The sequence below is a fragment of the Mesorhizobium sp. WSM4307 genome, assembly GCF_007003945.1.
Classification (GTDB): domain Bacteria; phylum Pseudomonadota; class Alphaproteobacteria; order Rhizobiales; family Rhizobiaceae; genus Mesorhizobium.
Genome location: NZ_VFTB01000007.1, coordinates 229837 through 345179, shown reverse-complemented (window position 1 = coordinate 345179; position 115343 = coordinate 229837). Strand labels below are relative to the sequence as shown.

The following is a 115343-nucleotide window of genomic DNA, read 5'->3' as shown; positions in this document are numbered from 1 at the left end:
AGCACGGCAATGTGACGCTCGCAGCCCGCGACATCGGTATGGCGCAATCCTCGCTGACCAAGAAACTACGGCAGATCGAGATCGAGTTCGGGGCATCCCTGTTCGAACGCCTGCCGCGCGGCATGCGGCTGACGACCTACGGACAGGCCCTCCATCGACACGCGATCGAGATCGAACGATCGTACAGCCAAGCGAAAGAGGAGATCGTTGCAATCAGGACCGGGCATGTTGACCTGCTCCGGATCGGCGCCGGTCCGAGCATCAGTCTCTTGTACATGTCGCGTATTCTCGATCAACTTAGGTCAGAGTTTCCAAAAACCCAGCTTATTCTTTCGGCTCCCGCGAACTTATCCTACAATGCAAGACTGCTCGCAGGCGATCTGGATGTCGTCGTTGGCCGGATCGAAGCCGAACACCTCTCAGATAAAATCACCACGATCAGGTTGGCAACGTTCGAGCACTGCCTGGTCATCGGGGATAGGAAGAGCATCGCTCGCGATCCGCCGACCGCTGTCGACCTTTTGGATTTCGCCTGGATAGGGTACAGCGAGAGCATCGAGCCCGACCCCGCTCTCACCAACTTCTTCCACGCTGATGGTTTGGCACCTCCACCGCTCGCGGTGTCGACGAGTTCTTTCAATACGGCCTTGGAACTGGTCGCCGCGGGAAGATACGCTATGATCGTGCCCAACCAATTCCAGCCAATCGTCGAAGCCTCGGGTGCCGCCGCTTATCCGATCAGGACGCCTCTTCACGCCTATGAAGTCGGGGTTTCTGTACGAAGCTCCACGCTCCGTTATCCAATTGTAAAGCGGCTGACGGAAATTCTCGAAATCGAACTGGCGTCTGGTGGAACGGATCTTAATCGATGTCAGCCCGATGATTTCCGGAAAGGCGGTCGGTAAAGCGGCCGCGATGGTCGACCGTTCGCTTAATGCCGGCGCGACGTTGCTTTGCGGCGATAAGCCAGCCGGCAATCTCTATCCGCCGACGGTGCTGGAGAATGTTCCTGCAAGCTGTGATGTTTGGAACGAGGTAGTATTTGCCCCGATCGTCATTTATGCAGCCCTTCGATGAGCTGGCTGATCCGCCCGCTGCGCACCACTGCAGCCGAGGGTCACCCTTTGCGGTCCGAACCGGCCACCGGTCATCCTTCACTGGCCATCAGGATTTGCTCAGAGGAGGCAGCAAGCGAGCGGCAAGAGTCGCCTCACCGCGTCAGGAATTGTCGGAACCGTTCCGATCGGCTTGCGCCAAAAACTTCCTCGGGCGGTCCTTCCTCTTCGACGATCCCTTTGTGAAGAAAGACGACCTTGCTCGATACGTCCCGCGCAAAGCCCATCTCGTGCGTAACCACGAGCATGGTCCGTCCTTCTTCCGCCAGCGCGCGCATAACTTTGAGGACCTCACCGACGAGTTCGGGATCCAGCGCGGACGTCGGTTCATCGAACAGCATGACGCGGGGGCGCTGGCCGAGCGCACGGGCGATAGCGGCACGCTGCTGCTGACCGCCCGAAAGGTGTATTGGATATTGATTGACCTTGTCGGCGATGCCAACCTTAGCCAGAAGCGCCTTCGCCTCTTCGACGCATTCGGCGCGGGGGCGACCCTGGACATGGATCGGTGCTTCGATGACGTTCTCCAGGATCGTCTTGTGCGACCACAGATTGAAGCTTTGGAACACCATGCCAATGTGGGCGCGCAGGCGGTCAACTTGTGTGCGGTCGGCGGGCCGCGGGCCGGTCTTGGTTTGCTTCATCCGGATCGCCTCGCCGCCGATGGAGACTTCGCCCCCGGTCGGAGTTTCCAGCAAGTTGATGCATCGCAACATCGTCGACTTGCCTGAGCCCGAGGATCCGACGATGGAGACCACATCTCCATCATAGGCGTCGAGGGAGACGCCTTTGAGCACGTCGAAAGCTCCGTAGGCCTTGCGCAATTCGCGGATGCGAACGGCTGGGATCGCATCAAGTGAAGGGGTCTGCTGCGGCTGCATGCTCATACTGCATCTTCCCTCTGGATGACGACCGGCGCCGGAATAGATCTGAGATGCGGCGTCAGCCAGTGTTCCAGGAGTTGGATGGCGCGCGTGATGAGGTAATTGATGATCAGGTAGATGCTTCCCGCGACGACGAAGACCTCGACCGCGCGGTAGGTCTCGGAAATCAGTTTGGCCGCAAGACCAGTGATTTCCATCATCGTGATCACCGAGGCCAGCGCCGTCGCCTTGACCATCAGGATGATTTCGTTGCCGTAAGCAGGCAGGGCCTGTCGGATGGCGAGGGGCAGGACGATGCGTCGGAATACCGTGAAGCGGCTCATGCCGCAGGCACGGCCTGCCTCGATTTGCCCCTCCGGCACGGACTGCAGACCGCCCCGGATTATCTCGCTGCCATAGGCGGCCGTGTTCAGCGCAAGCGCGATGATAGCGCACCAGTAAGGCTGGCGAAGTATCGGCCACAGCATGCTGTAGCGAAGCGTTGGGAACTGGCTGAGGCCGTAGTAGATCAGAAAGATTTGCACAAGCAGCGGCGTCGAGCGGAACACGAAGATGTAGGCTCTCGCGGCCCACTCGAGCAGCCGTAGGCCCGAAAGCCGCAGCAGCGCCAGGATCAGGGCGATGACCATTCCGAGCGCCACCGAGATGGACATCAGTTGCAGGGTCAGCGGAACGCCGGGCAGCAGCCGCAGAAAGGCACCGAGAAGAAAGGAAAAATCCATTATCCTCTCCTCAGACCACGGGTGAAGTGCTTTTCGGCATATTGCAGCGCCCATCCCGAGGCGGAAGAGATGAGGAGATAGAGGATCGCCGCCGCCAGGAAGAAGGTGAAGGGCTGCTTGGTCGAGCCTGCGCCGACCTGCGCCTGACGCAGGATTTCTACGAGCCCCGTCACCGAGATCAGCGACGATTCCTTCAGGACGAGCTGCCAGATGTTGGCGAGCCCGGGCACGGCGAAACGCAGTGTCAGAGGCGCGATGATGCGACGGAAGGCCAGCGCGGTCGACATGCCCGTTGCGTAGGCCGCCTCGATTTCCCCGCGCGCGACCACCTGGTATGCGCCGCGGAAGACTTCCGTGTGATAAGCGCCGGACACGATGGCGATCGCAAGGGCACCGGCGAGGAAGGCCGGCAGGCTTAGAAAGCCTTGGGCCCCGAAGACCCGGCCGATGGGTGTCAGGATCGCGCTGGAGCCGAAATAGAAAAGATATATGACCAGGAGGTCGGGAATTCCGCGCAGGACCGTTGTGTATCCATCGGCGAGCGCGCGGAGGACTGTGCCCCCGGATATCTTCGCCCATGCGCCGAACCCGCCGATTATCGCCCCGGCGATGAACCCCGTCACCGCCACCGCGATTGTCATGGCGGATGCCGCAGACATGGCGGAACCCCAGCCGCCAGGCGCAAAGCTGAAGACGGTCGTCAGCCCAAAGTCATTCATGGCCAGCCACCTGCGTGACTTTGCGGTCAGGAACGTACGTCATCGCGGCGTCCCGGTGGGTGCCGAAAAGCGGGCCGGGCTGAACGCGGCTATCGGAATGGCGCTTTCGCCATCGGCGACGAGATCTCCGATGACGGAGCCGACGATAGGGCCGAGCTGGAAGCCGTGCCCGGAAAAGCCGAAAGCGTGCCAGAGATTGCGCGCGACCTGGCTGGGCCCGATGACAGGGATGACGTCCGGCATCAGCGCTTCCAGTCCTGCCCAGCTTCGCACGATGGTCGCGCGGCGCAGGATCGGGAAGAATTCGCAGACCGTCTGGGCGCTCACCACCATGCGGTCCGCGACCGTGTCGGCCGTTTCGGCATCCAGATCGGGATCGCCGAGAATACCGCCTCCAATGACGACGGTACCGGCCTCAGTCTGCTTGAAGGAGAGTACGCGGTCGATGCCGATTACCACGGGATCGATGAAATGAGGCATGCGGGACGTGACCATCAGCGTCGAGGCGAAATGCGTGCTTGGAAAATGCTCACCGACCATCGCCGCCACCTGCCAGGCCCAGGCTCCGCCGCAATTGACCACGACGTCGGCTTTGATGACGCCGCTATCCGTCATCACCTTCCAGCCCTCGGCATCTTGTTCAAGCCCGGTCACGCGCGTCCGCTCCAAGATGCGAACGCCGAGCTGTTCAGCACGCAAGCGAAAGGACTGCGTTGTGCGGAACGGATTCGCATGACCGTCCCGACGCGAGATGATGCCGCCGCGGCAAATATCGGCTGCCTGGGGAACGAGGCGCCTGAGTTCTTTGGCGTCGATCACTTCCTCGAACTTGTGGCCGAGTGAATGCATTTCGGCTACCCGCCTCTGGCACCAATCCATCTCCGCTTCGCTTTCGGCGATGCCGATCTGCCCGACGCCACCGACGAATTCGCAGTTCTTCGCCAGTTCCGGGCCCAACAAGTCGTCTAGTCGCTCCCATTGTTCCATCGCCGCCACGGACAACGGCACTTCGGCTTTATCGCGCATCAGTTGCCGCACGCCGCCCGCGTTGACGCCCGAGGCGTGGCGGCCGATGGTGTTCTTCTCAAGCACGATGGTGCACAAGCCCCGGAGCGCGAGATGGATTGCCGCGCAGCAACCGTGGATGCCACCTCCGATCACGATTGCGTCCGTCGCTGTCATTTTGCCTTTCCAATCGGTCTCGTCATGTTGCTCCCGCCTTGCATCGCTCAGATCCGCTGGGTTGGATCACCCTCAACGGGCAGTGACGGCCTGCAATCCCGCTCGGCGTTGTCCAACTGTGCGAGCTGGGCGATAGGCAGCGGCTTTACCGGCACGCGGAGCCGGTAGTAGCCGATCGCTCCCACGTCGGTTTCCAGGCTCTCCGCCAGGATCCGAGCTACTGTGCAGCCGCACATTCGGCCCTGGCATTGGCCCATGCCGCATCTGGAGAAGGACTTGAGCTGGTTGATGTCGGTGAAGCCCTCGGAGACGAGCGCGCGCAACTCGCCGGCCGACACCTCCTCGCAACGGCAGGCGATCGTGTTGTCGGACAGTGGGCGTATAGCTTCGGCTGGGCGATAGGCACTGTCGAGAAACCTACGGAACCGAACCTCCCGCAGGAGTCCTCGATACTCGGAAAGCGCGCGTTCATCGCGTTCTGTCTGGGAAATGCGGCCCAGCCGGCACGCCGCATCGAGCGCCGCCAAGCGTCCGCGGTGCACCGCCACTTTGGCGCCGGCGATACCAGCGCCATCGCCGGCGATGGCTACCAGCTCCGAGCTCGTCGCGCCCCACTCGTCCGTCTGCGGACGCCATGCCACCTGCGCCGCATCCCACACATGCTTGCAGCGCAGGCTTGCGGTGATCTGGTTGTTGGGGATCACGCCTTCGTGCAGAAGCAGGAGGGACGCCGCTAGTCTGTGTCGCCTTCCGCCGCTGTCGAAGCTGATAGCCTCCAGGCGAGAAACACCTTCGGCCGCCACATTCCGCCCCCTGAAAAAGGGGACGCGCTTCTTCCTGAGCGCCACGATCCAGGACAGCCCCTTGAGCAAATCACCAGCAAAACCGGCCAGGAAAGGCAGCGCGGCCAGTCCCGTTTCGAACAGGCCTTTTTCGGACGTGTCGATAACGCCATGCAGGGGTACTCCGGCCTTCAAAAGCTGGAGCGCCACGAGGTAGGTGAGGGGCCCTGAGCCGGCGATGACGGTCGGACGGTCGGGCACAATGCCGGACGCCTTCATGAGCGTCTGGGCCGCTCCCGCTCCCATGACGCCTGGAAGTGTCCAACCCGGTATCGGAAACGGGCGCTCCATCGCGCCGGTCGCCAGGATGACTCTCCTCGCCTTCGTCAGATAAGCCGTGCCGTTCTGCGAGACGCCGAGCTTGCCGCCAGCCGACACCTGCCAGACGGCGCTCGAAGGTTCGTATGCGGCCCCGCTCCTGCGAAAGCGCTCCACCAGCACGAGTCCCTTCGCGTAGTCGACGCCGAGAATGTCGCACAACGCGTCCTGCCTGCGACTGTTGCCCTCGATGTTGCGGTAAACCTGCCCGCCGGGCGTCGGCTGCTCGTCGAATAGCACCGTTTTCACGCCCAGTTCGGCAGCAAGCGCGGCAGCCGCCAGGCCCGCGGGACCGCCGCCCACGATCGCAAGTTCGTAGTTCGCGCCAGGGGCATCGGTCATACGATATCGAACCTTCCCGAGCCCAGTTGCGAGCGCACCTGCATTCCGTCGGCAGTTGGCACCAGGCAGGCCTGCCTGTCCGCCTGCCCGTCGATCTCCACCAGGCAGTCGAAGCAGTTGCCAATCATGCAATAGGGCATGCGGTCGGCCCCGCTGACCGGCGTCGTGCGGAAACGATCGACGCCTGCTGCAAGCAATGCCGCAGCAACGCTATCGCCCGGCCGGCACTGCACTGGTCGTCCGTCCAAGAAAATCGTGGCGGACAAATCATCTGTCCTAAGTCGTCGAAACATGCTGGCCTTTCCAAGTTGGCTACGTCAGTTCGCCGTCAGAAGAACCGCGCGGGTCGAAAATCCTGAAGCGCCCTTTCGGGCTCGTCGCCTGACAGTTCAGAGGCAACCACCTTTCCCAGCCAGGGCGCCAGCGTCGCCCCACTGTGGGTGACGGCTGCATAGTAGCCGTTGACTTCCGGGATCGGGCCGACGGCGGACACGCCGTCGCCGGGGATGGCGCGGTGCGACAGGCGCATTGCCTCCGGCCAGATGCCCGTGAGTTCCGGATAGAGCCTCGCCGCGCGCTCGATCATCGCGGCGGCCACAGGAGAAGTCTCTTGCGGGCTGCTTTCCAGCGTGAACCCCTGTTCGTCACGCTCGCTATGCAGCATGATCCGACCGGCACCGTCAGGGCGGAAGTTGACCTCGCTTGTCCGGATCACCCGCCGTACACCTGATGCGGTCGGAGCCGTGACCACGATAAGGCCGAGCGTAGGGGTCAGCGGGAAGGTCAGGCGCATGTCTTGCCCGAGATCGTTGGCCCAGCGGCCCGTGGAGTTAACAACCACATCGGCACCGATCGTCTCGCCTGACGCCGTCCTGACGCCGGTAACCTTGTCCGCTTTCAGTTCGACGCCAGTGACGGTTTCACGGCGTAGCTTCGCCCCGAGGGACCGCGCCTTGCCAAGGAAGAACTCAATGTAAACGCTGGGGTCGACCCAACCTTCATCGGGGAAATAGGCGATCTTCGCATCGCCCGACGCCCCAGGAATCAGGGCTGGTTCCAAGCGGTGCAGTTTCTCCGCGGAAATCCATTCGGCAGGATAGCCCCACCCGATGAGCCGCTCGACACGCTCATAGAGTTCCGGCGCTTCGTTCGCGTTCGAGCGCCATTCGACCGCGCCGCCGCCGTGATACCAAGGGCAGTCGCCGAACTCATTCTCCAACTCCCGATGTGCGCGCATACCTAGCGCATTGATCAGGTGGTACCCGTAAGGCGTCTTTTCGTTCGAGTTGGTCCAGGCAAAGCTGGAACCACTCGTGCCGGCACCTGGATAGTCGCGCTCGACAACCGTGACCGAGTGTCCCCTCTCCGCGAGGCGATAGGCGATCGACGTGCCGATGATTCCGGCACCCACAACGACAAACTGGGTCATGCTATTAATTTTTCCGATGGAAAGGATGGGCGGATCGCTAGCGCTCCCGCCCGGCTGAATTCAATCCTTGGGCGTGATGTCGACCGCGAACCACTTTTCCGTCAGGGTGCGATTGAACCCGTCTTTGTTGACCTCGTTGATGGCCGCGTCGAACTTTGCTTTGAGCGCGGTGTCGTCTTTGCGCATCGCAACATTGGCGGTGCCACTGCCCAGAACCCCTTCGATGAACGTGGGCCCGGCAAGCGTGGCGCCAGCCAGGTCTGGCTGCTTCATGGCGGCCTTCAGCATGGTGATGTTGCCCATGACCAGGTCGACGCGACCGGCGGCGAGATCGAGGTTGTGCTCGTCTGTCGTCTTGTATTCGCGGATCTCGACAAGGTCCTTCAACTTGGCCGTGGCGAATGTCGCCGCCGTCGAGGAGCCTTGGACGCCGAGGACCTTTCCCTTGAGCGCCGCGGCCATAGCCTCGATCGCTTTCTTGGCGCCGGCCGGGTCCTTCTTCAGGCTATAATCGACCCGGGGGCCGAGCTCCGAGACCAGCGGATTATCCTTCATCATCATGAAGGCGTTGGGCGCCTTGGCGTAAGGCACCGAGAAGGAAGCAACCTTCTGCCGCTCGGGCGTGACGGACATCGACGCGATGATGGCGTCGAACTTTCCGGCATTGAGCGCCGGCAGCATACCGTCCCAGTCCTGGGCGACGATCTCGCACTCGGCTTTCATGCGGCGGCACAGTTCCTGGGCGAGGTCGATCTCGTAGCCCACGAGCTTGCCGTCGGAGGAGGTATAGTTCCAAGGAGCATAGGCGCCCTCGGTCGCAATGCGTATCTGCGACCATTGTCCGGCTTCATCCGCGCGCCCGGCGCCGGTGAGGAAGATAAAGACGCTGGCCGCTAGGGCCATCCACCTTAACAATCCCATTTTCATTGTTACCCTCTTTATGATTGGCTGCGCGCGCGAAGGACCCACCTCGATCCAGAGATCGGGGGAAGTGACGCAATCGCGATAGTCTCTGCGCAGTGGTTTGCGGTGCCGCGATAGCTAATCCCGGCGCCAACTTGGCTGGAAGCTCCTTCCAGCAGGTGGAGAATAAAGCGAAATCCAGGGCAATTGACAAATATGAAAAGCTTCGTCCTCTATAGCTTTTCCCTATAGCGGTTCGGCCCAAGAAGATGAACTACCGGCAGTTGCAGGCGTTTCGCGCGGTGATGGATGCGGGAACCGTGATCGGAGCCGCGAATCTGCTGCATATCTCGCAGCCTTCCGTCAGCGCCCACATAGCTAACCTCGAACATACGCTGAAGATCCAGCTATTCGTGCGGCAAGGCGGCCGGCTGGTTCCGACCGCGGAGGCTTACCTGCTGCATGAGGAGGCCGGTCACGTCGTCAAAGGCATGGCGCGACTGCGACGGCTGGCGGCCGACATCCAGCAGTTGGAGGCGGGTCGGCTGATCATCGGCGCTTACCCGGCACTGTCCAGCTACGTGCTACCCCGTTTTATCGGGGCGTTCGCCCGGCGCCACCCGAAGCTGCGGCTATCGCTGGAGCCGGAAGCTTCAGTGCGGATCGCCGAACTCGCTGCGAGCAAGCAACTCGACATTGGCCTGATGACGATGCCGGTAATCGACCCGGCGACAACCTGCGACCTCATTTTCGAGACGGCTTCGGTCTGCGTGCTGCCGGTGAAACACCCTTTGAGCGAGAAGGAGACGATTGAAGCCTCCGACATACGCGACGAAACCTTCATCGCGCTTGGGCGCGAGGACGGATCGCGTCAGGCTATCGACCGCAGCCTTGACGATGCGGGGGTTCGCGTCGAGGCTCGTTTCGAGGCTCACTACAGCGACGCTGCCTGCGCTCTCGTGGCCGAGGGGCTCGGCGTTTCAATCGTCGACAGGTTCTCGGCGGAACGCTGGCGCGGAACGCTGGTCATCAAGCCGTTCCTTCCCTACGTCCCTTGCCATGTCTACCTAACGCGCAGCCGCACCCATATGTCTTCCCTCCTCCAGGAGCAGTTCGAGCGCGAGTTCCGCGTCTATCTGGAGGAACAGTTCGCTTAGAACGTCGGCGCTACTGTGCAAACCGGATGGCATTAGAGCTTAAATGCCAAAACTGTCGCGCTACCTGAAGCATCCGTCGACCGGCCGGCGCGTCTCGCTCGCCTCGAAGCTTGTGCGACTTGGCGTTCATCTCCTCTACGTACCGGATGCGGCGGAGATGTATCCGGAGGGTTTCGCCACGACCGTTTCGGTCAGCGGACTGAGAAGGCCTCTGCGGCGCGTTTCGCCCTAGCCATTTCGATGGCGTGGCGACCGTCGTCACGAAGCTGTTTCTGCAGACTGGCGTCGCCGGTCTGGGCCGTCCGCCAATCTCCATTCAAAGCCGACGTCGCGCAATCCCAGGTCAGGCTGGTGTCTCCCAATGGCTGAAATGGAGTACTCGTTTCATAATCGGTCATCTCGACCAAATTATCCAGGCAAAGTCCCTTGCGTTACCGACACAATCACGTGGGACGGATGGCCGGCATCGTGAAAGATAGTCTGCAAGGCCGCAACCGGCGCGCCGGCCTCGCCGCCTCGATTGTCATTGCGCTCGAATTTGGGGAAATCGGCTGAGCATATGTCCAGTCGCAGACGATTGCCTGCTTTGAAGCGGTTGGCCGTCGCCCACATGTCGATGTCGAATCGGTAGATGCGCTCCGGCTTCAGAAGCTCCGGCTCCCCGTCCATATGCCTGTAGCGCGCGCGCAGGACGCCGCTCTGCAAGGTTATAGCGCGACCATCCGGGAAGACGTCACTCAGCCGGCCGAAGAAATCCGTATCAGGCGCACTGGAGCTGGCATAAAGGACGAGGTGCAACGGCCCAACCACATCAAGGTCGGCATTCAGCACCGGCGTTGTGTAGGTCAACACATCATCCCGCTCGTGCAATTCCCGGATATCGGTGCTGCCTGCCCGCACCACGTAAGAAAGGATGCTGCCGCCCAGCGTTGGCGTTGGATTTTCCGGATCGTAGACATAGCTGTCCGGCGTTTCATCTGCCGCCGGTGGCAAGGTTGACAGCGCACCGGAGGAACCGAGATAGAGCGTCGCGGCCGTTGCTTCGGGCGGCGGCCAGGTTGCTGCAGCACGCCATTCATTTGCGCTCATAAGGTAGTAAGTAATCGGCGGGATTTCAGCGATCCGCCCTTCCGCCGCGATGTTGTAATAATGCAGTAGAAGCTGAATGCCGTCCTCGGCGCGATATGTCCGCTTCAGAGATGGATGAGCCTCGATCTCTTCCATATATCCAGGCCCGTTGTGTGCTGAAGGCGTGACAAGCAGACGATTGCCCTCCCGGACGGCCGCGTCGCCATGCCGGCTTAGCTGCTTGAACGTTTCCAGCGTATCGCCGAGGCACCAGTCGTACCACCCTGTAATGAAGAGCGAGGGCGCGCGGATGGAGCCGCAGAGCAGTTCGGTGCTGGCGCGCGGAAACATCAGGGCATCCGGGTCGATCGCATGACCAAATACCGAGTTCAACCTGGTGGTGCTCGTGAAGGTGATGACGTCGGTGTCAATGGCTTGTTTGATCAGCCCCGCCCGCCCCGCTGGTGAAAGCGAATTGTACTGCCGCCACAGCCACGCTTTGCGCGCACTTGAAGGCATAAATCCAAGGTTGGGATAATGAGCGAGAAGCGAGGCCGGCAAGGGTTGATCGAGAGCTTCACTGAAATAGCCCGTGGTGAGAGTCTCGTCGAGCATCAGTCGCTCCATCTCACAATGCGGGATCGACGTCTTGCTTCTGCCCTTGCCGACCGATTTCGAATAGGAATTGATCAACATATGGAAGCGGACACCGTGGCTGCGCGCAACACCCAAGCCGGCCACCTCTGGTGCGATTGCGCTCATACCTGGATGGCTCGCCATGGCAAGTTGCGTACCTCCACAATAGGACCCGCCGAACGAGCCCAGAAAGCCGCCATACCAGTCTTGTCTCGTCACCCAGGCGACAAAATCCTGGCCATCTTCCCACTCGTAAACATAGAAATCCCAACTCGACGGCTCGCTATCACCCGTGCCTCGGACGTCCTGCGAGATGACAATATGTCCGCGTCTGGCAAGCTCGTAGAGATCTTCCTCGCGCTGGAGGCGGCCATAAGGTGTGCGTCGCGCGAGCGCGCGGGCCGGCAGCTCCGGCGGCAGGAACAGCTCGGTCGCCAGCCGGATACCGTCACGCATATCCACCATCACCGTGCGCCGCTCGATCGTGGAAACCGGATATAGTGGGGGGATCGTGGACTGTCCCTCAAGTACGGCCAGAAAGGCGGGAGCAGCCTGCGAGAGCGGGGTCGATTTTTCTGCGTCCATTAGTCGTCCTCGTTACTCAGTCGCAAAGTCGGTCCGAGGACATCAACCACCCCATATCTCACCGAAAACACGAAGGAAGTTCTCGCCAAGAATGCCGCGGATCTCGTTTTCGCCGAAGCCCCGCGCCCTGAGCGAGATCTCGACATTGCCGGCATCGGCATGGCCGGCGATCCGCGACGGGAACGTCCAGGGTGGCATCGGGATGTAGCGCTCGTCATAGCCGTAATAGACATAGTCGTCCGCGTTCTCTTCGGCGAAGTCAAAGCCCAGGCCAACATGTTGGGGTCCGACCAAGTCGGCGATGTAGGCGGCGTGATCAATGAGCATATCGAGCGTCGCCGGCCCGTTTCGGGTCAAGAAAAACGGCGCGGCGCAGACACCGATGACGCCACCCGAGGCAGCCACCGCGCGGATGAGGTCGTCGCCGACATTGCGTGGTGTTTCCAGCAAAGCCCGTGCATTGGCATGTGAGATGACCAGCGGCCGCGTTGCGATCTCGGTCGCCTCCAGGGCGGTGCGGGCTCCGGCATGGGCGAGATCCACCACCATGGACAGCGCTTCCATACGACCGATGACCTTCTTGCCGAAAGTGCTCAGACCCGCATCGCTCGCCTCGAAGCAGCCGTCGCCGATGCGATTGCGCGCGTTATAAGTCAGCTGCATCACGCGAATGCCGCATGCTTGGAAAACATTGATGAAATCGAGCTCATCCTCAATCGCGTCCGCGCCTTGAAAATGCAGCACAATCGCCACCTCGCCAGCCGCTTTGGCAGCCCAGACGTCAGCGACGGAGCGTGCGATCCTGATCTTGTGGGTGGCGGAGCGCTCAATCTCCAGCCATTTCGCCACGACCTCCATGGTCGTGCGGAAATCCTCGATCGCCCCTGCCGTGGCAAGGATAACGTCGAGGCCCCCGGCGATGACATCGGGCAGGCGCTTATCGACATCGCGGGGCTTGATCATCGGGGCGGCCGCGTCGAGCAGTATCGGAGAAGAATATAATGCCATGCTTGGACTCTTTCGCTGCAACGCTTACCTCATCGTGTGACGGGGCTATTGGAGGGGGCGTCTGTGTTGTTCCTATCTGTGACCAGCCAACATCGTGCGGCACGCCCGGCGTCCAGGATCGTGTCCGTTGGTGCCTGATCCAGACAGATATCTATCCTTGAGGTACAGCGCGGATGAAAGGCGCAGCCGCTTGGCTTGCGGGCGAGATCCGGCGGACGGCCCTCTATTGTCGCCAAGCCACCTTGGACGCGCATGTCTACGCGCGGCACTGCTTTCAGAAGCGCTGCCGTGTATGGGTGCGCCGGGCGCTCGAAGACCTCGGCAGTGGGACCTTGCTCGATAATTCGGCCGGCATACATGACCAGCACGCGCGAGCAGAACTGCGAGACAAGGGCGATGTTATGCGAGATGAAGATGATCGCGGTGCCGGTCTCGCGGTTCATCGTCGCCAGCAGTTGCACAATCTGAGCCTGGACGGTGACATCGAGCGCGGTCGTCGGTTCGTCGGCAATGACCAATTGCGGCCGATTTGCCGTGCCCATGGCGATGCCGACGCGCTGGCGCATGCCGCCGGAATATTGGTGTGGATAGTCGCGAGCCCGCCTTTCGGCTTCGGGAATACGTACCGCCCGCAACATGTCGACGGAGCGGCGGCTTGCTTCGCGTCTGCTGACAAAGCTGTGCGCCTCGATCGCCTCGCCGATTTGTCGGCCCACCTGCATCACCGGATTGAGCGATGCAGACGGATCCTGAAAGATAAATCCGATTTCATTGCCGCGAACCTTCCGCATCTCGCTTTCGTGCAGAGACAGCAAGTCGCGGCCGGCGAAGGCAATCTGCCCGCCCACAATCCTGCTCGGATAGCGGAGCAGACGGATCAGGGAAAGGGCAAGCATCGTCTTGCCGCAGCCGGATTCGCCCACAATACCGATGACCTCGCCGCGTCTCACATTGAACGAGACCCCGTCGACGGCTTCCACGATGCCGCGCGCCGTCGGGATGTTGACGCACAGGTCGATCACGTCGAGCAGGGTGTCGGCATCGCTGCGGTCCAACATCGCCATTACCTCTCAGATCTGCCCTACTGTTGCGGGCTGCAGCGAGGCCCGAGGCTGCTGCAAAGCGGCGGTGCCGGCGAAATGGCAGGCAACCTGATGCGAATCCCCAGGTGCAGGAATGGGAATCTCGGTTGCGCAGCGAGAGGGGTTGTCGAGCTGCTTTCGCAGCCAGCAGCGCGGATGGAAGCGGCATCCGGACGGAATGTTTAGCGGCGACGGCGGATCGCCGACGACGAGGAGCGGCTCCGATGCCGGCCGGCCGTGCGTAGTGAGCGTGGGTACTGCTGAAAGCAGAGCCATGGTGTAGGGATGGCGCGGCCTTGCGAAAAGAGCCTCGACTTCCGCCAATTCTACAACCGACCCGAGATACATGACCGCGACGCGGCTTGCGATCTGACGGACAATAGCGAGATCATGCGAGATGAAGACATAAGTCAGGCCGAACTGCTGCTGCAGGCTGACCAAGAGGTTGACGATCTGTGCCTGGATAGTAACGTCCAGCGCGCTCAGTGGCTCGTCGCATATGATCAGCTTTGGTGATGCCGCCAGCGCTCGCGCGATACCAATGCGCTGACGCTGGCCGCCACTGAAGGCACGAGGCAGGCGCGGCGCGGCATCGGCCCCCAGCCCCACGAGGTCGAGCAGTTCGGCGACGCGCTTCTTGCGCGCCACGACATCAACGCCCGCAATCAGCAGTGGCTCGCCGACGATCGCCTCGATGCGCTGCCGCGGGTTGAGGCTGGCATGCGGATCCTGGAAGATCATCTGCATGCTGCGACGCGCTAAGCGCAACGCCTTTGGCTGGAGATGGTTGAGCAGCACGCCACCGAATTCGATCGTGCCTGAGGTCGGACGCTGCAGCATGGCGATGGTGCGCCCAAGCGTAGTCTTGCCACAGCCGCTCTCGCCAACGATGGCCAGTGTCTCACCGGCTTCGACCTCGATGCTGATGCCATCGACGGCCCGAACCACTCTCGGTTGCCGAAGGAATCCGCCGCTTGCGGCGAAGGAGACGTGCAAGTCACGGATACTCAGCAGCGAGCCCATGTCACACTCCTCTCTGTCCGCGCAGCGCCGGGTCGAACAGGTCGCGAAGCGCGTCCCCGGCGACGTTGAAGGCGAGCAGCGTTAAGCCAATCGCCAATGCCGGCATCATCAACAGATGCGGAAAAGCCTGGATTGATTGCGCTCCGGCGGAGATCATCGTACCCCAGCTCGGCGTTGGCGGATCAATACCCACACCCAGGAAGCTTAGACCAGCCTCCAGGAGAATGGCGTTTGGCACGACGAAGGTCGCCGACACCAGGATAACCGGAAGGCAGTTCGGCAGGATATGCGTGCGGATGATCAGCCAGTGGCTGGCGCCCGACAAGCGCGAGGCAAGCACATACTCGCTGTCCTTCAGCGCCATGACCTGCGAGCGCACCAGCCGCGCGGTTGTCAGCCACGAGGTCAGGCTAAGCGTCAGGAGAATCCCAAGGAGGCCGCCGGACAGGCGATAGACTTCGGCCAAAGGCGACAGCAACCCTGTAGGCTGGCCGCTCAATTGGCCCTTGATGAGCGCCGCGATCAATATGGCGAAGAGCGTGTCGGGGAAAGCGTACATGCTGTCGACCAAACGCATGATCAGCGTGTCGGCCCGGCCCCCTACATAGGCCGAGACTGTACCGATCATGACACCGATGGCGAGCGCGATCCCGGTGGAAAGCAGCGCTACGATTAACGAGACGCGGGCACCGACAGCGAGCCGGGCGACCATGTCGCGGCCGAGCTCGTCAGTGCCCAGCCAGTGAGCGGAAGAGGGCAATGCGTTACGGTGCAGGATGTCCTGCTTGTAGGCGTCATAGGGCAGCAATGCCGCCCCGAGCGCCAGGATCGCAACCAGCGCCAAAAACGCCAGTCCCAAGCTTAGCGCGGGGTTCTGCCTAGCATGCGTCACCAGGCTCCGCAGCAGGGCTGCGTCGCGTGATGGCTCAGGCTCGGCGTCTCGGGCCAGCACTGTCATGCACCGTGTTCCATGCGGACGCGCGGGTCGAGCAGGAAGTAGCTCATGTCGACGACGATGTTGATGACGACGACGAAGACCGCGTAGACCAGGGTCGTCCCGATGATGACCGGATAGTCGCGCGCAGCGATGGCCAGCACGAAATAGCGACCGAAGCCTGGAATGCCAGCAATCGATTCAACGAAGAAGGAACCGACAAGCACATAGGATGCATAAGCTCCAACAACCGTCACAACCGGGATCAGCGCGTTGCGGCCCATATGGCGGATGATGATGGTGATTGGTCGTAGCCCTTTTGCCCGTGCCGACTGAACGAAGTCGAGATGCATCACCTCGAGCATGCTCGTTCGGAAATAGCGGATGATGGCCGCCATAGGCGCCAGAGCCAGCGAGAGGATAGGAATGATCGCGGAGGGCGTAAACACTCCCTTGAAACCGAAGGTCGGCAGCCAGCCGAGCAGCACACTGAAGCAGACAATTAGGACGGAGGTGACGACATAGGTCGGCATCGAAGTTCCAAGCGTACTCAGTACCCGGACTGCGGTATCGACCCACCGATGCCTGGTGAGTGCGGCCAATGCGCCGAGGGGTAGGCCCAGAAAGATTGCGAGGAGCAGCGCCGATGCGCCGATCTTTAGCGAGACCGGCAGGAAGCGCTTGATGATATCGGTGACCGACTGCGACTGATCGCGGTAGGACGGGCCGAAATCGCCTTGCAGCGCATCCCAGAGATAATCGGCATACTGCACATAAAGCGGCTGATCGAGCCGGTACTTGGCATCAAGCGCCGCCTTGACCGAAGGCTCGATGGGCCTGTTGGAGCCGACATCCCACGGTGATCCCGGTGTCACATGAGCGATGAAGAACACCATCGTGTAGACGAGGATGAGGGTTGGGATACCGGCCAGTATGCGCTTTAGAAAATAGGTTAGCATCCTGTTCGTCCCTGTCCAGACTACTCGAAGCTGGCTTCTTCAATGTGATAGAAGTCAAGCACGCCTTCGTGTTTCAGTCCTTTGACATTCGGTTTGATCAGCCAAAGATTGGTGGGATTGAAAAGCGGACTCATTGGCGCTTCGTCTTCAAGGATCTTGTTGGCGGCGCGAAAGATTTCGGTGCGCTTGGCCGGATCGGTCTCGAGGTTGCCCTTCGTAACCAGAGCGGCGAAGTCAGGGGTCTTGAAGTGGTTCTGGCGGTAGTCGGCCAGTATCAGATCACCGAACCAGTTCGCCGGGTCAGCATAGTCCGACCACCAGCCGTTCAACATCGCGTCGTAGGGTTCGGCCTTGCGCGACGCGACCCACGAGCGGAAGGCGTTTTCCTCAAGCTGGTTGATGTTGGCGGTGATGCCGAGGTTCTCCGACCACATCTGCTGCAGCAGCTGTGCAACGAGCGGCCGGCCGGCGGTCGGCGTTGTCGTTATGGTGAAGGCCGGAAAGCCCTTGCCACCAGGAAAGCCGGCTTCGGCCAGCAGCTTCTTGGCGTCCTCAACGTTGCCCTTTAGCGCGTCGTCCGGATTGCTGCCGGCGATCGAGTCCGGAAGCACAGTGGCGGTGGGATGGTCGGTTCCGTCGCTGACGACGGCCACGATCGCCTTGCGGTCGATCGCCAGGCTCAGCGCTTGCCGCACACGCTTGTCGTTCCACGGCGCATGCGAAAGATCGTATTGGACCCAAGTCGTACCCGCAATTGCATATGGGACCAACTCTTTTGACAGCGTCGGATCCGCCTTCACCCGGGGAAGGTCCTGGGTTGGGATACATGAAGCAAAGTCGATCTCGCCGGCCTCGTAAGCGCGCATCTGTGCAGTGCACAGATCGCCCGAGGCGATGGTCATCTCGATCTTGCCGATCGCGGGTTTGGTGCCGCCGTAATAGGGATTTGTCTCCATGCTTATCGACTGGTCGTTGATCCTTGGTCCGTTGGACAGCATGTTCTCCGGTGCGATCCATTTGTCGCCGACCTTTTCGATAAGCGCCTTTGGCACCGGCGTCAGATAGGGCAGCGCGAGCTTGGCCCGAAAATAGGGCGCCACCGTCGCGGTCACCACCTGGAACGTGTATTCACCGGTCGCCTTGATGCCGACCGCGTCAGCGTCGGTGATCTTGCCTTTGTTGTAGGCGTCAGCGTTCTCCACGTCGCCGAGGAAGGTCGCCACTTCGCTGGCCATCTTGGGGTCCAGGATGCGCTTCCAGGAATAGACCCAGTCGGCGGCGGTGATCGGAACGCCGTTCGACCATTTGTAGTTTGGGTTGAGAGTGATCGTCCACGTCCTGCCGTCAGCGCCGAGATCAATGCTCTTGGCTTGGCGCAGGACCAAGTTGCCCTTTTCATCGAGGCGGGCCAACGGCTCAAAGAGTTGGGCATTCACGAAGATTGAGAAGTCGGAAGCCAGGTTGGGATCCATGAACCGCGGCTCGCCCGTCATCATGCGAAAAGTCTTGGGCTCCTCGGCGTTCGCGATGCTGGCTAGCAGGCCAACGCCCATGATCAGGGCGCTTGCCGATGCAGCGAGTGCGCGTGGAAGTATCATCTCAAATCTCCATCTTGCGTGGAATTTACGGTCGGTCGTTCCCCGTGCCGACTACAGTCAACGTAGTAGATGGATAATTCTTTTTCTAATACCGATTACGTCCGGATTGATGCCCGTGTGGCCTCAATCTGGATAGCATCTTATCGGTCGGGTCGGCGCTGCACGCTCCGTTTGCTTGGCTCGGCATCCATGTTGGACGTCACCTCGCGTACCACCGCGATGAAATTCTGCAATGTCTTCGACTTAAGATCGGGATGCCAGGCGACAACACTTGCGACCGAGGGCATATCCTCCCGGAACGGCCTAACCGCAACGTCGTGGCGCGTCTTCAGCCATCGGGCGTTGACATAGATCGAGACGCCGACGCCTGCGGCGACCAGATTGACGATGCCGTCAGAATGCGCGGCCTCTTGGACCACGCGCGGTCGAAACCCAGCCGACATGCAAATTGAGTCGACGAGGTCGAGAAAGGTGGCCCATGAGTTGACTGCTCCCAGCACGAATGGCTCGGGAGCCAGGCTGGCGAGGTTTATTTCCGAATTTGCAGCGAGCTTGTGACCGCGCGGAAGTAGGCAAATCAGCTGTTCGCGTCGCACGATTTGAAATTCGAGATTGCTGACCAGATGCGCGCCGAACAGGAAGCCAACATCGAGCCGGCGCTTGCGCAGCGCTTCGGCCATATCCGGCGAACTCATGGAGCGCAGTTCAACCTCAACATCTGGATATCGGGAACGGAAATCGCGAACAATCTTCGGAAGCGCATCGTTGATGGCAAAGTCATTAAAACCGACCGAGATCGTACCGAGGTCACCTTCGTTGACGCGGTGTGCGACGCGAATTGCCGCAGCGACATGCTCGAGCACATCGCGGGCTTCCGGCAGGAAGGCTATGCCCGCTGCAGTCATGGTCACCATTCTAGTGGTGCGATCGAAAAGACGCACCCCAAGCAGACCTTCAAGATCACGGATGGTCCGGCTAAGTGCTGGCTGGGCTATATTCAGGCGATCGGCTGCGCGGCGGAAGTTTTTATCCTCTGCCACAGCTATAAAGGCCCTAAGATGGCGTAGCTCGACTGACATTATGATCTCTTCGCTACGAAAACAGCTAAACGCGCCCGTGCGCAGCAAAGCGGATATGTCACCGCTTGTCATGCATCTTGTTCAAAATTCCTGACTACTCGAGGAATCGAGGAATCAGGTTGTTTTCGTCGTTCGACCGCAGCCTTGGCGACATTGCTCCGCAAAGCCCAGCTGCGCAGCGTCAACGAACAGCGGTTGACGGCGCAGTGCGCACGACTATCCAGAAATCCTGAACCATATGGCCCATATCGCAGGATCGGAACTCGACCAGCGCCGACCTGGCACTCCTGGAGATCGTTCAACATAACAATCGTTTGACCTCCCAGGAGTTCGCAACCCTTGCAAACCTTTCACCGTTGAGGCGGGTTCATATCGACATTCACCTCAGGGGCCGTGAAACGACTTCGATGGGCCGGGTGCGGGCTGCGTGTGTCGTGCGCTCGATCGAAAGCACCGTCTGCGGCGGAAGCTCTCCATCATGCAGCCTCTGGAGATGCTCGACGACATTCTTATCCGCGGCCGTGAACCGGTGGTTCAGGCGAAGAAAGTCCATCCAGGTCGGCGTGCGGAATGTCTCCGTCCAAACCGAAGGCGTTTGCAGGTTGCGCTGGAGCGTCCAGTTTCGTGCACCGGCGCGGCTTTGAACGTGCCGCCTGGCGCGCATGCAGCCCAGAAACGCCTCGGTATTTGCTTCGGATATGGAATACTCGATTTTGACATTGATCGGGCCACTCCTGGGCTTCAGATCGAGTGCCAGGTCTGGCGGATCGAAATCCGAACTTTCCTGGTCCGTTTCTTCCCATGGACGCACTGGGAACAGTATTCCCGCTGCCGCGACCAACAATAGGGCCCCTCCCGCTCCCTCCAGAGCCCAGGTCAGGGAGTAGTTCTGGGCGACGGTTCCCCAGACCCAGCTGCCGGCAGCCATGCCGCCGGCGCTCAAGGCGTAGTAGATCGATAGTGTGCGGCCGACGACCCATCTTGGACTGGCCAGCTGCACCGAGACGTCGATGCCCGTCCAGGTGATGAGCCATCCGGCCCCCCCGAGTGCCAGCGCCAAAGCCGCCACCGCGACCGACGATGTCAGGGCAAGGGAAAGGCAGCATGATGCACATGCAACAGAGGCGGCCGCCACCAGCTTGTTTTGAGACATGATCCGCCTGAGGAAGCTGTTGCTCATGCCGGCGACGAAAGCCCCGCCGCCGAAACCGGCCAACAGAATGCCGTAGACGATTGGACCGCTTTGCAACTGATCGCGGACAACGAGAGGCAGCAGCGCGAGGATAGAGATGCTGGCCAAGCCGAACAGGGTCGCCCGGGCGACCGCAGACCTAATCTCGAAGGACATTGCAGTGAAGCGCAGCCCGTCGTGAATAGCCGTGGTCATTTTCTCGCGCGGGAGAGGCGAAGCGCGGACGTGCCATTTGGTACGCCATATGGCGGCAAGCGGCGTCAGATCGCACAGCGCGGCCAGGGCGAAAGCGGTGAGCGGTCCGAAGAAAGCCAGGATCACGCCCCCCAAAGCCGGACCAACGCTACGCACGACGTTGTATCCCACAGACGTCAGCGTCACGGCGGCCGGAATGTCCCGCTTGTGCAATATATCGCCGATTGAAGCGTGCCAGGCTGGATCGTTCAAGGCAAAGCCGCAGCCTGCGAGGAAACCAAGTCCGAGGATGAGCCAGGGACTGATAAATCCCAGGTAGACAGAAATCACCAGTGTCGTTGACGCCAACGCCAACAGGCAGTGTCCTGCAAACATCACCCATCTGCGGCTGAAATTGTCGGCGATGGCTCCGGCAAGGATCGACAAGAAGAACACTGGCAACGTCGACGCGGCCTGCACCAGTGCAACCATCAGATCGGACGCCGAAATCGTCGCCATCAGCCAACTGATGGCCACCGTTTGCACGAGCCATCCCAGACTGGATATTTGTGAGGCCGTCCAGATCGAACGAAACACCCCGTTCCGAAGTGGAGCGAGGGTTGTTGAAGTGGATGTATGGGGGTCAACGTGCTGCATGTCTCTCTGCTTTCAGGCCTCCCAGCCTCGTTGCTGCGACGCAGCAGGATATCCAGCGTTTCCCGGAAACCGGCATCATGAGCCAAATCGAGCGTTATGGCTTAACATCTCGCGTGAGATATCTTATTGAACCCGGCGAGTGGCTGGTCGGCTCAAGCGCGTTCGACGGACTTGAGAAGCGGCAACGGCTTGCGACGATCATCCTCAAGCCACATTTCGCCCTGCCCCGATTTCAGGCAGCCGTGATTGCCACGGCATGGCTTCTTCCAGATCGCGCGCGACACGCACGAGCGTCGCTTCATCGCCAAAGCGTCCAACGATCTGTACCCCAATCGGCAACCCACTTGCTGACTGTGCCAGAGGAAGGGAGACAGAGGGATGGCCCGTGACGTTAAAGACACCGACGAACTGGTAGTATGCCGCATCGGCATCCATGTACTCTTCTGCAGAGATGCTTGGATGGGTGGCGCAATAGACGCCACCATGCGGTGGCGCGGGTGTTGGCATCGTAGGAGTTACCAGAATATCGAAGTTCTGGATGGCTTCGCCGACGTGCAGTCTCATCTGTCGCACGGCATCAAAGATATCTAGTGCGTTAGATATCGTTATTGTGCGGCCGTATTCATGGAGCTTCAAATTGACGGGTTCCAAGGTCTCTGGCCCTATGGAACGACCCATGGATGCCGCCGCCGCTTCCAGCCGACTTGCCCCCATGCCAGCCATTCCAAGCAAGATCTTGCTATACATCGCCGGACTGTAGGGAGGTCGTACCTCAGCCACTATGTGTCCCATGTCTTCAAGCACTTTGACGGTTGCATCAACGGCTCGCTGTACCTCTGGCTCGACTTCGACGGCACCCCATTTTGATCTTGCGACGCCGACCCGCAATCTGCTGTTGGAACGCTTCAACTCTTCCGAATAGGGCCGTTCCGGCTGAACTACAATAAATGGATCACCGGGATGAGGACCGGAAAATATGTCCAGTGCGGCAGCCATATCCCGGACGGTTTTGCAGACGACGAATTGTCGTGCGAACCCGAATCCGGAATCCTGATTGTGAGGGCCACCCGAAACGCGACCCCGTGAGGGATTGAGCCCGACCAGACCGCACCATGCGGCGGGGGTTCGCGTTGATCCGCCACCGTCGCTAGCCGAGGCAATAGGAACGATGCCGGCAGCAACAGCAGCTGCCGCCCCGGCCGAAGAGCCCCCTGCCGACCGTTTGAGATTCCAGGGATTGCCGGTCACGCCATTGAGAACGGATTCGCTCATCCCGGAAATCCCGAACTCTGGCGTCGTGGTCCGACCCAGAATTCGCAAACCTCCTTCCCGAGCTCGCCGCACATAATAGCTGTCGAACTCCCAGCGATTATCCTTGAATAGACGGCTTCCTTTTTCTTCCAGCCTCCCAGCCTCGGCAAAACCCAAGTCTTTTCTTAAGAAAGGCACCCCGTGAAACAACCCTCCGCGCACGCCACTTTCAGCAACTGCGTCAGCATCATCATAGAATTCAATGACGGCATTGATCCGCGGGTTGACCACATCATGTGCCTCGCGAGCCAACCGCGCCAGTTCCAGCGCAGTAACTTCGCCGGAATCCACCAGCGCAGCCAAGCCTTTGGCGTCGTAGTTGACATATTCGCTCAACTTCATCGTCTTGTTTACTTTCTGCGATAGCGAATTTGACGGCTTTTGAGGGGATCGTGGCGTCTCTGCTGACGACCCGCTGGTCAGTTCGTTTAGTCGTCATGATGTTGTAGCTGCCAGCCAACATGCGGTCTGGTGATGCGCGCCTACGTCGACGACCGGCGGCTCTTCGTGTCTGCAGCGGTCCATTGCAAGAGGGCAGCGGGGATGAAACCGACATCCACTTGGGATGCGCGCAGCACTCGGCACCTCACCGCTGAGACCAGGAAGGGGGTCGGCGGCAATCATCGGCCGGACCTTCGGAGTGGCATCCCTGAGAGCCATGGTATAGGGGTGCCTGGGATTGAAAGTGATGTCGTCGGCGCTGCCGATTTCCACGATGCGTCCAAGGTACATCACGGCTATTCGGTCGGCGATCGACCAAGCAACCGGCAGATCATGCGTGATGAACAGAAGCGCCATGTTCCGCTGCGTACGCAGGTCCATCAGGACCTGGAGGATTTGCGCCCTTATCGAAACGTCAAGCATTGACACCGGCTCGTCGGCAACGATCAGTTCCGGTTCTACGGCAAGGGCTCCAGCTATCACCACGCGTTGACGTTGACCGCCGGACAATTCGTGCGGGAAACGAGCAAAGAAGTCCTGTGGGGGATTGAGTCCGGCTGCTGCAAGAGATTTGGCAACGCGCCGCGTGATCGCCTCGTGGCCACTGGCCAAGCGCAGAGAGCGCACGCCCTCTGCGACGATATCGAAGATGGTGTGACGAGGATTGAGGGCCTGATAAGCGTCTTGGAAAATCATTTGGACGCGGTGTCGGTAGGGGCGCAAGGCGGCCCCTCCAACCAGCGTCATGTCCTCACCATCAAACACCAGTTTACCGCCCGTCGGTTGGACCAGTTTGGTGATTACGCGGCCGACGGTTGATTTACCGCTGCCTGACTCACCGACGATGGCAAGTATTTCGCCGCGGGCGATGGTCAGGTCCACCCCGTCGAGAGCGCGAATTTGCGCGCTCGTGCGCCCGAACAGGCTACCGAACATTCCGCCTCGGCCGGGAAAATGCACTTGCAGATTCTGCAGCGCCATTATGTTCGTGACGTCAGCCATTGGATGCTAACCTGCTGTCGCTAGGAGCCGAATAGAGGTGACAGGCGACACGCCCTTCCGCGTGCGTGTCAATATCGGGCACATGGACCGCGCAGATGCTCATGGCGGACGGACAGCGTGAACGAAAAGCGCATCCCGACACACGGTTCTGCAAAGTCGGCGGATCCCCCGGAATGGGCCGAGTAATTCGCTTTCCCGTACTAGGGTCGGGAATTGAATCGATTAAAAGCTTGGTATATGGGTGCTTCGGGCTCTGGAAGATGTCAGCAACAGTGCCATCCTCTATGATGCGGCCGGCATACATGATCATCACACGGTCGCAAGATTCCGCCACGACCGACAGATCGTGAGTTATCAGGATCAGAGCGAGGTTTAGCTCTTTCCTCAGCTTTGTGAGCAACTTCAGAATTTGGGCCTGGGTGATGACATCGAGTGCCGTCGTCGGCTCATCCCCAATGACAACAGAGGGATTGCAAGCAAGTGCCATGGCAATCATCACGCGTTGACGCATGCCGCCAGACAATTCGTGCGGATAAGCTGCTCCGCGTTCTGCCGAGATACCGACAAGTTCAAGGAGCACCCTGGCGCGTGCTCTAGCCTCATCACGCGCCATTCCGAGTTTGAGCATACAGGGTTCGGCAATCTGCTTTGAAACCCGCTGCACGGGGTTGAGAGCGTTCATTGCGCCTTGAAACACCACCGAAAGATCGTTCCAGCGATGAGGCCGCATCGCATCATCATCACCGATGGGAAGGCGCATACCGCGGTAGCGAACTTCTCCTGCAGTGACTGCTGCATTAGGTGACAACAAACCTGCAACTGCCATGGCCGTTGTGGTCTTGCCGCTTCCGGATTCACCGACGAGGCCAACGGCCTCGCCGGCACGCAGGTCGAAGCTCACATCGCGAATGGCAGGCAACGAGATGCCCTTCAACGCGTAATCCACGGCAAGATCCGCCACCTCCAGCAAAGGCAGACTTGGCATTTTAGGTGCGTTGTTCATGGGATGGCCCTCCTGCGTGGATTGAAGGTGTCATCGAGGGCGTTGCCAATCAAAACGAAGCTCAGGGAGACGATGACTACACACAGACCGGGAGCGCCGAGATACCACCAAGCACCGGAACTCGCGGCGCCTGCGCGCTGAGCAAGAGCCAGCAGCGTGCCCCATGAGGGCTGCAGTGGGTCACCAAGTCCTAGGAACGACAGGGCTGTTTCGGTATAGATCGCGTTTGCAACAACCAAGGCGCCGTTGGCTGCAATCTGCGGCACCAGGTTGGGCAGAAGATGGCGCAGCATGATGTTGAGATTGCTCGTTCCAACCACCTTGGCGCGTTCAACGAATTGTCGCTCACGAAGCGTCAGCGTCTGGCTTCGAACAATACGTGCGACGAAGGCCCAACTGGTCAAGCCGATGACCAGGATGATGACGAACAGAGAGGGGCGAAAGCCCAGTATGTTCCCACTGCGTCCGATAGCCTCGAGAACCACCGGCGTGATCACCAAGGCAAGGACGAAGGATGGTATGACGAAAAAGAAATCCGTCATGCGCATCAACCAGCCATCGACCCAACGGCCGTAATAACCTGCTGCCATGCCAATAGCGGTTCCGACGACGAGGCTGATAAGGGTCGAGACCAGCGCGATCACGAGCGATGTGCGTGCACCGTGCACTATGAGGTTCAGCACATCGCGCCCAGCTTCGTCAGTTCCAAGCAGGTTCGCTTGGGAGGGTGGTACCAGAAAGTCACCTGTGGCGTTCATCGCAGTTTGCAATGGACCGACCAATATGTTGGGCATGGCTGCCATGCCAACAAAAACAATCAAGGCGAGAAGACCTAGCCGGGCACCGCTGTGAGCCAAGAACTGGCGAAGAAACGATTTGATCGCGCGGACTCTGATTTGTCGGCGGTTCTCAGAAAGAGGTATGGTGTCAGTCATCATGATCTCTGTCATTACCGTACCCGCGGGTCGAGAAGGCCGTAGATCAGGTCGGCAATGAGGTTCGCAAACACAATCGAGGCGCCGAGTACAAGGAATATGCCTTGCAGCACGGGGTAGTCGCGCGCGTTGAGCGCCTCAACGGTCAAGCTGCCTATTCCCGGCCAGGCGAAAACCGACTCGACCGTGATTGCGCCGGCAACAACATAGCCGAGATTGAGCGTGATCAGGGTCACGACGGGGAGCAGAGCATTGCGGAACGCGTGCCGCATTAGCATCTGGCCATTGGTTAGTCCCTTGGCTCGCGCCGTCACCATATAGTCTTCAGTGACAACGTCACTCATTGCTGCCCTGGCAACAACCACGTATTGGCCAATGAGTCCCAATGCTACGGCGACAACTGGAAGGGTCAGATGGCGTAACCGATCGGTCAGTCCCGCCAGAAAGCTGCCATCGCCAGCGCCGGGTGAGTATGAACCATAGCCCGGCAACCAGCCAAGCATGGTACTGAAGCCTACCACCAGCAACATCCCGAGCCAAAAAGGCGGCGTCGAATAAAGCGCCAGGGAGGTGCCTGTTGTGAGATTGTCAACGACTCCACCGCGCCGCCAGCCGGCATAGATTCCAAGGAAGACCCCAAAGATGATCGCGATGATCTGAGCCAGTCCCACCAAGGCAAGCGTTGCCGGCAGGCGCTCCATGATCAACTCGCCGACGCGCCTTCCCCTGAACTTAAAGCTATAGCCTAAGTCACCCCGGAGCGTGGTCGAAAGATAGCTGACAAGCTGGTCAGGCACGAGCGGCTTGTCGAGGCCCCAGCTTTGTCGCTGGGCCTGCATCTGTTCCGCCGTTACCGAGCTGCGAGCCCCCGCCAACAACATCGCGGCGGGGTCTCCAGGAATAACTCGAAACAGCAGGAAGTTGAGGACCGCGACCATCAAAAGCGTGATCACCGCCCTGAACATGACCTGGGCGACGTGATGGCCACTATGGCCGCGTATACCCCCGCTCATCACATCGCCTTCAAGCGATCAAACGGAAAGTAGCTCCACATTGCCAACATGTCTTCCGTTCCCCAGCCCTGGAAGCAGTCTTTTCTTCGCGCTTCGAGCATCATTGGATAAGCCAGCATGATAAAGGGGGCCTCTTGATAGATGAGGCGCACAGCTTTATCGACCAACGCTTGACTTTTCTTAATGTCTGCAGTGCCTTCAACCTCCGAAATCAGCTGGTCAAACTCGCTGCTTTGCCAATAAGCTCTGTTTTGGTCGGATCTCCCTAGAGCAAGTAAGTCAGGGGCGCTAAGAGATAACCACCCTCCGCATATTAAAAGATCCCACTTCCCCCCACCCTGATCCGGCGAGGCGGTTCGGGCGTCTAGCCCGCCCGGATCCAGTTGAGTAACTGATACCGGGATTCCAATCTGCCCCAGCCAGCCAGCCACCAATTGAACGGCAGCCATTGGTGTCTCGATGGTGCCTGAGCTGGTCCCGGTAATCAACTCAAGTTGGAAAGCGTTTCCGTCCTTATCCTCTCGAACGCCATCACCATCGGCATCCTTGTAACCTGCGGCATCAAGCCTGCGGGCTGCCTCTTCCAGGTCGAAATGGCGCTTTATGTCTTCCAGTTCGGAGTAGTAACTGGTTGCAGACGGCATAACCAGACCCACACCGGGATCGGCGTTTCCTCTGAAGGCTCTTTCGGCAATCATTTTCTGATCTATGGCGTAACCTATGGCATCGCGAAAACCCTTGTCCTGCAAGGCCTTCGTGCTGCCCGCTCCCTTGCCGGAGGCGGTATTGAACGCGAGATAATTGCGGGCTTCCGTCCGTTGCTTTCCGACAACGATCGCTTCGTCCTTTGACAAATCACTCCATTGCGCCGCGGTGAGATTCATACCGTAGTCGAGGTTCCCGCTTTTTAGCCCTTGGGCGATCGAGTCCGCGCTCGGGAAGAACGAGAAAATAAGGCCGGCAATCTTCGGCTGACCTGTGCGGAAATGAGCGTTTGGCGTTAGACGGGCAAACTGTCCTTGTTGGAACTCGGAGACAATCATAGGTCCGGTACCGACCAATGGCGGGTCGTTGCGAAAGGTACTGCGTGCGTCTGCGTAGCTGACAGAACTCCAGATGTGCTCGGGGACGATCATGATGGTATTGTCAACCGGCCATCTAGTCGGCTTCTTGGTAGTTATCTTCAGCGTCGTTTCGTCCACGACCTCGATTGACTCGACTTGTGCCAGGCCAGAGGTATTGTTCCAGCCGACATTCAGCTCATTTGGCGTTCCAATTGACTTCTTGAGGTATTCATATGTAAATGCCACGTCTTTTGCTGTGGCGGGTTTGCCATCCGACCACTTCATCCCCGGCCAAATCGTGAAAGTCCACGTGAGTTCTTTGTCATCGATAGACCATTCCTTGGCAAAACCGAGCCGGTCAGGATGCCGCTGTGCATCAAAGCCTACGAGAAAGTCGTACGTGAACGTAGTTGGCCAGAACGAAGACCATGTAGCGAAGGGATTCATCGTATCAGGTGCGGCAAGGCCCGCCACACGAACAATTTGGTCACTACACGACACAGAGGCCGCGAAAGCATGTGACGAAGCGATGAAAGGAGCGGCTGTTCCGGCAAGCAGCGCCTTCAAGACAGAGCGACGGTCTAAGTTAAAATCTTCCATTTTTTGTTCTCCCTCTTTTTTATTCGAACCTTGCTGGTTTCGAAACATGTTGATTTGCACGCATAAACGAACGGAATTTACTGTACTGTCTCGGCGAACGCAGCCTCCAGTCGAGATCACGAACACATGGTCTATGACAGTACCATCACCAAATCTGCTCAGGACCGAGTAACCTATCCCCGGCACGGGTCGCATGGAGCGCTCGACTTCGAACGTCCAGTGCGCAAGCCAGTTGTTCGGCGCAGTCGAGTGCTTTGATAAGCTCCGTATTAGTGAAATACGTGAGATGCCGCTCCGCTAAGGAGGGTTCCCCGGCATCGAGTAGGATGTCAGCTGTCTTCAAGACATCAACACTCACTTTGAACAGCCTCCGCTCATAGGCCGTTAAGAAAGCCGTGACTTCAGGCAAAAACACTTCGCTGTTCCTGAAGACGAGATTCAAAAGACGCTTGAAGACATATGTCGCCGATCGCGTCGATTCGACCTGCTGCGAGACGAGTGAGACCTTGTCGCGGCGGCGGCCATCCAGGAAACGCTCAGCCTCGCCGTCGGTGAGATATCGATGCATTCTGAACTCTGGTGGGATTTCCCGGACACCCATGAACACTGGAACAAAAGGGGCTACCACGGGTCCGATTTGGGTGTGCCAAAGCATCCGCAACTCGGAATGAGCAGCATCTGCCAATGGCACGACTTGACCGTAGCCTGCCGTGTCTCCTGTCAATCGTTCGGTTCTAAGTGCCCAGATGATGTCCTCAACGGTGATTTTTTGCGGCCGCTTGGACAAAGCGATCAGCTCACCTTCGATCCAGCTGACTCCGTCCCATTTGCCCTTTCCGTCACCATAAATCTTGTTGACGTTGAACTTGTCTCCGGAGTTGGGATCATACCAGCCTTGCGAGATGGCAAAGTCGATTAGGTTGGCCGAGTGCAGGAAGTCGCCTGAAGTTTGATTTTCGATCGGGATTTCTTCAATGTAGCCTGGCCGGGACGCCCTGATGGAGTTATCGCCCAGCCGCTCCGCCGCCCATAGTCCTTGCCCACCGGCGAACTGGATAATGACCCACGCCTCATTCGCGTCCGCGATAATGTTGGAATTGCCTCCGTAGGTGGTGTGACCATACCGGGCTATAAGATCGCCCATGAGCTTTACGCCTTCTATAGCGCTTTTCGCACGCTCAAGGACGATGCGGGAAAGATCACTGTAGTTAGGTCCCGTCTGGTCCCGAGGCGTCATCGATACAAGTTCGGGCCTTGAGTCGGACCAGATGTCGCGGACCGCGACCCCATGCTCGTTGAGCCCGCCGTTCGTCAGTGGGGCCGGCGTGCCCTTGAAGAAGCTGTAGTTGACCCGGATGTGTCTCGCGGTCTCGCGCGCCTGCGGTATCTCAGCTATTACACCGGGCATATCCGCCTGAGCAGTGGCTCCCACCCTGATGGTGGTCCCTTCTGGGTGCTGCTTTCGCTCAACCACGTCGAGCCAATGGCTCGAAGGTTCATCACCATAGCCAGCCAGATACGCGATGCCGTCGGCAGTGTGATTCTTGCCAATATAGATGCCATAGCTCATTAAAAGATCCGTTTTCGAGATGCTGCTGTCTGCCGCGAGAAACCTCGCGCACCCCACCGCGCCCATTTCAGATTGGTTTTGGTGTAGGTTATCGTTCCCATTATTTTGACCGGAGGTTAGGAGGGCGGGGCTTGGTCAACAATGGCGCGTTTTTCATTGACTTTGCGCTGGATTGCGCGATTGTGCGCAAAGTAGCGCAAGGATTCCGAACGTTGAGCGATATCTTTTCAGAAAAACTGCGCGGTCTTTGCGCACACTATCGATCGGTTTCGGAAGTGTGCCGCATGCTCGGCCTCAACAGGCAACAGTTCGACAGATACCTCACCGGACAGGTTCGGCCGTCGCAACACAATCTTCAGCGGATCGCCACGGGGTTTGGGGTCGATATCGATGAACTCGTCGATCCAGCTAGAGCAATTGGACCACCGACACGACTAAAGGAAGCATCAGGTCGCGACCGAATGACCTCATTGATCGACCGCGCTTTTCCAGGGGATTTGAAGCGGCTACGAACCATGCTTGGCTATTATCATTCGCATTTCCTCATTCCCTCCGACCCAGATGAGGTCGCCCGTTCGATGGTCTATCTCTACGAACAGGAGGGAAGGGTTTGCAGCAAGACAATCGAGCGAACCGGGCCGCATGAAGCAGTGCAGGAAATTCTCAAGTACGAAGGAATGGCCACATTTCTTGGAAACTGCATATTTTTGCTCGAGTTCGAAACGCTATCAGCGGACACCATCGTGGAATCCATTCTTTACCCGTCGTACCGAAAAAGTCTGGATATCCTCACGGGCCTGACCTTCGGTATGACTTCCCAGGTGTACCGGCAGCCATTCGCGGCTCCCATCGCCTGGAAGTATCTTGGTCGAACCGTTGATGTGAAGGAACAGATGGCGGCTTGCGGATCGTACAAGAGGAACGATGTTAGGATCGACCCACGCATACGAAAATACCTTAACGCTGCGGGTTTATCCGGCACTTTGAGCCTAGGGCCTATGTAGTGTATTAATTTGCCAAATGGAGACACACCAAAGACCGGCGACCCCTATTGGAGCCTACATTTGTCTCGAAGGCTTCTTCCGAAAGCTTAAGCGCCTCTGACGTTGAGGAAGACACCATGGTCCGTATCGATCAGGTTTGTGGCACAGGACGATCACGACACCAACGAAGCGGGACACATCTCATGACAGAGCGACTTATCCGGACGCTGACATTGCATCGTGTCATCAAGCCGCCATCGCCTACATCGGCGGATCGTCGCTGACGATAAAATCCTCGACATGGAAGGGCAGACGCGTCAGGCCCTGAAGAAGCTCGATGCATCTCAAAGAAGTAGATTCAAAGCGCGCGAACCTGCTGTCCGTCACAATCTTTATCACGACATGAAGTGAAGCCCAAAATGGATGCGGTGTTGAAGGACTGGTTCGCCCCGAGGGATTGCCGAACCCATCGCCACCGCGCACTGCTGATCACCGTGGAAACGGCTTGCAGAACGGTAGAGCAAGGTCCGAGTCCCGACGCTGAATGGGACACTACGGTTCCTGCGAGGCATCCACACTTCGTAGAAGAACCTCCACATTTAGTTTTCGCTGCGGCAGAACTTATCGAAAGCAGAGCCGTAGAGCCTGTAGCTTGTCTCGTCATCGGCCGGTTGGAACCCCTGCCGAAGATAGAAGCGAGCTCCCCCCAGATTGGAGTGATCAACAGTCAGTCGAAGAAAGTGGTAGCCGTCTCGGCGGCCGGAAAAGGCAACATGGCGAAGTAGCTTTTCGCCAATCCGGGCGCTGCGGAACTCCTCATGGACGAACAGGTCCTGAATGTACAAGCCCGGCTTGCCCATCCAACTTGAAAACATCGGAAAGTAGAGGCAAATTCCCGCGATCGTGCCGTGAACCTCAGCCAACATCACGGTAAACTCGCGCCGAGTTCCAAAGCCGGCGGTTTCAATATCGTCCCTGGTGCTTATCAATCGTCCGGGAATGCCGATTGACTCAGCGAGCAAACGTAGCGCCCGCATAATCTCCTCGCTGTCCACGCGTTCGGCTATGCGAAACGACACTCCAGTAGACATCCATCACCTTTCTGCACCGACGGCTATTGCGGACGCGATCTTAGCGGTCACGAAACGACTTCAAGCAGCGCGTCGGCCCCCATACCCCATCCAATGCACATGCTAACCACGGCATACCGCGCGCCACGCCTGCGCCCTTCCAGCAGCGCATGGCCAACAAGGCCGAGGCCGTTTCAACCTTTGCCGCAACCAGTCATCGTCGGTTTCACCTGGGACGGCGGCTGTGCCGAAATAATGAGCGCCTATCTCAGCCACGCTCGCTGCCCTCAACAACAAAGGCTTTTTTCTGGCGGAGGCGACGACGGTTCAGAATCGTTCCGAGCCCAGATGGGCGACCTGCGCACCAATTTCGTAGTAGATTTCCCTGGAGCGACGAAACCAAGGTTCCTGAAGCTCGGTGAGCGGCAGCAGCATATCGGCTTCGGCCTTTTCGCCGAGGATGAGGTACGCCAATTCGCGGCCGAATACCGTGCCGGGCGAGATGCCGCGGCCGTTGTAGCCGGAGAAGCCGACGACATTCCTGCCGAACTTGTGGAACCGCGGCAACGCATCCGCAGTCATGCCGATCTGCCCATACCACTCATGCTCGAACTCGACTGCGCCCAGCTGCGGATAGAGCTTCGCCAGTGCCCGCCGGGCCCAGGCTTTGTGGATCGCCGTGCCGGTGTTGCGCAACGCACCGACACTGCCGAAGACCAGCCGTCCCGACCTGTCCAGTCTGAAGGAAGACAGGATTGTCCTGGTGTCCCAAGCGCCCTCGCGCCCGGGCAAGATGGTTTGCAACAGATCGACGCCGAGCGGCTGCGTTGCCAGATTGAAGTATGGCAGATGCACCTGTTCGGACCGGACGCTCTGCCACGGTCCCGTGCTGTACGCATCGGTGGCAACCACGACCCACTCGGCGTCGACCGTGCCGCCCGTTGTGCTGACCACCCAGCGATCGCCCTTCTTATCGGCCGCAACAACCGGGCTGGACGTATAAATAGTCACCCCGGCAGCCAGGCAAGCCTGCGCGAGACCACGAGCATAGGCAAGCGGCTGCAGCGTGCCGGCGCGCTCGTCGAGCAAGGCGCCGCAATAGGCCGGCGTACCCAGCCTTGCTTTCGTTTGCTCGGCATCGAGGACACGCACCGGCGCGCCGCGCCTTTGCCATTGCGCCGCGCGCTCTTTGATCTCCTTCAGCCCTGCCGGGCCGACGGCGCAGTGAAGGGTGCCGTTTCTTTCCAGTTCGCAGTCGATGCGATGCCTGTCGATGATATCCATCACCAGTGCCGGGCCGTCGCCAAGCAACCGCAGCAAGCGCTCGCCATGGACAGGGCCGAGCGCGGCGATCATGTCGTCGGGCATCAGCCACAAGCCGGCGTTGATCAGCCCGACATTGCGGCCCGCGCCGCCAAAGCCGATCTCACGGCTCTCCAGCAAGACCACCCTCCGGCCAGCCTCGGCCAGATGAAGGGCGCAGGACATGCCTGTATAACCGCCGCCGACGACAACCACATCGGCCGATACTACTGCGTCCAATGACGCTGTAGCCGGCGGTTCGGGCGCGGTCGCTTGCCATAGACCGTGTGAGCGGGGATCATTCAGCATCGGTCGCTGTCGCTCCCAAGACGTGAACAGGCCGCGGCGATGCGCAAGATCGCTTCTGTCAACTCTGTTTCGGATGTCGCATAGGAAATACGAAAGAACGGCGACAGGCCGAAAGCCGCGCCCGGGACAACCGCGACGTGGGCTTCCTCAAGCAGATAATCGCAGAAGTCGGTGTCGGTTTCGATCGGCTTGCCAGCGGGCGTTGTCTTGCCGACCAGACCAGCGCAATCCGCGAAGGTGTAGAAGGCCCCTTCCGGCACGCGGCAGTCGACACCATCGATGGCGTTCAACCCGGCAACGACGAGATCGCGACGGCGCCGGAAGCTCTCCGTCCGTTCCTGAAGGAAGTGCTGAGGACCGGACAGCGCCTCGACCGCTGCGGCCTGGCTGACCGATGACGGGCAAGACGTCGACTGGCTCTGCACCACCGCCATTGCCCTGATCAATTCGCGTGAGCCGCCGGCGTAGCCGATCCGCCAGCCAGTCATGGCGTAGGCCTTCGAAACGCCGTTGACGGTGAGCGTCCGCCCCTTCAGGCGTGGCTCCAACGCAACCGGCGTGACGAAACGGAAATCATCATACACAATGTGCTCGTACATGTCGTCGACCAGCAAGCGGACATGCGGATGCCTCAGGAGGACTTCGATCAGCGGCTGATAATCGGTCGCGCTATAGGCAGCACCGGACGGGTTTGAGGGGGAGTTGAGGATCAGCCATTTCGTCCTCAGCGTGATCGCTGCCTCGAGCTGGTTCGCCGTCAGCCTGAAACCGGCTTGCGCGTTGCACGGGACACAGACCGGCTTGCCTTCGGCAATGGTGACGATATCCGAATAGGACGTCCATGCCGGCGTTGGAATGATAACCTCGTCGCCAGCATTCAGCGTCGCCATCATGGCATTGAACAGGACCTGTTTGGCGCCGGTCGCGACGGTGATCTCGTCGGCGGCATAGTCGAGGCCGTTCTCCCGGCGGAACTTTTCGCGGATCGCCTGCTTGAGTTCCGGCGTGCCGTCCAGCGCGGTGTATTTGGTGTCGCCGCGTTGAATGGCTTTCCAGGCTGCCTGTTTCACGGTGTCGGGCGTGTCGAAATCCGGCTCGCCCGCCCCCAGGATGATGACTGGCGCCCCGTCGCGCTTCATCGCTTGCGCGCGGGCGCCGATCTTCAGGATCTGCGAAACCCCGATCGCCGATATGCGCGACGCCGGCACGAAGCCGGCCTCTTCGATACTTGTGTTGACGGTCATGGCCCGATCCTCAGTCGATGTCGAAGGACACGCCCTGCGCCAGCGGCAGCGCTTTGGAGTAGTTCACCGTGTTGGTGGCGCGGCGCATATAGGCCTTCCATGCATCGGAGCCGCTCTCGCGGCCGCCGCCGGTTTCCTTTTCGCCGCCGAACGCGCCGCCGATCTCGGCTCCCGATGTGCCGATATTGACGTTGGCGATGCCGCAGTCCGATCCGTCGACACCCAGGAAGCGCTCGGATTCCTGCAGGTCTCGGGTGAAGATGGACGACGACAGGCCGGCGCCCACGGCATTGTGCTCGTCAAGCACGGCGTCGAAATCCGAATATTTCATCACATAGAGGATCGGCGCGAAGGTCTCTTCCGTCACCGGAGAAACCTGCTTCGGCATTTCGACCAAAGCCGGGTGTACGTAATAAGCATCCGGATGGCCGTTCTCGACCCGCGCTCCGCCGGTCAGCTTGCCGCCGTGAGCGGTGGCTTCCTTCAGTGTCTTCTGCATGGCATCGAACGCCGCCTTGTCGATCAGCGGCCCGACCAGCGAGGATGTCTCCAGCGGGTTGCCGACCGAGACGCTTTCGTAGGCCTTCTTGAGGCGCGGCAGCAGCGCATCATAGACGCTGTTATGCACGAACAGGCGCCGCAGCGTCGTGCAGCGCTGGCCAGCCGTGCCCATCGCGCCGAAGGCGATGGCGCGCAGCGCCATGTCGAGATCGGCGGTCGGGCAAACGATGCCGGCATTGTTGCCGCCGAGCTCCAGCACGGCGCGGGCGAAACGCTTGGCCAGGCGCGGGCCGACATCCCGGCCCATGCGCGTCGAGCCGGTTGCCGAAACCAGCGGCACCTTCGGATGGTCGACCAGGATCTCGCCGACGGCGCGATCACCGATCAGCACCGGCGCCAGGCCCTGCGGCGCATCAGCGCCGAAGCGCTTGACCGCACGGGCAAAAATCGCTTCGCAGGCGAGCGCCGTCAGCGGCGTCTTTTCCGACGGCTTCCACACCACGGCGTCGCCGCAGACCAGAGCAAGCGCAGCATTCCAGGACCACACCGCGACCGGGAAATTGAAGGCCGAAATGACGCCGACGACGCCGAGCGGATGCCAGGTTTCCATCATCCGATGGCCGGGACGTTCGGTGGCGATGGTCAGGCCGTACAATTGCCGGGAGAGGCCGACGGCGAAATCGCAGATGTCGATCATCTCCTGCACTTCGCCCAGCCCTTCGGAGGGAATCTTGCCGACCTCGATCGACACCAGCCGGCCAAGCTCGGCCTTGTGCGCGCGCAGTTCCTCGCCGAGCAGCCGCACCAGTTCCCCGCGCCGGGGTCCCGGCACCATCCGCCAGGCCTGGAAGGCCTTGTGGGCGGCGTCGATCGCCTTGGCTGCCTCAGCCGGCGAGATCGTCTTCAGCACCGCGATCTGCTCGCCCGTCACCGGGCTGCGCACGATGAGATCGCCGCCGACAAGCGCCTCCTTGGCGACACCCAGTTTCGCCAGAAGTTCGGTCGTTTCCTTGGCTACATCGATGGATTTGACTGCAATGTTCATCCGGCAAACTCCTGTTTTGTCTTATCCGAAACGCACCGAACCAAGGCGCCCTGGCGACGTCAGTTGCTTCAGGCCAGCGGCAAGGTCCTTGTGCTTTTTCTGAGTATAGAGATCGTAGTAGGCTTGGTTCTTGCGGCCGACGCCGTGCTCGGCGCTGAAGCTGCCGCCGAAACGATCGACCGCGATCGAATAGACCCAATCGCGCAATCGCCGTTCGAAGGCGATATCGACTGGACCAGCCCGCGCCTCGTCGACGACCAGATTGAAATGCACGCCGCCGTCGCCGATATGGCCGAAGTCGAAGATTGCGACATCGGGAAAATGGCTTGGCAGTTCGAGCTTCATCCAGTCGCAGAATGCTAGTACGTCGGCCCTGCGGAACGACAGATCGAAAGCGACTAGTCGGCCGGCATGTTTGACGCCTTCCGACAGGGCGTGACGTAGCGCCCACATCTCATGGGCTGGACCGACAAAGGCGTTGGCGAGCGGCGCGCCCTCCGCTTCCCAGACTTCGGCCAGCACCGTTTCCAGGACGGCATCGAGCGGCTGCTCGTCATCACGCGGAAGCCAACTGCGGGAAACTTCAGCCAGAATGACATAGTTGGGAACGTCGCCATTCTGGAATGGATTGCGCAGCGACGGAACATGGGCAAGCGTTGCGGTAATCGCATTCCCCGATATGCCTTCGAAAGCCGATAGATACGATCCGAGACGCTCTTCCATCGCCCGCAGCAGGAGCATGACGGCAGTGCCGGTTCGCGGCACCAGATAGGCTGTCGAAACCTGCCTCGGCAGACGTTCCAGATTGAGCACGCATTCGGTGACAATGCCGAACGCGCCGGATGTCCCGATGAAAAGCTGCTTCCAGTCGACGCCTGTATTGTTCTTGCGCAGCCCCGACAGCAGGTCGACCACGGTACCAGCCTCGTCTGCCAGGACGACCTTCACGCCCAGCGTATTGCGGCGCACGTCGCCATATTTCAGAAACCGCGAGCCGCCGGTGTTGGTTGCCAGCATGCCGCCCACCCGCGGATCGGCGCCGAGGTCGATCGGGAAGAAGAGACCGCCGGGCTCGAGCCGTCCGTTGATGTCCGACAGTCTGGTTCCAGCGTCGACGTGGATTGAGCGGTTGTCGATATCGAGATCGAAAATCGGTGTCATCCGGTCGAGACTGAGCACGACCTGCGCTCCACTGGTATCCGGCGTCGAGCCGGAGACCAGGCCGGTGTTGCCGGACTGCGGGATGAGCGCGATATGCTCGCGAACGCAGTATGCGACGCAAGCGGATACCTCCGCCGTGCCGCGAGGGCGCAGCACCAATGCGGCGCTACCCCGGTCATAGCGCGCGCCATTCTCATAGGCGGCCAGGCTGGCGGAATCTTGGACAACCCCGTCCGCGCCGAGGATTTCGACCAAAGCTGTCTTGTGCCGCTCGCCGATCATGCCGACTGTCTACTCCGCTGCCTGAACGCAGCGCAGAGCGCGTCGGCAGTCGTCGATCGACGCCTGCTCGATCGCCGCATAGTGCGCGAATTCATCGAGGACGCCGGCGCCGAGAGCGGCTTCGAAGTGCTTCTGGTTGGGACTGGCGACGAAATCCTGGCCCGCTTCATCGCCCAGATTGGACTGGAAGATACCGGCCGCGCTGACGGGCAGGAAATCCTCGTAGACGATCGGGTCGAAACGAACGAAGCCATCCGCCACCAGGCGATCGACACCTTCCACATGGACGCTGCCGACCTGACGCCCTCGCTCGGTCAGCGAATAGGTGAAATAGCCAAGGCCAGCAGTGCGGATGCTGTCCCAAGTGTCGGGAAACGACTGGAATGTCCGCGACAACGCCTCGACGTAATCAGCAGCATTTGACCCGTCGGCCGCCGGCCTGAGGATTTTGCGCGTGGCATCCAGCAGGCTGTCGTAGAGCGCCCTGCCCTTGGGAGTCAGCGCCACGCCGCGCTGCTCGATCTCGCCGAAACGCGCCGTGTGCGAGCCAGCCGTCCAACCACCGCTGCCTGACTTGAACGAAACCGGTTCGTCCAGCGCCTTGAACGATGTCTGCCTGAGCAGGATCGGGCACTGGCGAGTGGGAGGACCCTCGATGATCGCCTTGGGCTCGATGCCACGCGACGGCATGCCCGTCTGCACCGCGTCGATGTCGAGCGTGCGCGGCGTCAGGTGGTTGATATGCGGGCCTTTGAAGGAAACCACGTCGGCGACCAGCCGATGCTGCTGGTGCAGCCTGTGGTACATCTCCATGCTGACGCAGGCCTGATCGTGCCAGCGGAATGTCTCGATGATTTCGGCGACAAACCGATCCGCATCGGCTTTACCCAGCCCGCCCTGCGTCTCGGCCTTTTCGGTGAGTTGGATGGCGCTGTCCGTGAAAATCCGTCGAGCGGCAAGAATGGCCTCCGCTTCCGTCCGCAGAACCTCGTCGCCGATCAGGTCGATTCTGAGCAACGAGGTGAAGACGCGAAAAGGATTGCGGCTGAGCGCTTCGGCACCAACCGGACGAAACGCAGTCGCATGGACCGGCACGCCGGCCGTGCTGAGGTCGTAGTAGCCGACCGGATGCATGCCCATCACCGCGAACACGCGCCGCATCATCGAGAGTTCGGCCGGCGTTCCCAGGCGGATCGCCCCGTGCCGCTCTTGCGAGATGCGGTCAAGCGAATCCGTCGCCTCGAGCTGTTGGCGCAGCACTGGCTTGGCATCCAGCACTTCTGCATTCACCTCGGCGACCAGTTCCATCAGCGTGCCGTAGGCGGGAACCTCGGTCCGGTACATGGCTGACATCGCCGCAGAAAAAGCAGAACGAATGTCATCGGATGCAACGAAAGCAGCATTTGGCAACGGTGCGGTCTCGCTTTTGAGAAAACATGAGATCATTCCGGAAAAGAGTGATATCGGATTTCATCCGGCATGACTTGCGACGTTTTCGACTAGGTTGATGCGAGATACGCATGATATTGAGCAGAAAGTTGATGCCAGACCTGGTTGCAATCCAGGCGTTCGAATGCGCGGCAAGACACGCGAGCTTCACGCGCGCCGGCCGGGAGCTCAACCTGACCCAGAGCGCCGTCAGCCGTCAGGTCAAGGATCTGGAAGTATATCTCGGCGCGCCGCTCTTCGAACGCATCCGGCAGCGCGTGGTGCTTTCCGAGGATGGGCGGCGCTTCCTGCCGGAAGCCCGGAAGCTGCTACAGCAAGCCGAAGAGACGATGCTGCGCGCAATGTCATCCGCCTACGCTAGATCGAGCCTGAGTATCGCCACCTTGCCGACATTCGGCAGCCGCTGGCTCAGTCCGCGCTTGCCTGATTTCCTGCGCCAGCACCCGGGCGTGATCCTCAATGTCGGCGCGCGCTCGGCGCCGTTCGATTTCGACGAAGAGAATTTCGAACTCGCCATCCACTACGGACAGCCGGTTTGGGCGCGCGCCACGTGCACCTATCTCTGCAGCGAATCGATCCTGCCGGTGGTAGGCGGTGCGCTGTTGACAACTTGCAAGGAGATCGCCGCCGCAGATCTGCTAACCAAGCCGTTGCTCCATCTCGCAACGCGTCCCAAACTTTGGGCTCTGTGGTTCGAGCAGGTGGGCGTGTCGGCCGAAATGGCCTACCGGGGACACCGCTTCGATCAATTTTCGATGATCATCGAGGCGGCGGTTGCGGGCATGGGGTTTGCACTTCTTCCGCGCTACCTCATTGAGCAAGAGCTAAGATCAGGCGAGCTTCGTATTGTCCTCGATTTGGCGATGCAGACCGAGAACAGCTACTATGTCGTCATGCCGGAAGCGAAGAGTACAAATCCGCTAGGGCAAAATTTCACGGCGTGGCTGGTACGCCAGGTGGCAAATTCGAGCTAAACCGCTGCTGCCGACAGGCAAAAACATCGGCCACCGCCCTCGATCTGCCGGCGGTCATATAGAACAGTCCCTATTACGGCTTTGCCACGCGCGCCGACTTTGGCTTTGCCTCCTGCATAGAGAGCGCGGAACAGTCGCTCGGCACATTGTGCGACGAGTTCAATGACCTCTACCTGCGCGGAACCTGACACCGCGCCAAGGATGTTACGTTCTCACCCGTGGCCGCTGCAACTCCGCCACGGTCATGACAAACCGGAGTTCCTGCTTGCCACTGTTCACGTAGGCGTGTTTGTCTTCTGTGCGAGCCAGCACGGACGAACCGGCTGGAACAAGATGTAAGCTATCGCCCAATTTCAGCGTCAGTTCGCCAGCCTCCACATTCAGCAGTTCGAGTGTTCCCGGCGAATGCCCAGGGGATTCGAATGTCTCGCCGGGAAACAGTGTCCAGCGCCAAAGTTCGATTTCGTCGGGTCCTTGCGTTCCGACCAGGAGCGTAGCGCTGCCTCCCTTGGGACCGCGCCAAAGGGTGGAAGCGTCCTGCGGTGGAACGATACGTACCGGCACGCTGACCGCCACGCCGACGAAATCGGCCACCGATACACCCAACGCGGTCGCTGCACGGCAGAGCGTCGCGATGCTGGGATTGGCGGTCCCTTTTTCAATCTCGACAAGCATGCCTTTGCTCACACCGGATTTTTGGGACAGCTGATCGAGTGTCAGACCGCTTTGCCGCCTGAACGTCTTGAGGTTTTGAGACACCGTGGCGCTGACGCGCTCAACATCAGCGACCGCCTCGGTCGATATATTGACTTTCTTTTTCATAGTCGTTATCATAGACTAACTTGGTCAATGGGAGCTAGAGCCCGTGTTGGATTTTCCGGTGATCGACAAGGAAATTGCGGGCATCGCCCCCGACTTCCGCGCGATCAGCATTTTCGTTGATGCCAATGGTACAAAGAAGCAGCGGATCGATCCCAACATCTTGCTGACTGCGTGCGACTACGTCTCCTCCGGCGGTCCGGAGTGGGGAGACGCGCATCTGGCCAGCTGGGGTGACGTATACAGCCGGTTCGGAGCAAAACCAAACCGCACGCCGTGCTCCGCGCAGGCATTGAAGAAGCGCGTGGAGAAGGATGGTCGCATTCCATCGATCAACCCTGTCGTCGACCTTTACAACGCAGTGAGCCTGCGTTTCGCAGTACCGGTAGGGGGTGAAAACTTCGATGCGTATGTTGGAGGTCCGCGGCTGACGGTTGCCGACGGAACGGAGCCTTTCGACACTTTTGCGAATGGCGATGCGATCGTCGAAAGCCCATCCAAGGGGGAAGTCATCTGGCGCGACGACGTGGGCGCTACATGTCGGCGCTGGAATTGGCGGCAGGGCACGCGCACCCGCTTGGAAACCGTGGGCGGCCGGATGTGGTTCATTTTGGAAAGCTTGGCAACGATGCCGGAGCAAGCGCTTGAGGAGGCGGGCAAGATGCTCGTGAGCGGTCTAATCGAGCTGGCGCCAGGGTGTGAGGTCTATAAACAGAAAATCAGCGTCAGCTAACCGGCCGGCGACCAATCCCGAAAGAAAGCAAGTGGACGTGACTTGCGATGTCTCGATGTCGCACAAGCGGCGGTTTGTGCGAACGGCTCCTTCCACTGACCAGCCGCGAAATGATTCCGCCGCCTGCGCAGGAGCGGGCGCCCTAGGATAGGCTTCCGGTCTACGAGCCCCTCCTCCTGGTAACAGTGTTTTACATCGGCCTGACCTTTGTCATCACGCAGGTCTTCCAGAAGCTGGAAAACGCGGTGCCGGTTCGACGTTAGCCGCACTTGAGCAATCAACCCAAAAAGCAGAGGCCAACAATGTCGAGACCAGACAAACACGAACTGTCCACGCTCTCCTTCAATACGCTGTCGGTGCATGGCGGCAACGAGATCGACAAGACGTCCGGAGCGATCCGCACGCCGATCGTCATGGCCAATTCCTATCTCCTTCCTGAAGACCCTTCCACGATGGACTGGTCCGATACCGAGACACCGTCCTACACGCGCAATTCGGGCCACAATCAGATCTGCCTACAGCGCAAGCTTGCCGCGCTGGAAGGCGGTCAGGATGCCGCCGTCTTCGCGACCGGCGTTGCCGCCCTACATGCCGTATTCTTCACTTTCCTGAAAAGCGGAGATCATGTGATCGTCGGCGACGTCACCTACGAGGCGGTTTGGCGGCTCTTTTCCGAACTCCTGCCGCAGCGCTACAAGATTGAAGCCACCTTCGTCGACATGGGCGACATGGATGCCGTCAGAGCCGCCGTGCGGCCGAACACCAAACTGATCCACACCGAAACGATTGCAAACCCGACTACAAAGGTTGCCGATATCGCAACGCTGGTGTCGGTCGCCAAACAAGCTGGCACGCTGTTGTCGGTCGACTCGACCTTCACGCCTCCCCCCTTCTTCCGGCCGCTAACCTTGGGGGCAGACCTCGTTATCCATTCGCTGACCAAGTACATCAACGGCCATGGCGACGCGATGGGCGGCGTGGTGATCGGCTCCAAGGAGCTCGTCCATCACATGAAGGCAGACGCGCTTGTCGACCTTGGCGGGACGATATCGCCATTCAACGCCTGGCTGATCATGCGCGGCTCGGTCACGCTACCCCTGCGCCTGAAGCAGCAGTACGCATCGGCCGAGGCCGTCGCCCACTATCTGTCGACAGACAAGCGCGTCGCCTACGTCACCTATCCCGGGCTCGAGAACCATGACCAGCACGCGCTGGCGAAAAGCCAGTTCGCCGGCAAGGGCTACGGCGCGGTCATGGCTTTCGCGGTCGAAGGCGATCCCGACACGCAGAACCGGTTCGTTGCCAATCTGAAGGTAATCACTTCCGCCGTTTCGCTTGGTCACGACGAAACCCTGATCGTGCATGTCGGCGGTAGCGGCCGTGGCGGATCCGATCGTTACCCGGCGAGCTTCCAGAAGTATGGGCATCTGCGTCTTTCGATCGGCCTCGAGGACACCGAGGATCTGATCGCCGACATCAGACACGCGCTTGATGAGACGTTCGGCGCATCCTGAGAGTCATCGAGGCTCTGGATCGTCTCATGTGAATTGCCCCTCGCGGGCAATTCACATCGCTTCTCTTCAACGCGCCCCGCGCGGCGGATCAGCAGTCCGCCAGGAGGATACCATGCACTGGATAATTCTGTTCGGCGCCGGCCTGCTTGAGATCGTCTGGGCGTATTTTATGAAGAGGTCGGACGGAGATCCCAAAACGTTCGCCTGCTGATCGACGTCGCCACTTGCTCAAAGATCGAGCTTGAGCACACCTCTCGCGCGAGACACGCACGGGATAAACCGACTGTCCCGGGCCTGCCTGGACAGGACAGCATCGCGGTGGATCGGCTGGCCTTCCAGCATTCCGCATTCACAGGTTCCGCAAACGCCGTTCTCGCACGAAGCCATGAGCAGCACGCCCGCCCCTCGCAGTGCTGCGAGCGCGGTCGTATCGGCTGCGACGGGGACCGATGTCCCATCGCGCAGTGTGATCGTGAAAGGTTCGGGTGGTGCAGCATCATACTCGAGCGGCTGAAAAGCCTCGAAATGCACCGTGCCTGCCGGCCAGTGGGCGCTTGCCCGGTCGACGGCAGCCATGAAACCAGGTGGCCCGCAATAGTAGAGCTGTTTGTCCGACGAAAGCGTTGACAGCAGGTTTTGAAGATCCAGCCGGGTTTCGGGCTCATCGTCGAAATGCAGCCGCACATTGGCTGGATCGAGGACGCTCTCGACAACCGATGAGAGCGGCGTGAGTGCGCTGCTGCGCGTGAAGTAGTGGAGTTCGTAGCGTCTGCCCCGCCGCTCCAGCGCCCACGCCATTGCCAGGATCGGAGTGATCCCGATACCTCCCGCCAGAAGCAGAACCGGCCCGCGGCTTTCGCCGAGGGGGAAATGATTGCGCGGAGCCGAGACCGGCAGTGTGAATCCCGGGCAAACAGTCTTGTGGATCCAGCTTGATCCGCCGCGGCCTGTCTGCTCGAACTTCACCGCAATCGTGTAGCGGCTCAAATCGCTCGGATCGCCGCAGAGCGAATACTGGCGCACCTTCCCGTCGGAAAGGTGGACATCCACATGGGAGCCAGGTTCGAACGGCGGCAGCAACGGTTTGCGCGGGTGCTTCAAATCGATGACGAGGACGTCGCCGGGTTCCTTGCGGATGGCGGTTACGGTCAGCTTCATGATGATGCGGGGCGCAGCCATGCAGGTTCATTCATCCATGGGAAGGATCTGATCGCCCGGACGGATCACGCCACCGATCTCGATTGCACAATTCAGACCCGAACGGTTCAACAGACCCTCGTAGAGGCCGGAAATGCCAAGCAGCTCTTCGATGTACTTGCAGGGAAAGTTCATCCGCGCAGCCCGCAGCACGGTCTCGCCAACGCGGAAACGCTTCCCTACGAGGTGGCCAAGCGGCACGCCCCTGGTGGTCAAGTTGCGCCGATGGTCTTCCGCCTCGAGCCTGGCTTTGAAGCCCGGGATCTTCGGCTCACCGCGAGCGATCGCTTCCAGGACTTCGACCTCGATCAGCGTCACCTCGCGAACATCCGGCTTCGGGGAGTAAGTCCCCGTTCCCAGAAAATATCGATCTCCCACGATACCTCGACCGGGGACAAGCTGTGCCTGGGTCAGTTCCTCCATCTCGTAGGAGGCTGCCGGCGCGACGTGAATGTGGAGCAGAGTTCCATTCCACGTCATGCTTCGCCCTCCAAGACCGCTATCGCGGCGCCCAGCTTCCAGCCGGATCCGAGGATCTGATCGAGATGTCCGTTTTCCATGTCCACTCCCACGCTCCAGGGGGCAGCGTTGCAGCCCGATCCGGCATTAACCCTCTGGCCTGACACTGGCCCGACAGACAGAGCCAGTTTTGCCAAGTCTTGCTAATCCAGTCGACGATACCGTGTTGAGCCCGGCGGCGGCGCCGGTTCAGGTGCTGTCGCTGTCCTTGCGGAGCTTGTTGCTGAACTGACGGGGCAAGCCCTTACTCAGACGTTGGACAACGCCGGCCAGGAGCCGAACGCCGTTCTCGATCTGCCGCATGGTCAAGGCGGAATAGCCCATCACCAATCCGATGCGGTCGGAACGGCGTCCGTCGGTTTCGTGAGCATAGAGCGGCGATATCGGATGGACGCCCACGCCGGCCCGCCGCGCCTCGTCGATCAAGACGTCTTCCAATGGACAAGAGAGATCCTTGAACCAGACGACGACATGCAGCCCGGCGTCGGCGCCCTCGATGACGATTCGATCTGCGAAGGCGCGCCGAAGGGCGGCGAGCAAGGCTCCTCGTCGCTCGCCGTTGAGACGGCGGACGCGCCGCACATGGCTTTCATATCCGCCGCTCTCGATAAGCGAGGCCAAGGCCTCCTGCTCCGCAACCGGCGAATGCCTGTCCAGAAGCTGCTTGGTCGTCGCAAAGACGCCTTGCAATTCCAGCGGAACCACGAGGTAGCCGATGCGCAGCATCGGCGACAGCGTCTTGGAGATAGTGCCGAGATAGATGACGGAACTGCGGTCTTCCAGTTTGTGCAGCGGAGGAACCGGACGAATGTCATAGCGGTACTCGCCATCATAGTCGTCTTCGATCACATAGGCGTCGTTTCCTCGGGACCATTCGAGAAGCTGATACCGCCGCGAGATCGGCAGGACGCCGCCGAGCGGGAACTGATGCGACGGCGTCACATAGGCCAGCCGCGCCGTGATCCCCTCAAGCAGCTCCGTCTTCATGCCGTCGCTATCGACGGAGACGGACACAGGCGTCGCCCCTGTACTGGCAAACACCTGGCGCGCCATTCTATAGCATGGGTCCTCGATGACGAAGCTGTCTGAAGGATCCAGCAGCAAGCGCGCGCACATGTCCAGGCCCTGCTGCGAGCCGCTTACGACAAGAATCTGCTCGATCTCGCAGCTTAGTGTTCGAGCGCGCCACAAATATCCCTGCAGAGCCTGGCGCAAGCGAGGCGACCCGCGTGGATCGTCATAGGCCAGCCTTCCTGGCCGTTGTGACATTGCCGCGTTCATTGCGCGCTTCCAAGTCAGCTCCGGGAAATCAGATGGCGCAAGGTCGCCATAACGGAAATCGACCTTCAACCGGTTGGGCAGATAATCGGGCCATGGCGGGCTGCCACGCAGTCGCTCGCCATAGCTGGAAAGATGTACCGGGCCAGTCCGTTTTGGGAACGCGCTGCTGGCCTGGCGACCGACCAGGGAAGCAGCAACGCGAGGCCGTGCGCCTTGATTGACCTCGATGAAGCCTTCCGCGACCAACTGCTCGTAGGCGACGGTGACCGTCGTTCGCGAAACGCCGAGGTCATTGGCGAGGCCGCGAGATGACGGCAACTGACTGCCGGTTTCATAGACACCGCTCAAGATCTGCTCGCGAAGCGCTTCGTAGATCTGGCGCGCGCCCAGACGCTGCGAGTGACCTGCCGACACGGCACGAGAAGACTGGACCATTTGTTTCATCGCCAACTGGACGTTACATCCAAGCCAGTTTGGCGGCAATGTTCTTAAAACCAAAGGATTTCAAAACATCGATGCCCCGCACCACAGATCAATCCGAAACCGGTGCGCCGACACCGTCCCCTGACGACGCCAGTTTCGCATTCGCCACCCGGGCCATCCATTATGGCTATGATCCGGCCGGCTTTTCCAATGCCGTCCAGCCGCCTGTGTTTCTGACCTCCACCTACGGGTTCGAAAGTGTGGCCGCAAATGAGGCTGCGGCAGCGCTTGGCGGAAGACTCTATGCACGCGAATACAATCCGACGACCGAGATTCTCGAAAAGCGGCTCGCCAATCTCGAAGGAGCCGAAGCAGGGCTGGTCGTTGCCTCAGGCATGGCGGCCTTCGGCACGCTGATCCTGTCGCTGCTGTCGCAAGGCGACGAACTCATCGTGCACCAGACGCTTTACGCCAACACGCTCGCCATGGTCGAACAGGCGGTGCCGCGGTTTGGCATCAAGGTCGTCGCGGTGGATCTGTCCGTACCCAGCAATCTCGATGACGCCATCACTGACAGGACCAGGCTTGTCTTCTTCGAGACGCCGGTCAACCCGCTAAGCCGCATCCTTGACATCGCGGCCATTGCCGAACACGCCCATGCGCGCGGCGTGAAGGTCGCGGTCGACAGCACCTTTGCCTCGCCCGCGCTACAGCGTCCTCTGGAACACGGGGCCGACATCGTGATCCACTCGCTGACCAAATATATCAATGGCCACGGAGATGCTTTGGGCGGGGCGATCCTCGGCGATGCGAAAACGCTTCACACCCTGCACGAAACGGGCTTGCGCTATATTACTGGCGCAGCGCTTTCGCCGCTGTCAGCGTTCCTGATCTTGCGCGGGCTGAAAACGCTCACCCTTCGTATGGACCGTCACAGCGCCTCCGCCCTTGCGGTTGCGCAGGCACTCGAAGCGCATCCGGCCGTGGCCTGGGTGAGTTATCCGTTTCTCGACTCCCATCCCGATCGCGAGATCGCGGGCAGACAGATGTCGAAAGGCTCAGGCATGCTGGCCTTCGGCGTCCACACTGGCTTCGATGGCGCTCGCCAGATGATGAACCGGCTCAAGCTGATCACTCGTGCAGTCAGCCTCGGCGACGCCGACAGCCTCATCTATCATCCTGCGAGCCTGACCCGCGCGCGCAAGGCAATCCGCAAGGATGCGCATCTGGCTGATGGTGTCGGCGAAGACCTGATGCGCCTGTCCGTGGGGCTCGAAGACGCCGCCGACCTGATTGCGGATCTGCGGCAGGGGCTGGACGCGGTCTGATGTCCGGCGCCGCAACCTATCAGACGATGGGAGCTTGGACATGGCCTTCTTGAGCGGCCTTTGCGCCTTCCCAATCACGCCTACCGACAGTGACGGCCGGGTCGATACCCTGGCGCTGCGCCAGCTGATCGCGAGGCTTTGCACAGCAAAGGTGGATTCCATCGGACTTCTTGGCAGCACCGGCACTTACATGTACCTGTCGCGACAGCAACGACGCCGGGCCCTTTCCGAGGCGCTGGACGAGACCGGCGGAGGTATCCCGGTCATCGTAGGGGTCGGCGCATTGCGCACCGACGAGGCGATAAAACACGCAAGAGACGCAAAGGCCCTCGGCGCGGCCGCAGGCTTGCTCGCAGCCGTTTCTTATGCCCCGCTCACCGATGACGAGGTGTTCGAGCATTTCTCCTCGGTAGCGCGCAGAAGCGGACTGCCGATCGTCATCTACGACAATCCTGGAACCACGCATTTTCGCTTTACGCCCACGCTCGTCACACGCCTGGCGCAGGTGCCTGGCATCGTCGCCATCAAGAACCCAACCGACCGGGGCGATGCGATCCAAGGCCATCTGGCGGATCAGAGGCAAATCGTGCCGAAAGAATTCTCGATCGGTTACAGCGGCGACTGGAACGCCACCCCGGCCATGATTGCCGGCGCCGACACCTGGTATAGCGTACTGGGCGGTATCATGCCCGAACCTTGCATGAAGATCGTCAGGGCTGCTCAGCAAGGCGACCATGCTAAAGCGCGCGGCATCGACGCCACGCTGGTCCCGCTATGGCAACTCTTCAAGGCGTATTCGAGCCTTCGCGTCGTCTATGCACTCGCTGAATTCCTCGACATTTGCCGCGCCGAGCCGCCGCTTCCAATCATGCCGCTTCCCACTGCGGCGAAGCACCAGGTAGCCGACGCACTGGCACGTCTGCGATCAGATGCCGGTTCGTGAGCAGCCAACTTCCAAATCATTGAACGGAACAAACTCATGTATGTCCCGCCGCATAACGAAGAGCCCAGCCGTGAGGTTCTTTTTGATCTGATCCAGAACAACGTCCTTGGCGTGTTGATCACCCATGGCTCAGGTGGACTCGACGCCAATCACATCCCCTTCGAACTCGACAGCTCGGCAGGAGCACTCGGCACGCTTCGATGTCACGTCGCGCGCAGCAACCCGGTCTGGCAGGACGTGTCGAGCGGCGATGAGGTCCTCGTCGTGTTCCGGGCCGCCGACGCCTACATTTCTCCGCAGTGGTATCCGAGCAAGCACGAGTTCCACAAGCAGGTGCCGACCTGGAACTACCTCGTCGCACATGCACACGGACGCATCACCGTTCACGACGATGAGCGCTTTGTGCGTCGCAACGTGGCCAAACTGACCCATCGGCATGAGTCAACCCAGCCCGTCCCATGGAAGATGGGGGATGCGCCAAGAGACTTTATTGACACCTTGGTCAAGGAGATCGTCGGGCTGGAGATCGAGATTACGCGTCTGGTCGGCAAAGCCAAGTTGAGCCAGACGAAGGAGCCGCGCGATATTCGCAATGCTGGCGAAGTGCTTGTCGCGCAGGGCGACCTGGGCGTAGGTCAGGCGATGCTGGCAGCCGCCGCTCGGAAGATGGAACAGGGTTGAAGTTCCCAACCCCAGTTCCAAGGCTGTCACCCGCCAGGTGCGAGATGCCAGGCGGCCAAGCAAACGGAGCGGCGGCGATGCCTGCAACACGATGCCGTTCATACCAGAAGAATAGGAGGAAGTGCCCTACCCTGCCCGCCGCGAAAACCGCGTCATGACGTTCATCATGGCCAGCGCGCCCCAAGTAATGGAAAAAGACAGGATGGTCAGGGCCGCAGGCTCATAGGCTTTGCTCACGCCGACTTTCTGAATGTAGGTGCCGAAAGCCGGGCGCGTCAAAAGGCTAGCAATCACGAATTCCGCCATCACGACAGCAAAGGTCAGGAACGCGCCTGACATGACGGAGGCTAAGATGTTCGGGAAGATCACCAGCCTGATTGTCGCGAAAGGCCGCGCCCCGAGGATGTGAGCGGCTTCCGTCAGCGTCTGAACGTCAATCGTCTGCAAGCCGGAATCAATGGAGCGGTACAGGTACGGCAGAGATAATGTGATGCAGCCGCAAACAAGCAGGATGCTCGCACCAGTGCTACTATTGACCAGCGGCAGCACCGACGATGACGAAAATAGCCGCAAATAGCCAAAGACAAGTACGATGGGCGGCACGATCATAGGCAGCATCACGACGATTTCCACCGCTGGCCGCAGCCATTTGAGTCGTAACCGGACATAATAGGCCATCGGAACAACGAGGATCGTGCCAAAGACAATCGTTAAAACTGCGATTAACAGCGAATAGCCGAAGCTGGCCGCAAATTCCGGGTCTAGGAAAACAGACTCGTAAGCCTCAAGCGAATAGACGCCGCGCCGGATGCTTAATGAAAATTCCACCGTGCTGAAAAGCGGTATCAGAAAGAACAACGCGGCAATAGCAAATATGGCCCAAGGGGAATAGCGCAGGAAAAGTTTCACTTCATCCACCGTTCGGCACGCACGCGAAGCATCAGATAAAGAGAAATGGCCACCGTCATGACCAGTACCATGATCACGGCCAGAACCGCACCAAGCTGCTCGTTGTGCAGCACGTCGCCGCGAATTTGCGCGTAGAGCAAGATCGGGATGAGGTTCACGGCCGTTCCTGTCAGCGCGTAGGCCGTTGCGACGCCCCCGAATGCATTGGCGAACAACAATGCCAGCGCCCCGAGAATGGTTGGCCAGAGGATGGGCAGGCCGATCAAGCGCCAATATTGGGTGGTGGTCGCACCCAATATCTCGGCCGCTTCCCGCGTCTGTGAGGAAAGCCGGTCAACTGCGGGCATGATGATCATGAATGCTATTGGGACTTGAAAGAACAGGTAGGTAAGCGTCAAGCCGGAAAAGCTGGCAAGCTCAAAACCTGCCGCGTAAATGTCGATCCCGAAGGCTTTGCGCAAAACCACAGTCACGAGCCCAAGCCGCCCCAAAGTGGCGATGAAGGCGAAGGCGAGGGGAATGCCCGAGAAATGCGAAGCCACGCCGCAAAAGCTCATAACGGTGGCCTTCACCTTCTGGCTGGTTATCCCGCGGCCAACAGTCAGGACCAATATGAGCCCGAGCACCGTTCCAAGAACGGCCGTGGCGGCGGAGATTTTGGCCGAAGCCATGAAGGCGTCGGCAACCTCCGGCGTCGCGATCTCCGCGAAGTTCGCCAGCGTGAAACCTCCCTGTTTATCGACAAAAGCCGTGGCCAGCAGCGCTGCGGTGGGCATCACCATCATGACGATGGCAAAGATGAAAAACGGGGACGTAGCCAGCAGTGCGGGCCAGTCAAGCGATTTGAGGAATGAGGTACGTGCCAGCCCGGCGCGAATGCCACGCACGCCAAGCTTGCCGTCTGTGGATTGTGGTTTCAACTTACTTGCTGCCTGCGCCTACGGTTGAAGTCCATTCCTTGGCAATCACTTCGCCCGCTTCCACGAGATGGGACAGCTCGGGGAATACTAGGTTGTCACCTGTCGCCGGGAGCTTGGTCAGCATGTCGTCGGCGATTTTGCCGGACTTGCGCATGGCGTCAAAGCGGATGGGATGGCAAAGGCCCTTGAGGTAGCCGAGTTGCCCCTCGTCAGAATAAAGGTACTCCATCCATAGCTTGGCGGCATGCGGATGCGGCGCATATTTGCTGATGGCTTGGGCATAGACGCCAGCCACGGTAACGCTTTTTGGGACAATGGTGTCCAGCGGCGGATTGCCCTTGAAATTTTCGGCATAGGTGATGCCGTTGGAATCCCAGCGCGTGGTAATGGGCGTTTCGCCCTTGGCGATGGATGCGGCAGAGCCGAAACCGGAAACGAGATTGCCGGAGTCCTTTAATTGGCGGTAGAACTCCAGCCCAGCGCGGGCTGCTGCCGCGCCCGGCTGCGCGCCGGTTGCTAGGCCCGCCGCATAGACGCTTAGGATGGAATTGTTGGCGGTTCGCGGGTCAGCAGGCAGTGAAACGCTCTTGCGATAGGCGGGGTCGAGAAGGTCAGCCCAATCAGCTGGAGACTTTGAGATAACGTCCTTATTCACGACGAAAGAAAGCACGCCGTAATAGTCGCCGTACCAGTGCCCTTCCGGGTCTTTGTCGGTGGCCGGGATTTCTTCCCACGTCTGCACCTTGTAAGGTTGCAGCAAACCCTCTTTCTGCGCGATGGGGCCGAAAACAAGGCCCACATCAATGACATCCGGCGCTTGCGAGCCGTTGTTGCCTATATTTGCCTTGATCGTTGCCAGTTCTTCACCGGAGCCTCCTGTTGGGCTGAGTTCGTTTACGGTGAGGCCGTATTTGTCTTTAAAGCTTTGAATCAGCGCGCTATAGCCGCACCAATCATGCCCGAGGGCAATAACCGTCAATTGCCCCTCGGCCTTTGCGGCCGCGACAAGATCATCCATGTTGTCGGCATGCGCACCGAATGGCACGGCAAGGCAAGCGACACCTGCAGTCAGATAGGCACTCATTGGTTTCCTAATCATTCCGTTTTCCTCTCGCGGGAACCAGCAATAAAGCAGCCTTGCCGGTAACGGCTGCTCTTTACAGGAATGTGACATTATCTGGTATTAATTGGGAATTCCAGAAAAACCCATGCCGGGAAAGTGTGTTTTTGGTTGGAACAACAAAGGGAAGATGAAGGAATGGCCGGCACTTTCAGTGCACGCGCACGAAAACTGCATGAAAGAGCCGTTGACAGGTATCTGAAAGGCAATTATTCCCAAAAAAGGCCACATATCGGGCTCTGAAGGCGCCGCCATCCGCGTCATGGAAAATGAGGAGTTTTGTGACGAAACTACCGGCAGCAAGCCGCCTGCAAGCCATTGCTGATTTGCTTCGCGCCGGCGAAGGCATCGGAATTGCCGCAATGGCAGAGCGCTTTTCAGTGACGATGGAGACCATCCGCCGCGATCTGGTCATTCTCGAAAAAGACGGCTTGTTGACGCGGGTTCATGGGGGCGCAATTCCGGTTTCCCGCGCTGCGCCGCTGTCGTCGCGGCTGGCCAGCCTGAGTGCAGAAAAGGCCGTGATTGGAAAGCTGGCAGCGCAAACTGTGGCGCGGGACGGTTGGATATTCATTACCCACGGCAGCACAGCGCTGGCCGTCGCCAAGGCGTTGAACGATGGCCCTGCTGTATCGGTCATGACGAACATGCCCGCCATCGCGGAAGTGCTGCAAAGCGGCATCAAGCACCGGGTCACGGTCACCGGGGGCGAATACGACTATGCCAATGGCGCGCTGATGGGCGAACAGGTGCTAGAAGCCATTTCCGAGTGCATTTTCGATACGGCCGTCATCGCAGCCTACGGCGTTGACCCGGTCCATGGTTTGGTTGAGTCAAGCAAGTACCTGCAACGCTTCAAGCGGCTGCTGTTTGAGCGCAGCCGCCGCCGCATCTTCGTTGCTGACCATAGCAAATTCGGCGCGTCAGGAGCGTATGTCTCGGTGTCGCTGTCGGACATTGGCACCATCGTTACCGACGAGCCACCGCCCGCCGCCTTTGCAGACGGGTTCAAGGATGCAGGTGTGCGCGTGGTTTATCCACAAAACAACGAAACAAACAACACAGAAGAAACCACGAATGGCCAATGACGCGCACTATGTCGTGGTGCTGGGAATTGACGGCCTGCGCCCCGATCTGGTCACTGAAAGCACAATGCCCCATCTTGTGGCGCTGGCCAAGGATGGAACTTGGAACCGCCGTCATACCACGGTGTTCCCCAGCGAAACGCGGGGGGCGCTCACGGCTTTGGCCACCGGCGCAACTGCGCAGGTGAACGGCATTGCCGGGAACCAGTTCTATGTCCGGGGAAACAGCCCCGATCAAGTGTTCACGGAAACCACGCACGATTGGTGGGCGGCGGATGAACGGCTGGCGGGCGACCTGGTGAAAGCGCCCTCGATCTCGGAAGTTCTACACCAAGCGGGACGGCCATTTGCGGTCGTCACGTCGAGTGGCCCCGGCGCGCTGCCCGCGCTGAACTGGAAGGGCCAGCAGCGCGGACAAACCGGGTTCAATGTCCGCCATCCGCAGATCGGCTACCCGCATTCGTTTGCCGCCCGCGCTCATCATTCCCTGAAGATCCCGGCCGGGGGCATCTCCGCCGATGGCCCAATGACAGCATTCCGGGTATTCGAGCGCGAAATATGGCCCTACGACAAGCCCGCCACCACCATTCTTTGGTGCACCGAAGTCGATAGCGTTAGCCACCTGCACGGCCTCCGATCGAGCCAGCTACTCGAAAAGATGCGGGCCTGCGATGATGTGATTGGAGAGCTGCGGGCATGGCGGGACGCCCAGCCGGAGCGCGACAACATCACGTTGTTTATCGTTTCCGATCATGGTCATGTGACGATTGGCGGCACAGTCAACGTCGCCGACGCTCTTTGTCAGGCCGGGTTCAAGGCGGCGGCGTCGTTCAACGACGATACAACGCAGGTGCTTGTTCGACCGGGCCGCGCCGTGGGCCTGTGGCTCAAACAGGACGACCCGGCCTTACTGCATGACATACGGGACTTCATGATGGCACAGATATGGTTCGGCGGCGCATTCAGCCCCGCTCGCGAACCAGGCAGTATCAGTGGCACGGTGGAAGGCAGTCTCGCGCTGGAACTGCTAGGTGCGGGCGGCGAGCGGGCCCCTGACCTGTTCATACACCTCGGGAAAATGCCTGCCGGCGATCAGGCTGGGTATCTGGATCCGGTCTTTTACGACCCCGGCGACTACGATCTGCGGGTGGGCGGCGGCACTCATGGGGGGCTGCATCGTGGCGAGTTCACTGCCGTTCTCGCGGGCTACGGTGCGGGATTGGCGCAGGGCCGGGTCTCGGATATTCCGAGCTCCATCACGGACATTGCCCCCACGATCCTGTCACTGCTGGGCATCGATGCGCCGAAAACGATGACAGGCCGCGTGCTGGCCGAGGTGTGCGGGGATGCGCCAGAGAGTGAGGAACTAGCATGCGCGGAGATTCTCTCTACCTGTGCCCGCAAAAACACGCTCCTGGCGGGCATCAAGCGGCAGGGCCATTTCCATGTCAGCGAAGGCGGAATTGAGGGCTGCTAAAGAAGGGCTCGCGTTGAAGGAGACAGCAAACCTGCCATCTGGAAGACGGAAAGGGGCTCAACAAGATAGCCGACACGCTCAGTCGCCGTGTGACCGAAATGATGGGGCCTAGGTGTTCTCCAGCCTCAATCTTCCGTAGCCTTTCGCTCGGTAGACGAGCACAGAGACCACCCAACTCACTACGAAGATGCCGACAATCGCATAGCCGAAAGTGGCAAAATTCTCATTGATCCCTTCAACCGCGCCCCAAAGTCCGCCTTGCAGACCAAGCTTGTCGGCGAGGATCCCGAGCGCCTCAATGCCGCCTATGAAGATCGCGATCACCGCTGAGGCAATTGTGATGGTGAGATTATACCAGAGTTTTCGCATCGGGTCGACGAACGCCCAGCTGTAGGCGCCAGTCATCAAGACGCTGTCCGTTGTGTCCATGATCGACATCCCGGCGGTGAAAAGCGCGGGAAAAATCAGAATAGACCAGAATGATATGCCCTGCGTTGCCTGGGTTGCGGAGATGCCTAGCAGACCTATTTCCGTCGCGGTGTCGAAGCCGAGACCGAAGAGGAAGCCGATCGGATACATGTGCCAGGAGCGAGAAACGATGCCGAACAGCGGGCGGAAAATGCGGGCAATCAAGCCACGCCCGGCAAGCAGGGCGTCGAGATCTTCGTCGACGATCTTTTCGCCGCGGCGCGCTCGGACGAAAGCCGCCCATATGCCCTTGAGGATGAACAGATTGGCGATGCCGACCACCAGCAGGAACAGGGCCGAGACGCCGGTCCCAATCAACCCGCCCAATTTATGAAACTCCTCCAGTCTGCCCTGCATCAGCGTGGCCGACGCTGCAATCGCAATCGAGGCCAGAATGACGATGCTTGAGTGCCCAAGCGAGAAGAAAAAGCCGGTCGCGTAGGGCGCCTTGCCTTCCTGCATCAGCTTGCGCACGACGTTGTCGATGGCTGCGATATGGTCGGCGTCGAATGCGTGCCTGAGACCAAACATGTAGGCGAGCAAAGCGGTGCCGAGCAGTGCCGGCCGGTCGGAGAAAGCGACCCAAGCCCATATCCACGCGGCGATATTGGCGCCAACCAGCAAGACGTAGATCATTACCGCCTTGGTTCTGACGCGGACCGGCCGGTCGTCGAAGGGATTGGGCAGACGCCGCGCGGTCGGTTCCTGGTACATCGCTGACGCCGTGAGCGCGGCTGCCTCCGTCATTTTCTCTCCTCCCCGATCCGTCGATGGCTCGGCAAAGTCTGCACGACGACGTTGCCCATCCAGAGCTAAAGCCGTACCTGCGCTGCTTCCTGGTGAAGCCATTCGTACCAGCCCCCGAGCCCCTCCCCCGTCTTTGCCGACACGCTGAGCGTGACGATCTCGGGATTGATCAGGCACGCATTGGCGATGGCGCTGTCGACGTCGAAATCGACATGCGCCAAAAGATCGATCTTGTTGATGATCATGACCTTGGCAGCGCGGAACATGTGCGGATATTTCAGCGGCTTGTCATCGCCCTCGGTGACCGAGAGTATGACCACCTTTGCGTGTTCGCCGAGGTCAAACATCGCCGGGCAAACAAGATTGCCGACATTCTCGATCATGACCACGGAACCGAAGGCTGGCTTCAGTTCCAACAGCCCCTTGGCCAACATATCGGCTTCGAGGTGGCAGCCGGCACCGGTGTTGACCTGGATAGCATCAGCTCCCGCGGCGCGGATGCGCTCGCCGTCATTGGCGGTCGCCTGATCTCCCTCGATGACCGATATCAGCATCTGGTCCTTGAGATCGCCGATGGTGCGCTCAAGCAGCGTCGTCTTGCCGGAGCCCGGCGAGGAAACGAGGTTCAGCGCCAGGATTTCGCGACCGGCGAACCAGCCGCGATTGCTGGCCGCCAGTGCGTCGTTCTTGGCCAGGATTTGCATTTCGAGTTCGACCACCGCGGTGTGGCCGTGGCGATGCTCGTGACCATGGTGATGATGGCCGTCGGCATGATCATGACCATGGTGATCATGCTCATGCGAATAGTCGTGACCATGCAACTCCACGTCGTCATGGCGATGCTCGCGCGCCTGCTCGGACGCGTGTTCGTGCCCGTGCTCGTGGCCATGAGTGTGGTCGTGGCCATGGCTGTGCGGATGCTGGTGATCGTGGCCATCTCCCTCGCCATGGTCGTGCGGATGGACGTGGCCGTGGTCATGATCGTGGCTGTGCCGATGCGCCATGCCGCCATCATGGGCGTGGCTATGACCGTGCACATCGCTGAGAGCAGTTTCCTCACCGGTTTGCAGGTTGAGAATTCGGGTTTCGGCCTTGGAGCCGCAGCCACAGGTTCCGCACATCACGCAGCCTCCTCGATTTCCATTTCCCGGATCTTCAGTTCCTCGCCGGCCAACCGGTCGATAGCGCGCGAGCCGCAGCCACAGGCCTGGTAGAGGGTCGCCGTCTCGAACGCCTCGCCGCAAGTCCGACAGCGCGCGCGTCCGGCAATATTGCGGATGTCCAGCCGGGCGCCATCGAGCAATGTGCCCTTGGCGACAATGTCGAAGCAAAACAGGATGGCGTCGGGCATGACCCCGGAAAGCTGTCCCACATCAAGTGTCACGCGCCTGACGCGGCGGCCCTTCGCCGCTTCCTCGACGATGGAGACGATGTTGCGCGTGATGCCGAGTTCGTGCACGGGCCTTCCTCAACAAATCCGCGGTAATTGTTCGCCGACCAGCATGTCGACGATGCGCCGGCCGCCAAACAAGGTCTGCATGGTAACGCGCCCCGGCTCGCCGAGGCCGGCATGGCCGATGATTGCAGAGCCCTGGCCATGCCGATGCGCGCACAATGCGGCAAGTGCGGCCTCACTTTCTTGCGCCGGCACCGCAATGACGATCTTGCCTTCATTGGCGAGATAAAGCGGGTCGAGACCGAGTATCTCGCAAAAGCCGCGCACTTCATCGCGCAGCGGCGTCGCTGCCTCGTCGATCTCGATCGACACTGCGGAGGCGTCGGCGATCTCGTTGAGCACTGTGGCGATGCCGCCGCGCGTTGCATCACGGATGCAGCGCGTGCCGGGCGCGGCGGCGAGCAGCAACTCGATCAGTTCATGCAGAGCCGCACAATCGCTCTCGATCGAGGCTTCCAGTGCCATGTCGCCACGCGCGCACAGGATCGCCGCGCCATGATCACCCAGCAGGCCGTTGACCAGGATAGCGTCACCGGGCCTGACATGATCGATGCCGAGTTCAAGTCCGGGCCGAATAACCCCAATTCCCGTAGTCGTAATAAAGATCTTGTCGCATGCGCCGCGCTGAACGACCTTGGTGTCGCCCGTCACGATGGTGACCCCGGCTTCGCGTGCCGCTTGCGCCATCGATAGCGCGATACGGCGCAACACCTCGACCTTCATGCCTTCCTCGATGACGACGGCGCAGGACAGATAGAGCGGCTTGGCACCGCCGACCGCCAGGTCATTGACAGTGCCGTAGACGGCAAGCTTCCCGATATCGCCGCCGGGAAAGAACAGCGGGTCGACGACGAAGGAATCGGTGGTGAAGGCAAGCCGGTCGCCATGCGTTGCCAACATTGCGAGATCGAAGCGCGCCTGGTCTTCCAGCACCTCGGGAGCCGCGCCGGCGAACGCGCTGATGAAGACATCGTCGATCAGGTCCTTCATCGCCTTCCCGCCGCCGCCATGGGCAAGCGTGACGGTCGGGATGAAAACGCGTCCCAGCACACGTTTGGGTGGAGGTGGCCGCATGTTCATGACACGACCACCGGCTGGCTACCGGACCGGACCGCGGTATGCTTCTTGACGCCGCCATACTGGTAATAAGCAGCGCAAGCGCCCTCGGACGAGACCATGAGGGCGCCGAGCGGCACCTCTGGAGTACAGGCGGTGCCGAACACTTTGCACTGCCAAGGCTTGATGACGCCCTTCAGGACCTCGCCGCACTGGCAGGATTTGGGGTCGGCTATCTTGACGCCAGGGATGGCGAACTTGCGCTCGGCATCAAAGCGGGCATAGTCTTCGCGCACCTTGACGCCGGAATGGTCGATGGAGCCGAGCCCCCGCCATTCGAAGAATTCACGTAGTTCGTAGACCTTGCCGACTGCGGTGAGTGCGGCGTTGTTCCCCGCTTCGGGAACGATGCGGGCATACTGGTTTTCGATCTCGGCACGGCCATCCTTGATCTGCTTCAGCACCATCCAGATCGATTGCAGGACATCGAGGGGTTCGAAGCCGGCGACGACCATGGGCCGCTTGTAGAAGTCGGCGATGAATTCGTAAGGGGCTGTCCCGATGACCATCGAGACATGGCCTGGTCCCAGGAAGCCGTCGAGATGCAGATCCGGGCTGTCGAGAATCGCCTTGATCGTCGGCACGATGGTGATGTGATTGCAAAACACCGAGAAGTTTTCGATGCCGTCGGCTTCGGCCTGCAGCACCGTCAGAGCCGTGGACGGCATTGTGGTTTCGAAGCCGAGACCGAAGAAGACCACCTCTCGATCCGGGTTCTTCCGCGCCAGCGACAGCGCGTCCATCGGCGAATAGACCATGCGCACATCCGCGCCATCGGCCTTTGCCTGCTGCAGGCTCTTCTTTGAGCCTGGCACGCGCATGGCGTCACCAAAGGTGGTAAAGATCACTTCTGGCCGCTCGGCGATCGACACGCAATCGTCGACCCGGCCCATCGGCAGGACGCAGACCGGACAGCCCGGCCCGTGCACGAGTTCGATGGCGTCAGGCAGCATGCCTTCCAGCCCGTAGCGGAAGATCGAATGGGTGTGGCCGCCGCAGACCTCCATGATGTTGATCGGGCGCGTCCTTGCGATCTCGATGGTCGCGACTAGTTTGTCGATTTCCTTGATCAAGACTTTCGCCTTTTCCGCGTCGCGGAATTCGTCGGTGTATTTCATTGGGCGCTTCCTTTTGCGGCGGAGCCGCGTTCGTCGGCGAGCAGCGTGTGCACGAGGTCCCACAGGATGTGGTAAGCGGCGACATGGCATTCCTGGATGCGGTGGATCGAGGTCGACGGCACGACGAGCAGATGCTCGACGGTGCCTGACGATTTCATGCGGCCGCCGTCGCAGCCGGCGAGCCCGATCGTGTGAACGCCCATCTCCTTGGCCTTGGCGAAGGCCGCGACCAGGTTTTGCGAGTTGCCACTGGTCGAGATGCCGATCAGCGCATCGCCCTTGCGGCCGTGCGCCAGCAACTGGCGCACGAAGACATGGTCGAAGCCGAGATCGTTGCCGACTGCCGAAATCATCGCCAGATCGGCGACGAGATTGGTGGCGGCGAGCGCCGGCCGGCCGGCGGTCACGGGATGGACGAACTCGACTGCGACATGGGACGCATCGCAGCTCGAGCCGCCATTGCCCATGGAGAACAGCTGACCGTTTTTGCGGTAGACATCTGCCAGCGCATGCGCGGCGGCGACAAGGATGCCGGCCTGATCGCCGAAGAAGCGCTCGTTGGTTTCGCGCGTGTCGCGGGCCTTCTCGGCAACCGAATGCAGCAGCGCCGCATTCATCTTTTCGGGATCCTGGGCCTTGCCGTGCAGGAATGGATAGAGGCCTCTCAGTTCGCTTTCGCTGGACATTTTCACGTCCTCCTAATGGACCGCCGACAGCCGCATGGACTCCATCTCGGCTTGCGCTTCGCCGAGTTCGGTGAGGATTTTCAGTGTTTCGGCTGCTTCATGTTCATCGATGCGGCTCATGGCGAAGCCGACATGGATCAGCACCCAGTCGCCGACGCAGTCGTCGACCGAATGGTGTTCGTTGACGATGCAGGCGATGTTGATTTGTCGCCTGACGCCGCTGACATCGACGGTCGCCAACTTCTTTTCATGATCGTCGATCTTGAGGATCTTTCCAGGAATGCCAAGACACATTGTCAGCTCGCTTTCTGTCGGACCCTGCCGGCGTCGATGAGATGGGCTGCCGCGATCGCGGCCTGGCCGAACGCGACGCCGCCATCATTGCAAGGCACGCGCGAGTGCGTCAGGACGTTGAAATTCAGGTCTTCAAGCCGGCCGATGACCTGCTCGAACAGCACCTTGTTCTGGAAGCAGCCGCCCGACAGGGCCACCGTGTCGAAACGCGGCACGGCACCGTCTTCGTCGCGACGCGCCAGCTTCAACGCCATTGCGGCGATGGATTTCGCCAGACCCTTGTGGAAGCGCGCCGCGATGAGGGACGCCGGCGTTTTCAGGATCAGGTCGCCAAAGACCGCGTTCCACATGCCCAGCGGCTCAATGTATGGCAGGCCTGAACCTTTCAGGTTGGGGATCGGCAACGGATAGGCGAGAGCATCGCCCTCCTCGTCAAGCGAGCGGGCCGAGACCATCGCTTCCAGCCGCGCGGCCGCCTCGCCCTCGTAGGCCTGACGGTCGAAACAGATTCCGAGAGACGCAGCGACTGCGTCGAACAGGCGACCGCAAGATGATGCGTTGGGCGAATTGAGGGACGCCTTGATCATGGCCTCGACACTCGCCAGCGGCTTGTCGGTGAGCGCGGCAAACAGGTCCAGTTCGCCAAAATTCATGGCGAAGGCCGGCCACCCCATCTCGGACAAAACATGGGCATGGAGGTTGCGCCACGGCTCGCGTATGGCTTGCGCGCCCCCTGGCATGGCGACCGGCTTGAACGTGCCAAGCCGTTCGAAGCGGCGATAGTCCGCGAGCAGGAACTCGCCGCCCCAGATCGTACCATCCGATCCGTAGCCGAGCCCGTCGAGCACGATGGCCAGGACAGGATCGGCGTTCAACGACCGTCCGTTTTCAGCCAGGCAGGCGGCGGCATGCGCATGATGATGCTGAACCTCCACAAGCGGCAGGTTGTCAGACCTGGCGGTGGCGCGCGCCAGCTTCGCTGACAGATATTCAGGATGCAGGTCCGCGGCCAGGGCCGCCGGGCGATGATCGAAAAGATCGCGATAAAGGACGAGGTTCTTGCGATAGTCGTCGTAGGTGAGAGCGTCTTCGAGATCGCCCTGGTGCTGCGACAGCACAGCCCGGGCGTCCTTGATCAGACAGAAGGTCGCTTTCAATTCAGCGCCGTAAGCCAGGATATCTGGCGCCGGCTCGAAGCCTGGCGGAAGCTGGATCGAAGCCGGCGCATAGCCGCGCGCGCGGCGCAGCACGCGCAGTTTTGCGCCCATATGGCGCACAACGGAATCGTCGATGCGGTTGGCGATATCGCGATTGTGGGTCAAGGCGTATGGCGCGATCGAAGACAGTTTTGCTGCCGCCTCCGCGTCATCGATTAGCTGCGGTTCATCGGACAGGTTGCCGCTGGTCATGACCACCGGCCGGCCCATGCGCCTGAGCAAGAGCAGATGCAAAGGGGTTGAAGGCAGCATGAAGCCCAGGGTCTGCAGACCGGGCGCGATCTCGGCGGGCAGTTTTTCGGGTCCGGTGGCGGCAAGCAGGACAATTGGCGCCTCGCGGCTTGCAAGGGCTGCCGCTTCCGCGTCACTGACCGTTGCGTGGCGCCGAACAACATCGAGGTCACGCGCCATCAGCGCGAAGGGTTTTGCGTCGCGGCGCTTGCGTTGACGCAGCAAGGCCACCGCCTCCGGCCGGGTGGCATCGCAAGCAAGCTGATAGCCGCCAAGCGCCTTTATGGCGACGATCTCGCCCTTCTGGATCAGGCTCAATGCCGCGTCCACATCGTCGAGCATGGAATGCTGTTCGAAGGAGAAGGCGCGGCCATCGAAGCGGATCAGCCTGGCTGTCGGTCCGCAGACAAAGCAGGCCGTCGCCTCGGCATGAAAGCGGCGGTCGGCAGGATCGCGATATTCGGCGCCACAGGCCTGGCAGAGCGGAAACGGCGCCATGGTCGTGGTCGCGCGGTCGTAAGGAACGCCGCCAACGATGCTCAGTCTTGGCCCGCAATGGGTGCAGTTGGTGAAGGGATAGCGGAAACGCCGCAGGAACGGATCAAGCACTTCGGCCGCGCACACGCTACACATGGCGGCATCGGGCGATATTTCGGTGCGGGCACGAGCACCCGCCTCGCTGTCGACGATGACGAAGCCGGACGCCAATTCGCCCACACAAGGGCGGGTCTCGATCGCCGTGATGTCTGCCAGCGGCGGCGGCGACGCCCGCAACTCCTCGACAAGTGCGGCAATGATCGATGAGACGCCTCGCACGCGGATCAACACGCCCTGGCTGTCGTTGAGCACGTCGCCGTCGAGGCCCAGCCGGCTGGCGATCCGCCACACCGTCGGCCGGAAACCAACCCCTTGCACACGGCCGCGGACCCGTATCTCGACACTGCGCGTCGCGTCGGCCATCCGCAGCGGCGTGTTCATGACACCGCCTCCCACAGCAGGACACGATTGTTGCCGGTATCGGCGATCGCCAGCGTTTTCCCCGACGCAGCCAATGCGAACGGCCAGCAGACGCTGTCGCGGGTGGCAAAGCGCCAGCGATTGTCGCCCTTGTCGGCAAATCCGGACTGGGCGGCGAGACCGCAAGCAGCACCATCCATGCGCAGATCGTCGAGGGGGTAGCCGATCAACCGGGAATTGGCGGTGTCGGCGCACACGAGGGTGCCGTCGTGGATCGCCATGCCATAGGGCATGTTGAGTGCACGATTGTTTGGGTGATAGGAGGCCCTGTTGTGGTCATTGCCGTCGAAGCCGGATTGACCCAGCACGAAGCTGCAGGGCGCGCCATCGGCATTGGGCATGGAATTCCAGACCATGATGCGGTTGTTGCCGGCGTCCGCCACCAGAATCTTGTTGTTTTCGACAGCCACGCTGTGCGGCCAGCGCATGCCGACAGCGCCGCCGACCCCGGAGGCATTGTCATCGCGGGTGGTTGCGTCAACTTGGCCCAGCACCAGATCGGCAGGCTGGCCGTTACGCCGGGGCATGGAGTTCCAGACCAGCACCCGACGGTTTCCGGTGTCGGCAACAAACACCCTGCCATCGGCGATTGTGACCCCATAGCACCAGTTCAGCGTATCGGCCGCGGCGGTTGCCGCGCCACGGTTGGCGCCGCCGCTGGAAAAATCCGCCTGCCCGAGCACCAGGTCCGCCGGCTGGTTCGAATGCTCGGGCAGTGTGCGCCAGATCAGCACACGGTGGTTCCAGGCGTCGGCAATGGCGAGCACCTTGCCATCGGTCGACAGTCCCGTCGGCATGTTCAACGTGGCGGGGCCAACCGGCCCATGCGCGTTGCGACCTTCGGAGTAAAAATCAGGCTGGCCGATCAGCAGGTCAGCGTCGGCATTGTCTGCTTTCGGCACCTTGTTCCAGATCATCAGCCGATGATGGCCGGTATCGGCAACGAAGAACGGGCCACCGTGCGGCGCGAAGCAGACGCCACGTGGCCCAAACAGCGAATTCGGTTGAGGCCTGATGGGATCTGGAACTCCGTTGGCAGCGATCTGGTCACCGAGAACGGTTCGCGCGCCGCGCGGATCGAGCAGCTGTTGTGTGACGCTGCCGGGGAGAGGACGGCGGTAATCGGGCGCCAGGGAGATGCGCATCATGACGACAGCCTCACCTCGACACGATTGCCGATGACGCGCACGGCATGCGACTGAAGCGCCACTTCGGGCGCGGTCAGGCACTCACCGCTCGAAAGATCATACCGGAAGCCATGATATGGACAGGTGATGATGCCGTCATCGATGCTACCGCCGTCGAGCTCCATGCCAAGGTGCGCACAGGCATTCTGGAAGCAGGAAACGACCCCCTCCTGACGCGACAGGATCACATTTTGCCCACCGACCACGACGGCACTGATGCCGCCCTGCGGGATCTCATCGAGGCGGCACACCAAATGCCAGCCACCGACGGCGCCGAGCGCGAACGGACTGACGAAGCGGACACTGTCATTGTCGGCAGCGTTGCTCATGCCCTTGATCTGAACGATATCGGTGATCTCGGGACAGGCTTCCTCGACTGCTTTTTTTACGCCTGCGTGGAAAGTGAGAGCCGAGGCCGGACAGCCGTCGCAGGCACCGACGAACCGCACTTCGATCGCCGGCGGCCTGACGTTGACCAACTCGACATTGCCCCCATGCGAGGCAAGCATCGGGCGCACCGCGTCCAGCGCTGCCTCTACCCGCTCGCTGAGGCTGGGCTTGAGGATATTGTGACGGCGCAGCACCGCATAGACGACCTCGTCGGTAACCGCCTGCTTCATCGCCGTGAGCGCGGCCGGTTCATCTTTCAACACCCGCACCAGACGTCGCAACGCCTCCCCATGCAGGTCCTCTATGGCGCGACGGTAGGCCTCGACCGCGTTGCGCTGCGTCTCGTCCCAGCTCGAAAAGATCGCCTCGACGCGCTCGATGTCGCCGGCAAGACCGGCGAGATCCTCGCGTTTGGTCGAGATCTGATCGATCGCGTTCATATCAACGGTACTTGAGGTTCTTGAACAGGTAGGGCTGCAATCCACCGCCGATCAGGCAGGCGAGTGCTGCTGCGGCCGCCAAGGGAAGGCCGGCCTTGGCAAGGACAATAAGCAACAAGGCGGTGATGGTCGCGCCTATCGCGGTCTGGCGATAGACTTTGCCGGGTTCGGAGAAGAGCCTTCCCCGAAAGAAGAGCGTGATCGAGCTTTTTGCCATTTCCAACATGATTGCCCCTCAGCCGATCAGCGCCAGAATTATCAGTCCGGCGATTAATCCCGGCACGCCAGCGACCGGTCCATAAAAACCGCCCATCATGGCGGCGAGTTCGTTGCCCAATGACTTGCCGCCAATCACGATACCGCCGATCGCTCCGCCGATGCCGGAGCAGACAAGTCCGATGATGAGCGCAAGCACCGCGCCAGCTGCCGTCAGTTCAACTCCTGCCACGTCAAAGCTCCTTGAGTTCGGTTCAGTTGAGATGGCGGGGTTCCCCGCCACCTTGTTCGTCACTATCGCCAGGCGAGGCCGAGAGCAGCTCACGCTCGATCTGCTCCAGGGCCTCGGCGACGGTGCGGGCCTTCTCGGCCTGCCCGCCAGCGCTAAAAATTTCACGGCTCTCGCGATAATACTCTCGAGCGGCCAGCACATTGGCGCGGTTGCCATTCTCGGGCCGTTCCGGATCGTCGGGCAGGTTCCAGAGACAATTCGCCTTGTTGGCGACCGTGTTGGCATATTCGAGCGGCATCGTGGCTCGCACACGAACCTTCAGAGCCTCGTCATAGGCGTCGAGAGCGCGCAGGTTGTTCTCGAGCGTATGGCTTGAGGACGCATATTGCAGGGCATTGCCGAGATTGTTCTGCAACATGGCGTATTCAGCGGGATGATCGATCAGATTGACGATCTTCAACCCTTCTTCGAACGCCTGCACGGCCAGCGCCTCGCGCATCTTGGATCTGGCATCGGTGAACGGAATGGAGAGAAACGCCGTCGCCAGATTGTTCTGCAGGATGGCGAATTCCTTTGGGAAGCTTGCCTTGTCGAACGTACGCAGCGCCCGCTGATAGGCCGAAATCGCGTCGGTGATGCGGGCCTTGTGCTGGCCGGCCAGATTCTGGATCGCGAGACCGAGGTTCATTTCTGCCTCTGCCAGTTCTTCTGGCCGGCCGAAATCGACCAGGGATGGCATGGCCGCCTCGAAGGCCGCACGCGCTTGTTGCAACGCGGCAGTTCCTTCGTCGGGGAGGATCAAAAGAGCCGTGCCCTTGCGGGCAAAGATACGAGCCGCGAGCAGGGGTTCGTCCTGCGGGCAGACCCTGAGCGCGCGATCGTAGAGGTCGACGGCCGCCAGGATTTGCTCAGCGCTCTTGGGGCGCTGCTGGAGGCCCATGGCGATCTCCATGAGCATCTCGGCACGCTCGGCGGGGCTCGCCGATTCGTCTTCTGCCGCAGCAATTGCTGCGCGCACCTCATCTTCGGCGCGAGTGCTCTGCAACTGGGCTTCCTCCACAGCTGCTTTTGGCGCAGCTTATTATCTTGGCAAAAAGCTAGCCTAGTTTTCCAAAGCTGTCTACTTAAATTACCAACTGATAACTTAGTTTACACAAAACATGTCTTTGGCAACGAGCGCAGCCTGCTCCGGCTCCCAGTGCGCGAAAAATTCGCACACCGATTCATCATCCATCCCCTGCTCTCGGAAGAAATCCGGCGCAAAGACCACGCGGTCCCCGGCTCCGTTGCGACGCTTCAGCAGATAGCCGCCAGATGCGGCATGCCGAACAGGCAGGATCACCAGGTCGTCGTTGCGCCGCAGCAGAATGACGCTCTCCAGGCCCGCGAAGTATCGGTCGCATGTTGCCGCCGATAGGTAGAGCCCGCCGCGCCGGACCTGCACACTGGCGGGGGGCACGATCATGCGGGCACCTTCGCCAACCTTTCACGGATGAGAACCTCGACGCGCCGTGAAACCTGCTCAGCCGACGCAGCGACATCGTCTGACAATCCTATGCCAAGGCCAAGTTCAGCGGCCTCGATCAGAAAGACCGTCACGTCCTTGGGAAACTCTTCGCGAAAAATTTGCCGTCCGGCATAAAGGGCCGCATCCCAGCGGAAATCATGAAGGTTGAGACCAGGGACATAGGGGCGCTCGAGCACAGTGCCGGGCACCTCGTGAATGGCGCCTGGGGTCACCCCGGTTTTGGACGCATCGACCACGATCAAGGATGTGCATCCGCGCGCGGCAAACATGACCGACATGCCGTCCGTCCCGGCGTCAAGCAATTTGACATCGGGTCCTTCGAGATCGCGTTGCCGCAATGCGCGAATGACCTCGACACCCACGCCATCGTCCTGCCGGTTCAGATTTCCGCAGCCGATGACGATGATCATAGCCGGGCACTCATATGCGCCAGAGCCGGCAAGACCACTGCGGTTCAACGGGAACGGCAAGTTCGGGAAGTTCGCAGAAGCGCCGGTGGACCAGATAGTACATGCAAGTCTCGCAGGCTTGCTCGATACCGTCGTGCTCCACCGGCTGGAGGGTGAAGCCCGCGGTCACCAGTCTGGCCGCCAAATCCCCACCAGCCATCCGCAACCGCCCAAGGATCTCGACCGTGCTGTCCTGGCTGTCGGCGCGTGGAAATACTTCCGTTTTCAAGCCGCCGGCAAGCAAAGAGCGGATTTGGGCCGCCACACTCTCGTCATTGATTGCGTTCGCCACCGGCTCCTCCATCCGCGCGGCCCCGCTGTCGCTGCAGGGCCTAGATGCGCCAAAGCCTACACCACCAATCGGCATCGACCGGCACTGCCAGTTCGGGCAGGTCGCACCATTCTCGGTGGACGAGATAATACATGCATTCCATGCAGCGTTGCTTGTCGGGGCCATAGGGCTGATCCACGAAGCCGCTGATTACCATCTTGCCCTCGATGTCGTCGGCCTTCAGCTGACGCAGTTCGGTCAATATTGCGGCAAACTCCCTTTCCGTTTCGGGAAAAGGTTCGGTCTGCGTCTTTAGCCCGCTTTGCATCAATTGGGCCATTTTGCGCAGCAAAGCATGCTGCTGCTCGCTATTCATTGCCTGCGCTCCCGGGTTCGTGTGCAGCGGATCCGATCGCCCGGCACGCGGCCGGACGATCGAGGCTGAGGGCGCTCGACGCGTTGCGTCGGATCAAGCCGTACGGAAGCGTGCGAGTTCTGTCCCGGTGCTGGCATCATGGGCATGCACGGTACAGACAAGACAAGAATCATACGAGCGGCAGACATGGCCGACCTCGACGGGATCACTTGGATCCGCGATCGGCGTGCCGATCAGCGCCTGCTCGATCGGGCCAAGCTCGCCACCGTCCGATCTGGGCCCGACATTCCAAGTGGTCGGCGCGATGATCTGGTAGTTCTTGATCTTGCCGTTTTGCACCTCGATCCAATGACAAAGCGCACCGCGGATGGCTTCGGTGGCTCCCCAGCCGCGACCGTCCTTCTCTGTCGGCTTGACGTACCACGGGTCATTGAGGCGAAACTCGCGCAGCGCATGCTCGGCCTGGCGGTAGAGCTTGACGCCCTCATGCATGCGGGCGAAGTGACGCAGCATGACACTGGCCCCGCCAAGCTTCTTGTACATGTCAAGAACAAGCGGGTCGTGATGCTGCCAGCTTTCTCCATGGCTACCACCTGCGATCAGCTGGCGGGCCAGAGGTCCAGCTTCGAGCCGGCCGTTGTTGTCATGGCGCACGGCGGTCGACCATGAGTACTGATTTTCGTATTCGACGGGATTCTTGCCGACGGCCTTTGTCGTGCGCTCGAACGGATGCTTTCCGCTGGGCTCATCGTACCAGGCATGCAAGACGTCCTCTCTTGTGTGAACCTGGTCCATCAGCTTGTGGGTATCGGCCGCGCCGTCGTAGACGCCGCTTTTCATCAGCAGTGAGGCGTTGCGGTTTTCGATCGTTGGCCGATTGTACTTGTCCTCATGCGGCAAGTAGCCCCACGAAACGTACTTTCCATGACCTTTGCCATATTTGTCGACGCCGACGTCCAGGCTCATGCGCCAGAACATGCCCAGATCCGAATTCGCGTGCTCCGGGCGCTCGTCAAGCCAGGCCATGAAATCGTCATAGGAGCGAATTTGCTCGTAACGCTCGAAGGAGCAGCCTAGCCAAACCGGCTCCATCCAGTTGCGGCGGAAATGCTCGAGGATGGACCAGGCCCGGGTTACGTCAGTAAGCGTGGGCGCACACATCACGCCGCCAGGCACCATGTAGCTTGAATGCGGCCACTGCCCCCCCAGCAAGGCATAGATTTCGACGGGTCGTCCAGAGATCGTCACGCCAAGTTCATAGTTGGTGCCGGTGTATGGCGACCAGCGCTTGACCGCCTCCTCGTAGTATTTCGAATGCGAATAGTTCTTGTGGGTGTAGTCGATCATGAACAGGCCGTAGTGGTGTCTTGGCAAGCTCTGCAGGCTTTCGACGATCTGCCCGAGATTGCGCGCAAGGATGGCGTTGCGGGGGACCTCGGCTTTCCAGGCCGTATCGAGCGCCCAGGCCGCGCAGGTCAGGTGCGAAGCGCCACAGATGCCGCAAGCGCGCGGCGTGACGACCAGACCCGCCTGCGGATCCTTGTCGCGCAAGATAATCTCGAACCCGCGGAACAGTTCGGCCTGCGTCCAGGCATTGACGACGACGCCATTTTGGATGTCGACGCGCACGTCGAGATCACCCTCGACGCGGCCAACAGGAGAAATATCGAGTGTTTGAACTGCGGCTGACATGGTTTTCGGGACCTCCCTGGAAAAATAATACTGGCAATCGGTGACTTCAGACGACGAAGATGTCTTCTTCAGCCCAGCGTGGCGAAGCAGCCTTGGCCGCGGCCGTCAGCTTGATGTAACCGGTCTTGTCGACCCCGCTCGGCATGTCCTTTGGGACACCCATGACGGTCTGCGTCTTGAATACGGTTCCCGGAGCCAGATCGAAGAAAGGGAATTCGGGCTCGGTGCAGCCCATGCACGGCATCCCCGCTCGCGTCTTTGACGATTGCCGGTTCCACAGAATTCGATTGCACGGCGAATGCGTCATCGGCCCGCGGCAGCCCAGGTCGTAGAACAGGCAGCCTTTGCGCTGACCAAATTCGGTCGCCGAAACCTTGTAGGCGAAGTGCATGTTGCGGGTGCAGCCCGTCTGCGTGAAGGAGGTAAAAAAGGTCTTCGGACGCTGGAACTCATCCAGCGTGAGATCCCCTCCTCGGCCGGTCGCCACAGCGACCACGATTTGCGTGATCCAGTCTGGGTGAGCCGGACACCCTGGAATGTTGATCACCGGCAGGCCGGCCTTGGATTTGAAATCCTTGCCAAGGAAGCCGCCATGGCCGCGCTTTAGGAATTGCAGGCCTTCGCTTTCGGACGGGTTTGGCGCGGTCGCGGGGATGCCGCCCCACGTCGCACAGTCGCCAACCGCGACGACAAAGTTGGCGACCTTGCACAGGTCCCTTACCCAGTCGCGCATGGGACGCCCCGCGAAGCGGTTCCATTCGCCTGTCCCGTTGGGGGCGTTCACCACGGTGCCTTCGAACACGAAGATGTCGAGCGCCAGTGTGCCCGCGGTGAGCGCCTTCAGCATCTTTTGCAGGTTCTCGCCAAGCTCGAGCCCGAGCGAGGGATGCCACAGCACATTGATGCCAAAGTCGGTAACCAGATCGCACGCACTCGGTTCCTCGGCATTGAGAAACGACATCGTGTTGCCGGAGCATGCTCCGCCTTGGAGCCACAAAAGATTGGCCATTCTCTCCTCCACAGCCTGTAACGAAGCATTGCCGTATGCAGCGCCTCCGATTATTGTGAAGCAAACGCCGTGCCAGCCGGCTGAGATATCAGGAAATCGTTTGTTTCCAATAGGTTGACCTGCGCTACGCTGACCGGGGCGCCTATCGGTCCGCGTACCAGGTGTGCAAACTAACTTTGCTGTTGGAAACTAGGTTGTGAACGAAACCAACACCGTCACGACCTCTTCTAACCGTGACGATTGCCGCAGGCGGGACACGTGACTTCGAGCAGATAGCCATACCAGATCCCTTGGCAGCGACTGCACCAGTGGCCCGTCGCCTGCCGTTCAGGCGCGCCGATCGTCTTGGCCATTGCCCCCAGCCCAAGATATTTGATCGGCTTGTGACGGCTTGAGGGCAGAACCCGGGACTGTGGAAAAGGAATTATCTCTGGTTGCGGTGGTGATGAGGGTTCATCGGCTTCGCTCATAGCGCTCTCCTAAACGTCCGCGCTCAAAGCTTAGCATATGGCGGACATGACCGATTTGTCACCCCGGTTCGCCAAGCCTGCGTCACACCATCCAGCATCACCGATGCCCAAGCCAAGAGCCTGTCGCTACAGCTTTGCTGTCATTGGTGTTGCTGGACGTGTTCGTTCAAGCTGTAGCGTTTGATCTTGTTCGCCAGGCCAACCCGCGACAGCCCAAGTTCATTTGCCGTGCGGCTTTGGTTCCAATGATTGCGAACAAGCGCTCTGCTGACGATCTGCTTTTCGAGGCTTTCCACCTGATCCTTCAACGTCACTCCCTCCGGGAGAAAGGCAACCGCTTCCGAATTGCGTCGCGGCGGCGCAGCCAACAGCGTCGCTGACATGTTGCGGGTCGTCAGATACTCACCATCCTTGGCGAGAGCCACCATGCGGCGGATTTCATTTTCCAGTTCCCGGACATTGCCCGGAAATTCGCCGCCCGAAAGCTTTTCGATGGTGTTGGCCGTGATTCCCAGGATCTTGCGGCCAATGGCATCGGCATGTTTTGCCGCAAAAAACTCCGCCAGGGGTCCGATGTCTTCGGGACGTTCTCTCAGCGCAGGGACTTCGAACTCGAAGCCTTTCAGCCGGAAATAGAGATCCTGCCGGAACTCGCCACGCCCGACCAGAGTTTTCAGGCGGCGGTTGGACGCCACGATGATGCGGACGTCACAGTGTGTGACCTTGTCCGAGCCAAGTGGCTTGACCTCGCCCTCCTGGAGAAATCGCAACAGGCTGACCTGAAAGGACGGCGATACTTCGGAAATCTCATCCAGAAAAACCGTCCCGCCGTCGGCCGCGCGAAACAGACCCAGCCGATCCGAAATAGCTCCGGTAAAGGATCCACGCTTGTGTCCAAACAATTCCGATTGCAGCAATTCGTTGGGCACGCCTCCACAGTTCTGGACGAGCAGAGGACTTGCCCGGCGCGTTGAGTTGTAGTGGATGGCCCTGGCAAGCAGTTCCTTGCCCGTGCCCGTCTCGCCTTCGATGAGAATAGGCAATTCGGTCTTGGCCGCTTGCCTCGCCAGCTCGCATAATTCAGCCATTTTCTCGCTGACATAGACGAGCTTTTCGAAACGCTGGCTTTCGGTTCTGAAGACGGCATTCTTCCGCTCACCGAAGATCAGCCCATCGCCCGAGATTTTGAACTCTCGAGACAGGATGCGATGGCGACGGGCAAGTTCGCGGGTTTCCAGCGCCCTTTCGACAACCAGGCCCAGTTGCGAAGCATCAACCGGCTTCAGCAAGAACTGGTAGATTGCCGCCTGGGACAATGCCAGCTCCGAGATACAGTCCGACTTCGAGGTCACGTATATGCGGGTGATGTCGGGATGAGACACCCGCAGGCCGGTGAGGAAGGTGAGGCCGGCATCTTCACCCTCATGATCCTCCGCAATGGCCAGATCAACGTGGAGGGTGGCCATTGTGGTCAACGCTTCAGAAAAGGAGTGCGCCAGGATGACCCGGTACGCGTAGCGCTCGGCCAGGACGTTGAGCGGCCATGTCCAATCACTGCCCTGCCGCGATACGATGACGACGGTGCCCGGTTCATCCATATAAGTAGGTTTCCATTTTGCGCACCTTGTTAGCAAAACGGCGCGACGGCTTCAATTGCCCTGAACGGCTGCTGAGCCACGGACAGGTAAGGCGCTGACGCATGTTTCAGCGGACCTCGGGATAGAGCTTACCCGAGATCGGCAGAAAAGCGGCTCCCTTGCGGGCCAGGAAGGCGCAGAACGCACCGATGGCTGGCGTCACGACGCGGTCGCTGCGCACGACCGAAAACCATTGGCGGCGAATTGGCATACCGACGACATCGAGCACCGACAGCCGTCCGGCCTGAACCTCGAAGGCGATGGTGTGTGCGGAGATGAAGGCCACGCCCAGTCCAGCCATGACGGCCTGCTTGATCGTTTCGTTGGAATCCATCTCCGTTCCCGGTTGCTCCAATCGCCCGGGGATGTCGCCAAGAAAGCGTTCGAACGACATGCGAGTGCCTGAACCCGGTTCGCGCACGATGAAATGCTCCTGGGCGATCCTGGCTTTGGTTATGTCGCGCGCATGTGCCAACGGATGATCGGGGGCGGCCGCGATGATCAAGGGGTGGTCCCCAAACACTCTGGCCTCAACCGGCAGATCCGGGGGCGGTCGCCCCATCAGCGCAATGTCAAGGACATGGCCCTTCAGTTTTGCAATGGTTTCGGCCCGGTTGCCGATCACCAGCTTCAGTTCGATATCGGGAAACTCCTTCTTGAAACCAGCAATGATCTGCGGAGCGAAATACTTTGCCGTGGAGACCGCGCCGACGATCAAATGCCCCTTCCTGAGACCCTTGACGGCATCAATCTCCTCCTGGAGCAGCCTCAATCTCTCATCAATGGCGTGTGCTGCTTCGATGAAGGCAAAACCTGCGTCAGTCGGACGCATGCCATGCGGAGCACGTTCGAAAAGCTGAATTCCCGCTTCTGCTTCAACCTGTTGGAGCTGTAACGTCACCGCCGGCCCGGTTAGTCCCAAGGCCTTGGCAGCGTTGATGATTTTGCCCTCGGTGTGAATGGCCGAGATGATTCGAAGATGCCGGAGCGTTATGTTGCGCATCTATTAAAGTAAGCAGAACTTATCGCTGGCGTAAATAGATTAAAGTTTACTAATCCATGGCGGGCTGTTCCAACCGTCTTCAGATCTGCGGCCTATCGCGAGATCGGGAGGGGAAAATGAGCAATCCGACACTTGAGGCCTTTTTGGCGTCGCACGAACGGCAAGGGCATGATGGCGACGTCCTGGCAACGGTGGCGGCGCTGGCTGGTGCGGCTCTGGCGATCAACAACGGCATCCGCTCTGGCACGCTGGGGTCCGCCTTTGGCGGGACCAACGGAACGGTCAACGCGGACGGTGATACCCAAAAGGACCTGGACCTTTATGCCGATGACATCTTTCTGGGAGCCATGCGCCGTGCTCCGGTGCGGTGTGTCGCCTCTGAAGAGCGCGTCGCACCGGTCGCACTCGACCCCGAGAGCCGCATCGCGCTGGCCATCGACCCCCTGGACGGCTCGTCCAACATCGACGTCAACGTGTCGATTGGCACAATATTCTCGCTTCTCCCAGCGACTGGCGCGCCCGGCACCGACCCGGCCGCCTTTTTTCTCCAGCCAGGCAGCAGCCAGCTCGCAGCAGGCTTTTTCGTCTACGGACCGCAGCTGGTTCTCGTTTTGACGCTTGGCCTCGGCACGCACGCGTTCGTCTTCTCGCCTGAACTTAACACCTTCGTGCAGACCCATGAGAGCGTGGCGGTGGCCGAACGCACCCAGGAATTCGCCATCAACGCGTCCAACTATCGCCATTGGGAAGAAGCCGTGCGGCTCTATGTGGATGATTGCCTGAAAGGCGAGGACGGTCCGCGCGGCAAGAACTTCAACATGCGCTGGATCGCCTCGCTTGTTGCCGATGTCTATCGCATCCTGATGCGCGGTGGCGTCTTTCTCTATCCCGGCGATAACCGTGCCGGCTACGCAAGCGGACGGCTGCGGCTCGTCTACGAGGCCAATCCCATCGCGATGCTGGTGGAGCAGGCCGGCGGACGCGCGACGAATGCGCTTTGCAGCATCCTCGACATCGTTCCGACCGGCCTGCACCAACGCGTCCCGTTTGTCTTCGGCTCCGCCAGGGAGGTCGAGCGCGTCGCCCGCTACCATACCGAGCCAAGCGCGATAGCCGAGCGTTCACCGCTGTTTGGCAACCGCGGCCTGTTTCGGGCCTGATCAGGGAGGCACAAGATGTCGGCCAAGCACCCCATCATCTCGATCACCGGTTCCTCGGGTGCTGGCACCACCTCGGTCAAGCGCATCTTTGAGCAGATCTTCCGGCGCGAAAACGTCGATGCGGCGTTCATCGAGGGCGATGCATTCCACCGCTACGATCGCGCGGCGATGAAGGTGAAGGTTGCCGAGGACGAGAAGGGTGGCAACCCCTACTTCACCCATTTCAACGCGGAGGCCAACGAACTCGACAAGCTTCAGGAGGTCTTCGAGGAATATGGGCTGAGGGGCGCCGGCCGCACGCGAACCTATGTTCACGATGAGGCGGAGGCTAACCTCTATGGCTGCGATCTCGGCACCTTCACGCCGTGGCGCGAGTTCGCCCCGAGCGACCTGCTCTTCTATGAGGGCCTGCATGGTTGTGCCGTAACCGACAGGGTCGATCTGGCCAAACACGCCGACCTCAAGATTGGCGTGGTGCCGGTCATCAACCTTGAATGGATCCAGAAGATCCACCGCGACCGCTCCACGCGTGGCTACTCGACGGAAGCCGTGGTGGACGTGATCCTTCGGCGCATGCCCGATTATGTGCGCCACATCGTGCCGCAGTTCTCGAAAACCGACATCAATTTCCAGCGCGTGCCGATCGTCGACACATCCAATCCATTCGTCGCTCGCTGGATCCCGACGCCTGACGAATCGATGCTGATCATCCGCTTCGCCAACCCGCGCGGCATCGATTTCCCCTACCTGCTTTCGATGATCCACAACTCGTTCATGTCGCGCGCCAACTCGATCGTCGTGCCGGGCAACAAGCTCGACCTGGCCATGCAGCTGATCCTCACACCGCTGATCCTGCAACTGATCGAGCGCAAGCGCCGCGCCAACTGAGGAAGCCGAGATGAACCAGATCGCGATCGAGAGCCCCGCCCCTGCCAGGACCGATGAGCAGCTGATGGCGAACGCCATCAGGGCGCTCGCCATGGATGCGGTTCAAAAGGCAAACTCGGGCCATCCCGGCATGCCGATGGGCATGGCCGATGTTGCTACGATCCTGTTCAATCGCTTCCTGCAAATCGACCCGTCGTGTCCCGACTGGCCCGACCGCGACCGTTTCGTTTTGTCGGCGGGCCATGGCTCGATGTTGCAATACGCGCTGCACTATCTGCTCGGCTACGAGGACATGCCGATCGAGCAGCTGCAGCGCTTCCGACAACTTGGCAGTCGCACCGCCGGGCATCCCGAATACGGCCATGCCCTTGGCATTGAAACCACGACAGGTCCGCTCGGCCAGGGCATTGCGACCGCGGTCGGCATGGCATTGGCCGAGCGCATGCTCGCCGCCCGGTTTGGTGGCGACCTTGTCGACCACTTCACCTATGCCATCGCCGGCGATGGCTGCCTGCAAGAGGGGATGAGCCACGAGGCGATTGACCTCGCCGGACATCTTGGCCTGTCGAAATTGATCGTGCTGTGGGACGACAATCGCATCTCGATCGACGGTCCGACCTCGCTGGCGACCTCGATGGACCAACCGATGCGGTTCCAGGCCGCCGGCTGGAGCGTTCTTTCGATCGACGGCCACGACCTGGATGCGATCGCGGCGGCGCTGGAGCAGGCGCGGACGTCGGACCGGCCGACGTTGATCGCATGCCGCACCACCATCGGAAAGGGGGCACCGAACCTGGGCGGCTCGGAAAAAACCCATGGCGCGCCGCTCGGCGCGGCCGAAATCGCCGCGACGCGAACAAACCTCGGTTGGGATCATCCACCCTTCGAGATCCCCGGCGAAGTTTTGCGCGCCTGGCGCACCGCGCCAGCACGCGGCCGAACCGCGCGCGCGGCGTGGGAGGCGAGACTTGCCGCTTCGCCGCGCCGCCAGGAATTCGAAAGTGCTGTTGCTGGCGACCTCCCCGAAGGCGTCTTCGAGGCGCTGTCGACATTCCGCCAGCAACACTTCGAGAATGCGACCAACGTCGCAACCCGCAAGGCCTCGGAAATGGCTCTCGCCGTGATCAACGAGGCGACGCAACAGACTGTCGGGGGATCGGCGGATCTCACTCATTCCAACCTGACCATCACCAAGGGCATGGCTCGCGTCTCACCGGGCGACTTTTCGGGCCGATACATTCACTATGGCATCCGCGAGCACGGCATGGCGGCGGCTATGAACGGCATGGCGCTGCATGGCGGGCTCGTCCCTTATGGCGGAACGTTCCTGTGCTTCGCCGACTATGCGCGCGGCGCAATGCGGCTCTCAGCACTGATGGGCCAGCGCGTCATCTATGTGATGACCCATGATTCCATCGGACTTGGCGAAGATGGGCCGACGCACCAGCCTGTCGAACATCTGGCGATGCTGCGCGCAACGCCAAATCTCAATGTCTTCCGTCCGGCCGACATCATCGAGACAGCTGAGTGCTGGGAGCTGGCGCTGAGGTCAAAGCACCGGCCGAGCGTGCTGGTTTTGTCGAGACAGAACCTTCCGATGCTCCGCACGAAGGCTCCCGAAGCCAGCCGCTCTGCCAAAGGGGCTTACCTTATGCGCAAGCCCCTCGGCCGGCGTGATCTGACGCTGATCGCCACCGGTTCGGAAGTGGAGATCGCCCGCGCGGCCGCCGACTTGCTCCTGGAGCGCCATCATATGCGGGTTGCCCTGGTCTCCATGCCCTGCTGGGAACTCTTTGAAGAACAAGACGAAGCCTATCGCGCCGAGGTTCTCGGAACAGCTCCGCGCATAGCCGTCGAGGCGGCCGCGCGCCTTGGTTGGGACCGCTGGATTGGAGAAGGTGGAGCCTTCGTCGGAATGACCGGCTTTGGCGCCAGCGCACCGGCCGCGGAGCTTTACAGGCATTTCGGCATCACCGCCGAGGCCATTGCCGATGCCGCTTGTGCAGTTGTTCAGAAGGATTGAAGCCTTGCCCGTCAGAGTAGCCATCAACGGATTTGGCCGCATCGGCCGCAACATCCTGCGCGCCATCCACGAATCCGGCCGCAAGGATATCGACGTCGTCGCCGTCAACGACCTCGGCCCGGTCGAGACCAATGCGCATCTGCTACGCTACGACAGCGTGCATGGCCGCTTCCCGCATGAAGTGACTGTCGATGGCGACCAGATCACCGTCGGCAAGGAAAAGTTCAAGGTCACCGCGATCAAGGATCCGAGCCAGCTGCCGTGGAAGGAACTGGGCATCGATATCGCGCTCGAATGCACCGGCATCTTCACCGCTCGCGACAAGGCAGCCTCCCACCTGGCCGCCGGCGCCAAGCGCGTCGTCGTCTCCGCGCCGGCCGAGGGCGCTGACCTCACCGTCGTCTACGGCATCAACCACGACAAGCTGACCAAGGACCACATCGTCATCTCGAACGCGTCCTGCACCACCAACTGCCTGGCGCCGCTGGCCGCCGTGCTGCACGAGGCCGTCGGCATCGAAAAGGGCATGATGACGACGATCCATTCCTACACCGGCGACCAGCCGACGCTGGATACCATGCACAAGGATCTCTACCGCGCCCGCGCCGCGGCACTTTCGCAGATCCCGACCTCGACCGGTGCCGCCAAGGCGATCGGCCTGGTGTTGCCCGACCTCAAGGGCAAGCTCGACGGCATCTCGATCCGCGTGCCGACCCCGAATGTCTCGGTCGTCGATTTCAAGTTCATCGCCAAGCGGTCGACCACCGTCCAGGAGATCAACGACGCGGTCATCGCCGCTTCCAACGGCAAGCTCAAGGGCATTCTCGGCGTCACCCATCACCCGAACGTCTCGATCGACTTCAACCACGATCCGCGTTCGTCGATCATGGCGCTCGACCAGACCAAGGTGATGGACGGCAACTTCGTTTCGGTGCTGTCCTGGTATGACAATGAATGGGGTTTCTCCAACCGCATGGGCGACACCGCGGTCGCTGTTGGGGGCGTGCTTTGAAACCCCTCCCCGACATCCGCACCACTGATGTTGCCGGCAAGACCGTTCTCGTTCGCGCCGACCTCAACGTACCCCTCAAGAATGGCATCGTCGCCGATGCCACCAGGATAGTGCGTTTTGCTCCGACTGTGAGGGATCTCCTGGCGCGAGGTGCCAAGGTTGTCGTCATGACGCATCTTGGCAGACCCGACGGTGATGCCAATCCCATCTATTCGGTGAGCCCGGTAACGGCGATCCTGTCCAGCGAAGTCGGCCGCGAAGTTGTGTTCGTCCCAGATTGTGTCGGCGCCACTGCGGAGAAGGCTGCCAAGCATCATCAGGACGGCAAGGTACTCCTGCTCGAAAACCTTCGTTTTCATAAGGGTGAGGAGGCCAACAGCCGCAATTTTGCATTGCGGCTCTCGGTCAACGGCGATCTCTTTGTCAACGACGCCTTTTCCTGCGCTCATCGCGCGCATGCTTCGACCCACGCTATCGCGCAAATCATGCCCGCCTACGCCGGGCCGTCCCTGCTCGCCGAAGTCGCCGCCCTGAACGCGGCACTCGACGCGCCGAAAAGGCCAGTGGCCGCCCTGGTAGGGGGTGCCAAGGTCTCGTCCAAGATACGGGTGCTGAAGAACCTGATCGGCAGGATGGATCACCTGATCATCGGTGGCGGCATGGGCAACACATTTCTGGCTGCAAGCGGATATCGCGTGGGGCGATCAGTCTACGAACCAGAGTGTGTTTCGATCGCTCGCGATATCATGGAGGCTGCCGCCGCCAACGGCTGCCGTATCCTTCTGCCCAGCGACGTGACCGTTGCCAGGATGTTCGAGGCAGAGGCTCTGGCCACAACCGTCCCCGTGGCAGCTGTCCCTGACGAGGCAATGGCGCTCGACGTTGGCCCCAGGACAGTCTCAGAGATCAAGGATGTCCTGAACTCCTGCCACACCCTGTTGTGGAATGGCCCGCTGGGCGCATTCGAGATGCGGCCATTTGGAGACGCCACGTTCGCTGTGGCGCGCCATGCGGCGGCGCTGTCAAAGGCCGGACAACTCGCCACCATCGCAGGCGGCGGCGACACGGCGGCCGCATTGTCGTTGGCCGGCGTTGCCGACCAGATCACCTACCTGTCGACCGCCGGCGGCGCCTTCCTGGAATGGCTGGAAGGTTGCCACTTACCCGGCATCGAAGTGCTGCGCAAAAGAGTCGAAAATTCGGAGACTGTCTAAAATGGCCAAGATTACACTTCGACAGCTGCTCGACCATGCCGCTGAACGTGACTATGGCGTTCCAGCCTTCAACATCAACAACATGGAGCAAGGTCTGGCCATCATGCAGGCGGCAAAGGCCTGCGACGCACCGGTCATCATCCAGGCCTCGCGCGGCGCCCGCGCTTACGCCCATGACATCATGCTCTCGAAGATGATGGATGCTTTGGCGGAAATCTATCCCGACATTCCGCTTTGCGTCCATCAGGACCACGGCAACAACGAGGCCACCTGCCTGACCGCGATCCGCCACGGCTTCACCTCGGTCATGATGGACGGCTCGCTCCTGGCCGACGGCAAGACGCCGGCCAGCTATGACTACAACGTGGAGATGACGGCAAGTGTCGCCGAGATGGCGCATGCGGTCGGCGCCTCGGTGGAAGGTGAGCTCGGCGTGCTTGGGTCGCTGGAAAGTGGCCATGGCGAGGCCGAGGATGGTCACGGCGCTGAGGGCGCGCTTTCCCACGACCAACTCTTGACCGACCCTGACCAGGCGGTCGATTTCGTGATGCAGACGAAGGTCGACGCGCTGGCGATCGCCTGTGGCACAAGCCACGGCGCCTACAAGTTTTCGCGGCGGCCTGACGGCGACATCCTCGCCATGCATGTCATCGAGGCCATCCACCAGAAACTGCCAAACACGCATCTGGTGATGCACGGCTCTTCTTCGGTGCCGCAAGAACTGCAGGACATCATCAACAGCTATGGCGGGGAGATGCCGCAGACCTTCGGCGTGCCGGTGGAAGAGATCGTGCGCGGCATCCGCCACGGCGTGCGCAAGATCAATATCGACACCGATTGTCGCATGGCCATGGCCGCGCAATTCCGCAAGGTCGCAGTCAGCAATCGTGCCGAGTTCGACCCTCGCAAATTCCTCAAGCCGGCCATGGATGCCATGCGCGATCTGTGCCGCGAGCGCTTCGAGGCCTTTGGCTGCGCCGGCAATGCCAGCCGGATCAAGGTGATGCCCCTGGACGAGATGGCCAGGCGCTACGCAACGGGCCTGCTCGACACGCAAGTGGCGGCCAGCAGGGCTGCCTGAAGCACCAATTATTGATGGAAGGATTTGAATGATGACCGCACAACCGACAGAGCTCAGGGGCAAGGAACGCTATCGCGCCGGCGTCCTCAAATACGCACAGATGGGGTACTGGAACGGCGACTACGTGCCCAAGGATACCGATCTGATCGCGCTTTTCCGCATCACGCCCCAGGACGGCGTCGATCCGATCGAGGCCGCGGCCGCCGTTGCCGGCGAATCGTCGACGGCGACCTGGACGGTGGTCTGGACCGACAGGCTGACGGCGGCCGACCAGTACCGGGCAAAGGCCTATCGGGTCGATCCGGTGCCGGGGCGGCCGGGCGAATATTTCTGCTACGTCGCCTACGACCTGATCCTGTTCGAGCCGGGATCGATCGCCAACCTGACGGCTTCCATCATCGGCAACGTGTTTTCGTTCAAGCCGCTCATGGCGGCGCGGCTGGAAGACATGCGGCTGCCCGTCGCCTATGTGAAGACCTTCAAGGGACCGCCGACCGGCATCGTGGCCGAGCGCGAGCGGCTCGACAAGTTCGGCCGGCCGCTTCTGGGGGCCACCACCAAGCCGAAACTCGGGCTTTCAGGCAAGAATTACGGCCGCGTGGTCTATGAGGGCCTCAAAGGTGGGCTCGACTTCATGAAGGACGACGAGAACATCAACTCGCAACCCTTCATGCATTGGCGTGACCGGTTCCTCTACTGCATGGAAGCCGTCAATCGGGCAGCCGCCGAAACCGGCGAGATCAAAGGCCACTACCTCAACATCACGGCCGGCACGATGGAGGAGATCTACCGGCGTGCCGAGTTCGCCAAGGAACTGGGATCGTGCATCGTCATGATCGACCTGATCATCGGCTACACCGCGATCCAGTCGATTTCGGAATGGTGTCGCAGCAATGACATGATCCTGCATCTGCATCGCGCCGGGCACGGAACCTACACCCGCCAGAAGAATCACGGCATCTCGTTTCGCGTCATCGCCAAGTGGATGCGGCTGGCCGGCGTCGACCACATCCATGCCGGTACGGCCGTCGGCAAGCTCGAAGGCGATCCCATGACGGTCCAGGGCTATTACAATGTTTGCCGCGAACTCAAGAACGAGGTGGACCTTCCGCGCGGCATCTTCTTCGAGCAGGACTGGGCCGACACGTTGAAAGTCATGCCCGTGGCCTCTGGCGGCATCCATGCCGGCCAGATGCATCAGCTGCTTGAATTGTTCGGCAACGACGTCGTGCTGCAGTTCGGCGGCGGCACGATCGGCCATCCGATGGGAATCCAGGCGGGTGCAACCGCGAACCGCGTCGCGCTGGAAGCCATGGTGCTTGCCCGCAACGAGGGCCGCGACATTGCCGCTGAAGGCCCCGAAATACTGCGCGCGGCCGCCAGATGGTGCAAACCCCTGGAAGCCGCCCTCGATGTGTGGGGCAACATCAGTTTCAACTATCAGTCCACCGACACGTCGGACTTTGTCCCCACCCCCGCCACCGCCGTCTAAGGAGCACGATCATGCGCATCACACAGGGCACGTTTTCCTTTCTGCCCGACCTCTCGGACGAGCAGATCTGGGCGCAGATCGAATATTGCCTGCGCAACGATTGGGCAGTCGGCGTCGAATACACGCGCGACCCGCATCCACGGAACATATTTTGGGAGATGTGGGGCAACCCGATGTTCGACCTCAAGGATGCGGCCGGCGTGATGATGGAGGTTCGCGCCTGCCGCGAAGCCCAATCCGACAGCTACATCCGCGTCAATGCCTTCGATTCCTCGCGTGGTTTCGAGACCGTGATGCTGTCCTTCATCGTCAATCGGCCAAAGGTCGAGCCCAGCTTCGTGCTCACCCGCACCGAGACCAACAGCCGCGTGCAGCGCTATTCGATGAAGGCTGCACTTTAAAAGCCGAGGAGAGGAGCATCCATGATTGCCGCGCAGACCCTCGCAACGGCTAAGCCGACCGTGGACCTGGCCGCCGACTTCCGCGAGTCGGGGGTGGCCGAGATTCTGGGGGAGCTCGATCGCGATCTGACCGGTCTCAAGCCGGTCAAGCAGCGTATCCGCGAGACGGCAGCGCTGCTGCTCGTCGATCGCGCCCGCACCCGGCTGGGGCTTTCGACGCACACACCGACGCTGCATATGAGCTTTACGGGCAATCCAGGCACCGGCAAGACGACGGTGGCGCTCAGGATGGCAAACCTGCTGCATCGGCTTGGGTACGTGCGCAAGGGCCATCTCGTCTCGGTAACGCGCGACGATCTCGTGGGCCAGTATATCGGGCATACCGCGCCGAAGACGAAGGAGGTGCTGAAGAAGGCGATGGGGGGCGTGTTGTTCATCGACGAAGCTTATTATCTCTACCGTCCAGACAACGAGCGCGACTATGGCCAGGAGGCGATTGAAATCCTGTTGCAGGTGATGGAGAACCAGCGTGACGACCTTGTCGTCATCCTTGCCGGCTACGCCGACCGGATGGAGCGCTTCTATCAGTCCAACCCGGGATTTCGATCGCGCATCGCGCACCACATCGACTTCCCCGACTACGAGGACGCGGAGTTGCTTTCCATTGCCGAGACGATGCTGGCCAAGCAAAATTATGTGCTCGACGACGAAGCGACGGGGGTCATGGCCGCCTACATCCGCGCTAGGCGAACGCAGCCGCATTTCGCCAATGCGCGCTCGATCCGCAATGCGTTGGACCGCGCCCGGCTGCGTCACGCCAATCGTCTTTTCGAGACATCGGTTGGCCCGGTGACCGCGCAGGACATGTCGACCATCCGTGCCGATGACATCAGAGCCAGTCGCGTGTTCTCGACCCAAACAGCCGCGGAAGGTCCGACACCATGAAACAGACGATCATTGCCCCATCGGTCCTCTCGGCCGACTTCTCGCGTCTGGGCGAGGAAGTCGAGACCATCGCCGCAGCAGGTGCCGACTGGATCCATCTCGACGTCATGGACGGGCACTTCGTGCCCAACATTACCTTCGGTCCTCCCGTGATCAAGGCGATCCGCAACCGGACGAACAAGGTGTTCGACTGTCACCTCATGATCACGCCAGCTGATCCCTATCTTGCCGCCTTCGCCGAGGCAGGCTGCGACATCATAACGGTTCACGCAGAAGCTGGAGCGCATCTCGACCGCTCGCTCCAGGCCATCCGCGATCTCGGCAAGAAGGCGGGCGTTTCACTCAATCCGTCGACGCCGGAGAACGTTATCGAGTATGTGCTGGATCGTCTCGATCTCATACTCCTGATGACGGTCAATCCAGGGTTCGGCGGCCAGGCCTTCATTGCGTCGGTGGTCGAGAAGGTGAAGCGGGTGAAGGCGATGATCGGTGATCGACCGATCGACATCGAAATCGACGGCGGGGTGACGTCGCAGACCGCACCCCTCGTCGCGGCGGCCGGCGCCAATGTGCTGGTTGCGGGCTCGGCCATCTTCAAAGGCGGGACGGCCGCGGCATACAGCGCCAACATCGCGGCTATTCGCCAAGCCGCCGATGCGGCTTCGTGAGACGGGCGCCATGAAGGCGAGCCCGGCATTCGCGGACCTGCCCCTGCGGGCGGTCTTCTTCGACCTTGATGGAACGCTTGTCGATTCGGCCCCTGATATGGCCGCAGCCGTCAATGAACTGATGGCGGAATACGGCCTGGGGCGGCACTCACTCGAGGCAGTGCGTGGCATGATCGGCCATGGGGTCGAGAAACTCATCGAACGAGCCTTCGCGGCGCATTCGGTCGCGCTTGGCTTGGGAGATCAGAGCGCAAGCCGCGAGAGGATGAATGAAATCTATGGCCGCCACCTCACCCGGCTGACCTCCCTGCGCCCCGGAGCAGACAGCGCGCTGACCGCGGCTCGCAAGGCCGGGATGCGGACCGGCGTCGTCACCAACAAGCCGGAAGGCTTCTCACGCATTGTCCTGGCGCACTTCGGCCTGTCGAATGAGCTCGATGTCGTCATCGGCGGCGATGCCGGCCATCCGAAAAAGCCCGCTCCCGATATGCTTCTGGCTGCCTGTCACGCATGCGGTTGCAGCAGCGCTCAGGCAGTTATGGTGGGAGATAGTATGGCCGACGTCGGAGCCGCCAGGGCCGCGGGCATGCGCTGCATCATAGTGCGCGGCGGGTATACCGAACTGGCGGCCGAAGCTCTCGGCGCGGACCGCGTTATCGACGTGCTCGACCAGCTGGAATCGGTTTTCCGGAGGTAAGAAAAGGCTGTGCAATGGCTATTCGAGCGCTTGTCTTCGACGTTGACGGCACGCTCGCGGAGACAGAGGAGTTGCACCGTCAGTCTTTCAACCAGACTTTTGCCGAGCACGGGCTTAATTGGGTCTGGGACCATAGTCTGTACACCGAGTTGCTCGGCACCACGGGGGGGCGAGAGCGCATTGTTTCGTATGCGCAGATGGCGGGGCAAAATGTCGACCCAGATCTTCTGCACGCACGAAAGACAGAAATCTATAACCTCAAGATCAAGGAGGGTCTGATCAGCCTGAGGCCTGGGGTGGTGGAGCTGATTGAGCATGCCACGCAGGAGGGGCTGATGCTCGCGATCGGAACGACCACCAGTAGGGCGAATGTGGTGTCGCTCCTTCATAAGACACTCGGCCCAAGGTCCTTGGACCTGTTTTCCAGCATCCGTACGGGCGAGGATGTGCGCGCCAAAAAACCCGATCCTGAAGTCTATCGGCTGGTGCTATCGGACCTTGGTGTAGAGGGTTGCGAGTGTCTTTGCATCGAGGATTCCAGGAACGGACTTATGGCTGCTCGTGCGGTCGGCATGCGCACGGTCATCACAGCCAGCCTGTTTACGTCTCACGAGGACTTCAGCGGCGCCGATCTCATCCTACGCAATCTGGCGACGCCATGGTCATCGGCTGAGTTCAACCCTTATACGTCGATGATGAACCAGCCGCTCGAGGTGAGCCGCTTACTGCGGCGTGCCGGAGGGAGGTCCGGCGGTCGGCGAACGGACGCTTGAACATCGCCAACTTGTCAAGCTGGCCGCCGCCCGGCAACCCAAGTGATGTTGGCGATCGAGCAGAGCCACACCCTTGTTGCGGGTTTTTCATGCCTTCGGGCGAGTGCGGCCGGTGCCAGACCGACCACCGGTCCGGTCGTCCTCTTGGATCGCGCGTCAGCGCTGCGTGGGCACGCATATCCGAAGGAAGCTTGTCCTCGCCAGCTTTCGCAATGGCAACTGTGTTCACGCGAATGCGGTTTTGTCTCGAATGACGGCATTGAGGACGACCAGGAGCTTTCAGCGTCATTGCAGTTGGGGCGCTCGCCCAAACAGCTGTGAGCTCGGACCAGCTCACACGCGCGACCCCAAGTCCCGGCGTGGTCCCTTAATCTAGTAAACAAGGTCGCATCCCAGGCGTAGCCACGGCGTCGAAATCGTACCTATTCGATTTCACAAAAGTGGCTCTGTTAGACCGCCGGCATTTAGCGTTCTATGGCATCCAGTTTAGGCGCAGTCGGGTTCCATGCAGCACGCAGCACGCTTTGAAAGGCCCTGCAAAACCAAAGACGCTGGTGACAAGGCGCCGCCTTTGAATGGCTTCGGCTTTGACGCAGCCGACTGTGCTTCACGAGCAGGCGCGCAGGGCAATGGCCTCATATTCATGAGGCCATTGCCAGAGGATCTACCCCGCTACGTTTCGACATATAACCGGGCCGCGGCATCGCCGTCGGCTGACATTGATCGGCATCGGCAAGGGGCTGCAAAGAGCCCACCCGATCCGCGACGTGGGCTGCCAAGCGGCGCACGGATGAGGAGAACTTTGCCTGTCGGTGACAGGCTCGTGGACTGCAACAACAATGGGAGAATGAAATGCACACAATTCTGAAGATGGCGATGGGCACGGTTGTCTCGATCGGCATGTTTGCCGGCATCGCGCACGCTGCCGGGCTGAAGGATCCAAAGGACGTTCGTATTACCTTCGTGGTCCATGGCTCGGCTTCCGACCCCTATTGGTCGGTTGTCAAGCGCGGCGTCGACGATGCGGCCAAGCTGACTGGCGCCAAAGTTGAGTATTACGCGCCGCAGATTTTCGACGTGGTCGAACAGGCCCGGCTCCTTGACGCGGCGGTTGCTACTAAGCCCGATGGAATTGCAGTCTCGATCGCCGACACCAACGCGCTTGGCAAATCGGTCAAGGCAGCATTGGCCGCCAACATTCCAATGGTGGTGCTTGATTCCGGCGAGAAGGAAGGCGCCGAGCTCGGCACGACGATGTATGTCGGCACGGCTTCCGAATATGCTTCTGGCAAGAAGGCCGGTGAGCGGCTGGCCAAGGAAGGCATGCTCAAGGTCGTCTGCATCAATCATGAAGTCGGCAATGTCAGCCTCGACCAGCGTTGCCAGGGCCTCAATGACGGTCTCAAGCCGTCGGGCGGCGGCACCGAAGTTCTGGCCGCTTCGCCCGATCCCGCAGATGTCCAGCGCCGCACGGAGGCCTACCTATCGGCGCATCCCGACACCCAGGCCGTGTTTGCGCTTGGCGCCACTAGCGCCACTCCCCTGATCCCGTTCTTCCGCGACCATGAACTGTTCGGCAAGATCAAGCTGTACACCTTCGATGTCAGCCCGGAGGTCCTGGATTCCGTTGCCGCCGGCGAGATGGGCTTCGGCATGGACGCCCAGGAATATCTGATGGGCTATCTGCCGGTGATCTACCTGGTCGAACAGGCGACGCACGGCTTTTGGCCACAGAACTCTTTCTACACCGGCCCGGTGTTCATCGACACGCCCGAAAAGGCGAAGGCCATCCTGGCGCTCGCCAAGGAAGGCATCCGCTAGATCGACGAGCCAGAACACCCGGGGAAATGCGCAAGCGCTCTCCGGGTCCCGTCGATTTTGCGACCCAACAAAGGGAGAATCTAATGGCTGTCGTTGAAGACAAAGCGATACCTTCGGAAGCTTCAGTCAAGGACCGTTTCGGCATGACGTCGAAGCGGGCGGCCGGCGCCGACGAGCGGCTGGCCAGCACTGGCTGGCTCACTCAATGGCTGCGCCGGCCAGAAGCGGGCGCCGCCGGCGGGCTGATCGCCACCATCATCATCTTCGCCCTGCTGCCGGGTGCGTCGAACCTTTATTCGCTGCAGGGGTCGATGACCTTCCTGACGCTGTCGGCCGAGCTTGGCATCATCGCCACCGCGGCAGCACTCCTCATCATCGCCGGCGAATTCGATCTTTCGGTCGGCTCGATGGTCGGCTTCGCCGGCGTCGTCATCGGCCTGACGGTGAAATATTGGGGCCTGCCGCTGTGGGGCGGCATCGCCTGCGCCTTCGCGGTCGCCATCCTCACCGGCTACGTCAACGGCCTGATCGTGGTGAAGACCCGCCTGCCCTCCTTCATCGTCACGCTGGCCTCGCTCTACATCCTGCGCGGCCTGTCGATCGGCATCACCCGCGCCGTCACCGGCCGCACGCAAATCCCCTACATCGTCGACGGTGCGCCGGACCCTGGCACCGCAGGCCTGTTCAATGGTCATCTGCTCACCAGCCTTTTCCATTGGATGGGCACGCAAGGCTGGATAGCTACGCGCAACGACGGCATTCCTTTCGTCGTCGGCATTCCAATGTCGATCGTTTGGTGGCTCGGTCTCACAGCGATCGCCGGCTATATACTGACGCAGACCAAATATGGCAGCTGGATCTCCGCCACCGGTGGCGACCTGATCGCCGCCCGCAATGTCGGCGTGCCGGTCGACAAGGTTAAGATCAGCCTCTTCATCTACACCGCCTGCGCGGCAACCTTGCTGGCCACCATTCAGGTGATGGAGGCCGGCTCCGCCGACACCACGCGCGGTCTGCTCAAGGAATTCGAGGCGATCATCGCCGCGGTCATCGGCGGCGTGCTGCTCACCGGCGGCTACGGCACCGTCTATGGCGTGCTGTTCGGCGCGTTGATCTTCGGCCTGGTGCAGATGGGCATCTTCTACACCGGCATCGACACCGACTGGTTCAAGGTGTTCCTCGGCATCGTCATCCTCGTGGCGGTGCTGGTCAACAACTACATCCGCCTCAAGGCGTTGGGACGTGGAGGCAGCAAATGACGAACCCAGCCATGGAACTGCGCGGTGTCTCGGTCAATTTCGGTTCCGTGCGCGCGCTGCAGGATATCGATATCAAGGTCTATCCGGGCGAGGTGCACTGCCTGCTCGGCGACAACGGCGCCGGCAAGTCGACGCTGATCAAGGTGCTGTCGGGCGTGCACCGGCCGACCAAGGGCGAGATATTCGTCGATGGCAAGCCGGTCGCCTTCCGTAGCCCGCGCGACGCGCAGGATCTCGGCGTCGCCACCGTCTTCCAGGACCTCGGCATGATCTCGCTGATGTCGATCACCCGCAACTTCTTCCTCGGCCGCGAGCCGACCAAGAGCAGCCTGCCCTTGTCACGCATCGACAAGGAGCGCGCCAACACCATCGCCAGGCAAGCGATGGCCGATATCGGGATCGACGTGCGCGACCCCACCCAAGCCGTCGGCACGCTGTCGGGCGGCGAGCGCCAGTCCGTCGCCATCGCCCGCGCCGTGCATTTCGGCGCCAAAGTGCTGATCCTCGACGAGCCGACCTCGGCACTCGGCGTGCATCAGGCGGCAATGGTGCTGAAATTCATCATCGAGGCGCGCATGCGGGGCCTAGCCGTCATCTTCATCAGCCACAACATCCACCATGCCTATCCGGTCGGTGACACCTTCACGCTGCTCAACCGTGGCCGCAATCGCGGCACCTATGCCAAGTCGGAGATTTCGCGCGACGAAGTCATCTCGATCATGTCGGGCGGCGAGGATCTGAAGGCGGTCGAGGCGGAAATTGCGGGCTTGCTCGCGCAGATCGGCAACCGGCCGCCCAGGGCAGCACAATGATCCCGCGCCGAAGCAAGAGCCGCAACATGATGGTCTCCAACAACAAAGAGATCTCGGCTGAGCGGATCGGCCGCGGCGGCGTCTGGGCCGACCTGGTTGCGCAGGTTGGTGCACATAATCTGCCCGTGGTCGGATCGAAAATGCCGCGCGACCAGCGCCGCACTGGTGTCATCGGTGCCGATCGCAGTTTTGTAAAAGGGCCGGCCGTTTTCGACCTTGGAGCCAACGGCGAACCCTGCCTTGATGAGGATGGAGCAGTAACATGGTTTTCGAACCCGCGCTCGGCGTGGAACGGCTGTGCACAATCCGGGAGATCGCCGACAGGTCCGAGCTCGGCACGACCACCGTACACCGCGCCTTGAAAAACAGCCGCGAGGTTCGGCCCAAAACCAGACGGTTGGTGCTCGACACGGTCTGTCGGCTTAACGAAGAAAAGATCGCCCGCGCGGCGCGTCATATCGCAGGCTAGGCCGTCAGATGCGCCTGTCCTTGGACATTATGTCGGTCGACCGCAGCCTGGAAGAACCGATGCACCGGCAGATTTACGGTGCCCTACGGCGCTTTATCCTCGATGGCAAGATCTCGCAAAACACATTATTGCCTTCGACGCGCTCGCTGGCGGAGGATTTGAGGGTCGGCCGCAACACTGTGATCGCCGCCTATGACCAGCTTTTGGTCGAGGGTTTCATCGAGGCCCGCGCGGGATCGGGCACCTGGGTGGCGCCTATCCAGCGCGACCGGCCATTGGCGTTGCAGCGCGCGGAACTCGGCGCACCGCAGAAACTGTCGCGGCGCGGCCAGACCATCGTCAACGGGCCGCAGCCGCCGCGCAATGCTGGCGTCATCAATTTCCATCCCGGCGTGCCGGAGACGGCCTCCTTTCCATTCAGCATCTGGTCGAGCCTTCTGGTGCGCAACGCCCGCAGCTGTGATGAAAACCTGCTCGGCTATCTCTCCTTTGCCGGCCATCCCGGCCTGCGCCAGACCATTGCCTCAAACATCAGCCTGTCGCGCGGCATCAACTGCAGCGCCGACCAGGTGATTATCGTCACCGGCGCGCAGGCTGCACTTGACCTGGTCTCGCGCGTATTGATCGACGAAGGCGACCACGTTTGGATGGAAGAGCCCGGCTATCTCGGTGCTAGGAGCGCCTTCCTTGCTGGTGGCGCCAGGCTGGCACCGCTCAAAGTATCGCGGCGCGGCTGGACTCTTGACGATCCGGACCTGCCGCCGCCGCGGATGATTTATGTGACGCCCTCCTGCCAATGGCCGTTCGGCACCATCATGCGCATCGAGGAGCGGCTGCAGCTGCTCGACATTGCCGAGCAACACGGCGCCTGGATCGTCGAGGACGACTTTGACGGCGAGTTCCGGTTTCGTGGCCGGCCGGTGGCAGCGCTGCGCGGGCTCGACCACGCCAACCGGGTCGTCTATATTGGCAGCTTCGGCAAGACGCTGATCCCGGCGTTGCGTATCGGCTACCTCATCGTGCCACGCGAACTTTCCGTGCCTTTCGATCGCGCCGTTTCGATCACCGGCCAGTTCGCGCCGCTCATCTTGCAGGCAACGGTGAACGACTTCATCACGCAGGGGTATTTCGCCACCCATCTCAAGCGCATGCGTCGGCTCTATGCATGCCGCCAGGCAAATTTCGTCAAACTCTGCCAGGACCATCTCGCCGAGTGGATCAGCGTGTCGGAAAACGATTCCGGCATGCAGCTGCTGGCAAGTTTCAAGCGCCCCTACAAGGACAGCGACGTGGTCGCGGCCGCCCTCAGCCAAGGGCTCGACGTACAAGGCATTTCCATCAATTACCATATCAGCGAACCGGAGCACGGCCTGCTGCTTGGCTATGCGGCGATGGATGAACGACAGATCCTGCGTGCCGTACTGGCGCTGCGCGCCGCTTTTATCAAATTGGACAGGAGCTAGTTCCCACTGTCGAATTTCTGCAGATCAACCGGTGGCGCCTTGCGCAGTTCGACCCCGTCCAGCGACGCATTTTCCAGCGCCACCCGCGCGGCCGCACCGATATTGTGGATCATGTCGTCGATATCGGCGTCGCCATGCGCCGGGTTCATGGCGATCATCACCGTGCGGTTGAGAATGGCGAGCGAGCCCTTGCCGAGATCGTCAGCATAGTCCATCCGCAGGCCCTTGTTTTCCGGCAGTGCATAAGGATTGAGCGCCGGATGGTGGGCGCCTTCATGCATCAGAACCTGGTCCCACTGGGTAAAGTTGTGGCGGCCGGTCTTGCCCGCGATGACACTTGGAATGGTCTTCGAAAACACCTGAGCGGCCTGTTCGCTCGGGAGCAGATACATCACCTGCGCTGCGCAATCATCGTCCGGGCTGTTCATCGGCGACGGCGTCAGGCCGAGGTTGCCAAGATGCTTCGTACCGGCCAGCACCTTCTTCTTCTCGGCCCGCATCGCCTCGATGATGCCGTCGAGACGGTCGAGCTGGACATTGAGCATCGCCCCCATCAGTTCCGACGCCCGTGCGCCGATGCCGGCGAACGGCTTGATGCTGTCGCTGCGGCCCTGCCAGTAGAAATGGCAAGGATCGATAGCGCAGCGCGCCCGCTCGGCCACCTTCGGATCGCTGGTGGCGATGCCGCCGCCCTCGCCCGAAGTCATGTTCTTGAAGTAGTTGAAGGAGTAGGCGCCGGCATGGCCGATCGAGCCGAGCTTCCTGCCCTCATAGCCGCCGCCAATGCCCTGGCAGACGTCTTCCAGCACCAGGAGGCCACGCTTCTTGGCGATGTCCATGATGGCGTTCATGTTGCAGGCAGCACCCCACATATGGACGGGGATGACCGCCCTGGTGCGCGGCCCGATGGCATCGCGCAAAGCGATGGGATCGATGGTCAGGCTCTCGTCGATATCGACGATGACCGGAATGGCGCCGACCGACAGCACCGCGGTCGCGGTGGCCATATAGGTATGCGCCGGCACCAGCACCTCGTCGCCCGGACCGATGCCGAGCCCGATCAGGCCGGCGGCAAGCCCATAAGTGCCGCTGGCGGCCAGCGCGAAATGCTCGACGCCGAGATGCCTGGCATAACGGGCCTCGAAGCGGTCGCATTCACTGTTGTCGCCATAGCGAAACAGCGCGCCCGAGCGGATCACCCTGGCAATGGCTTCGATCTCTTCTTCGCCGGCGGTGTACATGGCAGGTCTCCGTCGCATGATTGTGCGAATAGATGTACGCGCGCCGGCGCAGGATGAAAGAACCACTCCGCGGCGATCTGACCAAACCACCATGGTGCGCTCCAGCACATTGGCTATCGGCCCGCGATCGCTCCAATTGAGCAAGCGGCAGGTCATCGAACACAGATTGCAATCCAAACCCGCGCGCCCGAGATGTCGGACGCGTGATCAACCACACGATCCCGGCTCTGCCCAGGACGCGGCGTTCGTCGTAGCATGATCCCGAGCGTGATGATCAGAGCATGTTCGAATGCTGATCATGGAAGCGTCCCCGCGATCCGCTCTTTACGTAGCGTTGTCTTGACTGGCGCGTCACACGGCAGGCCTCGTGCTCAGGCAATCGCGATGAAGACGTTCCCGCCCTCGATCTTTACCGGATAGGTCTTGAGATTGACGCAGACCGGCACGCCCTTGGCTTCGCCGGTCTTGTAGTTGAAGCGACCGTTGTGCTTAGGACATTCGATGATGTCATCCATGACGAGGCCATTCGCGAGATGAACTTGCTCGTGGGTGCACAAACCGTCGGTTGCGAAATAGTCATCATCGGGACTGCGATAGATGGCAAAGGTGCGTCCTTGGTGGTCGAAACGGATAACGTCTTCCGCATCGATTCCGTTGGCTTCGCACACTTCGACCCAGTCTTGGCTCATGGCCAGCTCCATTCGGTTTGTGTCGTCGGCTGCCCATTATTCGGCGGCAATGACGTGCTGAATCAGGAAGTCTTCGCGATAGGGCTTGGCCGTCGGCGGCAATTCGCGCTTGAGGAAGTAATCCTCGTAGCGCAACTGGCGCAGCAAGGCCGGGACCATCTCGCGATAGCCGTCCATGATCGATTTGTTGGGTGCAGGCAGGTCATGCTTGATGAGCGCATGCAGCCGCGGCAACGCGTGGTAAGGCACCATGGGGAACATGTGGTGCTCGACGTGGTAATTCATGTTCCAGTAGATGAAGCGGCTGATGGGATTCATATAGACCGTGCGGCTGTTGAGCCGGTGGTCAGTGACGTTATCCGCCAGCCCCCCGTGCTGAAGCAGGCCTGTCATCATCGCGTGCCAGGCGCCGTACAGGCGCGGAAGACCAATCAGCAGCAGCGGCAGGATGGAGTTGAGCCATATCGACAGCGCGACTGTGGCTGCATAGATGATCATCCATATCCGGGCGGCGCGCACGACCTTGCCCTGCTCGGACTCCGGAATGAACGTCTTCTCTTCGGCTGAGACGATGCCCGCCGCGTTGCGCAGCATGTCTTTGGTCGCATGCCAGGCGTCAACGACGCCGAAGACGTCGAGGACAAGCCGGATGAGGTCTGGCGGCCGCATGACGGCGATCTCTGGATCGCGGCCGACGACCACTGTGTCGGTGTGATGGCGCGCGTGGCTCCATCGCCATGTCACCGGATTGCGCATAATCATAAAGCAGGCAATCTGGTATACGACATCGTTCATCCACCTTGTCTTGAAGGCGGTGCCGTGACCACATTCGTGCCAGCGACTGTCGGAGGCCGAGCCGTAGAGCACGCCGTAGGCGAGAAAAAAAGGCACCGACCACCAACTGCCCCAAAAAGCGACACCAAGACTGCCAAAAAGCACCAGGCCGCCGAGCCAAATGGCCGTGTCCCGGATGGCGCTGCCATCCTCGCGTCGCATCAGCTCCTTGATTTTCTGGCGCTGAACATCGGTGTGATACCACTCGGCCGCAGCAAGCCCGCTCTCAACAGCAGCTCGGGAATCACGGCCAAGCAGGCTGTAATCTCTCCGCGTTGGAACCATCGTACGCCTCCGTCTGAGTGCTGACGGACGACGTTAAAGCATCGGTGGTCCCTTCGTCAGGGCCGATCTTCTGTTTTTGGAGCGGACCGCTTTTGCTCTTGATGGGCCGGCCGGCTCGGGGAGCTCGGCGTCACCGGCGACGCGGTGACGCCGACTTCGACAGTTGGCCTGACGCGCCTTTGTTGTCGAGGTTTACGAAAGCGGCACGCAGCGAAAGGATCGCCTCGCGCATCGTCTTCAAGTCGATGCCGGCGTAACCCAATATGGCGCCTTGCTGGGGCGGGCTACTGAAGAACTGCCGCGACAGGGGTGAGAAATCCACGCCCTGCTTTTGCGCCAGTTGCCACAATGCCTCATCGTCAAACCCCCGCGTAAAGCGCCCAACAAGTTGCATGCCCGCGTCGTTCTCCTCGACGGTGAGCCAGTCAGCGAGATGATGGCGGCACAAATCGACGAACACCTTCTGTCGCTCAGCATAGAGGCGGCGCATCCGGCGAAGATGCGTTGCGAAGTAGCCTTCGCTGATGAAATCCGCGAGTGCGGCTTGCAGCAGGAGGGAAGGACAATGGCCGGTGTTGCTGGCAACTCGCTTGAAACCGTCGACAAGCTGCGGCGGGACAACGATGAAGCCGATCCTGAGCGAGGGGAAGAGCGTCTTGGCAAACGTACCGAGGTAGATGACGCGACCAGATTTATCCAAGCCCTGCATCGCCGGGATCGGCCGTCCGCGGAAGCGATATTCGCTGTCGTAATCGTCCTCGACGATCCAGGCGTCGTGCCTTTCGGCTATCTGGAGAAGCCGCAGCCTGTCTTCCATGCGCATGACGCAGCCGAGCGGCCACTGGCAAGATGGCGTGACAAAGATCAGGCGTGGCGCTGGCCGGGCTTCCTCGTCCAGCGACCAGCCCTCAGACCCGACCGGTAGCGGCACCAGTCTTGCACCCGCGCTCTGCAGCGCGTTTTGCGCCCCAATGTAGCCGGGCTCCTCCAGCCAGCAGACATCGCCGTCATCGACGAGCATACGAGCAAGAATGTCGAGGGCAGCTTGCGCGCCGTTGACCACAAGCACCTGCTCGGGGTTGCACTCCACACCCCGTGAGCCCCGCAGATATTCGGCTATCGCGACCTGCAGACGCGGAAGGCCGGCGACCCAATGGTAGCCATAGAGGTCTTCATGGGAGTAACGGGCATGCCGTTTGAGCAGCCGCGCCCACGTCGAAAACGGAAACCCTTTGATTTCGGGATATCCGGGATGGAAGGCGATGTGATCAGGGATCGTCCGGTCTCGCGGTTGATTGGCCATTCTTGTACCGCGCAAGGAGAGGGACGGTGCGCCAGCACTGCCGACCAAGTTGCGCGCCGCGACGGCGTCCGCCGGCAGTGTCGCGACCCAAGTCCCTGATCCTGAACGTGATTCCAGGTACCCCTCTGCGAGAAGGGTGTCGTAGGTGGTGATCACGGTGTTGCGGCTGACGCCGAGATCCTCGGCCATCAACCGGGTGGGCGGGAGACGTGTGTCAGCCTTCAGATGGCCAGCCAGTATTTCTGCACGCAGCTTGTCGTAAAGCTGCCGGTGCATGGGCAGGTCCGCGTCTCGTTCGAGGACAAGCATATCCGAGGAGAAGGGGCTGCGTCGCTTGGCCAAATTGGTTCCGTCCGATTCGTGGAAAGCTGCTCTTTCAGTTAAGCCAGTATCCCTTCAATCTGCGGCGTGGGCAAGTAATGCCCCGGCACACCCCACAGTAGAGGGAAGCTGCGTCTTGCTCCGGCAAACGGCTTTGAATCTACCAATTCTAGACTCTAACCACTGGATTAACTATGGGCAGATTCCGTATTGGTTTGATTGGCGCTGGCCGAATGGGCCAGGTCCATCTTCGCGCTGCCGCTGAAAGCTCGCTCGTCGAGATTGCCGCTGTCGCCGATCCGGTTGCCGCCACTCGCCTCAGCTTGGCGGGCAGCGGGATCAAGACATATGAATCCGCCAGGGACATGATAGATGCCGGCGAGGTCGACGGCATTCTTATCGCGACCCCCAGCAAGACACATGTCCATACAGTCGCAGAAATTGCGGCACGGCGCTTGCCTATCCTTTGCGAAAAGCCCTGCGGCCTCACTGCACACGAAGCTCGAACGGCAGCCGAGGTGGCGGAGCATTTCAATGTGCATTTGCAGATAGGATATTGGCGACGGTTCGTTCCGGAGCTGAAGCGGCTTCGAGATGATATCCACGCTGGACGGCTGGGCGACCTCTACCTCGTAGCGTGCTTCCAATGGGATGAAGCACCCCCAGGAGCATCATTTCGAGCCACCGGGGGCGGAGCGTTCATCGACATGGGTGTTCATGAATTTGATCAGCTGCGTTGGCTAACCGGTCAGGAACCGACCAACTTCCGCGTCGCTGCCTCGAAGACCACTTTCGCAGGAAAAGTGGAAGTTGATCCCGACGCGGTGCAACTGCTGTGCAATTTGTCGGACGGTGGCACGGGCCTCGTTTCGCTCGGGCGTCGATTCCCGCCAGGGGATGCTTGCTGGACGCAGGTGTTCGGCACCTCGAGTTTCGCAGAATCCCGCTTCTTCTGGCCCCCTGATGGAGAACCAGTCTTCCTGAATGCCCTGCGCGCCCAGCTTGAGGATTTTGTTCAGGCTGCCCAAGGAGGCGCATCACAAGGGGCGAGCGCCAAAGATGCTGTCGCCGCCCTGGCGATCGCTGAAGCCGCAACCGAAGAGCTGTCGCGCGAACTTGCCAGACAAAAAGCGAACTGACGGTTTGGGCCGCAAATCTTGAAAGGAATTACCTCACGGTCGCGCGAGGTGATTTCCGGACTGTTCTGGCCGTCAGGGCGCAACCCGTGCCAACTGATCCCATGCCGATCTGCGAGTGTGCTGGCGGGGCCATATTGCCGGCCCTTATGCCGGTTCTTGGCCAAGAACGCGACTGGTCAAGGGACTATGATGTAGACCACGTGAGCCTACCGCTGCTTGCACACGCCGACGCAATTCTGTTTTTGGCGCGGTGCGGACAAGTCCTCAGACGGGCGCCCATTTGCCGCTTTCAGCCGAACGCTGGATCGCCATGAGCACCTTCGTAGCGCCCAGTGACCATTCGAGCTCGATTGACAAGGGTGCTCCGGAGCGTATGGCCGCACTAAACCGTTCCGCCTGGAGACGATACTGATCGGCCGGCCCAACAAGCCTCGTCTCGGCTGCGGCCAGATTGCTGCCGTCGTTCAAAACGATCTTGCAATACTCATCAGGGGCGGGATTGAAAGGATCGCCGATGCTGATCGACTTCAGGCTGCCAAAGATCTGGACACTGTGGCGGATTGCCAGCTGTGTGGAAACCGTAAAGGTCGCCTGATGCCCTCCCGGGAATACGAGGACGGCGCTCGTCAGCCTGTCGATGCCGAAAACCGGATCGAAGTCGATGACGGCAAACGCGCGCTCTGGCTCGCTATCGAAGAGCATCCTGGCGACCGCGATAGGGTAAACGCCAAGGTCGTATAAAGCCCCGCCTCCATATGCGGCGTTGTTCACAATGCTTTTGGGATCGAGATTGATTTCGGTGAACACCGCCTGCACGGCGCGCACTTCCCCGATTTCGCCTGAAGCGACGAGGCGCAGAATTTCATCCCACTGGGGATGCGCGCGGATCATCACAGCCTCCTGGATTCGCTTGCCGGTTCGGTCCCGGCAATCGATAAGGCGCCTGAGTTCGTCGACGTCCAAAGCCAGCGGCTTCTCGCACAAGACGTGCTTGCCCGCCTCAGCGGCCCGGATCGCCCAATGCACATGGAGGTGGTTGGGCAGGGGAATATAGACGGCTTCGATTTCCGGGTCTGCCAGGATGCCGTCATACGATCCGTAGCTGCGTCCTATTCCAAAACGGGTTGCTATGTCCCGCGCCCTGTCCGCATCGCGCGAGGCGACCGCTACAATCTCCAGCCCTCCAGCAGACGACATCGACGGGATGACTTTGTCCACGGCGATGGCGGCCGTACCCAGTATTCCCCAGCGCACCGGATCCATGTGGTTTCCTCCCGCTTGAGCAGCTTCCGTGCCGCCAGACGCGGCCTCGGATCCAATATGATTTGGCGATTTCCGATGCGTCCCGGTATCGCCGGTTGGTAGGGCATCCGGTGTCTGCGCGGGCCGAGCAACTGACATCAGAAGAAACAGGTTGGCCGCCTGCGTGTGTTCGGCGCACGCAACTGCCTTCTCACCGGCCTTCCCCTCTCCCGGTAGGGGCGACACGCTCCTTAACGTGTCGCCCCCCGCCCCGCCGCCTTGGGAGGATGAAGCCGCTGCGGGTGAACCCTTTGCCCGATGCCGGGTAGTCAATCCTTGTTTGTAGACGCCAACAGCAACCCGCCTGCAGCAGCCATGCGCGCGAGATTTTCATGACCCATCTTGGCATATGTCAGTGGGTGCGCCTTCTTAGGATCCTGTTCGGCCTCTACAACCAGCCAGCCGCTGTAGCCGGCATCGGCCAGGGATTTCAGGATGGAGGGGAAATCGACGCCGCCATCGCCGGGAACTGTGAAGATTCCCTCCAGAACGGCGTCCATGAAACTGAGATCCCGCTCTCGGGCCTGGCGAAGGACGCCGATACGCACGTCCTTGCAGTGCACGTGCACAATGCGTTCGGCATGACGGGCGCAGAGTGCCACGGGATCTCCGCCACTGAACGCACTGTGACCACTGTCGAACAGGAGGCCGACGGGTGCTCCGGTGACCGACATGAGTCGGTCGACTTCCTCATCCGTCTCGACGACCGTGCCCATATGGTGATGGTAGGCCAATCCGACGCCGAATTGCGCCATGCGTTCTGCAAGTTCGGTAAGCTTGCGGCCATATCCTTTCCATTCCTCATCGCGAAGTCGCGGCCGTTTCGAGATTGGCTGCCAAATGCCGTCGTGGCGCCCCATCGAGGTGTCAGCATAGACGGCGTGTTTGGCGCCAAGATCCTTGAGTAGCGTCAGGTGCGCCAGAATAGCTTCAAACTCTGTCTCGACATCGCGTTCGTAGAGGCGGCCATCCCACCAGCCGGCGGCGAGTTCGAGTTGATGAGCTGCGAGCACCGCTTTCAGTGCTGCACTCTCGCGCGGGTATTTCCCGCCCAGTTCGGTGCCGGCATACCCGGCCTGGCGGATCTCGGAAAGGCACTGCTCAAGCGGCGTGTCACCGCCGAGCTCGGGCACGTCGTCATTGGTCCAGGTAATCGGGTTGATGGCAATTTTAACAGACACTAAAAGTTTCCTTTTCGAATTTGCGGTCTTCTCCGCACCTTGATCCCGGTGCGGTGCTCCGGAGAAGCACTACAGCTCGATATCGGCGGCTTCGAACGTCAGGCTGCTCCGTTAGACTGGAGCGCGGATGCGTTCACGACGACGCATGTCTAGACGAGGATTGGCTCTTTCGTGAGAACCAATTCTGACTTACTTTTAAGGACCGCTTGTCGGCAGTATGCGATCGCTGCTTCGTGAACGAGAGGCGCCATGCGCGCTCAGGCATCGCCGCAAACCATGGTCCTTGGCCGGCAGGAAAACCTGGGCATGATCGTAGGGTCATCTTCGGCGCCGCCACTCTTCTTCTGTGCGGGGCAAAAAAGTAACCCACGATAAGATGCGTCTGTCGCGGCGGCTCAATAAGACAGTGATCTGCTTCGTCGCCTTGGGGCGACCGCAAACCGATTGAGAGCTAGGCACTTGCCACGGTTTTGGCGGGCACCCGCTTCGCGTGGGGTCGCGAATGACGTTGCAACAAAATTCACGCTCGACCGACACTCATTCGACATCGCGCCAGGTCCCAGCCTTAGCCGAGCGGTAGATCGCTTCGACGGTGCGCTGCACCTCCAGCCCCTCCCGGAAGCCCGCATGACCAACTTTTTCGCCAGAGACCGCTCGCAGGAAATCGCACACTTCAATGGTCTTGAGATCATTGAAGCCGATCTGGTGGCCGGGCGCGACGCAAAACGCACCGTACGGCTCGTGCGCGGGTCCGGCGAATATCTTCCGGAAGCCGCTGCGGCCTTGCACGTCTGACGTGAGATACAGATCGAGCTCATTGAAGCGCTCCTGACTGAAGGCTATTCCACCCCTTGAGCCCGAGATAGCGAAGTCGTGCTGCATCTTGCGGCCGGTCTCGATCCAATTGGCCTGGATGCAGCCGGTAGCTCCGTTCTCGAAACGGACAAAAGCGCGGCCAATGTCTTCCACCTCGACCTTGCGCTGTGTCTTCGATCCTGGCGCTACGGGGCGCTCTGTTATGACGGTTCTGAGATCACCCAGCACCTGGGCGATCGGACCAACCAAATAGCGCGCTGTCGCCACGACATGGCTGCCGAGATCTGCCAGCGCGCCGCCACCGCCAGCCGGGTCGAGCCGCCACGTCCACGGCGCCTGCGCATCCGCCATGTAGTCTTCCGCGTGGATGCCGTTGAAGGATCGCACCTCGCCGATTTCGCCACTCTCGATTATCTCCTTGGCGAGCTTCAGCATTGGATTCTTCAAGTAATTGAAGCCAACGGCCGTGACGACGCCAGCCGCCTCCGCGGCGAGCGTCATTTCCAGTGCCTCCGAAGCGCTCGGAGCAAGCGGCTTTTCGCAATAGACGTGCTTGCCTGCCGCGATCGCGGCCAATGCCATTTCCTTGTGAAGAATGTTGGGCGCGGTGATGTCCACGATATGGACATCGCCCATTGTCATAAGTTCCCTCCAGTTTCCGGTGTAGCCGAGAAAACCGAGGGCGGCCGCCGCATCCCTGGCGCGGTCGCCGTCGACGTCGGCCAGCACCACCCGATCGACCTTGATGGGAAGATCGAAGACGTGATTTACAGCGGTAAAACCGAACGCATGGGTCCTGCCCATGAAGCCTGAACCAATCAGGCCCAATCCCAGTCGCATTGCAGTGTCCTTTGTCTTTGTCGCGGCGGCCGGCCGTGTGTTCTCGGGGAGCGGGCGTGGTCAGATCACGATCGTGCAGTCGCGCCATACACTGCCCGCCTCATGGCTGTCGGCGCAGGCATCGACGAACTTGACCCCGCGCGCGCCGTCGGCGACGCTTGGGTAGTTCAGCAGGCCCGCAGGTACGGACTTTCCGTTGCGGCGGGCTTCGATGGCGATGGCAAACTCGGTGTATAGGTTGGCCCAGGCATCCGAAAGCGCCTCGGGATGACCACGTGGCATGGTGATGAGACGCTCGGCTTGCGTCACCATCCCCGCGCCGTGTCCGCGTACGAACACGGTCTCTGGCTGGTTCAGTCTGTTGAAACGGAGAAATTCCGGCTTCTCCTGATCCCATTCAAGTCCTGCTTTGTCGCCATAGACCCTGATCCTGAGCCCGCAATAATTGCCTGGAGCAGCCTGCGTGACCCAGAGCGTTCCGGGCACGCCTCCCTCATAGCGAGTTTGCACGAAGGCGGTATCTTCCATCGCCTTGGGCGCACCGCACACATGAAACTCGGCCCGGCACTGGACCATCTCCAAGCCTGTAACGAAGTGGGCGAGATGGAAAGCATGCGTGCCTATGTCATTGGTCGCCGAGGCACGACCCATGCGCTGGGGGTCCCGGCGCCATCGGGCTCCCTTGAAGTTCGGATCATCCGGTTCGGTTGCCCAATCCTGCATGTACTCGACATGGATTTGCCGCACACGGCCGAGTTCGCCCGCCAACACAAGCTCGCGCGCCTGTCTGACCATGGCGTGCGAGGTGTAGGGATAGGTGACGCCAACGACAAGGCCTGTGTCCTTCTGCAGCCTGACAAGTTCCAGCGCGTCCTCGACCGTCGTGGTGAGCGGCTTGTCGCAGATCACGTCGATGCCCTTCTTCAAAAAGGCCTCGGCGATGTTCTTGTGGGTCCAGTTGGGCGTCGAGATGACCACCGCCTCGATGCCGTCCGCAAGGGTCGCCTCGCGCTGTGCCATCTCGTTATAGTCAGTGTATACGCGCTCGAGCAGCCAGTCGCGGCCGGAGGCCAGGGCTATTTCCGGGTCGGACGAAAGGGCGCCGGCCACCGCTTGCCATCGATTGGAGAGCCGCGCGCCCATCGCGTGAACCTGGCCGATCAGGGCGCCGCGCCCGCCGCCGACGAAGCCCAGCCTGAGCCGGCGTGTGATCGGTGGAAATCGCGTTTCATCGGATGCGACAAGACTCATTTATCGGTTTCCTCCTGATGGGGCGAGCCACGTCACAAGGACGCTGGCCCTGTTGCTTGTCAGCCCGGCGACCTACGGGCCCGGGTTTGAACCTCAAATCTGGCGACCGCTGATCCTCGTCACGCCGCGGCACCATCCGGCGACGCGTTTAGCGGCGCGAATTGGGCGACAGGACGAGCGCTCGGCGGCAGGGTACGAAGGACAAAGTAGGTTGGGTCTCGTCGCTGTCGCCACAACGCGGGAGCAATCTCTTTCCATGCCGCCCACAGGTTTGGATAAGGAGCGGGACAGTCGTCTTTCATCATTTCGTGCAGCTTCGGAAGAGCGTGGTAGGGCACCATCGGGAACATGTGATGTTCCAGGTGGAAGTTCATGTTCCAATAAATGAACCGGAACAGCGGATTGAGACGAACCGTGCGTGTATTCAGCCGATGGTCGATCACGTCTTCCGCCAGCCCGGCATGCTGGGTGTATCCGAAAACAACAACGTCGAGCCAAGCACCGAAGAAAGTTGGCAGGCCGACCAACATCAGCGGGAGCCAGCTTTTGATCGCAACCGCCCACACGACCATGGCCGCGAGCAGGAGCGCCTGCAGCCTGGCCTCAAGAAATATCTTCCAGCGCTCTGTCTCAGGCACGAAGTCCTTTTCCTCTGCGGTCATTACGCCGAAGAAATGCCGCGCCAGCTTGCGGAGCTCGGAAAATCCGGTCTTGAGGTAAAGCAGATCGAGGAATGCGCCTGTCAGATTTGGCGGCCTTGTCAGGGCGATTTCCGGGTCGCGTCCGACCACGATGGTGTCTGTATGGTGGCGGCTATGGCTCCAGCGCCACAGTGTGCCGTTGCGCAGGATCATGAACGAAGCCAGATGGTAGACCGCGACGTTTAGCCAACGCGTTTTGAATGCGGTCCCGTGCCCGCATTCGTGCCAGCGGGAGTCTCCGCACGATCCATAGAATATGCTGTAGGTCAAAAGCGCGGGTATCGCCCACAGCGAGCCCCATGTCATGTAAAGCGCTGTTCCGCTCGCACCCAGAATTGCAAACCAGATCAGTGTGTCGCGAACCGCAGGTCCGTCGGCGCGTTTCATCAGCTCCTTCATGTCCTTGCGAGGAATTGGCGAGGCGTACCACTGCGCACCAGCCAACCCGCCGGCTACAGCGGCCGCGGAGTTGATGCCCTTCAGTCCATAGTCCTTCAGTGTCTTGCCCATGTCGCATACTCCCAGGGCGTGATCCCAAGACGCTCCGCGCATTTCTGCCGGCTGCTGCCACGATCATCCGAGCCGTTTACCCCTTGCCAAAATCCATCTTGGCGAAACCATTGAATTGCGGCACGCTGGTTGTGCCCGCGCCGTATGACGCCGCGACGGCGTGCTCATGTGCGGATCACATGATCCGTCAGTTCTTCAATGGTTGTGTCCTTCTTGGCGGCTTCGAAGACCTTGGTCCCGTGGCTCATCACAACGAAACGATCGCAGACCATATAGGCGTGGTAGAGGTTGTGAGTGACCAGGACGCTGGACGTGCCGTCGCGTTTCAGCTCGCGTACATAGGCTAGAAGATGCTCGGTCTCGCGGACCGACAGCGCAGAGGTCGGCTCGTCGAGCAAAAGGATGTTGCGTTTGAAGTGGACAGCGCGCGCAATCGCAACCGCCTGCTTCTGGCCGCCCGACAGGAAGCCGACCTCTTTGTCGGGGTCATCGATGCCAGAGATCTGCACCGCACTGCCAAGGATATCGATCGCTTTGTCGCGCATTGCCCTGTGATCCATGAAGCCGAAGCGCCTGGTCAATTCACGCCCCATGAAAATGTTGCGGCTTATGGACATGGAGTCGACCAGGGCAATGTCCTGGTAGATGGTTTCGATACCGGCGGCCTCCGAGGCCGCGCGGTTGCGTATTTCCGTCTTCTTGCCGCCGACGTAGATCTCACCCGAGGTCGGAGGATTGATGCCGGAAATCATCTTGACCAGGGTCGATTTGCCAGCGCCATTGTCGCCCAGAAGTCCCACGACCTCGTTGCTGCCGATATGGAAATTCATGTTGTCGAGGGCGAGGAACGAACCGTATTTCTTGACGATGTTGCGCGCTTCATAGAGCGGTGTGCCGGTGTCGGCGTCTGCCTTGCTCAGCATACTCATCTTCCTTCCTCAGCCTCGCACCCGACGGACCGCGGTGTTCATGACCACCGCCAGCACAATCAGGGCACCCACGAACATGTCGAAATAGAAGGCTGGCGCCCGCAGCAGCAGCAAAACATCCTGAATGGTGAAAACCAAAGCGGTTCCCAGCACAATGCCCAGGATGGAACCGCGGCCGCCGGTCAGGGCGAAGCCGCCGATCACGCAAGCCGCGATTGTCTGCAATTCCATGCCCAAGCCGCCGCCTGGCTGAATGGAGCCGACGCGAGACGCCGCCACGATACCAGAGAAGGCGGCCATGAACCCAGCCAACGCGAACGCGACGGTCTTGGTACGCACCGGATTGATGCCGATGGCGACGGCGGCGTTGCGGTTGCCGCCGACGGCGAAGAAGTGATTGCCCAGCCGATGATGATGCAGGAGAAAGTAAAAGATCACGGCGAAGACGAGAAACCAGATCATCGAGGCATGGACGACGCCGACTTCTCCACCAAACAGGGTGGCGAAGGGTTCGGTCGGCTTGAAGCGCAGCGCCGATGAGCCATGAACAAACAGCGTCGTGCCCTTCCAAAACAGCATGCCGCCCAGCGTGGTGATGAACGAAGGTATGTTGAACTTCAAGGTGATGAAGGCGTGCACGATGCCGATCAGCACGCCCAGAGCCAAAGCGAACGCCATGCCCATGAAGGGCGCAAGCGCGCTGCTGGGATCGGCGGCGATGTCGCCCATGAAATGGTTCGAGACCTCGGCGCAAATGATCGACAGCAGCGAATATTGCGCGCCCACCGAAAGGTCGTACTCACCCGCGATCATCAGGATGCCGACGCCCAGCGCCATGATGCCGGGCACGGCGATCGACTTCAGCGTGACAGAGATGTTGGCCGGCACCAGGTAGCGAAAGGTGTCCGGGAATATCAGGGCGGCGATGATGCACACGATCTGCACCAGGATGAACATGACCGCAATGCCGCCTTCGGGGCGATCGCGTATCCAGTCGCCGAGCTTGACGGTCAGCGGGCGGTTGGCCCGCGCCGCGATGGCCTTTCGAATATGGTCGGACTGGCTCAGTGTCATCTTGCCCTCACCTTGGACGGGATTTTGGCGCCGGCGGCCGCAAGGGCCGCCGGACGTCGTCGTGTAGCGTCAACCTTGGTCTAGCGGACGGGACCGGCCCATTTCTCGGCAAGCTTGTAGTTGGTCTTGTCGATGAGGCCCTTGCCGCCCGTATCCATCTCGGATGGGTAGAGGCCGTATTTGAGATAAAGCGCGAGCTGGGTCACGGCATAGTAGCCCTGGCTGTAGGGCTGCTGATCAACCGCGGCGGTAAGTTCGCCGTTGGCGATGTTATCGAGAATCTCCTTGGAGACGTCGAAGCCCGCGGACGGGATCTTGAGGCCGGCGTCCTTTATTGACTGAACGGCTTGGCTGGTAGGTGTTTGACCAAGGCCGATCACGGCGGCGGTCTTGGGATGCCCCAGCAGATACTGGGTCATGAGGTTGAGCGCCTGGGCGTGGTCGTTGCCGGTACCGAGGATCTCGGAGGTCGCACCGATCTCTTCCAGGGCCTTTTGCACGCCGGCATGGCGCTGCACGGCGTAGGTCGCCTGGGGTGCCTCGACGGGCGTGAACACGACGTCGCCCTTCTTCAGATGGTGCTCCTCGATCATGCGCTTGCCGAGCACATAACCGGCATCGGCGAAGTTCTGGCCCATGAAGGCCAGCCGGCAGGTTGAGCCCGCCGCGCCGTGACGGGAGTCATCGATGTTGAAGGTGACGACCGGGATGTTCTGCTTCACGGCGTTGCACAGGACGTCGATATAGGCGTTGTCATCGGAGATGTTGACGGCGATGGCCGTGACCTTGTTGGCAATGCCGGTCTCAAGGATGCCAAGCTGGTGCTGCTGGTCTTCTTCGCCGAACTGGACGTCGATGTTGACGCCCTGCTGGGCGGCAGCATCCTTGGCGCCGCTGATCACCGCCTCGAAAAATGGGTTCGAGGACTGCGACCAAGGCACGAACAGGATGTTGATCTTGGACCATTCGTCCTTGTGGTCGGCATCGGCCGCACGGGCCGCTGGCGCCAGGCCAAGCAGGATCGACAGCGCGATGGTCGCGCCAATTGCTTTCGTGATGCGCATTCAAGTTCCTCCCAGAGACGCCCCGAATCCCGCGCGTTGTGGCGGACCTCCGTCGAGGCATTTGTCGGCTTAGAGCCAGCTGCGAGAAAATCACAAACGGCATCTTCTTGCAACAGAAATTTCTAATCTAAAAGGCTTGCAACATGCATTGAAAGGCTTTGCGCTGTCGGCGACATGCGCCTGTTTTCAGGGATCAAAAAAACTCACCGGCCGCGTCCTATCCTGTGAGGGATGCGTCGGGCGAAATCTCCTCGCGCGCGCCGCTGGCAAGCGAACGAAGGGCTGCTTGCGCGATCTGGGTCGCGACATACCCATCGAGCGCGCCTGCGCCGCTTTGCGTCTTGCCGCCAATGCCGCCTATCCAAGCTTGCAGTTGGAGCCGATAGGCATCGCTGAAGCGACCACGCCAGTCACCGGGGAAAGTGCGCGCCTCCCCACCTTCGTTGCGCACGAGGTTCGGCGCGGGCCGGCCAAGCTCGATCGTGCCGTTCTCGCAGACCAGTTCAGCGCGGATGTCGTAGCCGTAGGCTGCGTTCATGAAGATCTCGATGTCGACCAGAACGCCATTCTGCATCTCGAGAAGCAGCAGGATAGGATCGCGCAGCGCTCCGTTGGCCTTGCTGGCCGACCGCAGCGCAGTGACCGCCACAGCTTCGAAACCCAACAGCCACCGCACGACATCGAATTCGTGCACCGCCGCATTTGCAATCGACATCTCCGGCGTAAAGAAGCCTGGCGCCACGGCGTTGCGATGGGCGCAATGCATGAGCAGCGGCCGTCCCAGCCGGCCTGAGGACAGCGTTGCGTGCATGGCGGCATAGGCCGGGTCGAACCGGCGCATGAACCCGACCTGGATCATGCGCCGGCCTGTACGCTGCTCGGCTTCGATCAATTCGCGGCATTCGGCCACCGTGGGCGCGAGCGGCTTCTCGCACAGCACGGGTTTGCCAGCTCGCAGGCAAGCCAGCACCATCGCGGCATGCGTATGATCGGGGGAAGCGACGATCACGGCCTCGACCACCGGATCTTCGATAAGGGCAAAGCCGTCAGTGTGATGACGGCGCGCTTCGTTTGCACGCGCGACCTCGCAAGCTCGCGCCTCGTCGGGATCTGAAACGGCAACGAGTTTGGCGCCGCCGACCTGAGTGGCGAGAGTGCGGGCATGGTCCGCGCCCATGACGCCCGCACCGATGATGCCGATACCGAGACTCATTTGGCCCCCCGTAAACCACCAGCCTTGCGTGCGGTCATCCCATTCGCTCCGAAGCATACGAACCCGGCGACGGCGGAAAGACGACCGTCTTGTTGCCATTGAGAAACACGCGTCCGTGGATGTGGGCATGGATCGCGCGGGCGAGGACTTGAGCCTCGACGTCGCGGCCGAGGCTGACATAGTCCTCGTTGGATTGAGCATGGGTCACGCGCACCGTATCCTGCTCGATGATCGGCCCTTCGTCCAACTCGGCGGTGACGTAATGCGATGTGGCGCCGATCAGTTTCACGCCCCGCTCGTAGGCCTGTTTGTAAGGGTTGGCGCCCTTGAACGAAGGCAGGAACGAGTGGTGGATGTTGATGATCCGGCCCGACATGGTCCGGCACATGTCGTCTGACAGGACCTGCATATAGCGGGCCAGCACGACCAGCTCGGCGCCCGTTTCCTCCACAATGCGCATCTGCTGCGCTTCGGCCTGGAGCTTGTTTTCTCTCCTCATCGCGATGCAATGGAAGGGAATATCGTGATTCACAACGACCTTTTGGTACTCCATATGGTTGGAAATCACCGCCACGATGTCGATGGGAAGAGCACCGATACGCCAGCGATAAAGAAGGTCGTTAAGGCAGTGACCGAAGCGCGAGACCATGATGATGACCTTGCGTTTGACGGCCTCGTCGAAGAATTGTGCCTCCATGCCAAAAGGTGAAGCAATCGCTTCGAACCCTGTCTTGAGTTCTTCGAGGCCTTGACCGCCTTCGGAGCGAAAGCTGACCCGCATGAAGAAATTTCCGGTATCGACATCATCGAACTGGGCACTGTCGGTAATGTTGCAGGTCTGATCTGCCAGGAACGTTGAAATGGCGGCAACGATCCCCCTGGTTGAGCGGCATTTCACACGAAGGGCAAAGTTGGACATGATTCTTCCTTGGCACTTAATATCGGGAGGCCGTGTCGAAGGTGGCGACGTGGTTGGGGTGGACATTGATCACAATGCGCTGACCTGCTTCGGCAGCTGGCACCCACCTTGCCGGCGGCCGCAGTTAGGCGAGGTCGCGATGTAGACCGCATTGAGAAGCGCAGTCATTGGGCGACAAGCAAGTGAGCCTGGATGGCGGTCGTATGAAACCTGCAGACCCCGCAGCTCAAAGTTTGACCTGCTCCATGAACTGGACATATTCGCTCTCCTGCATCGCGACATTGTGGTGCGGGGTCGGGTAAGCACCGGCGTCGACGTCTGTGACGAATTCCTTGAAAGCCGCGATCCGCTCTTGTTGAAGCCGAGCATATTCCGCGGCAAAGTTGCGGTAGGTTTTCGCATGGCGCGGCTTGTAGCCTTCGGTATGACCCAAAACATCTTCGGCGAACAGATACTGGGCGTCAGCGCCCGGTCCGGCTCCCATGCCGAGCATGATCATCGACGTATTTCTTGAAATGAATTCGCCAAGCCGATCTGGCACGACCTCAAGCTCAGCCCCGAAGCAGCCAACCGTTTCAAGTTGCTTTACCTGCCGCCAGATCATCAAGGCTTCCGACGCCGTCTTGCCGACGGCACGAAAGCCCGTCCAGGTGATATGGGTCGGGACAAGGCCGACATGGGCAACGATGGGCACCCGGTTGTCGCAAAGCACCTTTTGAATGTCATAGGAAGCCGCACAATAAAAGCAGTCCCCTCCCATCGCGGCAAAGTGAAAGGCCGCGCGAAGATAATCCTCTGCAGTGGCGAGCCTGCTGCCCTCGAGCGTTCCGGACGAACCAAATGGCAGTCCGACCTGCACGAAGCAACGCCCAGCGGCCTCGCGCATTGCGGGAGAAAAGAAGCGACCCTCGATCGACAGCATATGAACCCCGGCCGCGTCGGCAGCTGCAGCCTCATCCAGCGTCGTGACGTAAAGCATTGAGATCTTGTGCCCTCGCGCCTTCATGGCGCGAATGTCAGCGACAGTTGGGCGGGTATTTTTATGAACCAAGGATGCACCCCGTGGATGGCTGGAGAGATTTTCCTGCAAGGGACTTATGTATCGTGCTGCGTGAAATTTTAGCGTGTCCGGCATTTACCGAAATGAGTTGGTTGTAGCGTCCTTGACTGAGGACCAACCGGACTGCCTGGCAGCGAGCTGCTTAACCGCGCTGGCGTGGTCACCCTTGTCGAGCCGCTCACCTGCCGTTCAGCCGGGCATCGTTGACCACAAGCGTTGGATCGATCTTGCCGGCGAAGAAATCGAGCACATTTTGGACGGACGAGACGGCCATTCGTTCCCCACACTCGGCAGTCAGGCCGGCAATGTGCGGGGTCAGTATCACCTGGTCCAGACCAAACAGCGGGTGATCGAGCGGCGGCGGTTCGTCATCGAACACATCCAGACCGGCCGCGCCGATGCGGCCGTCGCGCAAGGCCGCCCCCAGCGCCACTTCATCCACCACGCCGCCACGCGCCGTGTTGATCAGGATCGCACTGCGTTTCATCACCGCGATCTCGCCAGCGCCGATGACCGGCTCGTCGGCTTTGGGCACGTTGACCGAAACGGCGTCCGCCCATGCCAGTCCCTGAGCCAGGTTGCTTTGCGAAATGATAGACCCGTCTGGCCAGCCCTGTTTGGAGAGCAACGGGTCGTGCGCCCGCACCTCCATGCCAAAGGCCGCGGCCATACGCGCCAGATGCCGGCCGATGCGGCCATAGCCGATGATCAGCAGCCGCTTGCCGAAGAGTTCCTGGGCCTCAAGGCTGTTGCGCCAGCCCCAGTTGCCGTCGCGCACGGCCTTGTCGGCACGGACAAGCCGCTTGCTTGCCGCCAGCAAAAGCATCATCGCGTGCTCGGCCACCGACACCGAATTGACGTCACCGACGATCGCCAACGCGATGCCGCGGCTGTTGAGCGATGGCAGGTCGACGGCGTCGTAGCCGACGCCATGGCGTGAGACGATCCTGAGTTTGCTGGCGCGGGCGACTGTCGCGCCAGACAATGGCTGCGTGCGAAGGACAAGCCCCTCGGCCTGGTCGATCAGGGGCGCATAGCTCGGCTCCGACACGTCCTCAACGTAGTCGTAGGTGACGCCTGGCGTGGCATCGAGAAGGGCAATGCCACTTGGATGGAGTCGGCCTGCGATCAGGACGTGTGGCATCAGTAAGATTCCTTGCCGGGCGCGGTCGCAGCCACGTTGTGGCCGGTCAGATCGCGGAAGCGTGACACACTGTGCAAGGCCGCGGCGGCAAGCAGACGGGAATCCCCCGACACGGTTGTCATGTCGTAGCCCCATCCGACGGCCCGCGCCGCATAATCGGGCGTGCCGCAATGGAGTGCCGAGCGCTTGCCGAACTTCTTGCAGGTCGCAACAATGGTCTGCAAAGCCTCGATCATCTCCGGCTCCTCGCGGTCGAAGGCGGGGGCGAGCCGCCCCTGGTGCAGACTGAATGTCAGGTCCGCGGGGCCGACATAGACCCCGTCGAGCCCAGGCGTTGCAACAATCGCCTCGAGATTGCGCATCGCCTCGGCGGTCTCGACCATGGCAAAGGCCAGGATTTCATCATTGGCCTCCGCGGCGTAGTTCGCACCAGCCGAAAAGTTGGCGCGGGTCGGCCCGAAACTGCGCTGACCGGCCGGCGGATAGCGCAGGTAGCTGACGAATTGCGCTGCCTGTTGCGCTGTATTGACCATCGGGCAGATCACGCCATAGGCCCCGGCATCCAGCACCTTCATGACGATGCCGGGCTCCAGCCAGGGTACGCGTGCCATCGGCACGACACCCGAGGCGCGCATAGCCTGGAACATGGGCAGAAGCATCGAATAGTCGAGCGCGCCGTGCTGGAGGTCGATGCTGAGGCTGTCATAGCCCTGCGCGGCCATGATCTCGGCGGTGAAGGGGTTGCCGATGGACAGCCAGCCGTTGACGGTAGGCTGGCCAGCAGCCCAGATTTGCTTGAGCTTGTTCTTGATCAATCCAGCCTCCGTTAGAATACGATTTGGGCGAGCTTGGTATCGAGGTAGTCGCCGATACCTTCCAGGCCGCCTTCGCGGCCCATGCCGGAATAATTCGTGCCGCCGAAGGGCGCTTCGGATGCCGCCAGCGCAAAGCTGTTGATGCCGACCATGCCCGATTTGAGTTCGGCGACCGCGCGACGGGCGCGCTTGGGGCTGCGCGTGAAAGCGTAAGCGGACAGTCCCATGTCGGAAGCGTTGGCGCGCTCAAGCACCTCGTCATCCGAGGAGAACCGGGTGATGGCGGCGATCGGCCCGAAATTCTCTTGTGAGAACACCCGCATCTCGTCGCTGACATCGACCAGCACCGTGGGCTCATGGAAATAACCGTCGTTGAAGGCGCTCGCACGCCGCCCGCCAGCAACGATCCTGGCGCCCGCATTCTCGGCCTCGGCGATGATGCTCTCGATACCGGCCAGGCGGTTGGCATTTATGAGCGGACCCATCTGGACGGAAGGGTCCAGTCCATTGCCCAGCTTGAGCGCCTTGGTGCGCTGCACGAAGCCATCGACGAAAGCGTCGTGGATGCTCTCGTGCACGAAGAACCGGTCGGGCGTGACGCAGACCTGGCCCGCATTTGCGTATTTGGTGGGCACCGAAACATTGAGTGCGGTCTCCAGGTCGGCATCGTCGAACACGATCAGCGGCGCGTTGCCGCCAAGCTCCATCGACACTTTCTTCACCGTGTCGGCGGCATCGCGGATCATTTGCTGGCCGACACGGGTTGACCCGGTCAGCGACACCTTGCGGACCTGTGGCGACGCCATGATCGGCGTGTAGGTCGTGCCGGTTGGGCCAACCACTAGACTGACCGTACCGGCGGGCAGGTTGCCAGCGCGAATGCAGTCGACAATAACCATGGCGGTGCCGGGCGTCTGGCTTGATGGGCGCACGATGATCGAGCAGCCGGCAGCAAGCGCCGGCGCCACCTTGCGGGCAACAAGGGCGGCGGGAAAGTTCCATGCCGTGAAGGCCGCGGCGATCCCTATTGGCTCGTGCAGGATCTCGAAACGACCCCCGGGAACGCGGCTTTCGACAACGCGCCCATAAATGCGCCGAGCCTCTTCGGCGTACCAGCGGAACTGGTCGACAGCGAGGCTCCATTCGCGCTCCGATTGCGCGATCGGCTTGCCGGTCTCGGTCGAGATCATGCGCGCGCCTTCCGCCTTGCGGCGGCTCATTTCGTCGGCGACGGCGTGCAGGGCCTCAGCCCGCTCGAAGCCAGTGCGGCGTCTCCAGGCCAATAGACCGCGAGCGGCACTTTCAAGCGCCTCCTCGGTATCGGCGCGCGTCGCGACCGGAGCGTCGCCAACCGGCTCTTCGGTCACCGGGCTCACCACCGAAGTGGTTCCCCTGCCCTCGGCGGCGCGCCACTGGCCGTTGATGAACAATCCAAAGTCTTGGTACATGGATTACCCGATCTCGCTTG

At 60.6% G+C, this 115343-nt stretch carries 107 protein-coding genes and 4 pseudogenes (1 of these 111 running past the window's edge); 33 read left to right on the top strand and 78 right to left on the bottom strand.

What is annotated here, in order from left to right:
• A protein-coding gene (locus FJV83_RS19180; RefSeq protein ID WP_095774284.1) for a LysR family transcriptional regulator crosses the window boundary here: on the top strand, positions 1–905 show its 3' portion. The gene continues 37 nt to the left of window position 1, outside the view; the window shows 905 of its 942 coding nt (coding positions 38–942); the start codon falls outside the window, past its left edge; it ends in the stop codon at positions 903–905.
• A pseudogene (locus tag FJV83_RS19175) lies at positions 868–1087 on the top strand (aldehyde dehydrogenase family protein); the annotation flags it as partial. The gene FJV83_RS19180 and the pseudogene FJV83_RS19175, both read left to right, overlap by 38 nt.
• Positions 1088–1210: 123 nt before the next feature.
• On the opposite strand, the gene FJV83_RS19170 reads toward FJV83_RS19175, so the two are convergent.
• The 8 genes from FJV83_RS19170 to FJV83_RS19135 are packed head-to-tail and all read right to left on the bottom strand — an operon-like array spanning position 1211 to position 8456.
• Complete coding sequence (locus FJV83_RS19170) at positions 1211–1996, bottom strand: ATP-binding cassette domain-containing protein (protein WP_095774283.1); 786 nt, start codon at positions 1994–1996, stop codon at positions 1211–1213.
• Between the two features lie 2 nt (positions 1997–1998).
• A complete protein-coding gene (locus tag FJV83_RS19165; protein WP_095774208.1) occupies positions 1999–2721 on the bottom strand; it encodes an ABC transporter permease in 723 nt (240 codons plus the stop codon).
• On the bottom strand, positions 2721–3440 hold the full coding sequence (locus FJV83_RS19160) for an ABC transporter permease subunit (protein ID WP_095774207.1): 720 nt from the start codon (positions 3438–3440) through the stop codon (positions 2721–2723). The genes FJV83_RS19165 and FJV83_RS19160 overlap by 1 nt, the downstream gene beginning before the upstream one ends.
• A 39-nt stretch (positions 3441–3479) precedes the next feature.
• Positions 3480–4622: an FAD-binding oxidoreductase gene (locus FJV83_RS19155; RefSeq protein ID WP_095774206.1), complete on the bottom strand. Its 1143-nt coding sequence runs from the start codon at positions 4620–4622 to the stop codon at positions 3480–3482.
• Between the two features lie 47 nt (positions 4623–4669).
• Positions 4670–6124, bottom strand: coding sequence for an NAD(P)/FAD-dependent oxidoreductase (locus FJV83_RS19150; RefSeq protein ID WP_095774205.1), 1455 nt, complete (start codon positions 6122–6124; stop codon positions 4670–4672).
• The gene (locus FJV83_RS19145) at positions 6121–6417 is read right to left on the bottom strand and encodes a (2Fe-2S)-binding protein (protein WP_095774204.1); all 297 of its coding nucleotides are present in this window, start codon (positions 6415–6417) and stop codon (positions 6121–6123) included. The genes FJV83_RS19150 and FJV83_RS19145 overlap by 4 nt, the downstream gene beginning before the upstream one ends.
• A gap of 35 nt (positions 6418–6452) precedes the next feature.
• Positions 6453–7553 carry an FAD-binding oxidoreductase gene (locus FJV83_RS19140; protein WP_095774203.1) on the bottom strand — a complete coding sequence of 367 codons (1101 nt, stop codon included), beginning with the start codon at positions 7551–7553 and terminating at the stop codon, positions 6453–6455.
• A 60-nt stretch (positions 7554–7613) separates the two neighbouring features.
• On the bottom strand, positions 7614–8456 hold the full coding sequence (locus FJV83_RS19135; RefSeq protein ID WP_245318191.1) for a transporter substrate-binding domain-containing protein: 843 nt from the start codon (positions 8454–8456) through the stop codon (positions 7614–7616).
• A 269-nt stretch (positions 8457–8725) separates the two neighbouring features.
• Between FJV83_RS19135 and FJV83_RS19130 the strand changes: the two genes are divergently transcribed.
• Together FJV83_RS19130 and FJV83_RS19125 are read left to right on the top strand one after the other, a co-directional pair.
• Positions 8726–9613: a LysR substrate-binding domain-containing protein gene (locus FJV83_RS19130; protein WP_095774202.1), complete on the top strand. Its 888-nt coding sequence runs from the start codon at positions 8726–8728 to the stop codon at positions 9611–9613.
• Between the two features lie 100 nt (positions 9614–9713).
• Positions 9714–9897: pseudogene (locus FJV83_RS19125) on the top strand (pantoate--beta-alanine ligase); the annotation flags it as partial.
• A gap of 124 nt (positions 9898–10021) precedes the next feature.
• Here the strand turns inward: FJV83_RS19125 and FJV83_RS19120 are convergent.
• The 16 genes from FJV83_RS19120 to FJV83_RS19045 form a co-directional block, all read right to left on the bottom strand.
• On the bottom strand, positions 10022–11902 hold the full coding sequence (locus FJV83_RS19120; protein WP_095774201.1) for a CocE/NonD family hydrolase: 1881 nt from the start codon (positions 11900–11902) through the stop codon (positions 10022–10024).
• Between the two features lie 42 nt (positions 11903–11944).
• Positions 11945–12865 carry a membrane dipeptidase gene (locus FJV83_RS19115; protein ID WP_245318200.1) on the bottom strand — a complete coding sequence of 307 codons (921 nt, stop codon included), beginning with the start codon at positions 12863–12865 and terminating at the stop codon, positions 11945–11947.
• Positions 12866–12939: 74 nt separating this feature from the next.
• Complete coding sequence (locus FJV83_RS19110; RefSeq protein ID WP_095774199.1) at positions 12940–13974, bottom strand: ABC transporter ATP-binding protein; 1035 nt, start codon at positions 13972–13974, stop codon at positions 12940–12942.
• A 6-nt stretch (positions 13975–13980) separates the two neighbouring features.
• Entirely contained in the window at positions 13981–15015 is a 1035-nt protein-coding gene (locus tag FJV83_RS19105; RefSeq protein ID WP_095774198.1) for an oligopeptide/dipeptide ABC transporter ATP-binding protein, read from the bottom strand.
• A 1-nt stretch (position 15016) separates the two neighbouring features.
• A complete protein-coding gene (locus FJV83_RS19100; protein WP_095774197.1) occupies positions 15017–15973 on the bottom strand; it encodes an ABC transporter permease in 957 nt (318 codons plus the stop codon).
• A complete protein-coding gene (locus tag FJV83_RS19095) occupies positions 15970–16908 on the bottom strand; it encodes an ABC transporter permease (RefSeq protein ID WP_095774196.1) in 939 nt (312 codons plus the stop codon). The genes FJV83_RS19100 and FJV83_RS19095 overlap by 4 nt, the downstream gene beginning before the upstream one ends.
• Positions 16909–16928: 20 nt before the next feature.
• Entirely contained in the window at positions 16929–18506 is a 1578-nt protein-coding gene (locus tag FJV83_RS19090; protein WP_142886618.1) for a peptide ABC transporter substrate-binding protein, read from the bottom strand.
• Positions 18507–18646: 140 nt separating this feature from the next.
• Positions 18647–19585 carry a LysR substrate-binding domain-containing protein gene (locus tag FJV83_RS19085; protein WP_179296490.1) on the bottom strand — a complete coding sequence of 313 codons (939 nt, stop codon included), beginning with the start codon at positions 19583–19585 and terminating at the stop codon, positions 18647–18649.
• A gap of 379 nt (positions 19586–19964) precedes the next feature.
• A complete protein-coding gene (locus FJV83_RS19080) occupies positions 19965–21608 on the bottom strand; it encodes an MFS transporter (protein WP_095774193.1) in 1644 nt (547 codons plus the stop codon).
• Between the two features lie 204 nt (positions 21609–21812).
• Complete coding sequence (locus FJV83_RS19075) at positions 21813–23261, bottom strand: amidase (RefSeq protein WP_095774192.1); 1449 nt, start codon at positions 23259–23261, stop codon at positions 21813–21815.
• 93 nt (positions 23262–23354) lie between these two features.
• A complete protein-coding gene (locus FJV83_RS19070; protein WP_095774191.1) occupies positions 23355–24362 on the bottom strand; it encodes an ABC transporter ATP-binding protein in 1008 nt (335 codons plus the stop codon).
• Positions 24355–25365: an ABC transporter ATP-binding protein gene (locus FJV83_RS19065; protein WP_095774190.1), complete on the bottom strand. Its 1011-nt coding sequence runs from the start codon at positions 25363–25365 to the stop codon at positions 24355–24357. Before FJV83_RS19065 ends, FJV83_RS19070 begins: the two co-directional genes overlap by 8 nt.
• The gene (locus FJV83_RS19060) at positions 25362–26315 is read right to left on the bottom strand and encodes an ABC transporter permease (protein ID WP_095774189.1); all 954 of its coding nucleotides are present in this window, start codon (positions 26313–26315) and stop codon (positions 25362–25364) included. The genes FJV83_RS19065 and FJV83_RS19060 overlap by 4 nt, the downstream gene beginning before the upstream one ends.
• Positions 26315–27313 carry an ABC transporter permease gene (locus tag FJV83_RS19055; protein ID WP_095774188.1) on the bottom strand — a complete coding sequence of 333 codons (999 nt, stop codon included), beginning with the start codon at positions 27311–27313 and terminating at the stop codon, positions 26315–26317. Before FJV83_RS19055 ends, FJV83_RS19060 begins: the two co-directional genes overlap by 1 nt.
• Positions 27313–28977 carry a peptide ABC transporter substrate-binding protein gene (locus FJV83_RS19050; protein WP_095774281.1) on the bottom strand — a complete coding sequence of 555 codons (1665 nt, stop codon included), beginning with the start codon at positions 28975–28977 and terminating at the stop codon, positions 27313–27315. The genes FJV83_RS19055 and FJV83_RS19050 overlap by 1 nt, the downstream gene beginning before the upstream one ends.
• Before the next feature lie 145 nt (positions 28978–29122).
• Positions 29123–30547 carry a C69 family dipeptidase gene (locus FJV83_RS19045; protein WP_095774280.1) on the bottom strand — a complete coding sequence of 475 codons (1425 nt, stop codon included), beginning with the start codon at positions 30545–30547 and terminating at the stop codon, positions 29123–29125.
• Between the two features lie 131 nt (positions 30548–30678).
• On the opposite strand from FJV83_RS19045, the gene FJV83_RS19040 reads away from it, so the two are divergent.
• Entirely contained in the window at positions 30679–31551 is an 873-nt protein-coding gene (locus FJV83_RS19040; protein WP_245318190.1) for a helix-turn-helix transcriptional regulator, read from the top strand.
• A 578-nt stretch (positions 31552–32129) separates the two neighbouring features.
• On the opposite strand, the gene FJV83_RS19035 is transcribed toward FJV83_RS19040, so the two are convergent.
• The 7 genes and pseudogenes from FJV83_RS19035 to FJV83_RS19005 form a co-directional block, all read right to left on the bottom strand.
• The gene (locus tag FJV83_RS19035) at positions 32130–32621 is read right to left on the bottom strand and encodes a GNAT family N-acetyltransferase (protein ID WP_095774186.1); all 492 of its coding nucleotides are present in this window, start codon (positions 32619–32621) and stop codon (positions 32130–32132) included.
• Positions 32622–32668: 47 nt separating this feature from the next.
• Positions 32669–32800: pseudogene (locus FJV83_RS19030) on the bottom strand (acetyl-CoA C-acyltransferase); the annotation flags it as partial.
• 127 nt (positions 32801–32927) lie between these two features.
• On the bottom strand, positions 32928–34211 hold the full coding sequence (locus FJV83_RS19025) for an FAD-binding oxidoreductase (RefSeq protein WP_095774185.1): 1284 nt from the start codon (positions 34209–34211) through the stop codon (positions 32928–32930).
• Positions 34205–35455 (bottom strand): pyridoxal phosphate-dependent aminotransferase, encoded by a 1251-nt coding sequence (locus FJV83_RS19020; protein ID WP_095774184.1) that lies wholly within the window; start codon positions 35453–35455, stop codon positions 34205–34207. The genes FJV83_RS19025 and FJV83_RS19020 overlap by 7 nt, the downstream gene beginning before the upstream one ends.
• A 10-nt stretch (positions 35456–35465) precedes the next feature.
• Positions 35466–37001, bottom strand: coding sequence for an aldehyde dehydrogenase family protein (locus FJV83_RS19015; protein ID WP_095774183.1), 1536 nt, complete (start codon positions 36999–37001; stop codon positions 35466–35468).
• Positions 37002–37022: 21 nt separating this feature from the next.
• Positions 37023–38444 (bottom strand): FAD-binding oxidoreductase, encoded by a 1422-nt coding sequence (locus tag FJV83_RS19010; RefSeq protein ID WP_095774182.1) that lies wholly within the window; start codon positions 38442–38444, stop codon positions 37023–37025.
• A gap of 9 nt (positions 38445–38453) precedes the next feature.
• Positions 38454–39854 (bottom strand): VOC family protein, encoded by a 1401-nt coding sequence (locus tag FJV83_RS19005; protein ID WP_095774279.1) that lies wholly within the window; start codon positions 39852–39854, stop codon positions 38454–38456.
• Between FJV83_RS19005 and FJV83_RS36470 the strand changes: the two genes are divergently transcribed.
• Together FJV83_RS36470 and FJV83_RS19000 are read left to right on the top strand one after the other, a co-directional pair.
• Positions 39787–39927 carry a hypothetical protein gene (locus FJV83_RS36470; RefSeq protein ID WP_179296484.1) on the top strand — a complete coding sequence of 47 codons (141 nt, stop codon included), beginning with the start codon at positions 39787–39789 and terminating at the stop codon, positions 39925–39927. The genes FJV83_RS19005 and FJV83_RS36470 overlap by 68 nt on opposite strands.
• 37 nt (positions 39928–39964) lie before the next feature.
• Complete coding sequence (locus tag FJV83_RS19000; protein WP_095774181.1) at positions 39965–40867, top strand: LysR family transcriptional regulator; 903 nt, start codon at positions 39965–39967, stop codon at positions 40865–40867.
• A gap of 204 nt (positions 40868–41071) precedes the next feature.
• On the opposite strand, the gene FJV83_RS18995 is transcribed toward FJV83_RS19000, so the two are convergent.
• Positions 41072–41689, bottom strand: coding sequence for a helix-turn-helix domain-containing protein (locus tag FJV83_RS18995; protein WP_095774180.1), 618 nt, complete (start codon positions 41687–41689; stop codon positions 41072–41074).
• A gap of 43 nt (positions 41690–41732) precedes the next feature.
• Between FJV83_RS18995 and FJV83_RS18990 the strand changes: the two genes are divergently transcribed.
• From FJV83_RS18990 to FJV83_RS18980, 3 genes and pseudogenes are all read left to right on the top strand, one after another.
• Positions 41733–42419 carry a B3/4 domain-containing protein gene (locus FJV83_RS18990; protein ID WP_179296489.1) on the top strand — a complete coding sequence of 229 codons (687 nt, stop codon included), beginning with the start codon at positions 41733–41735 and terminating at the stop codon, positions 42417–42419.
• A 146-nt stretch (positions 42420–42565) separates the two neighbouring features.
• A pseudogene (locus FJV83_RS37050) lies at positions 42566–42682 on the top strand (nickel permease); the annotation flags it as partial.
• A gap of 39 nt (positions 42683–42721) precedes the next feature.
• Entirely contained in the window at positions 42722–43933 is a 1212-nt protein-coding gene (locus tag FJV83_RS18980; RefSeq protein WP_095774179.1) for an aminotransferase class I/II-fold pyridoxal phosphate-dependent enzyme, read from the top strand.
• 228 nt (positions 43934–44161) lie between these two features.
• Here FJV83_RS18980 and FJV83_RS18970 read toward each other — a convergent pair whose 3' ends face one another.
• The 3 genes from FJV83_RS18970 to FJV83_RS18960 form a co-directional block, all read right to left on the bottom strand.
• Positions 44162–45112: a PDR/VanB family oxidoreductase gene (locus FJV83_RS18970; protein ID WP_095774178.1), complete on the bottom strand. Its 951-nt coding sequence runs from the start codon at positions 45110–45112 to the stop codon at positions 44162–44164.
• A 6-nt stretch (positions 45113–45118) separates the two neighbouring features.
• A complete protein-coding gene (locus FJV83_RS18965; RefSeq protein WP_095774177.1) occupies positions 45119–45610 on the bottom strand; it encodes an MOSC domain-containing protein in 492 nt (163 codons plus the stop codon).
• A gap of 228 nt (positions 45611–45838) precedes the next feature.
• On the bottom strand, positions 45839–47374 hold the full coding sequence (locus FJV83_RS18960; RefSeq protein ID WP_095774277.1) for a PLP-dependent aminotransferase family protein: 1536 nt from the start codon (positions 47372–47374) through the stop codon (positions 45839–45841).
• Positions 47375–47445: 71 nt separating this feature from the next.
• Here FJV83_RS18960 and FJV83_RS18955 point away from each other — a divergent pair, with 71 nt between their 5' ends.
• The 3 genes from FJV83_RS18955 to FJV83_RS18945 are packed head-to-tail and all read left to right on the top strand — an operon-like array spanning position 47446 to position 50305.
• Entirely contained in the window at positions 47446–48681 is a 1236-nt protein-coding gene (locus tag FJV83_RS18955) for a PLP-dependent aspartate aminotransferase family protein (protein ID WP_095774276.1), read from the top strand.
• A gap of 40 nt (positions 48682–48721) precedes the next feature.
• On the top strand, positions 48722–49624 hold the full coding sequence (locus FJV83_RS18950; protein WP_095774176.1) for a dihydrodipicolinate synthase family protein: 903 nt from the start codon (positions 48722–48724) through the stop codon (positions 49622–49624).
• A 36-nt stretch (positions 49625–49660) separates the two neighbouring features.
• On the top strand, positions 49661–50305 hold the full coding sequence (locus tag FJV83_RS18945; RefSeq protein WP_095774175.1) for an FMN-binding negative transcriptional regulator: 645 nt from the start codon (positions 49661–49663) through the stop codon (positions 50303–50305).
• Between the two features lie 126 nt (positions 50306–50431).
• On the opposite strand, the gene FJV83_RS18940 is transcribed toward FJV83_RS18945, so the two are convergent.
• From FJV83_RS18940 to FJV83_RS18930, 3 genes are read right to left on the bottom strand one after another with little or no spacing between them, the layout of a single operon-like run.
• Complete coding sequence (locus tag FJV83_RS18940) at positions 50432–51214, bottom strand: ABC transporter permease subunit (protein ID WP_095774274.1); 783 nt, start codon at positions 51212–51214, stop codon at positions 50432–50434.
• Positions 51211–52134: an ABC transporter permease subunit gene (locus tag FJV83_RS18935; RefSeq protein ID WP_245318189.1), complete on the bottom strand. Its 924-nt coding sequence runs from the start codon at positions 52132–52134 to the stop codon at positions 51211–51213. The genes FJV83_RS18940 and FJV83_RS18935 overlap by 4 nt, the downstream gene beginning before the upstream one ends.
• Before the next feature lies 1 nt (position 52135).
• On the bottom strand, positions 52136–53152 hold the full coding sequence (locus tag FJV83_RS18930; RefSeq protein WP_245318199.1) for an ABC transporter substrate-binding protein: 1017 nt from the start codon (positions 53150–53152) through the stop codon (positions 52136–52138).
• Positions 53153–53535: 383 nt separating this feature from the next.
• Here FJV83_RS18930 and FJV83_RS18925 point away from each other — a divergent pair, with 383 nt between their 5' ends.
• A complete protein-coding gene (locus tag FJV83_RS18925; protein WP_095774273.1) occupies positions 53536–54342 on the top strand; it encodes a DeoR/GlpR family DNA-binding transcription regulator in 807 nt (268 codons plus the stop codon).
• A complete protein-coding gene (locus FJV83_RS18920) occupies positions 54332–55816 on the top strand; it encodes an alkaline phosphatase family protein (protein WP_095774173.1) in 1485 nt (494 codons plus the stop codon). The genes FJV83_RS18925 and FJV83_RS18920 overlap by 11 nt, the downstream gene beginning before the upstream one ends.
• A 108-nt stretch (positions 55817–55924) precedes the next feature.
• Here the strand turns inward: FJV83_RS18920 and FJV83_RS18915 are convergent, their stop codons facing one another.
• The 22 genes from FJV83_RS18915 to FJV83_RS18810 all read right to left on the bottom strand — a co-directional run bounded on the left by FJV83_RS18915 (position 55925) and on the right by FJV83_RS18810 (position 75066).
• Positions 55925–56998, bottom strand: coding sequence for a HoxN/HupN/NixA family nickel/cobalt transporter (locus FJV83_RS18915; protein WP_095774272.1), 1074 nt, complete (start codon positions 56996–56998; stop codon positions 55925–55927).
• 98 nt (positions 56999–57096) lie between these two features.
• The gene (gene hypB / locus FJV83_RS18910) at positions 57097–58152 is read right to left on the bottom strand and encodes a hydrogenase nickel incorporation protein HypB (protein WP_095774172.1); all 1056 of its coding nucleotides are present in this window, start codon (positions 58150–58152) and stop codon (positions 57097–57099) included.
• A complete protein-coding gene (locus tag FJV83_RS18905) occupies positions 58152–58490 on the bottom strand; it encodes a hydrogenase maturation nickel metallochaperone HypA (RefSeq protein WP_095774171.1) in 339 nt (112 codons plus the stop codon). Before FJV83_RS18905 ends, hypB begins: the two co-directional genes overlap by 1 nt.
• Positions 58491–58499: 9 nt before the next feature.
• Complete coding sequence (gene hypE, locus FJV83_RS18900) at positions 58500–59567, bottom strand: hydrogenase expression/formation protein HypE (RefSeq protein ID WP_095774170.1); 1068 nt, start codon at positions 59565–59567, stop codon at positions 58500–58502.
• Complete coding sequence (gene hypD, locus FJV83_RS18895; RefSeq protein ID WP_095774169.1) at positions 59564–60721, bottom strand: hydrogenase formation protein HypD; 1158 nt, start codon at positions 60719–60721, stop codon at positions 59564–59566. Before hypD ends, hypE begins: the two co-directional genes overlap by 4 nt.
• Entirely contained in the window at positions 60718–61407 is a 690-nt protein-coding gene (locus tag FJV83_RS18890; protein WP_095774168.1) for an SIS domain-containing protein, read from the bottom strand. The genes hypD and FJV83_RS18890 overlap by 4 nt, the downstream gene beginning before the upstream one ends.
• Before the next feature lie 12 nt (positions 61408–61419).
• Positions 61420–61701: a HypC/HybG/HupF family hydrogenase formation chaperone gene (locus FJV83_RS18885; RefSeq protein ID WP_095774167.1), complete on the bottom strand. Its 282-nt coding sequence runs from the start codon at positions 61699–61701 to the stop codon at positions 61420–61422.
• A gap of 2 nt (positions 61702–61703) precedes the next feature.
• Positions 61704–64127, bottom strand: a complete 2424-nt coding sequence (gene hypF, locus FJV83_RS18880; protein WP_095774166.1) for a carbamoyltransferase HypF — start codon at positions 64125–64127, stop codon at positions 61704–61706.
• Positions 64124–65314, bottom strand: a complete 1191-nt coding sequence (locus tag FJV83_RS18875) for an NHL repeat-containing protein (RefSeq protein ID WP_095774165.1) — start codon at positions 65312–65314, stop codon at positions 64124–64126. The genes hypF and FJV83_RS18875 overlap by 4 nt, the downstream gene beginning before the upstream one ends.
• On the bottom strand, positions 65311–66183 hold the full coding sequence (locus tag FJV83_RS18870; protein WP_142886617.1) for a NifU family protein: 873 nt from the start codon (positions 66181–66183) through the stop codon (positions 65311–65313). Before FJV83_RS18870 ends, FJV83_RS18875 begins: the two co-directional genes overlap by 4 nt.
• 1 nt (position 66184) lies before the next feature.
• On the bottom strand, positions 66185–66409 hold the full coding sequence (locus tag FJV83_RS18865; RefSeq protein WP_095774163.1) for a hypothetical protein: 225 nt from the start codon (positions 66407–66409) through the stop codon (positions 66185–66187).
• A 9-nt stretch (positions 66410–66418) separates the two neighbouring features.
• Positions 66419–66631 (bottom strand): hypothetical protein, encoded by a 213-nt coding sequence (locus FJV83_RS18860; protein WP_095774162.1) that lies wholly within the window; start codon positions 66629–66631, stop codon positions 66419–66421.
• A gap of 22 nt (positions 66632–66653) precedes the next feature.
• Entirely contained in the window at positions 66654–67691 is a 1038-nt protein-coding gene (locus FJV83_RS18855) for a hypothetical protein (protein WP_245318188.1), read from the bottom strand.
• 84 nt (positions 67692–67775) lie between these two features.
• Complete coding sequence (locus FJV83_RS18850; protein WP_095774161.1) at positions 67776–68096, bottom strand: hypothetical protein; 321 nt, start codon at positions 68094–68096, stop codon at positions 67776–67778.
• A complete protein-coding gene (locus FJV83_RS18845; RefSeq protein WP_095774160.1) occupies positions 68093–68569 on the bottom strand; it encodes a hydrogenase maturation protease in 477 nt (158 codons plus the stop codon). The genes FJV83_RS18850 and FJV83_RS18845 overlap by 4 nt, the downstream gene beginning before the upstream one ends.
• 10 nt (positions 68570–68579) lie before the next feature.
• Positions 68580–68900: a hypothetical protein gene (locus tag FJV83_RS18840; RefSeq protein ID WP_245318187.1), complete on the bottom strand. Its 321-nt coding sequence runs from the start codon at positions 68898–68900 to the stop codon at positions 68580–68582.
• Positions 68901–68940: 40 nt separating this feature from the next.
• The gene (locus tag FJV83_RS18835) at positions 68941–69255 is read right to left on the bottom strand and encodes a hypothetical protein (protein ID WP_095774158.1); all 315 of its coding nucleotides are present in this window, start codon (positions 69253–69255) and stop codon (positions 68941–68943) included.
• Positions 69256–69348: 93 nt separating this feature from the next.
• A complete protein-coding gene (locus tag FJV83_RS18830) occupies positions 69349–70947 on the bottom strand; it encodes a nickel-dependent hydrogenase large subunit (RefSeq protein WP_095774157.1) in 1599 nt (532 codons plus the stop codon).
• 46 nt (positions 70948–70993) lie between these two features.
• Positions 70994–71956 carry a hydrogenase gene (locus tag FJV83_RS18825; RefSeq protein ID WP_013896581.1) on the bottom strand — a complete coding sequence of 321 codons (963 nt, stop codon included), beginning with the start codon at positions 71954–71956 and terminating at the stop codon, positions 70994–70996.
• 227 nt (positions 71957–72183) lie between these two features.
• Positions 72184–72426 carry a hypothetical protein gene (locus tag FJV83_RS18820; RefSeq protein WP_095774156.1) on the bottom strand — a complete coding sequence of 81 codons (243 nt, stop codon included), beginning with the start codon at positions 72424–72426 and terminating at the stop codon, positions 72184–72186.
• Positions 72427–72566: 140 nt separating this feature from the next.
• A complete protein-coding gene (locus FJV83_RS18815; protein ID WP_095774155.1) occupies positions 72567–74024 on the bottom strand; it encodes a sigma-54 dependent transcriptional regulator in 1458 nt (485 codons plus the stop codon).
• A gap of 106 nt (positions 74025–74130) precedes the next feature.
• Positions 74131–75066 carry a LysR family transcriptional regulator gene (locus tag FJV83_RS18810; RefSeq protein ID WP_095774154.1) on the bottom strand — a complete coding sequence of 312 codons (936 nt, stop codon included), beginning with the start codon at positions 75064–75066 and terminating at the stop codon, positions 74131–74133.
• Positions 75067–75182: 116 nt separating this feature from the next.
• Here FJV83_RS18810 and FJV83_RS18805 point away from each other — a divergent pair, with 116 nt between their 5' ends.
• The 17 genes from FJV83_RS18805 to FJV83_RS18725 all read left to right on the top strand — a co-directional run bounded on the left by FJV83_RS18805 (position 75183) and on the right by FJV83_RS18725 (position 93244).
• Complete coding sequence (locus FJV83_RS18805; protein ID WP_095774153.1) at positions 75183–76226, top strand: class 1 fructose-bisphosphatase; 1044 nt, start codon at positions 75183–75185, stop codon at positions 76224–76226.
• Between the two features lie 15 nt (positions 76227–76241).
• On the top strand, positions 76242–77114 hold the full coding sequence (locus tag FJV83_RS18800; protein ID WP_095774152.1) for a phosphoribulokinase: 873 nt from the start codon (positions 76242–76244) through the stop codon (positions 77112–77114).
• Between the two features lie 10 nt (positions 77115–77124).
• Entirely contained in the window at positions 77125–79137 is a 2013-nt protein-coding gene (gene tkt / locus FJV83_RS18795) for a transketolase (RefSeq protein ID WP_095774151.1), read from the top strand.
• 4 nt (positions 79138–79141) lie between these two features.
• On the top strand, positions 79142–80149 hold the full coding sequence (gap, locus tag FJV83_RS18790; RefSeq protein WP_095774270.1) for a type I glyceraldehyde-3-phosphate dehydrogenase: 1008 nt from the start codon (positions 79142–79144) through the stop codon (positions 80147–80149).
• A complete protein-coding gene (locus tag FJV83_RS18785; RefSeq protein WP_095774150.1) occupies positions 80146–81363 on the top strand; it encodes a phosphoglycerate kinase in 1218 nt (405 codons plus the stop codon). Before gap ends, FJV83_RS18785 begins: the two co-directional genes overlap by 4 nt.
• Position 81364: 1 nt before the next feature.
• Complete coding sequence (gene fba, locus FJV83_RS18780; RefSeq protein WP_095774149.1) at positions 81365–82444, top strand: class II fructose-bisphosphate aldolase; 1080 nt, start codon at positions 81365–81367, stop codon at positions 82442–82444.
• A gap of 28 nt (positions 82445–82472) precedes the next feature.
• The gene (locus FJV83_RS18775) at positions 82473–83936 is read left to right on the top strand and encodes a form I ribulose bisphosphate carboxylase large subunit (protein ID WP_210248231.1); all 1464 of its coding nucleotides are present in this window, start codon (positions 82473–82475) and stop codon (positions 83934–83936) included.
• Between the two features lie 11 nt (positions 83937–83947).
• The gene (locus FJV83_RS18770; RefSeq protein ID WP_095774148.1) at positions 83948–84337 is read left to right on the top strand and encodes a ribulose bisphosphate carboxylase small subunit; all 390 of its coding nucleotides are present in this window, start codon (positions 83948–83950) and stop codon (positions 84335–84337) included.
• Positions 84338–84358: 21 nt separating this feature from the next.
• A complete protein-coding gene (cbbX, locus tag FJV83_RS18765; protein WP_095774147.1) occupies positions 84359–85282 on the top strand; it encodes a CbbX protein in 924 nt (307 codons plus the stop codon).
• Positions 85279–85950, top strand: coding sequence for a ribulose-phosphate 3-epimerase (gene rpe, locus FJV83_RS18760; RefSeq protein WP_095774146.1), 672 nt, complete (start codon positions 85279–85281; stop codon positions 85948–85950). The genes cbbX and rpe overlap by 4 nt, the downstream gene beginning before the upstream one ends.
• Positions 85951–85960: 10 nt before the next feature.
• Entirely contained in the window at positions 85961–86647 is a 687-nt protein-coding gene (gph, locus tag FJV83_RS18755; RefSeq protein ID WP_095774268.1) for a phosphoglycolate phosphatase, read from the top strand.
• A gap of 14 nt (positions 86648–86661) precedes the next feature.
• Positions 86662–87420, top strand: coding sequence for an HAD-IA family hydrolase (locus tag FJV83_RS18750; protein WP_095774145.1), 759 nt, complete (start codon positions 86662–86664; stop codon positions 87418–87420).
• An 852-nt stretch (positions 87421–88272) separates the two neighbouring features.
• Entirely contained in the window at positions 88273–89241 is a 969-nt protein-coding gene (locus FJV83_RS18745; protein ID WP_095774144.1) for a sugar ABC transporter substrate-binding protein, read from the top strand.
• A gap of 143 nt (positions 89242–89384) precedes the next feature.
• Complete coding sequence (locus tag FJV83_RS18740; RefSeq protein ID WP_095774267.1) at positions 89385–90500, top strand: ABC transporter permease; 1116 nt, start codon at positions 89385–89387, stop codon at positions 90498–90500.
• The gene (locus tag FJV83_RS18735; protein WP_095774143.1) at positions 90497–91312 is read left to right on the top strand and encodes an ATP-binding cassette domain-containing protein; all 816 of its coding nucleotides are present in this window, start codon (positions 90497–90499) and stop codon (positions 91310–91312) included. Before FJV83_RS18740 ends, FJV83_RS18735 begins: the two co-directional genes overlap by 4 nt.
• A gap of 262 nt (positions 91313–91574) precedes the next feature.
• Positions 91575–91781 carry a LacI family DNA-binding transcriptional regulator gene (locus FJV83_RS18730; protein ID WP_095774142.1) on the top strand — a complete coding sequence of 69 codons (207 nt, stop codon included), beginning with the start codon at positions 91575–91577 and terminating at the stop codon, positions 91779–91781.
• An 8-nt stretch (positions 91782–91789) separates the two neighbouring features.
• Positions 91790–93244 carry a PLP-dependent aminotransferase family protein gene (locus FJV83_RS18725; protein ID WP_246691884.1) on the top strand — a complete coding sequence of 485 codons (1455 nt, stop codon included), beginning with the start codon at positions 91790–91792 and terminating at the stop codon, positions 93242–93244.
• Here FJV83_RS18725 and FJV83_RS18720 read toward each other — a convergent pair.
• The 4 genes from FJV83_RS18720 to FJV83_RS18705 all read right to left on the bottom strand — a co-directional run bounded on the left by FJV83_RS18720 (position 93241) and on the right by FJV83_RS18705 (position 97938).
• Entirely contained in the window at positions 93241–94485 is a 1245-nt protein-coding gene (locus FJV83_RS18720; RefSeq protein WP_095774141.1) for an aminotransferase class I/II-fold pyridoxal phosphate-dependent enzyme, read from the bottom strand. The genes FJV83_RS18725 and FJV83_RS18720 overlap by 4 nt on opposite strands.
• A gap of 371 nt (positions 94486–94856) precedes the next feature.
• Positions 94857–95174: a MocE family 2Fe-2S type ferredoxin gene (locus tag FJV83_RS18715; protein WP_095774265.1), complete on the bottom strand. Its 318-nt coding sequence runs from the start codon at positions 95172–95174 to the stop codon at positions 94857–94859.
• 36 nt (positions 95175–95210) lie between these two features.
• On the bottom strand, positions 95211–96293 hold the full coding sequence (locus FJV83_RS18710) for a fatty acid desaturase family protein (RefSeq protein ID WP_095774140.1): 1083 nt from the start codon (positions 96291–96293) through the stop codon (positions 95211–95213).
• A 130-nt stretch (positions 96294–96423) separates the two neighbouring features.
• Entirely contained in the window at positions 96424–97938 is a 1515-nt protein-coding gene (locus FJV83_RS18705) for a PLP-dependent aminotransferase family protein (protein WP_245318186.1), read from the bottom strand.
• A 173-nt stretch (positions 97939–98111) separates the two neighbouring features.
• On the opposite strand from FJV83_RS18705, the gene FJV83_RS18700 reads away from it, so the two are divergent.
• On the top strand, positions 98112–99056 hold the full coding sequence (locus FJV83_RS18700) for a Gfo/Idh/MocA family oxidoreductase (RefSeq protein WP_095774138.1): 945 nt from the start codon (positions 98112–98114) through the stop codon (positions 99054–99056).
• A gap of 264 nt (positions 99057–99320) precedes the next feature.
• Here the strand turns inward: FJV83_RS18700 and FJV83_RS18695 are convergent, their stop codons facing one another.
• From FJV83_RS18695 to FJV83_RS18630, 14 genes are all read right to left on the bottom strand, one after another.
• Positions 99321–100319, bottom strand: a complete 999-nt coding sequence (locus tag FJV83_RS18695; protein WP_095774137.1) for a Gfo/Idh/MocA family oxidoreductase — start codon at positions 100317–100319, stop codon at positions 99321–99323.
• Between the two features lie 308 nt (positions 100320–100627).
• Complete coding sequence (gene iolE / locus FJV83_RS18690; RefSeq protein WP_095774136.1) at positions 100628–101539, bottom strand: myo-inosose-2 dehydratase; 912 nt, start codon at positions 101537–101539, stop codon at positions 100628–100630.
• A 537-nt stretch (positions 101540–102076) separates the two neighbouring features.
• Positions 102077–103195 (bottom strand): Gfo/Idh/MocA family oxidoreductase, encoded by a 1119-nt coding sequence (locus FJV83_RS18685; RefSeq protein WP_095774135.1) that lies wholly within the window; start codon positions 103193–103195, stop codon positions 102077–102079.
• Positions 103196–103255: 60 nt separating this feature from the next.
• Positions 103256–104446: a Gfo/Idh/MocA family oxidoreductase gene (locus FJV83_RS18680; RefSeq protein ID WP_095774134.1), complete on the bottom strand. Its 1191-nt coding sequence runs from the start codon at positions 104444–104446 to the stop codon at positions 103256–103258.
• A 119-nt stretch (positions 104447–104565) separates the two neighbouring features.
• Positions 104566–105657, bottom strand: a complete 1092-nt coding sequence (locus FJV83_RS18675; protein ID WP_142886616.1) for a fatty acid desaturase — start codon at positions 105655–105657, stop codon at positions 104566–104568.
• Positions 105658–105821: 164 nt separating this feature from the next.
• Entirely contained in the window at positions 105822–106580 is a 759-nt protein-coding gene (locus FJV83_RS18670) for an ATP-binding cassette domain-containing protein (protein ID WP_210248230.1), read from the bottom strand.
• Between the two features lie 15 nt (positions 106581–106595).
• Positions 106596–107660 (bottom strand): ABC transporter permease, encoded by a 1065-nt coding sequence (locus FJV83_RS18665; protein WP_095774131.1) that lies wholly within the window; start codon positions 107658–107660, stop codon positions 106596–106598.
• An 80-nt stretch (positions 107661–107740) separates the two neighbouring features.
• Positions 107741–108724, bottom strand: a complete 984-nt coding sequence (locus FJV83_RS18660) for a substrate-binding domain-containing protein (protein ID WP_095774130.1) — start codon at positions 108722–108724, stop codon at positions 107741–107743.
• Between the two features lie 217 nt (positions 108725–108941).
• Positions 108942–109937: a Gfo/Idh/MocA family oxidoreductase gene (locus FJV83_RS18655; RefSeq protein ID WP_095774129.1), complete on the bottom strand. Its 996-nt coding sequence runs from the start codon at positions 109935–109937 to the stop codon at positions 108942–108944.
• Between the two features lie 34 nt (positions 109938–109971).
• Positions 109972–110856 carry a formyltetrahydrofolate deformylase gene (gene purU, locus FJV83_RS18650; RefSeq protein ID WP_095774128.1) on the bottom strand — a complete coding sequence of 295 codons (885 nt, stop codon included), beginning with the start codon at positions 110854–110856 and terminating at the stop codon, positions 109972–109974.
• Positions 110857–111082: 226 nt separating this feature from the next.
• Positions 111083–111907 (bottom strand): 3-methyl-2-oxobutanoate hydroxymethyltransferase, encoded by an 825-nt coding sequence (locus tag FJV83_RS18645; protein ID WP_095774127.1) that lies wholly within the window; start codon positions 111905–111907, stop codon positions 111083–111085.
• A gap of 187 nt (positions 111908–112094) precedes the next feature.
• The gene (locus tag FJV83_RS18640) at positions 112095–113060 is read right to left on the bottom strand and encodes a hydroxyacid dehydrogenase (protein WP_095774126.1); all 966 of its coding nucleotides are present in this window, start codon (positions 113058–113060) and stop codon (positions 112095–112097) included.
• On the bottom strand, positions 113060–113875 hold the full coding sequence (locus FJV83_RS18635) for an aldolase/citrate lyase family protein (RefSeq protein ID WP_095774125.1): 816 nt from the start codon (positions 113873–113875) through the stop codon (positions 113060–113062). The genes FJV83_RS18640 and FJV83_RS18635 overlap by 1 nt, the downstream gene beginning before the upstream one ends.
• An 11-nt stretch (positions 113876–113886) precedes the next feature.
• The gene (locus tag FJV83_RS18630) at positions 113887–115323 is read right to left on the bottom strand and encodes an NAD-dependent succinate-semialdehyde dehydrogenase (RefSeq protein ID WP_095774124.1); all 1437 of its coding nucleotides are present in this window, start codon (positions 115321–115323) and stop codon (positions 113887–113889) included.
• Positions 115324–115343: the final 20 nt, after the last annotated feature.

Coding starts and splice junctions, on each gene's coding strand:
- FJV83_RS18670 (WP_210248230.1), bottom strand. CDS start 106,580: ATGCTGAGCAAGGCAGACGCCGACACCGGCACACCGCTCTATGAAGCG.
- FJV83_RS19090 (WP_142886618.1), bottom strand. CDS start 18,506: ATGATACTTCCACGCGCACTCGCTGCATCGGCAAGCGCCCTGATCATG.
- FJV83_RS19080 (WP_095774193.1), bottom strand. CDS start 21,608: ATGCAGCACGTTGACCCCCATACATCCACTTCAACAACCCTCGCTCCA.
- FJV83_RS18955 (WP_095774276.1), top strand. CDS start 47,446: ATGCCCCGCACCACAGATCAATCCGAAACCGGTGCGCCGACACCGTCC.
- FJV83_RS18800 (WP_095774152.1), top strand. CDS start 76,242: ATGTCGGCCAAGCACCCCATCATCTCGATCACCGGTTCCTCGGGTGCT.
- FJV83_RS18930 (WP_245318199.1), bottom strand. CDS start 53,152: ATGGATGATCTTGTCGCGGCCGCAAAGGCCGAGGGGCAATTGACGGTT.
- FJV83_RS18830 (WP_095774157.1), bottom strand. CDS start 70,947: ATGTCAGCCGCAGTTCAAACACTCGATATTTCTCCTGTTGGCCGCGTC.
- FJV83_RS19160 (WP_095774207.1), bottom strand. CDS start 3,440: ATGAATGACTTTGGGCTGACGACCGTCTTCAGCTTTGCGCCTGGCGGC.
- FJV83_RS19015 (WP_095774183.1), bottom strand. CDS start 37,001: ATGAACATTGCAGTCAAATCCATCGATGTAGCCAAGGAAACGACCGAA.
- FJV83_RS19100 (WP_095774197.1), bottom strand. CDS start 15,973: ATGACAGTGCTGGCCCGAGACGCCGAGCCTGAGCCATCACGCGACGCA.
- FJV83_RS18825 (WP_013896581.1), bottom strand. CDS start 71,956: ATGGCCAATCTTTTGTGGCTCCAAGGCGGAGCATGCTCCGGCAACACG.
- FJV83_RS18915 (WP_095774272.1), bottom strand. CDS start 56,998: ATGTACCAGGAACCGACCGCGCGGCGTCTGCCCAATCCCTTCGACGAC.
- FJV83_RS19035 (WP_095774186.1), bottom strand. CDS start 32,621: ATGTCTACTGGAGTGTCGTTTCGCATAGCCGAACGCGTGGACAGCGAG.
- FJV83_RS18675 (WP_142886616.1), bottom strand. CDS start 105,657: ATGGGCAAGACACTGAAGGACTATGGACTGAAGGGCATCAACTCCGCG.
- FJV83_RS18870 (WP_142886617.1), bottom strand. CDS start 66,183: ATGAACGCGATCGATCAGATCTCGACCAAACGCGAGGATCTCGCCGGT.
- FJV83_RS18815 (WP_095774155.1), bottom strand. CDS start 74,024: ATGGATGAACCGGGCACCGTCGTCATCGTATCGCGGCAGGGCAGTGAT.
- FJV83_RS18655 (WP_095774129.1), bottom strand. CDS start 109,937: ATGAGTCTCGGTATCGGCATCATCGGTGCGGGCGTCATGGGCGCGGAC.
- FJV83_RS19045 (WP_095774280.1), bottom strand. CDS start 30,547: ATGAGCTATGGCATCTATATTGGCAAGAATCACACTGCCGACGGCATC.
- FJV83_RS18885 (WP_095774167.1), bottom strand. CDS start 61,701: ATGTGTCTTGGCATTCCTGGAAAGATCCTCAAGATCGACGATCATGAA.
- FJV83_RS19060 (WP_095774189.1), bottom strand. CDS start 26,315: ATGACAGAGATCATGATGACTGACACCATACCTCTTTCTGAGAACCGC.
- FJV83_RS19140 (WP_095774203.1), bottom strand. CDS start 7,553: ATGACCCAGTTTGTCGTTGTGGGTGCCGGAATCATCGGCACGTCGATC.
- FJV83_RS18750 (WP_095774145.1), top strand. CDS start 86,662: ATGGCTATTCGAGCGCTTGTCTTCGACGTTGACGGCACGCTCGCGGAG.
- FJV83_RS18630 (WP_095774124.1), bottom strand. CDS start 115,323: ATGTACCAAGACTTTGGATTGTTCATCAACGGCCAGTGGCGCGCCGCC.
- FJV83_RS19115 (WP_245318200.1), bottom strand. CDS start 12,865: ATGATCAAGCCCCGCGATGTCGATAAGCGCCTGCCCGATGTCATCGCC.
- FJV83_RS19010 (WP_095774182.1), bottom strand. CDS start 38,444: ATGATCGGCGAGCGGCACAAGACAGCTTTGGTCGAAATCCTCGGCGCG.
- hypF (WP_095774166.1), bottom strand. CDS start 64,127: ATGAACACGCCGCTGCGGATGGCCGACGCGACGCGCAGTGTCGAGATA.
- FJV83_RS18640 (WP_095774126.1), bottom strand. CDS start 113,060: ATGCCACACGTCCTGATCGCAGGCCGACTCCATCCAAGTGGCATTGCC.
- FJV83_RS36470 (WP_179296484.1), top strand. CDS start 39,787: ATGGCTGACATCGCCGCAGAAAAAGCAGAACGAATGTCATCGGATGCA.
- FJV83_RS18965 (WP_095774177.1), bottom strand. CDS start 45,610: ATGACGTGGAATGGAACTCTGCTCCACATTCACGTCGCGCCGGCAGCC.
- FJV83_RS19070 (WP_095774191.1), bottom strand. CDS start 24,362: ATGGCTGACGTCACGAACATAATGGCGCTGCAGAATCTGCAAGTGCAT.
- hypE (WP_095774170.1), bottom strand. CDS start 59,567: ATGAACATGCGGCCACCTCCACCCAAACGTGTGCTGGGACGCGTTTTC.
- FJV83_RS18680 (WP_095774134.1), bottom strand. CDS start 104,446: ATGAGTCTTGTCGCATCCGATGAAACGCGATTTCCACCGATCACACGC.
- FJV83_RS19065 (WP_095774190.1), bottom strand. CDS start 25,365: ATGAACAACGCACCTAAAATGCCAAGTCTGCCTTTGCTGGAGGTGGCG.
- tkt (WP_095774151.1), top strand. CDS start 77,125: ATGAACCAGATCGCGATCGAGAGCCCCGCCCCTGCCAGGACCGATGAG.
- FJV83_RS18715 (WP_095774265.1), bottom strand. CDS start 95,174: ATGAGCCAAGACTGGGTCGAAGTGTGCGAAGCCAACGGAATCGATGCG.
- FJV83_RS18950 (WP_095774176.1), top strand. CDS start 48,722: ATGGCCTTCTTGAGCGGCCTTTGCGCCTTCCCAATCACGCCTACCGAC.
- FJV83_RS19110 (WP_095774199.1), bottom strand. CDS start 13,974: ATGGCGATGTTGGACCGCAGCGATGCCGACACCCTGCTCGACGTGATC.
- FJV83_RS18845 (WP_095774160.1), bottom strand. CDS start 68,569: ATGATCATCGTCATCGGCTGCGGAAATCTGAACCGGCAGGACGATGGC.
- FJV83_RS19020 (WP_095774184.1), bottom strand. CDS start 35,455: ATGACCGTCAACACAAGTATCGAAGAGGCCGGCTTCGTGCCGGCGTCG.
- hypB (WP_095774172.1), bottom strand. CDS start 58,152: ATGTGCGGAACCTGTGGCTGCGGCTCCAAGGCCGAAACCCGAATTCTC.
- FJV83_RS18810 (WP_095774154.1), bottom strand. CDS start 75,066: ATGCGCAACATAACGCTCCGGCATCTTCGAATCATCTCGGCCATTCAC.
- FJV83_RS19085 (WP_179296490.1), bottom strand. CDS start 19,585: ATGTCAGTCGAGCTACGCCATCTTAGGGCCTTTATAGCTGTGGCAGAG.
- FJV83_RS18685 (WP_095774135.1), bottom strand. CDS start 103,195: ATGCGACTGGGATTGGGCCTGATTGGTTCAGGCTTCATGGGCAGGACC.
- FJV83_RS19135 (WP_245318191.1), bottom strand. CDS start 8,456: ATGGCCCTAGCGGCCAGCGTCTTTATCTTCCTCACCGGCGCCGGGCGC.
- hypD (WP_095774169.1), bottom strand. CDS start 60,721: ATGAAATACACCGACGAATTCCGCGACGCGGAAAAGGCGAAAGTCTTG.
- purU (WP_095774128.1), bottom strand. CDS start 110,856: ATGTCCAACTTTGCCCTTCGTGTGAAATGCCGCTCAACCAGGGGGATC.
- FJV83_RS19000 (WP_095774181.1), top strand. CDS start 39,965: ATGATATTGAGCAGAAAGTTGATGCCAGACCTGGTTGCAATCCAGGCG.
- FJV83_RS18970 (WP_095774178.1), bottom strand. CDS start 45,112: ATGGCTGCGCCCCGCATCATCATGAAGCTGACCGTAACCGCCATCCGC.
- fba (WP_095774149.1), top strand. CDS start 81,365: ATGGCCAAGATTACACTTCGACAGCTGCTCGACCATGCCGCTGAACGT.
- gph (WP_095774268.1), top strand. CDS start 85,961: ATGAAGGCGAGCCCGGCATTCGCGGACCTGCCCCTGCGGGCGGTCTTC.
- FJV83_RS19155 (WP_095774206.1), bottom strand. CDS start 4,622: ATGACAGCGACGGACGCAATCGTGATCGGAGGTGGCATCCACGGTTGC.
- FJV83_RS18770 (WP_095774148.1), top strand. CDS start 83,948: ATGCGCATCACACAGGGCACGTTTTCCTTTCTGCCCGACCTCTCGGAC.
- FJV83_RS18820 (WP_095774156.1), bottom strand. CDS start 72,426: ATGAGCGAAGCCGATGAACCCTCATCACCACCGCAACCAGAGATAATT.
- FJV83_RS18835 (WP_095774158.1), bottom strand. CDS start 69,255: ATGAATAGCGAGCAGCAGCATGCTTTGCTGCGCAAAATGGCCCAATTG.
- FJV83_RS18775 (WP_210248231.1), top strand. CDS start 82,473: ATGATGACCGCACAACCGACAGAGCTCAGGGGCAAGGAACGCTATCGC.
- FJV83_RS18660 (WP_095774130.1), bottom strand. CDS start 108,724: ATGCGCATCACGAAAGCAATTGGCGCGACCATCGCGCTGTCGATCCTG.
- FJV83_RS18805 (WP_095774153.1), top strand. CDS start 75,183: ATGAGCAATCCGACACTTGAGGCCTTTTTGGCGTCGCACGAACGGCAA.
- FJV83_RS19055 (WP_095774188.1), bottom strand. CDS start 27,313: ATGAGCGGGGGTATACGCGGCCATAGTGGCCATCACGTCGCCCAGGTC.
- FJV83_RS19120 (WP_095774201.1), bottom strand. CDS start 11,902: ATGGACGCAGAAAAATCGACCCCGCTCTCGCAGGCTGCTCCCGCCTTT.
- FJV83_RS18745 (WP_095774144.1), top strand. CDS start 88,273: ATGCACACAATTCTGAAGATGGCGATGGGCACGGTTGTCTCGATCGGC.
- FJV83_RS19075 (WP_095774192.1), bottom strand. CDS start 23,261: ATGAAGTTGAGCGAATATGTCAACTACGACGCCAAAGGCTTGGCTGCG.
- FJV83_RS18730 (WP_095774142.1), top strand. CDS start 91,575: ATGGTTTTCGAACCCGCGCTCGGCGTGGAACGGCTGTGCACAATCCGG.
- cbbX (WP_095774147.1), top strand. CDS start 84,359: ATGATTGCCGCGCAGACCCTCGCAACGGCTAAGCCGACCGTGGACCTG.
- FJV83_RS19105 (WP_095774198.1), bottom strand. CDS start 15,015: ATGGGCTCGCTGCTGAGTATCCGTGACTTGCACGTCTCCTTCGCCGCA.
- FJV83_RS18700 (WP_095774138.1), top strand. CDS start 98,112: ATGGGCAGATTCCGTATTGGTTTGATTGGCGCTGGCCGAATGGGCCAG.
- FJV83_RS18995 (WP_095774180.1), bottom strand. CDS start 41,689: ATGAAAAAGAAAGTCAATATATCGACCGAGGCGGTCGCTGATGTTGAG.
- FJV83_RS18920 (WP_095774173.1), top strand. CDS start 54,332: ATGGCCAATGACGCGCACTATGTCGTGGTGCTGGGAATTGACGGCCTG.
- FJV83_RS18875 (WP_095774165.1), bottom strand. CDS start 65,314: ATGATGCGCATCTCCCTGGCGCCCGATTACCGCCGTCCTCTCCCCGGC.
- FJV83_RS18740 (WP_095774267.1), top strand. CDS start 89,385: ATGACGTCGAAGCGGGCGGCCGGCGCCGACGAGCGGCTGGCCAGCACT.
- FJV83_RS18725 (WP_246691884.1), top strand. CDS start 91,790: ATGCGCCTGTCCTTGGACATTATGTCGGTCGACCGCAGCCTGGAAGAA.
- FJV83_RS19165 (WP_095774208.1), bottom strand. CDS start 2,721: ATGGATTTTTCCTTTCTTCTCGGTGCCTTTCTGCGGCTGCTGCCCGGC.
- FJV83_RS18695 (WP_095774137.1), bottom strand. CDS start 100,319: ATGGATCCGGTGCGCTGGGGAATACTGGGTACGGCCGCCATCGCCGTG.
- FJV83_RS18710 (WP_095774140.1), bottom strand. CDS start 96,293: ATGGTTCCAACGCGGAGAGATTACAGCCTGCTTGGCCGTGATTCCCGA.
- FJV83_RS18890 (WP_095774168.1), bottom strand. CDS start 61,407: ATGTCCAGCGAAAGCGAACTGAGAGGCCTCTATCCATTCCTGCACGGC.
- rpe (WP_095774146.1), top strand. CDS start 85,279: ATGAAACAGACGATCATTGCCCCATCGGTCCTCTCGGCCGACTTCTCG.
- FJV83_RS18665 (WP_095774131.1), bottom strand. CDS start 107,660: ATGACACTGAGCCAGTCCGACCATATTCGAAAGGCCATCGCGGCGCGG.
- FJV83_RS18735 (WP_095774143.1), top strand. CDS start 90,497: ATGACGAACCCAGCCATGGAACTGCGCGGTGTCTCGGTCAATTTCGGT.
- FJV83_RS18865 (WP_095774163.1), bottom strand. CDS start 66,409: ATGTTGGAAATGGCAAAAAGCTCGATCACGCTCTTCTTTCGGGGAAGG.
- FJV83_RS19095 (WP_095774196.1), bottom strand. CDS start 16,908: ATGCTAACCTATTTTCTAAAGCGCATACTGGCCGGTATCCCAACCCTC.
- FJV83_RS18720 (WP_095774141.1), bottom strand. CDS start 94,485: ATGTACACCGCCGGCGAAGAAGAGATCGAAGCCATTGCCAGGGTGATC.
- FJV83_RS19025 (WP_095774185.1), bottom strand. CDS start 34,211: ATGCTGAATGATCCCCGCTCACACGGTCTATGGCAAGCGACCGCGCCC.
- FJV83_RS19170 (WP_095774283.1), bottom strand. CDS start 1,996: ATGCAGCCGCAGCAGACCCCTTCACTTGATGCGATCCCAGCCGTTCGC.
- FJV83_RS18980 (WP_095774179.1), top strand. CDS start 42,722: ATGTCGAGACCAGACAAACACGAACTGTCCACGCTCTCCTTCAATACG.
- FJV83_RS18960 (WP_095774277.1), bottom strand. CDS start 47,374: ATGAAACAAATGGTCCAGTCTTCTCGTGCCGTGTCGGCAGGTCACTCG.
- FJV83_RS18945 (WP_095774175.1), top strand. CDS start 49,661: ATGTATGTCCCGCCGCATAACGAAGAGCCCAGCCGTGAGGTTCTTTTT.
- FJV83_RS18850 (WP_095774161.1), bottom strand. CDS start 68,096: ATGATCGTGCCCCCCGCCAGTGTGCAGGTCCGGCGCGGCGGGCTCTAC.
- FJV83_RS19145 (WP_095774204.1), bottom strand. CDS start 6,417: ATGTTTCGACGACTTAGGACAGATGATTTGTCCGCCACGATTTTCTTG.
- FJV83_RS19150 (WP_095774205.1), bottom strand. CDS start 6,124: ATGACCGATGCCCCTGGCGCGAACTACGAACTTGCGATCGTGGGCGGC.
- FJV83_RS19130 (WP_095774202.1), top strand. CDS start 8,726: ATGAACTACCGGCAGTTGCAGGCGTTTCGCGCGGTGATGGATGCGGGA.
- FJV83_RS19050 (WP_095774281.1), bottom strand. CDS start 28,977: ATGGAAGATTTTAACTTAGACCGTCGCTCTGTCTTGAAGGCGCTGCTT.